The following is a 115343-nucleotide window of genomic DNA, read 5'->3' as shown; positions in this document are numbered from 1 at the left end:
GACCACCAAATAGCCGCACTAGATACAGCTGTCAGAACCAAGACGACCTGCTCTGGACCATAGGCGATAGATGAAAGTGCATCACTCGACAACATGGCCAAGGCCTGAATCTTGGACAATAAGTGTCCATCACCACTATCATCATGAGTTAAAGGTTCACCGATTAAAATGTTTTTCAGACGTTGAAACATTGTGATCTCCTTACTTTTAAAACATACGAGGGCTATTATACGCCCCTAAATGTCATCTTTCAAGTCTTAACCATCACTTGCCTGCTCTAAAACCCATTTTCTGACCTGAGAAATGAAGTATAGAGATCCCGTTACCACATAAAGTTTCTTATTGTCAGTCGTCACATGTTCTTTAATCCATGTTTTGAAGTCTGGTACCTGCTTATAAGCCTCTGGGTATTTATCTAATTTAACACTGTTTGGATAGTCAAAACTCGTTACAGTCAAGTCACCAACCGATTTTAGTTGGGCAAGCATACCGTCAATAGGCTTGGTATCAATCGCTGCAAAGAGAAGTTCAATCTCCTTATTGGCATACTCTGATTGCAACAAGTCAATCAAAACTTTAACACTCTCATTATTATGAGCACCATCAATCATGAGATTAGGTCTTAAAAATTCTGTTCGACCTCGCCAATGGGCATGAGCCAGGGCATTCTTTATGAGTTCAAGAGTTACTTTAGGATAATCTTTTTGAAGCAATAAAGAAGCCATGATAGCCAAGCTAGCATTTGCCACTTGGTGTTGACCGGCCATAGCCAAGGCTATATCATCTAACCTTTGCTCTCCATAGGTAAAATCAAAGGAATGGCTTGACCCTTCAGCTGTGAAATCTCTCCCCAGCTCATAGGTCTTAGAACCTTCTTCACGCGCCTTCTTCTCGAAAACATCTCGAACATCAGTACGGTCAGTCGCATAAATAAAGGGAGCCCCATTCTTCAAAACACCAGCTTTTTCTGCTGCAATTTCAGCATGGGTATTTCCCAAAATAGCCTGATGATCTAAACCAATCGATGGACACAGGACTGCCAAGGGCTTAAAGAGATTAGTCGAATCATGAAGACCACCCATTCCCGCTTCAATGAATGCGATATCCACAGGATGGATCTGACCAAAATAGAGGAACATCAAGACTGTGATAATTTCAAACTCTGTCGCATTTTCATGCTCTGTCTCTTTTGGTAGACGTTCAACCACAGGCTTCACACGATTAACCAGGTCAAGTAAGTCCTCTTCTGAAATCATCTGACCATTAAGAGAGATTCGTTCCTTGAAGTCAATAATATAGGGTGAAGTAAAGGTTCCAACTTCATAACCTGCTTGGGTGAAAATGGTTTGGAGGGCATTGACTGTAGACCCTTTGCCGTTTGTTCCCACGATATGCACAGCCTTGAGATTATCTTGTGGATCTCCCAACTCTTTAAGCATCCAAGCCATACGCTCCAACCCAGGCTTGATGCCAAATTTTAATTGTCCATGAATCCAATCCAACGCTTCCTGATAAGTCATAATTACTCCTTTTTTAGGCTAATGCTTCAACTTAGTCATTAAACCGACCTCTAAACTAGATTTCTAGTTTTTCCTGAGCTTAATGCTTTGACGCTCTTATTATACCAAAGACTCCTAGGTATAACCAAAATATGCAAAAAAGGCAACCCTAGGGTCACCTCTTAAGCTTTCTCTTTTTCGTCAATAACAAGACGAACTTTTTTACCTTGAGTAGGTACCGAATAGACAATCGCTCTTATCGCCGTAATAGTACGTCCTTTTTTCCCGATAACACGCCCAATATCGGCTGGGGCAAGATCAAGATGGTACTCCAAAAACTCAGGACCGTCAATAATTTTGATGGTCAACTGATCTGGTGAAGCAATTAAAGGTTTAACGATAGCGATAATAAGATTTTCAATGGTATCCATAGGCTAAAAAATTATTTTGAGAATTTTGATTCGTGGAATTTCTTCATAACGCCTTCTTTTGAAAGGATGTTACGAACTGTATCTGAAGGTTGTGCACCTTTAGACAACCACTCAAGAACACGTTCTTCTTTAAGTGTTACTTGGTTTTCTTCAACGAGTGGGTTGTAAGTACCAACTGTTTCGATGAAACGTCCATCACGTGGAGCACGTGAATCTGCAACGTTAATACGGTAGAAAGGTTTTTTCTTAGAACCCATACGAGTCAAACGGATTTTTACTGCCATTTTTAATATCTCTTTTCTTTAGTTTTTTATTATGGTGGGGGCACTTATCGCCCCTCGACCTTAACTAGTATACCATATCATTTTTATGTGTCAAGAAAAAAACTTGACAGACTTAAAATTTCTACAAAAAAAGTTAGAGTCAAACTCTAACTTCCTTTTCGACTATTTCTTAGTTGTAGTCTTGTGATTTTTTTCATAAGCTACCTTTGCTTCAGCATATTCAGCTTCTAAACCCTTAGCAGCTGCCTTCGACACTTTCTCGTAAGTATCACGACTGGTCAACTTGCCATCCTCGTTGTAGGTAGAAACAACCAAGGTATCTTTATTTACAGTATAAGACTTGGTGCGTTTCCCTTTACGGTAGAGTCGATAGTTATCTACATTATCCGAAATATAGTAATCTACTAGATTCTTATCTGCATTTGGATAAAGTTGCGAGACAACTTTAGTCAACTCACGCTTAAATTCTGAAACTTCTTTAGTATAGGTAATCGATTTATTCCACTGATCAACAACTTGATATTCCTTCAAATAATCTGAAGCTGTAAAAGTAGGCTGATCCTCCTCACCTTTTTTATAAAAGTAAGAATGTGTTTGTAAATTATTAGACTGATCAACTTTAAGGAAAGAGACGTAAATTTCATCTTTATCTTCATGTTCTTTCAGAGCATTGGTTAACTTTCCAGAATTTTCGTCCAATACCTTAGACGATTTTAATTCCCAAGTCCCCTCAATGTTCCCCGAAGCATTACGCCAAAAACCGTATACACCACCAACAAGCAACATCAAAACAACAGCAACAAGACTAGAAATCAAGGCTCCTTTGCCCCAATTTTTGGCCTTTTGCGATTTTTGATTAGCGTTTTGAATCGTTTCTAGAAGACGAACCTGACTTTCCAATCTCTTTTCTAGTCTGGCAACTGTCTGTTCTTCCTTAGATTTAGCTTTAGCAGCTAATTTTTCAGCCTTTTTCTTATCACGAGTAGCTTGACGAGCAAGCTTCTTAGCTGCTTTTTCTTCCTTATGATCAAGTTTTGTCAAATCCTCAGACAATCCAAGATGCTGTGCTTGGTTACTGAAAACTGGAATAGATTGATTAGGCTCACTCGAGGTATTAACAGAATGATTTTCTGCATCTGGACGGGTTGGCGCATAACTTGCCAAACGCTCCTTAGCCTCTGCGACGCGTTTGCGTTGTTCCTCTTCTTTTTGAATATCCTCAGCCTGGCGGCCCGACTGAATGGTTCTTACTTGACCAACAGTCTCTTGAGATAGGGCCTTTCTCTTTTCTTGAGCCACATTTGCCATAGCCTCTTGCGCGTTGTCACGCTCTTTCTGAGACTGGGCTAGTGCTCTGGCAGTTGCGGTTCCTTCTTCAAACTGTTGGTCAGCTGAAGACTCTCCTTGATCAGCTACTTGGTGAGCCTCTGCACCTTCAGAGAGAACAAACTCTCCTCGTTCCAAGGCTTCTTTAAAGTCGATTGGTCTTGGTTTTCGGCCATTCACGGCCTCAAAGTACTCTAACCATTCGTCTTTCAACATAATAAATCCCCCTGAATTAAAAAACACATGATTAACTTCCCTATTTTACCATACTTTTTAACATAAAAATAGGGATTAACAAGAATTCTAAAAATTCTTATTAAATCCCCATTAATCTTCTTTTGGTGTAATAGACAATAATTGGACAAAACGGTGTTGTGCTGATTCCGTTTCAAGCGTGACATTATCGTATCTAAAGAGAATCTCTTCGATATTTGCCAAGCCCAATCCTCGACCTGTTCCTTTTGTTGAAAATCCTCTTTGTTTCAAAGGAGCTACATCAATAGAAGCTTCCTTAGTTGAATTCTCAACAACAATAACGGATTGATTTTCCATCTTAAAGATAGCGATAGATAATTTTGGTTCATCTGCTAATACAGTAGCTTCTATAGCATTATCACAAAGAATGGATATGATTGTAATCAAGTCGAGTGGACGCATATCTGTGAAGAAGACGCCCTCTTCAACCTCAACATGACATTGAATACCTTTATCAAAAGCTTCGGCTACTTTAGATGACAACAGACTCTTAAGCGGCATGTTGGTCACACGAGTTAATTTTGCCAAATCAAACTTTTGCTGCTTCAAATCTGATGCCGAATCTTTCAAGACACTATCATAAATCATCTTGATTTGGTCGATGTCTTTCATCTGAATGGCTTCATTAAGCGAAATCATAACATTAGTATAGTCGTGACGGAAACTGCGTAACGTTTCGTAAAGACTTTCGACTTGTTCAGAATACTTCTCTAGGTCATCCAAGTGACGACGATTTTCTTTTCTTCGCTCATTTTCAAAGTACTCATCTGCGTATCTATTGACACTGTAAACAGCATAAAGAATCGCTATATAGCCAATCAAGGTTATAATATGGCCAGCATAGTACAAATCAAAGAAACGCGAAGCCACAACTACGGAATAGTTCATAATCACATAACTAATCAAAACAAAGTTAGTGAAAAACATTATCCGACCAAATTTGCTATCTCGCTCCAAAACCCTCAAATATTTAAAATCAATATTAAGAAGTTTGGAAAGAGCGACAAATGTTGGAATAATTAAAAGGTCAAAGAAAATGAAATAAAGATAACTTTTGTTAAGGAAATCCGATGTGATACCAAATCCCGGCATCAAAAAGTAGGCATAACCATTAAAAATCAAAAGATAAAGAACAAGAGGATAGAAAGCATAAAATGCCAACATATTGGTGGTTCTTTCCTTGCCATAGAAATAAGCATAGAAAAGAAGGTAGAACGGTGTCATAAAGGACAAACCGACATTATATGACATCCCCAGTATCCCCCCTATACATTCAACTAAGAACGCAATAGGAAGAATCATACGTGGTATCTTGACCAAGCTGGTCTTTTCGTAAATCCACTGTATGACGATGAAATGCAAAAGATATTCTAATGCAATTTGCAAATTGAGCATCATTTAATGGTTAGCCACCTCCTTCTAGTAATCTTAAATAAGCAGTAAAAAGCCACATTACTATTTTATCACACTTCCTGCTATTATATGAGATAAAATTAAATAATTATCTCGAATTTCAGAAAACTTTCAATAATGATTAGAGAAGAAGGGGAAAATCTGAGCCTTAACGATTTTTCAATCGTTCCAAAAGTTCCTTTTTACGTGTCCGCGAGAGGAGGCATGACTCGTCTCCCTCAAAGAAGACCATATTAGCCGTACGATCCACACTTGTCACATTACTCACATTGACAACAAAAGAGCGATGCGTTTGGAAGAAAATATCATCCAATTTCGCTACTTCTGCAATTTTTCCATAGAATTCTACTAGATTTGACTTGGTGTGAGCAATCAACTTATGTGGCACAGGGGCTGTTTCAATGTATAAAATGTCATCATAAGGAATATTAACATCATTTTTATCCGTTTTTACCGTCAGACTCTGTGCCTTGGTTTCTTGCTCAACCTGCGAATACGCAAAATCTAAAAGTTCTACCAAGGCTCTCTTAAGATCTGCATCTTCCATGGATTTATCAACAAAGTCCAGAGCTTGAATCTTATAACGGAAGGTCAAGGGCATAAACTCAGAGTAGGCTGTAACAAAAGCGATTTGTGCTTTCAAGTCTTCCTTACGGATTTCAAGCCCAATATCTAGTCCCTGCTTCGTTTGATTTTTAAGGTCAATATCCAAAAGATAAACCATGGATTTACCCGAACCTCTATCAGCATCTAACAATTCCTGACCTTGCTCATAAAAGGTAATCCCATCAACAACGGCCTTCGACTCCTCAACTGCTTCGTCCAATAAACGACTAACACGATGACGCTGCAAGGCATCATCTTCAAGGACGATAATAGAAAGCATCTTATTTCCCTCTTTCTTTCTAATATACTTTAATATACCTATTTAACATTTTATCATAATTAATCGGATAATATTCCTTTTTGTACAGCATAAAGTCTTTTTAACTTACCTCATTTCATTTATAAAACAATTGTTATCTCCCTGTCACTTTATCTTCATTTTTAGATGTTATCATGAGAACTGTTTTTGTTTTATATTAAAAAGGAGAAAGTTATGTTACGTTCTTTTAAAACGCAAGGGACTAAGACAAAGACCATCTTAACCCTTGCAACTGTTGGTATCATTAGTGCTTTTCTTGTGGGAAGTCCTCAGCATGCCTCTGCGGATCAAACCTATGTTTCAGATCCTAACCAGGCTATGACATTTTCTGAACTTGAAACAACTACAAATACCAATACCATCACTCAAACAGGTGTATCTAGTGAAACACCTACTACTGTGACTACTGTGTCACATACCTCTGTAGATGATCTTCATACACATGAAAATGACTATGAACAAACGCCCACAAATACTCCGACTTTTGAGGAATTGAAACAAGATAGTCAAACAGCTAGCAGTACTGTCGACAGCCAGACTGGTAGCAAAACCTATGGGACTAGAATTCCGACAAATACAGATAGCAATCATAAGGCTGTAGAAAATCACTCTGAACCAAAGACCGAAACTGTCGCTCAAGCACAAACCTGGTCAAAAGATGGTGCTACATGGGTATCAACAGAAATTAATAATGGTAACGTTCATAAGATTCTATCTACTTATATTCCAAAACCATTAACACCTTCTACAAAGCCCACGACAACAGCTACAACAAAACCTAAACAATCAACTCCTGCTGTTAGTCAACCTAAAAAACCAACAACTGTTGTAAACAAGCCAGCGCCTTCTACAACGACACAACCTAAGAAGCCAACAACGACTGTCACTAAACCTACAGCTCCTAAAGCTACTCCTATCCAACCTGCTAAACCAGTGGACCGAATTGCTCAAGTATGGCAAAAGAATAACGAACTGGTAAAAGAGAATTACGACACTCCTCACTGGTCAACTAAGGAAGCAACAGTCTTCATCAATGCTAAAAATCCTGAAATCGTGAATGCCTACAAACAAGCTATCACTTCTTGGAATAACACTGGTGCCTTTAATTTCTTGCTCACTAACGATAAACAAAAAGCCAACATCATTGCTGATGAACGTTATGAAGGTAATGTGGCAGCTCCTCTTGGAGTTACCTACTCTACTTACTACCTCCCAACTAAGCAATATAGTAATGCTACTGTTTACTTGAACACCTTCCATGTTCAAAACAATTATTACCAAAAGAACGGTGGGAAACTCCTTAACACTGCGCAACACGAATTAGGACACTCAATTGGACTTGAACACAACAGTGCCGTTGCCTCTGTAATGGAACCTAAAGGTGGTAAGACAAGTATCCAACCTGTTGATATTAACAATGTTAAGAAACTCTATAGCAAGATTTAACTTCTTACACCATCACTACAAATATAAGCAGACCTATCAGGTTCTGCTTTTTTTATACAAGTGAGATGACCATTCAAGACCAGAAAATGACTGTTCATGATTTTTTCTTACACATTTTTTGATTATGTAAAGTTTTCTTCATTTTTTTTGGTAAAATAGAAAATGTAAAGAGAGACCGGATGAGTTGGAAGACTAAACTTTGTTAGTTTTTGCTCATTATTCTCATAAACAGAATAAAAATAGTCTAGGAACCCTTCTTAACATTTATACCTATCTTCCCCAAACACTTTTCCCCCATTCCTAGATTTCCAGATCTCTCCTAATAAAGAACGTCTAGCAACAGCAGCTAGGCGTTTTTTAGTGTATCTAAAGCACATAGGCGTTGGTATTAGCCTAGTAGATTAGTAATCGTTCAAAATAATTCTCACAAAATACCATTCAAGACCAGAAAATGACTGTTCATGATTTTTTCTTATATATTTTAAAAATATGTAAGTTTTCTCTGGTTTTTTTTGGTACAATAGATAATGTAAAGAGAGACCTAATGAGTTATAGATAAGTGCTTTATCATTTAAAACTTATTGTTCTCACAAATGTTTTTTAAATAGTCTAGGAACCCTTCTTAACATTTATACCTATCTTCCCCAAACACTTTTCCCCCATTCCTAGATTATCAGATCTCTCATAAGAAAAGCGTCTAGCTCACCCGGCTAGGCCTTTTTTCTTTTTCCATACTTTTGCTATAATAGAGTCATACCGTTTGAAAGGAACTCATAAAATGACTATAAATCAGCAACTTCTTTGCTACAAACGTTTACCAAACTGGACAGCTACAACACTTCCAGAAATGGTGACGCAAAAACACAATACTAAGGTAGGAACTTGGGCTAAATTAACCATTCTATCAGGATCTCTCCGCTTCTACGAATTAGATGAACAAGGACAGGTTACTGCAGAGCACCTTTTTACCCCCGAGACAGAGATTCCTTTTGTTGAACCACAAGCTTGGCATCGCATCGCTGCTGCATCAGATGATTTGGAATGCTATCTTTCTTTTTACTGTAAACCTGAGGACTACATGGCTAAAAAGTATGACACTAAAGCCCACTCCGAGGTTCTTGAAGCAGTCCAATCTGGTCATATCAAACCTGGTCGTACCCTTGACCTAGGCTGTGGTCACGGCCGTAACGCTCTTTATTTGGCATCTCTTGGGCATGATGTTACAGCCGTTGATGTTAATAACGAAGCTACACAACGCATCCAAATGATTGCAGATGAGGAAAATTACAATGTTAGAGCTGGCTACTACGATATCAATGCTGCTGCTCTTCCTGAGTCTGAAACCTTTGATTTCATCCTCTCAACAGTCGTCTTTATGTTCCTTGATCCCGATCAAATTCCGGCTATTATCAAGAATATGCAAGAGCGTACAGTCATTGGTGGTTACAACCTAATTGTTTGTGCCATGGACACTGAGGAGCACCCTTGTACCATGCCTTTTCCATTTACGTTTGAAGAAGGCGAGTTGAAAAACTACTATAGAGACTGGGAATTAATCAAGTACAATGAAAATCTTGGTCACCTTCACCGTTTAGATGAGCATGGCAATCCAATCGCCCTTCAATTTGCGACCATGTTAGCCAAGAAGGTTAAATAAGAGCGAATGGCTGTAGAAGAGCTGACCACAGTTTGACTTGTCTTCAAATTAAAAACTAGGATTCCAGTTGGAATCCTAGTTTTTAATTGTTTACAATATCTGCATATCCTGATTTAAGGTCAGCATTTTCCGTTTCTTTGACATAATACACGCCACCATTAGTAGTTGGTGAATAAAGAACAAAGGGAGTCCCATCTTTTTTAATGGTAAAGAAATAACGGTGAACAGATACATTTTCCCATCTCTCGTATACCGAAACAATGGTATACTCCGAATTGCTATTACCATTTGCAGCATAAGTAGCATCCACAGTCTGGTTATGATCCGACATCCAACGGATAGGCAAGGAAGAGGCTTCATTGGTAATTTCTTTGTATCCTGGCTGATTCATCTGATTGCCCCAAGAAACCATCAAACTAGCAAGGCGACTAGCTTTGTCATTGGTCCAACGTGGATTTTCAGTATAGGCTTCCTTAGCATGGTTAGCATCAGGTGTATCAATACTTGCACTGCTAGATTCACTCGTCTTCGCATTTTCGATTGATGACGTACTTGGCTTGGCATTAGCCTTATCTGTCGATGAGAATATCGAGCTAGCCACTGTGGCAGACGACTTAGTCTGTTTGACGTTCTTCATTGAACTAGAGACTAGAGTCAAGCCAATGCCAACGACGATCGCTACTAGAGCCCCCAGAAGAATATAGATATAATTATAATTTTTCGAGATTCCAATAAGGCCAGACTGATAAGCTAATTGTAGTTCATCGGGTTTCGGTTTACGCCCTTGAACTTGCTCAAAACGACTTATCCATTCTGCTTCTGACAGCTTTCGCATAATTTTCCTCTTCTCTTTATCAATTATCTTCCATCCTATCATAGAACAGTGATGATGACAATAGTAGAGAGAACTTGAGGTTTACCTTCAACCAATTATCCTTTATTTTCAAAATAACGACGAACAATTGGCGCCACTTCTTCACCATAAAGCTTAATAGCCTTTAGAACAGCCTCATGTGGCATAGAACCAATTGGGAGATGAAGCATGAAGCAATCTAGCTATAAATCCTCAATAATACGAATGATTTTTTGAGCGACGTGAGCGGGGTCCCCTACGAACATGGCTCCGTTTGGTCCAACACTAGCATAGTACTGCTTTTTAGTCATTTCAGACCAATGTGGGCGATCCTTAGCAATGTTATCCACCGTTTGTTTCGTTGGATAAAAATAATTTTCTATCGCTTGGAAATTATTTTCTTCAATCCATCCCCAAGAATGAGCAGCCACCTTAAGTTGTTCATCCGAATAACCATTTCGAGCACCGATTTCCTTATAAACTTCTACTAATTTAGTAAAGGCCTACGGATTTCCCCCAATTGTAGCATAGACAATTGGCAAACCTTTTTCCGCAATTTGAATGGTCGACTCAATGTGACCACCTGTCGCTACCCATATCGGCAAATCATCTTGGACTGCTCGTGGATACACAGGGCGATTGTCAACAGACTGAGTATGATTACCTTGCCAAGTTACATTCGTGTGCTTTTTGACTCCCAGAAGCATGTCTAGTTTTTCATTGAAAAGTTCATCATAGTCTGATAGGTCATAGCCAAAAAGTGGGAAACTCTCAACAAAAGAGCCTCTACCTGCCATGATTTCTGCACGACCATTTGACAGAGCATCAATAGTTGCATACTGCTGATAGACACGAACAGGGTCAATAGATGACAAAATGGTTACTGCACTAGATAAACGAATCTTCTTGGTATTTACAGCACCTGCTGCAAGAACAATTTCCGGTGCCGACACCGCAAAATCTTCACGGTGATGCTCTCCAATCGCATAAATATCTAGTCCAACCTGATCCGCCAATTCAATTTCTTCAACGAGCTCTCGAATACGTTGGTCATGAGAGATAGATTTTCCAGTCGATTCTAAGAGGGTTGTTTCTCCAAAAGTTGAAATGCCAAATTCAATCGTCATAAATCTTTCCTCCAGTAATTCTTTTATTTGTTATGAGAATACATTATAACTAGTTAGTGATAATTGCAAATAAAAAAAACTAAGACTCTATTTTCCAAGAAAGGCTAATAGGGTTAGGCAGAAAAGGAGAACTAAAACACCCATGACCACTAGGAGACTAATCTTATATCCTAGGGGATTTTTGGGATTTAAACTAGTTCCAAGGCCATACCTACGGAGGACAAATAAGGGTTCTGAGGGAGATTGCTTAAGGTTGTAGCCTAAGAGAGACCTTAAGTAAAATAAAAAGAAGACACTCATCCCTGGAAAAATGACAAATGGAAGAATAATTCGCTGTGACAGACTAGTCATGATTGTAAGAAAGACTTGTATCAACAAGAGAGCCCAAAACAAGTAATAAATGTACGATTGCTTTTTCATTAATATGTACCTCTCAATCTAAGATAAGTAGACTCCTCCTAGCTTCTCATATCAAACCCATAACTCGCCTGACACCTTATTTTCTGCTACAATAGAAAGGAAAGATTCAAAAAAGGAAACTGTACACATGAAATTAATTTCTTGGAATATTGATTCCCTAAACGCCGCCCTTACTAGTGATTCTGCACGCGCTCAATTATCACGTGCTGTTATCGACACTTTAGTCGCCGAAAATGCAGATATCATTGCTATTCAAGAGACAAAACTGTCTGCTAAAGGACCGACAAAAAAACATCTGCAAATCTTGGAAGACTACTTCCCTGACTATGACAATACTTGGCGTTCATCTGTTGAACCTGCCCGTAAAGGTTATGCTGGAACCATGTTCTTGTATAAAAAAGAATTGACACCAGTCATTACTTATCCTGAAATTGGGGCACCTTCAACCATGGACTGTGAAGGGCGTATCATAACTCTCGAATTTGGCAATTTCTTTGTGACACAGGTCTACACACCAAATGCTGGTGATGGCCTCAAACGTCTGCTTGAACGTCAAATATGGGATGAAAAATATGCGGATTACCTAGCTGAATTGGACGCTCAGAAACCCGTTCTTGCGACTGGTGACTATAATGTTGCCCACAAGGAAATCGACTTGGCTAACCCTTCAAGTAATCGTCGTTCACCTGGTTTTACAGATGAAGAACGTGCTGGCTTCACTAACCTCCTTGCCAAAGGATTCACAGATACCTACCGTCACCTCAATGGCGACGTTACAGGAGCCTACACTTGGTGGGCTCAACGTAGCAAAACATCTAAAATCAACAATACAGGCTGGAGAATCGACTACTGGTTGACTTCAAATCGTATTGCCGATAAGGTCACAAAGTCAGACATGATTGACTCTGGGGATCGCCAAGACCACACACCTATTGTCTTAGAGATTGATTTATAAAGTATCTCTAGACATAAATCACAAAAAGAGTAGACCTGCTACTCTTTTACTATGCTCAATAATTAAGGAGAAATATGAAAACAAAACTTAACACCACTCAAAAGCTCGCTCTGTCAGCTATAATGATGGCCCTTTATATCGCTATCCTCTTTGCTTCACAAGCCGTTTCCTTTGGTGCGGTTCAGATGCGTCTGGCCACTGCTTTATATGGATTAACTTATATCTTTCCATTTTTGGTATTCCCTATCAGCATAGCCAATGCTATTGGTAACTCTTTTGGCGGATTGGGATTGATTGACGTGGTTGGTGGTCTCTGTGCTAGCTTTTTAACAACTGGTAGCATCTACCTCATCCGTAAAGCTAAGTTGTCTAGCTGGTTTATCATTCTTCCAATCCTACTCATTCCTGCCTTAGTGGTTCCAATCTGGCTTAGCGCCTTACTCAAACTTCCTTATTTTGCTCTCGTTATTAATCTCCTCTTAGGACAATTAGTGCCTGCGATTTTGGGAGCAGTCCTGGTACGAGAGCTAGCTAAACGTGGATATAAAGACTAACAAAAACAAAAATATCTCTGCAATGTGCAGAGATATTTTTTTAGTAATGATATGCTTTCTTGTAAGCTTCTCTTGGTGTCAGTTTATCACCAGAGATAAGCAAACGGTAGTCAACATTAGTAGGATCTTTTTGATAGTCATCAACCCAATCTTGATTCATTTCGAGGTAAAGATTATAAGTTCCCAACTCAGTCGAAACAGTACCTACCTTGTAAAAATCTTTATAACGCTTTTGGTTATCCGTTTTTTTCAATTTTTCATATCGATAATAGGTTCTGGCAAAGTCAGTGAACTGGTATTCTTTCTTATCTTTTCCAGAGCCAGTTGTGACTTCAATGGTGCCCTTGTTATTAGTTAAATGTAAATCATAATCAAAATCATTGTGACTATTCACTTGGAAGACACCTGAAGTGATATCACTGTCATCAGAGAATGTCTGAATATCAGCGAACTTAGCAGCCTGCCAAGAAGCAGGGATTCCTTCATACTCACCATCACTTTGCAAGCCTAAAAGTGACCAATAATGACCAAGATAGAAGGTATTAGACTTATCACGATCTGTCACCAGTTCACCTACCATCTTAAGGTTTTCAGCACCTAGACGGTAAGGGTTAGAAAGGTAACCAAAGACTGGGAAGAAATAAATGATGACTGTAAAGGTCAAGAGAGTCTTCATATTAATCTTATTGATAGCCCAGAAGAAATAGGCAGCTGAGAACATGAGAGCGTAAGCAGCACCATAGCTAAACTTATGCGCATGGGCAATCAAAAGTAAAATGAAGAAAATAGGTTGGATAGGACGAACCTTATGATAGATGATAGAGAAAACATCCTCTTTGTCTTCCTCAGATTTGAAAATCAAGGACAAGACAATGGTCAAGAGCACAAAGAAGGCGCCAAAACCGAAACCAACATCATTTGGACGGAAGAAATAAGCCAAGATGGACATATCCATAACCAAAAGCCAGACAGATGCAAATTTGATCATGTTGTTACCAAATTTTGCAGCTGTTTGACTTGGTGCCTTCAAAGGTACTTCGAAGGCTTGTGCAAGTGCTCTTTCTTTGGCTTGGCGTTCGGCCTCTATTGCCGCTTTCATTTCCTTAGTACGGCGTTCCTTTTGGAACAAATGGGCAACCTTGGTCGGTTCATCTTGTCTCGACTTGGTAATGCTCAAAAAGAGCAAATATTGCATAGCAAAGATAAGAGCTGTGTTCCCACCGTATTCTAGGAAGGAACCATCCCAAATACTAGAAACAACTGCAAAAACGATATAACCTCCAATTGAGATTAAGACCGTCAAAAGCAAATGAATCCAACGATAGCGATAAGTGTATTTATCAGTTGTATCTCGTCTCAAAAACGTGTCACGTGGGTAAAGATACCAGATAACGAAGATAAGTTCAATGGCCTGAACTGCTGTCAGAAAACCAACATAGTTGAAACCAAAAACGGCTGCTACCACATTGATGAGATAGGAAATAATAGCCAAAACTCGCAGACTGGTGCGCTTAGACAAGAGTCCAATACTCATCAGGGTGATAGTTGAGAAGGCAGAAAAACCAGCGCCCATCTTATTATCAAAGATAAACACATTGACAAAGGCAAAAATCAAGATTCCTAAAAGAGTTAGGACCTGTTTTTGCATTTCTTTTTTCTTTTCTTTCATATTTTCCCTCCTTATAAAAATGATAACGCTTCCGTATTCCTATTTTAACACAATTATACTATTTTTGTCAGATTTGAAAAGACATTCGGATAATCGAATGCCTTTTTCATTAATTATCCATTGCTTCAATCTTAAGGAAAACAAAATCTCCATCAAAGCGTTGAATATACTTTTGAAAGCCTAATAAACTAAAGGTTTCAATCTCATAACAAACCTGATCAACACCCTCACTAGTGCTTTCCTCTAGCAGTTTAAGTTTTGGAATATCGGATTCCAAGACATCACGGTAAAGTCCTTTATACTCAAAGGTAATTCGAGCCCACTCATTCCCAGAAAGCATTGAGAAAGCCTGGTAACGCACCTGCTCATCTGTAATAAGACGGGCTTCTTGTTCTGGACTTAACGTGAAAGCCAAATCATTTTCAGATTTGTGAATGGTTTGAAAACGATCAACACGGAAATAACGGATTTCAGAGAACTTGTAATCACAAGTAAAGTTATCATCCAGTTTGTAAGAAATACAGTAGAAATAATGGTTATCAAAAATGACTGAAATTGGAAAAACCTTATATTCCTCCACTTTTTCTCCTGGCTTACGGTAACTAAAAGACAAAGGACGTTGGTCCACAATGGCATCGAAAATGGCAGAAATAGCCGGTAAGAGTGACTTATCTTGATCCTGATAAATCTTAAGTTCTTGATAACTATCTAGTTCTAGCTCAGTCAATCGCTTGATACGTCTGCGCTCCTTGTCGTCTACAGCCCTCTCAACAAAGATGTTGATAATTTCTGCTACTTCATCCTTTCGAAGGGCACGACTCTCTAAAAGAATCTTAGATAGGATAACTGCCTGATTGTATTTTAGGTTACCATAGCCCTGTTCATACTGTGCATGATAGGAACCGTATTTTCTGGAATACTTAACCTTCATATTTGGACGTAACTCAGTCAAATTTTCCTTGAGTTCACTCACGTCCTCTTTAAGTGTACGCTCACTTATGCCAAAGCGAGCTAGGTAGTCCGTTTTTGAAATGTCATTTCCCTTTTCCAATTCAGACATAAAATACAAGAGACGTTTGGTTTTTGATGCTGTCATTATAAAATCCCCCTTTATAATCAAACCTCTTATTACTAAAAAATTGCTGTCTAGTTATTCATTATCATAGATAGTCATCCCTAGTAGCGACGAGCCACAGAATTATAGCTCAAATAATAGTCCTTTTTCTTTTCGTTATACTCAAAAGATAGTCTTAACAATTGTGCTTTCTCAATAGGTCTATTCTGATCAGTGTAATCAAGATCAACTGACTTATGTATGATTCCTGATGAATGGACGTTGATACTTCTCTAGGACCTTTTTGCCTGAGAATTTTCCCTCACTACCTCAGACAAGGATGTTACTGGACCCAGATAATCTTGGTCTTTAGTACGTAAGCTATTTATCTGCTCTTCCGTCCAATTACTGCTATAATTATCAACCTCAGTGACGCCATCAAGGGGATAAGTCGCTATTCCACCATCACAGACAAAGCGTCCCTTTTCGTCCTTCACAAAAGAGAGATCACTATACTCATTGCCATCTCCACGGTCATATCTCACCTTGAGACCACTAGACTCCATCTCGACATAATTGCCCTTACCATGACTTTTAATAATCGAACGTAAGGTATCCGCCTTGGGTTTCAGATTTTCAAAATCTTCTTCCGTCCAGTTATAAATCGCAGACTCATCTTCGTAATCTTTGGGATCATCGCTATCAGGTTTATCCTCATCAAGATCTGACTGAGACACCTGCTGAATCAACCTGTATTTTTTTATAGCCCCTCGATAGACAGAACCACCTAAAGTGGCAAAGAAGGATAGCACAATCAAGCCAACCACGATTGCGGTGAAGAGAAATCTACCTAGCTTCTGTCCCATTCTAAAGAGAATGGTAGCAAGGACAAAACATGCCACAATTACAGCCAGATACACAATTATCGGCTTATACTTCCAAGATAAGAAGACCGAGCCCCAGCTCACACTTAAGAGTATCAGTGGTAGAGCAAGAGTCAAAAAGAAATATCGCTTCGCAGCTTTTTCCTCCTGAAAAGCAGATTCAAACTCTGGCCCTTTATTACTAAAAGCCAACTCAAAAGCCTGATCACCATTCTTTAGATGATCATCACTTAAATAATGTTCATTCTCTTTATTAAACCTCTACTCCTCTAAATATTCTATATAACAATTTCCCAGTTTTTTCTATTGTAACAAATGAAAGCGTCATTTTCTACAAATATACTTAAAAAGCAACCTATCTTAGGTTGCTTAAAGGTTTAACATTAGTCATTCTCAATTTTTTCAGCTTCTGTACTGAATTTTTGTGCGATGGCTTCAAGAGCTAATTCATCTGTATCTGGAAGAGTGATGGCATCATCAGAAATCTCATCAATATTTGCATAAAATTCAATATGATTCTTCAGATTTTGGAGATGAATTGGTGCATCACCACCGTATTCGCCATCGAGGTTAATCATCATACGATCATCACTTAAAGGCTCAATATACAGCGAGCTCGTTTTGATATAGGAAATTCTCTTGTCATAGATGTGTTTACCACCTTGGAGAATTTGACGAATGAGGTCAACCAATTCAAAGAGGTTAGCTGTCTTAACCATGATTAGAGTAAATTTACCATCATCCAGTTTAGCATCTGGGGCAATCGTTTCAAAGCCACCAACTGAATTGGTCAAGGCAACGAAAATCATGGAAAGACCACCTTCAAAAACATCCTCATCATGCGTAATACGAACAGGAACCTTCTTAACTTGTGGCAACAACTCTGCCCCCTTAACAAGGTAAGCCAAATAACCAAGTACTGTCTTTAAGCGACTAGGTACACTATAGGTTAGTTCCGTAAAGGAACCAGCAGCCGCAATATTGATGAAGTATTTGTCGTCATAGGCACGGCCAATATCCATCTGAAGGGTCTGATTTTTAGCGATAACCTTGGCTGCTTCAACAGGATTTCCTCTTGGAATCTTCAAGGCGCGTGCAAAGTCATTTGTCGTTCCCGTTGGAATAACCGCCATTTGTGGGCGTTTTTTAAGCGGGGCAACCCCAGAAACAACCTCATTGATTGTACCATCGCCACCAGCAGCAATAACTAAGTCAAAGCCTGCTTTGGCCGCACGAGTGGCCTCATTTTTTGCTGAGTTCTCATCTGGTGTTGTTTGAAAGGCTGACGCTTCAAAGCCAGCACCTTCCAGAATATCCAAGACCTCGGCAACATTTTTTTTCATAATTTCTTGTCCAGATGTTGGATTATAAATTAAGCGGGCACGTTTTTGTTTCATATTGAACTCCTATAAATCCAGCAACCAAGCCTCATCTTTTACTTCAATTCCTAGGCTTTGTGCTTTTTCCAACTTACTTCCGGCATCACTACCAGCAACTACTAAATCTGTTTTCTTAGAGACAGAACCTGTCACCTTAGCACCCAGAGCTTCTAGTTTTGCCTTTGCTTCACTACGTTTAAGATGCTCCAATTTTCCTGTCAAAACAACTGTCTTACCAGATAAGATAGCATCATCTGCCACCTTTTGTCCAAGATAGGACAAATTAACGCCATAGGATTCCAGTTCTTTCATAAGAACTTGAGCCTCCTCCTTAGCAAAATAGCGCTGGATGGACTTGGCAATAACCTCTCCTAAACCATCTACAGCAGCAATAGCCTCGACATCTGCACTGGCTAACTCTTGTATACTGCCAAAAGCTTCTAGCAACTGCTTACTAACTTTGGCGCCAACATGACGAATACCCAAGCCATAGAGCAATTTCTCTGCAGAATTTTCTTTTGATGATTGAATGGCTACGTAAAGTTTTTCAGCCGACTTTTCCTTGAAACCTTCCAATTGAAGGAAATCCTGACTGTTCAAGCCATAGATATCAGCCACATCTTTAACCAATTCAGCTTTAAAGAGCTTTTCAACCACTGAAGGTCCCATACCTGCGATGTTCATGGCATCTCGAGAGGCAAAATGAATCAGGCCTTCCTTAATCTGAGCAGGGCAAGAAGGATTGATACAACGTAGGGCAACTTCATCTTCAAAATGTAAAAGACCACTGCCACAAGATGGACATTGAGTCGGTACTTCCATCGGCTCCTGTGTCGTACGCTTACTCTCTACTACACGAAGTACAGCAGGGATAATATCACCAGCTTTGTAGACAATTACGGTATCACCGATACGAATGTCTTTTTCGGCAATGTAATCTACATTATGAAGGGTGGCCCGACTAACCGTTGTCCCCGCTAATTGCACTGGAGTCAAATTAGCAGTCGGGGTTACTACACCTGTACGACCTACCTGCCAGTCAACTGATAGAAGCTCTGCTTCCTTTTCCTCAGCCGGGAATTTATAAGCAATGGCCCAACGTGGCGCCTTAACTGTAAAACCGAGTTCTTCTTGCATAGCCAAACTATTGACTTTGATGACAACACCATCAATGTCATAAGCCAAGTGATCACGATCTTCTCCAACAGCTTGAATAAAGTCCCAAATCTCATCCATCGATGATGTGACAATACGTCGTGGATTAACAGAGAAACCGAGTTCTGCCACTTCATTTAAGACATCATTTTGTGTTAGACGCTCCGTTGGACTAGCTTCCTGATAAAGGAAAGTCGCCAAACGACGCTCTGCAACCACTTTGGTATCTAATTGACGAAGAGTTCCTGCTGCAGCATTACGTGGATTGGCAAATTCGGCCTCACCATTTTCCTGGCGTTGGATGTTGATGCGTTCAAACTCAGCCCGAGGCAGGTAACACTCCCCACGCACCGTAATATTAAGAGGTTGGTCCAACTTCAGAGGAATATCTGAGATACGCTTGACATTTTCAGTGATATTCTCACCTACAGAACCATCACCACGTGTCGCACCTACCTGAAGAATACCATCCACATAGGTCAACGAGATAGAAAGCCCATCGATTTTGAGTTCAGCCATATAATCAGCATTAGGAAATTCGTCCTTAACCCTCTTATCAAAGGCATCTAGCTCTTCTCGTGAAAAAGCATCCTGCAAACTATAAAGCGGATACTCATGTTGATATTTTTCAAAACCATCAAGTACCAGCCCTCCCACACGATGTGTTGGACTATCTGCTTGAACAAGTTCTGGATGTTCAGCTTCCAAAGCTACAAGCTCACGATAAAGCTTATCATACTCGGCATCTGACACTGATGGATTATCTTCCGTATAATACTCTTTTGCATACTGGTTAAGTTTAACAACCAGCTCTTTCATTCGTTTTTCCATAGAAACATTTTAACATAAAAGCAGAAAAAAACGCCTTTACAGACGTTAATTTAGGAAACAAAATCAATAACTTTGGCCAATTTCTTAATAAGAATTGCACCAACTAAGAGAGAAGCCAATTCTCCCATAGCAACAGTGAACCAAGTTGCCCAAAATGGTGCCTGAGTAACCAAGGTCAACTCAGCCGCAATTGTCACCATGAAGAATGAGAAGTAAAAGGCAAAGTAAACATGAGCCTTGTCAAAAAGTCCACCTAAAATATCTTGGTTCTTAAATCGGTCGAAGAAATAAACACCTGAACCGACAAAGACCAGTGTCGAGAGACTTCCGACAACCACATCAATCATGTTAAAGCTAAAGAAATTAGCAATTACACAGCCCAAAGTCACGGCAATGATATACTTGCGATTATAAAATCCTAAAAGATTGAACATTTCTGCAATTCGGAACTGGTAGGGACCATACGAAATTAAGTTAAAAGGTGGCACAACAGTCAAGACTACATAAAGAGCTGCCACAATAGCAATATGTGTTAAATCACGAACAGTTTGTTTTTTCATTTTTCCTCCATAATCATTATCTTTTTATTATCTACAAAGGATAATATTCTCGTCAAAAGAGCCTGGATCTCACCAAGCTCTCTTTATCATCTAGGAATTATCCTCATCTTTTTTATGTTTTTTGCTGTCACTACCATCTCCAGAAAAGCTCTGAATAATAGTAATCACATCTCCTCTCCTACTTTTCAGTTCACCTTGTCTAAGCTCTTGATAGGTCGCATTAAAGACGGCCCCCAAAATCAAAATCCTGGCCAAGAAGATGAACCAAAGCATGAAGACGAAAATCATAATGGATCCAAATAACTTGATATCAACTAATCGACTCAAGGTACGAATCACATAAGTTCCAAACAAGTTGCTTAAATAGCCAATCACCAAAGTCGTAAAGATAGTCCCTGGCATGATGTAGCGGATTTTTCGAATCTTCACATTCGGGAGTACAAAATAAAGCACCATCATTCCCAGGAAGACAACTGCAATACTCAGAGGCTGGATACTATTTAAAATAAACTGAGTCATCTTGGAACCAATAGGATAGGTCTGTGTAATAACTCTAAGGACCGACTGAATAATCGTAGACAGCATTAGTGCAAAGGTGAGCAGGAACAAGATGACCAGACTCATGAAACCACCAACAATGTGACTAATAAAGACATCACGGTGTTCTGAAGCACCATATACCTTGTTAATCGCCTTTTGAAGCGAAGACAAGGACTTAATCATTGTCCAGAATCCCGTCAAAGAGGCAACTCCCAACAACTGTCCAGAAGGTGTCGAGAAGATATCCTGAACAACGTTGGCTGCAGGTGCATAAAACTGCTTAGGAAGGTGCTCATTCATAAACTTCAAGAGATCAGTCGTATCAATATTCAGATAGGGAAAGACATTTGCCGCAATGACAATGAGCGGAAAAACCGTCAAAATGAGGTAGTAAGCCACTGCGATAGTTGAAATATCTATCTCTGCACTACGATAATGCATAAGATAAACCTGCAAAGGGCGCCATTGGAGTTTATCCAATAGACGGGCCATTAAGCCTTGTCGTTTCATATTAGTAAGTTCTTTCTTCGCCTTGAGAAGTCAAAATTACTGGACCATCCTTAGTAATAACAAATTGGTGCTCATATTGACAAGAAAGTCCACCGTCAAGAGTTTTGTGAGCCCAACCCGTTTCAAGGTCAGTATCGATTTCCCAAGTACCAGTGTTAATCATTGGCTCGATAGTCAAAACCATTCCTTCTTTGAGACGGAGACCTCGTCCAGCCACCCCATAGTTTGGCACCATTGGTTCTTCGTGCATTGTTGGCCCAACTCCGTGTCCAACCAAATCACGAACAACACCGTAACCACGACTTTCAGCGTATTCTTGGATAGCTGCACCGATATCACCGATACGGTTACCGACTACCGCTTGTTCAATACCAAGGTACATAGCCTCACGTGTTACTTCCATAAGTTTTTTAACTTCATCAGATGGCGTTCCAATCGCATAAGCCCAACATGAGTCAGCCAAACCGCCAGAATATGATTCCGTGTATTTTTTAACCTGAGCAACATTGTCAAAATCCAATTTTGACACATCAAGGACTGACTTATCGATAGGTTCTGACAAGACCATATCAACCTTCAAGAGGTCACCATCTTTCAAAATATAGTGACGTGGAAAGGCATGTGCCACTTCGTCATTAAGGCCACAGCATGTCGCATAGGGGTAATCCATAATGCTTCCCTCAACCCCAATCTGAAGGGGAAGGACATTCTCTTCTTTACAACGACGACGCACATACTCTTCCACTTCCCACATATCTACTCCTGGTTTCAAGAGGTCACGTAGACCAATGTGAATGCTAGCAAGAAAATCCCCTGCCCTATCCATTGCTTCAATTTCACGTGCTGATTTTAATGTAATCATTGTTTTCTCCGTTTTCTTTATATCTTTTATTTTTAGTTACTAAGTTTTCTTAACCACAACGACTGATTTGCAGACGGTATGATTTCCGTGAGTAACCATAAGGTCCAGATGGGCTCTACGTCTGGTTTCAGCAATAATACTTGGTGTAATCGTCACCTTGTCATCGATCTGAGCTGCCTGAAGAAAGTAAAACATCATCTCTTCAATCACAAGACCATTTTGTTCCTGCTTTTCCATGATACGATAGACAACCTCTTTAACCATCTCTGCAAGAACACCCTGAGTGAGGTTTCCAGAATTGTCAATCATAGTGGGCTCGACCTCAAAGCTGAAAGCATGCTTGTCCTGGTTTAGGTTAGCTATCATTTGATCGCTAAAGGTGTGCAAGTTGCCACGATTATTGTCCTGAAGTTCTTCCAAAACCTGACGACGGGTAATAACACCTAGATAGTGTTTTTCTTCATCCACAACAGGAATGATATCAAAGTCCTCAAAAATCATCTTTTGGGCCACAGTTGCCAGACTAGTCTCAAGTCGTGTCACCGTCGGCTTGGTCATTATTGCCTTGAGCATGGTCGTCGGTTGCTGATTAGACACATCTCGCATGGTTACAATCCCAATCACCTTGTCAGCCTCAGACAGAATAGGAAAACGCACCAAGTTGGTCCGTTTCACCAAATTCTGAAAATCCCTGACTGTCATTTCTGGAGTCATGTAGTTGTAGTCTTCTCGTCTGGTATAGACTTGAGCTACAGTCTTGATGTCTGTTTTGATACGGACATTCGAAAGTGCCTGGTTAATCATGGTTGCCACGGTAAAAGTATCGTAAGTTGTTACCATGACTGGAAATTGCTTCAAACGTGAAAGCTCTTTAACCCTATCGGAAACCTGAAAGCCCCCCGTCACTAGAATAGCATTATTGTGTTCTAGGGCAAGCAATTGAATATCCTCACGGTCCCCAACAATAAGAAGATCTCCTTTGGTTAGATAACGGGTGATATTCTCAATAGTCATGGCTCCGATATAGAACTTACTGAAGACACGTTCCAGACCTTCGTGACCAGAGATAACTTCAGACTCTGTAATCTCCGCAATCTCCGCAAAGGTCAGCTTATCAAGGCGAACCTGGACTTTCTTTTCAATTCGAACTGTCCCACTCCGAGGACGTGTCTCAACCAACCCTCGATTTTCAGCTTCTTTAATTGCTCGATAGGCAGTTCCATCAGAAACCTGTAAGTGATTCGAAATACTACGCACACTAACACGCTTACCGATAGGTAAGGCCTCTAGATAATCTAGAATTTCTTGATGTTTACTCACAGTTCTCCTCCTTCTCAAAGCGGAGATAATCACGCATGGTACGGGTGTATCGGTCTGCTCCCTTAAAGCGAGACACAAGTTTAAAGCCAGACTTCTCCGCTACACGAATCGATGCCTTATTTTCCAAGTGGGCAATAAGAATAATACGATCCATTCCCATAGCTGTTAAAGCCAAATTTGACAGACAAGTAACTGCCTCTGTCATTAAGCCTCTACCCCAGTATGAGGCATTCAAAAAATAGCCAAGCTCTGCAGTCCGTTTCTGGACATCTATCTTTTCAAAACGAACGACGCCAATCATCTTTTCTAACTCTTTATCTACAATAGCCCATACACCTAGAGGCTCCTTCATGAAGTAATGAACCAAAAGGCAATCCGTTTCATGCTGTGTTTGAGTGGCAGGAAAGAAAAATTGTAGATTCTTAGGATTTGATACAATTTCGTGTAAATCAAAACGATCCAAAAAGATGAGTGGTCTAAAAGAAAGGCGCTCCGACTCAAAGAAGGCAAAAGCACCCAGACTAGTCCAAATATCCATGATAGTATTATAACACAGTTTTAGAAATGGAAAAAGGCTCAACCACTAGGGGTTGAACCTTAGACTTAATCTTCAATCAAACGAATATCTGCACCAAGGTCAGAAAGTTTCTCAATGATATTTGAATACCCACGAAGGATAAACTCAATATTGGTAATTTCAGTTTGACCTTCTGCCATAAGACCTGCCGTAACAAGCGCAGCACCTGCACGCAAATCACTGGCTTTTACTGGCGCACCTGAGAGTTGCGTTGGACCATTGTAAACAATTTGTCCACCAAGTACCTGAATATCAGCACCCATACGAGCCAATTCAGGAACGTGGTTCACACGCTTCTCATAAATCGTATCAATAATTTTTCCTCGACCACTTGCTTTCAGTAACAAAGGTGTCATCGGTTGTTGTAAATCCGTCGCAAAACCTGGATAAGGCGATGTCTTAATGTCAACAGGTTTTAAATCACCTTGCTCTTCAACAAATATGGCATCTTCTTCAACAGTCATACGAACACCCATTGCTTCAAGTTTAGCGATAAAACTTTCAAGGTGTTCATAAAGAACATTTTTAACCTTAATTCCCTTACCGATAGCCGCGGCCATAGCAATGTAGGAACCCGCTTCAATACGGTCTGGAATAACCTGATGACGAGTGCCATGTAAGCTCTCTACACCTTCAATCGTGATGACTTCTGTACCAGCGCCACGAACACGTGCGCCCATATTGTTAAGAAGAGTTGCTACATCAATAATCTCAGGTTCACGCGCCGCATTCTCAATGACCGTACGACCGTCAGCCTTAGCCGCTGCCAACATGGTATTAATCGTCGCTCCAACACTGACCGTATCCATGTAGATATGAGCACCCTTAATGCGTTGACCAGCATCAGTCGCAATACGCATAGATTCGTCTTCATAGGAAATGCTAGCACCCATTGCTTCAAAAGCCTTAAGGTGAAGGTCAATAGGACGTGGTCCCAAATCACAACCACCTGGCAAACCTACTGTTGCTTGACCGTAACGTCCAAGCAAGCTACCGTAAAAATAGTAAGAAGCACGAAGACTGTTAATCTTACCAAATGGCATTGGCATATCCTTAACGCCTCGTGGATCAATTTCGAGTGTTTCGCCATCACGCTTAACAGAACCACCCATCACTTCTATAATTTCAATTAGGTTATCGACGTCGCTGATTGCTGGTACCCCGTCAAGAGTAACCACTCCATCAGATAAAATGATGGCCGGAATCAATGCAACAACTGAATTTTTAGCCCCTGATACTGTAACTTCTCCCTGAAGTTCCTTACCACCATTGATGATAATTTTACGCATACTGTTCAATCTTTCTTATACTGGAATATTAGCTTTTACATTCTACCATAGATTGAGGTGCATGACAAATTAAGAACTCTAACAATTATCGGACTGTTTCACTTGACCATTTAAACCAGCCCTTAAAACGGATGGCTCCGTCTTTATCTGTTCGTAAAATTTTAATGTGACGTTGCTTAAAACGTTCTATTGTTTCATCATTTGGATGTTTATAACGATTGTTCTCACCAGCTGAAACAAGTGCAAGGGAGGGGTGCAGCTGGTCCAAAAAAGCTTCAGACGAAGAACCTTTTGAACCGTGGTGTCCAGCTTTGAGGACGCTTGCCCTTAAAGTTGGATAGCTGGCCATCAGTTCCTCCTCTCCTTCTTTTTCCAAATCACCGGTAAACAGAAAACTGCTTCCTAATAGCTTTCCGTAAAGAACTATCGAATCATTGTTACCACCATCACCAACTTTATTGGGATAAAGAACCTGTAGATTGCTTCCCATCATGGGTAATTTGTCGCCAGCCTTTAGAGTGTGAACTGGGCATTTTATAGTCCGAAGTCTTTTAACAAAGCTAGGCTTAGTCAAAGCCCCCTGACTGACACAGATTTCCTTAATCTTAAAACACTTGGCCACTTCTTCCAAATCACCAATATGGTCTGTGTCCGTATGCGTCAGGACCAGATAATCAATTTGAGACACTCCTCTAGCCTGTAGATAGGGAATCAAGGTTTTCTCCGCATTGCTCGTCTGGCTAGACTCTTGCCATTTTTCCTTAGTTCCAAACGTCACCTTGCCACCCACATCAATTAGGATGGTGTCGCCTTTCATACTCCTCAGAAAAATACTATCTCCCTGACCAACGTCAACCACAGTCACCTCATTGGTTAAAGGATGTTTGACCCAGACCATCAAAAGTCCAAAAATCATCAAAAGGCAAATCCTAAACTGAGGCTTTTTCCAAAAATCAAAGAGCAAAATCAATACAGCTATCATCAAGCCAAACTGAAACAAACTAGGTTTCCCTAAAATCAAAGGTTGACCTATCCAGGATTGTATCCAAGTCAAAAAGGACTCCATCCATTCAAAAAGTGGGTTGATTTGAGAAAAGATTACCAGTCCTGAGAGGGCAAAGAAGACCGTCAAGACAGGCAAGAGAAAGCTATCAAATACTATGGAAAAAATCGCTGTTAGAATTAAACTAACTGGTTGAAAAGTCCCATAATAGTAGGTTAAAAAGGGCAAAATTCCAAGACTCAATACCAAGCTCGTATAGATTGATTTCTTTAAAGATGACAAGTCCTCAAAATCAAACAAACACAACAAGAAGGCATAGGAACAACTTAATACACCTCCCACTGTTAAAAGAAAATGGGGTAACAAGAGAAACAATAGAAGCAAGGTTAGTCCCATATTGTCCAGTTTTTTAATACCAAACTCAGCCAGCAAACTTTGAACCAAGGAACGTAGGACTGAAGCTGTCCATCCTGTCATTAAGCCATAACATAAGGAAAAAGGCAGCAAGACGATAAATAGATAATCTTTAGGAAGGCCCAAGCGTAGAAGTCCGTAGCGAAACCATCCCAAAAAAAAGCCCACTTGCATCCCCGAAAGTGCAAATAGATGAATAATACCTAAACTTGTGTAAAGCTGACTCTGCTCATCGAACTCCTTATCCAAATACCCAAAGAGCAGGCCTGTCATATAGTGTCTCATAGGACTAGGAAAGTGCGTCTGGATATGAACCAAAGCCCTCCTCCTCAATTGATGGAAAAAAGCTAGGGGAGATAGAGATTTTTGAGGTACCACTTGGTCCAAGCGCTCAATCTGAGCGATTCGATAAATGCCTTGACTGGCTAGATAAGACTGATAATTAAACCCTTGAAAATTACGTTGACCAGTTGCTGGGGTTAACGTAATTTTCCCTTTTAATACTAGCGTTTGACTAGTAGTCTTGAAAAAATGCTGCTCCTTCTCAGATTTGAGTCGGTAAAAGACCTGATAGGTTTGTCCCTTGGCCTTACCGATAGCGGATAATTGCTCACCATTAACCGATAGCGTATCAGCAACCAGAGTCACCTGATTGATTTCAGCAAGGGCTTGTTTATCTTGTATGCTAGCTCTATGATGCAAGAATAAAAAGTAGACCAAAAAGAAACTACCTACAAGTCCCACCAACTTTAGGGCTGCCTTATTCTTCCAATGATGCTTCAAAAAACAGACCATAAGAAAGACAAAAGTACCAATAGCATAAACATTAGTGACAAAAATCGTAAAATAAAGGGCCGCTATTAAAAGAGCCAAGGAAAAAAGACTGATTGGCGCTTTTTTAAGCCACATAGATGGACTCTCTGATTTTATCTAACGTTTTATCACCAATTCCTGAAACATTTTTCAGGTCATCTACGGACTGAAAGCCACCATGACTTTCGCGATAGGCGATGATATCCTCTGCTCGCTTAGCTCCAATTCCAGAAATGGTTTGCAATTCCTCTGCAGTCGCTGTATTTAAGTTAATTTTCCCATCCTTAGCATTAGTTTGCCCTCCTTTGTCAGACACCTGACTAGTTCCTGATTGACCAAGGACAGAAAGGTTTTCATCCTTAGTTGCCACATAGATAACCTCTTCGTCTGACAAGCTTGCGGCTAAATTAACACTCTTAGCATCCGCATCCTCGGTCATTCCCCCAGCGGCTTTGATGGCATCAGTCACCCTAGCGCTTGCTTTTAAGGTATAAACACCTGGATTGGCCACAGCCCCCTTAACATCTACCGTTACTTTTGACTTGTCCTTTTCACTTCCTTCGGTCTTTGACTGGGAAGACGCCTCAGAAAGAGACTGTGAACTTTGTTTGGATGAGGAGGTTGACAATGTTGTCACATCTGTATAAGACGTCTCTGCCTCCATGCTGTTGCCGGCACCACAAGTCATCCATAGAAAGAAGCAAAAAATCACCATCAGTACAGCGATGACACTCACAAACAGACGATTATCTTTGACATAGGCTAGAATCTTTTCCTTCACGCTATTCTCCTTAATTGATATATTTTCTTTCTTATTCGTAAAAGATTTTAAAAATACATCAAAAAGTTAAAAACTCCATCAGATCTATGTCTGATAGAGTTTTTAGCTTATTTCTGAGTTTCTTTGGCACGGTGTTTTTCAGGATTCCAAACAAAGCTAGCTACATATGAGAAAGCCATGGTCAAAAGTACCGCAATGATAGCCGCAATACCGAGGGGGACTCGGTAAATATAAGTCAAAGGATTGGGTTTCTTGCCTGTTTGATAGCTCAAAGCTTCCTCATCAAGGCGATCAAATTCAGACTGGATACGACGAGCAACCTCTTGGATATTTTCGTCATTCAAACGCTTCAAATCTGAAATATCAATGGGATTACCATAGTTCATATCCACACGTTCACCTGTCAAGAGCCCCTTGAGTTCACGAGGTCCTTGATAGACAACCGGCATAATCTTAACCTTAGCCATCTTAGCGATAACTGCAACCCCACCCTTAACATCAGATGAATGGCGGCTACCACTTGGGAACATAATCAAACTACGCTTACTCTTCTTAAGCATGTTAACAGGGTACTTGATAGCTTCTTGACCAGGATTTTCACGGTCAATTGGGAAGGCTCCGCACATACGGATCCACCAACCAAAGATACGACTCTTGAAGAGTTCTTTCTTAGCCATGAAAATAAACTGCTTAGGACGAGCTGAAAAAGCCATATAAACAGGGTCCCACCAAGTTCGGTGCGGAGCAACCAAGATATAGTTTTCGTCCTTGTTCAATAATTTATCGCGATTGTGGTAATGGGCATTCCCATTGATAATCCATAGAAGGAAGACAACAAGCCCACGTAAATAAGCGTAAAACACGTTTTTACCTCTTTTTCTACAAGTTTTTTTCTATTATACCAAAAAAAGGAGCGCTTTTTTCATCGAATTTCTTTGTAAACTATTGAAAATGGTGTGGCACTTTCTAATAGTTTGAGCTATAATGTAACTATGAAAAAAAGTTTTGAAATTATAGGGAAAAATAGAAAGGCACTTAATCTTTGCCTTATTATTGCAAACTTGGCTGTTTTGGCTATCCTAGGCTTTGTCCTATTCCAACGCCATAACACGAAATCTGAACAAGTAGCCAAGGCTGAAAAGACTGAACAAGTCGCTAATAGCACAAGCTCATCTTCAGAAAAAGCTAAAAAAGAGGATAAAACACAACTCAAAAAAGGAAGCAACCACAGCATTGAGGCGTCTGACTACGCCTATGATGTCACTGCCGTTAATAACACTATCCGAGGAAAATCAGATGATGTTAAGGGTAAGGTAGTCTTTTTAACCTTTGATGATGGGATTGATCCCACTTTGACACCACAAGTCATGGATATCCTGAAAGAGTATGGCGTTCACGCAACCTTCTTCCACATCGGCTATACCATCACACCTGAAAATGGGGACATCCTCAAACGCCAAATTACTGAAGGACATGCCATTGCCAACCACAGTCTTAGCCATAATTTCAATCTGCTTTATCCAGGACGTGTTCCTAACCAAAGTCAGATTGTTTCTGAGGTTAACCAAACCAATGCCAATTTCCAAGCTATCTTAGGCAAGGACTTCAAGACAAGAATTTTTCGTTATCCTGGTGGTCATATGTCATGGCAAGGTCTAGAAAGTACTGACCATGCTCTTGCCAAGGAAGGTATCGAGTGGATTGACTGGAACATGCTTTGCGGAGATGCAGAACCACTCTCTGTTCGTCCAACCACATCTGAAAGCATGATGGCTTATATGGACGGTTCACAGAAATATTTCCCTGAAACTACTGTTAAAGTTGTACTAATGCACGATACAGCTGGTAAGGAGCTCACTGTTCAGACCCTTCCACAAATTATCGAATATTTCAAAAATCAAGGATATACCTTCGGTGTCCTAGAGTAATCACTCGCAACAGTTCCTTTGGGAGCTGTTTTTTGTTACAATAAAAACTATGACAAATCCAATTTTAAAAGATGGAGAACGCATTGACCAGCTCTTCTCCACAGATGTGAAAATCATTCAAAATAAGGAGGTCTTCAGCTATTCTATCGACAGTGTCCTCCTCTCTCGGTTTCCAAAAATTCCAAAGAAGGGATTAATCGTCGACCTCTGTTCGGGAAATGGCGCCGTCGGCCTCTTTGCCAGCACACGCACTGAGGCACCGATTACCTTAGTTGAGTTGCAAGAACGCCTGGCTGATATGGCCAAGCGTTCCGTAACTCTTAATCAACTAGAGAATCAAGTGACTGTTGTCAATGACGACCTAAAAAATTTGCTTGACCATGCCCCACGATCTCAGGTGGACCTTATCCTCTGTAACCCCCCCTACTTTAAGGCGACAGAAACGTCCAAGAAGAATCTGTCAGAGCACTACCTCTTGGCCCGTCACGAAATTACGACCAATTTAGAAGAAATTTGCCAGGTCGCTCGTCATGCCCTCAAATCTAATGGACGCATTGCTATGGTACATCGCCCAGATCGTTTTTTGGATATCATTGACACCATGCGCCAGTACAATCTAGCGCCTAAACGCATCCAATTTATCTACCCTAAGATGGGACGTGAGGCTAACATGCTCCTAATTGAAGCCATTAAAGACGGCTCGACAGATGGCTTGAAAATCCTTCCACCTCTCTTTGTGCACAAGGAAAATGGTGACTATACCGACGAAATCTTTGAGATTTACTTTGGAAAAAAGGCTGAAGGTGAGTCCTAAACGATGACAGAAAAGGATAGCAAGGCCTACATGTATGTGGTTGAGTGTGCTGATGGCACCCTCTATACAGGCTACACCACAGATGTCGAACGTCGCCTCAAAACCCATAACTCAGGCAAAGGTGCTAAGTATACCAGAGCTCGCCTACCAGTTAAACTCCTCTACTCAGAAGCCTTCGCTAGCAAGCCTGAAGCCATGAGCGCCGAAGCACTCTTTAAGAAAAAAAGCCGAGAGAAAAAACTAGCCTATATCAAAGAACACACGGAAAAATAACCGTGTGTTTTTGACTTTACTTGAGACTACTTCTACTTTCTCATAATAACTATTTTACACTCATAATGTTTGCGCTTTTATAAAAAAATACTATAATTAGGAACTTTGAAAAAGTTCGCTGATGTCCGCACTCACCTAAGGGAAGTCTCAAAAAATAGTTTTATGAAAAAACGCTCTATTTTCATAGAGCGTTTTCATTGTTTATTTATCACCCTTGTTACGGATAACAAAGCCATTTTTCTTTTCGCTTGAGGTACGGTGTGGGCGTTTGTTGCCATGGTTTTCGAAGTCACGACTATTCTTCTTAGACTTGCGTTTGAAGTCACGACGTCCGCCGCCGTCTCGGTCATCGCGGTTACGGTCACCACGGTATCCACCACGACGGTTGTTATCGCGACCTCGGTTGCCACGGCCACCTTTGCCGCCTTTACCGCCAAAGCCACCACCTGATGGTTTGAATGGCAATGGTTTTTCACGGGCAATTTCCACTTCTGGCATTGTCTCTGGATCTTGAACGGTCAAGCTCAAGATGTAAAGCGCCAATTCTTCAGGTGTGAATTCTTGAGCCAATTTAACCGCATCGCCCTTGAACTTGTCAAAGTTAGAACGGATAGCTTCATCCGCAAAGTCACGTTCGATTTTCTTAAGGGCAACTTTCTTCTTAGCCTGGAAGGCTTCTTGAGCTGTTGGTGGCTTAAGACCTTTCATGCGTTTCTTAGTCAAGTTTTCGATGATTCCCAAGTAACCCATTTCGTTTGGAGCTACGAAAGTAATAGATTGACCTGATTGGCCTGCACGTCCTGTACGTCCAATACGGTGAACGTAGCTTTCTGGATCTTGTGGAATATCATAGTTGTAGACGTGAGTGACACCTGAAATGTCAAGACCACGCGCTGCAACGTCTGTCGCAACCAAGATATCGATTTGGTCGTTCTTGAAGTCACGGATAACACGAAGACGTTTGTTTTGATCAAGGTCACCATGGATACCTTCTGCACGGAAACCACGAAGTTTCAAGCCACGTGTCAACTCATCCACACGACGTTTGGTACGACCAAAGACAATTGACAATTCTGGTTGGTCAACGTCCATAAGGCGAGTCATGGTATCAAACTTCTCTTGTTCCTTCACTCGGATAAAGTATTGGTCAACGTTAACATTGGTCAATTCTTTAGCCTTGATTTTCACATGCTCAGGATCTTTCATGAACTGCACACCAATACGTTTGATAGCATCAGGCATAGTTGCTGAGAAAAGGAGAGTTTGACGTTCTTCTGGTACTCGGCTAATGATAGCTTCAATATCTTCAAGGAAGCCCATGTTAAGCATTTCATCCGCTTCATCCAAAATCAAAGTCTCAATGTTATTGAGTTTAAGAGCCTTACGTTTGATAAGGTCAAGGAGACGACCTGGTGTCCCTACAACAATGTGGGCACCTGAACGGAGGGCCTTGATTTGTTTTTCAATGCTAGAACCACCGTAGACTGAGCGAACTTTAACGCCTTTGTCACGACCAAAACGGAAAAGCTCTTCTTGAGATTGCACTGCCAACTCACGTGTTGGAGCAATAACAAGAGCTTGGATTGTATTTTCTTCTGTACGAATTTTATCTAGGGTAGGCAAACCAAAGGCAGCTGTTTTACCAGTACCAGTTTGGGCCTGACCGATAACATCCTTACCTTCAAGAGCGAGTGGAATCGTCAACTCTTGGATAGGTGATGGTTTTTCAAAACCGGCAGCTACAACAGCTGATTGGATGTCTTCTGATAGGTTTAAATCTGTAAATTTCAAAGTATTCTTCTTTCTATTTGAAGGCGGTGCGAAGCCACCTTATGAGACTTGGTTGTGTAGTAGATTAACTACCTGTATTTAATAGTCGTTTATTTTAACAACTCATCTAGTCTATCATATTTAGAAATAAAAAGACAGAAAATAACGTTTTAAAACCGCCTTCAATTTGAGAAGACGGTTTCACTCACTAATTATTATTTATGGACCAACCAACGCAGGTAGCGGGCCAAGACCAAACAAAGAATCACACTACCGATAATGATGAAAATCCAGGCCGGACTGACAGTCATAAACGGTAAAGGAACATTCATCCCAAAGAAACCGGTAATGACGGCAAGTACTCCCAAGAGTACCTCAATAATGGTCAAATTACTCAAGTTGTTGTTCAGGTTGTTGTTTAGGATATTATTATAAGAACCTGATAAATGCTGTAAGACCTTAGAAATGAGGTCCGTCATGGCTACTAACTGTCTAGCTTCAATCATGGCATCATCAAACTGTTCTTTTTCAACCTCGTTGAGACGACGATAAATGGCGTGCCCCTTGATGTGCTCCAAAAGGAGGCGGTTTTGTGTAGCGGCAGCCACCAAATAGACCATGCCTGTTTCCAAATCTGAAAGGTCGTAAAGATTCTTACTTGTCGTAGTCTGCCTTAGACGTCGACTAACCTCATCTTTTTGCTGATCCAAACGTTCAATGACGGGATAGTAGGCATTTGAAATCATCTCAAGGCCTGCAAAGAGCAATTTATAAATGGACAAATCCTCATGGTTATCCACATAGTCTTGCATTTTGCTGATCACATAAGCATTATCCTCGTTACTAATGGTCACCAAACGCGTATCTTGTACAATAAAGGTCAGAGGAATGGTTTCATAGTATTCCTTGTCCTTCTCAAGAGCCAGAACATTATAAATAAAGGTAATTGTTCCATTCTCACGGTTGTAGTCCATGTGAGCTCGTTCATTTTTATCCAAGGCATACTCTATGGTTTCCTGGTCAATATCATACTTGGTATAAAGGTAGGATTGCTCAGAAATAATATCTGAGTCAATATTAATCCAGTGACGCTTATAACCCAGTTCTTTTTCAATAAACATTTTTCTTCCTCATTACTTTAGCACTGCTGCTGCCAAAGCTTGTTGAATTTCAAAGACGTTATTATCACTCTTAAATTGAAGGACCTCTGCGGGCTCCAATGCTGATGAAATCCAAATCTTAAGTTCAGCATCTAGGTCAAAGTGCCCTGAACTTTCTACAGTAAAACGAGAAATCGAGTGATAAGGGATAGACTTGTAGGAAGTCTTCTTCCCTGTAACACCTTGCTTATCGACTAAAATCAAGCGCTTCTCTGTAAAGACAATCAAGTCACGAACAAGGACATAGGCTAACTCCACCTGTTCACCTGGAATTAAGATGCCCTCCAATTGGCGCTCAACCTTATCATTATCTTTTTTAGATGCGTTGCCAAGCAGTCCTGAAAAAAGTCCCATAGTTGTTTCTCCTTTTTTATTGTAAAGATAATCCTTGCTTTAACTATACCACAATTTTAGGATTTCAGACACTTGCAGAAATGGGTTTCTAGTAGTACAATTAAAGAGTCACAAGAGGAGCAATTGCTGAGAATGGCTAGCTTGATTTTTTCTTCAAGACCTGCCTAAACTCTTACCACCTGATCAGGTTAGGACCTGCGTAGGGATGTGTCTCAAAATAGATTGAAATAGAGGAACTTCTATGACGTCGTTTTGATGTGGCAAAAAACAGCCAATCAAGACGATTGGTATAGGAGGTTTTTTTATGTCGAAAACAAATATTCGACCAATGATTGAGGTTGCCCTTTTTGCAACCATTGCTTATATTCTGGACTTAGTTACTCAGCCCATGTCACTAGGCCCTTGGATTTCCCTTTCCTTTAAGATGGTACCTATCTTTCTCCTCAGTTTTCGCTGGGGCTTAAAAGCTGGTGCTATGGGCGGTCTTATCTGGGGGCTACTTCAAGTGGTGACAGGACAGGCAGCCGGTGGTTGGCTGACCTTGACACAAGGGTTTCTGGAGTACTTTGTCGCCTTTAGTCTGATTGGTATCAGTGGTGTGGTCAAACCAGCCCTTGATAAAGCCATTAAACAAGGCAATAAAGTCAAGTCTCTGATGGTGATTACTGAGGGGATTCTTCTTGGTAGCTTCGCTCGTTACCTCATTCACTTTATAGCCGGTGTCATCTTTTGGGGAAGCTATGCCCCTAAAGGACAAAGCCCTTATCTCTATTCATTTATTGTCAATAGCTCATCCTTCCTTGGAGAAACATTGGCCAGCCTCATCGTTTTCTTCGCCCTACAACGATTCCTAGGCAGGTTACTAAATACGGAAAAATAAAAGAAACCATAGGACAGTCTTAATTGACAGTCCTATGGTTTTTCTTGTTTTCATAACATATTACGACACGAAATCAGACGAATCGATATTATTCGGCTGACGTAGTTAGTGAGACGGCTAGCTAGCCACAAGATAGTGGCTAGCGTCAAAAGATGAACGATTTAAAATCGTCATCTTTTGTGCCGTATTACATCTTCTCTTCCAATGTTACATCTGGATATTTATCCGCAAACCAACGGAGGGCAAAGTCATTTTCAAAGAGGAAGACTGGTTGGTCAAAGCGGTCTTTAGCCAAGATATTTCGACTTGATGACATGCGTTCATCAAGGTCCTCAGGTTGGATCCAACGCACAGTCTTTTTACCCATTGGTGTCATAACGACTTCAGCATTGTATTCATTTTCCATACGGTGTTTGAAAACTTCAAACTGAAGTTGACCAACGGCACCAAGCATGTATTCACCTGTTTGGTAGTTGGTGTAAAGCTGGATGGCTCCTTCTTGCACCAATTGTTCAATTCCTTTGTGGAAGGACTTCTGTTTCATAACGTTTTTAGCAGAAACTTTCATGAACAACTCTGGCGTAAAGGTTGGTAGTGGCTCAAATTCAAATTTGTTTTTACCTACAGTAAGGGTATCACCAACCTGATAAGTTCCTGTGTCGTAAACCCCGATAATGTCTCCTGCCACGGCATTTTCAACATTTTCACGAGACTCGGCCATAAACTGAGTAACGTTAGAGAGCTTCGCTCCCTTACCTGTACGGGTTAGGTTAACACTCATACCACGCTCGAATTCACCAGACACGATACGAACAAAGGCAATACGGTCACGGTGACGTGGGTCCATGTTGGCTTGGATTTTGAAAACAAAACCAGAGAAATCCTTGTTAAGAGGATCAATCTCGTCGCCATCAACTGTCTTGTGGCCATGTGGTTCTGGCGCAAATTTGAGGAAGGTATCAAGGAAGGTTTGAACCCCAAAGTTAGTGAGGGCAGAACCGAAGAAGACCGGCGTCAATTCACCAGCTAAAATAGCTTCTTCAGAAAATTCATTACCCGCTTCTGTCAAGAGTTCGATATCTTCTTTAGCTTGCTCATAGAATGGGTTGTTGGCAAAAAGGGTATCACCATCTTCAATCTTGGCAAAGCGCTCGTCACCCTTGCAAAGCTCCAAGCGTTCGTTATAGAGGTCGTAAAGTCCTTCGAAGGCTTTACCCATACCGATAGGCCAGTTCATTGGGTAGCTGGCAATACCAAGCACTTCTTCCAACTCTTCCAAGAGGTCGAGTGGCTCACGTCCATCACGGTCCAATTTGTTCATGAAGGTGAAGACAGGAATACCACGGTGTTTAACAACTTCGAAAAGTTTTTTGGTTTGGGCCTCGATACCTTTGGCTGAGTCAACGACCATGACGGCAGCGTCGACCGCCATAAGGGTACGGTAGGTATCTTCTGAGAAGTCCTCGTGCCCTGGGGTATCAAGGATATTGACACGTTTGCCGGCATAGTCAAACTGCATCACAGATGAGGTTACTGAGATACCACGTTGTTTCTCGATATCCATCCAGTCTGATTTAGCAAAGTTTCCGGTTTTCTTACCTTTTACGGTACCAGCTTCACGGATTTCACCCCCAAAGTAAAGCAATTGTTCAGTGATTGTTGTTTTACCAGCATCGGGGTGAGAGATGATGGCAAAAGTACGGCGTTTTTTGATTTCGTCTTGAATGCTCATAGTTTTCTTTCTTCTTTAAAAATTATCTTTTTGTTACTTTTCCTTAGTGGTATGGATGTCAGCAGCTTCTTTGTAAATCTCAAAAATCCCATGTCCCAGAGCTACCAATAGCAATAGGGTTTTTACCAGAACGAAAAGCAAGATCGTTGTAGCTCTTCTTTCAGAAAATTTCTGTCTTTTGAAAGCTACATTTGTTGTCAAGGCTTGCGATAATTCTCGCAGGCACAGCACTTTTATTATATCCAAATTACAGTGTGAAAGCAATTCTGAAAGCGTTTTGTGTTAGAATAAAACAAATAAATTGACAAAGCACGCTATCAACTTTCGGATAGCGTGTTTCTTCATTTATTTAATATTTGTCTTCAAAATGCTCCAGACCTTTTTTCAGGATTATCATGAGAATAATCAGAGCTCCTGAAACAGCAAGGTATTTGACAAATAAGGGAGTTCCCATAATAAATGGCGTGTGTTTAAGCATGCCATAGTTTCCACCGATGGTCTGATTAACTATTACCAAAGCTAGATTTAGTAATAAGGTAGCCACCACAATCAACCGCTTGCTGATGGGATGAGTTTTATAACTATTAAAAATGACATTGAGGCTATTGACAAGTAGGGCATAGTGACCAATTAGGAAAGAAAAGCCTGTGATATGTGGAAACTCATAGGGATCAAATACTGGATAAATCAATGCACAGTAAGTTCCGACAACTCCCATAATAGCGAAATAGCTCTTTATTCTACTATTTTTCAGGAGGAGAACAGCAAACATGGCCATGCGGCAATGGTAAAGGGGCAGACTAATGTAAAGTGGAAAGCCCTGCCAGAGGTACCAGGTATAAAGGGCAAAGAGTTGAATGGCTTGGAAAGTGAGAAAGGTCCAACGCCATATCTTATTCTTATACCAACGCCAACTCAAGTAACTCAAAAGTACCATCGCCAAAAGCATAAGCAAATAATAGGGCAAAGGTATCTGGGGTGGATGAGTTTGGGTGGTTGTCAAAAAATCCTTCATTCTCTTCTCCTGCTGAAATTACTATGCCTGCTATTATATCAAATTTCAGGGTAAAGCAAAAACCTGCTTGGAGAGCAGGTTAGAGAACTTAATTCTTAGCTTGGAGTTCTTCTACAACCTTGGCTAGGTTCATAGAGTTAGAGCCTTTGAGCAAGATTTGATCGTGCTCGCCCAGGCTTTCTTTGATTTGCTTGACCATAGCGTCAAATTGGTCTTCGTTAGCTGTTTTCTTGAAATAATAAACATGACCAAGTGGGAACATTTGACTAGCAAGTTGTGACAATTCTGCAATGTCTTCACCGTAGAAAATCACCGTATCAATAGCATCTGGTGTCAGGCTGAGAATCATCTGTGTGTGAAGTTGAACAGACTGTTCACCGAGTTCTTTCATATCAGCTAGGACAGCGATCTTCTTGCCTCCTTCATTCTTAGGAATGGCTGAGAAGGTCTCCAAAATGAGCTTCATGGCTGTTGGATTGGCATTGTAAACGTCTGAAAGGATATCGGCACCGTTGGCTGCTTTTTTCCATTCGGTACGGTTTTTTGTAAGCTGCAAGTTGGCAAGAGCTGAGAGGATATTTTCCTCAGTTACACCCAAGTGTTTAGCCACATAGGCAGCAACCATGGCATTTGTGGCATTGTATTTTCCAGTGACTGGCAAGGTAACTTGTCCGTCTAGGAAGTTTGTTGAAAAGGTGAGATGGTCCTTGAATTCTGTCAACTCAGAGACTGTAAGCTCCGCACCATCCCCAAAGCGTACCACTTCAAGATTGCTTGGCAAGAAAGGATCTACGATAGGATCACTTGGCACAAGCAAGAGGCTACCATCAGGCATACCGTCTTGCATTTGCATTTTACCTTGGGCAATCTTGTCACGGCTACCGAAGAATTCCAAATGAGCCTCTCCGATTAAGGTAACAACGGCTGTTTTTGGCTTAGCCAGGGTTGACAAGAGGTGAATGTCTCCCATGTGGTCTTGCCCCATCTCAAGGACGATTTTCTCAGTATCATCAGGCATGTGGAGGGCTGTATAAGGAAGACCAATCTCATTGTTGTAATTGCCTTGGGTTTTGTAAGTACGATAGGTTGTTGCCAAGATATCATGAATCATGTCCTTGGTTGTTGTCTTACCATTAGAACCAGTCACAGCAATAACATCAACCTCAGTCTTTTCAAGATAGTAGGCAGCTAGTTTTTGAAAGGCTTCAAGAGCGTCATCAACTAGGATGTGGACTTGATCAGCTGGTAATTCTTTTTCTGTGAATGTCGCTAGGGCACCATTGTCAAAGGCTGTTTGGATAAAATCATGCCCATCACGCGCACCTTTGAGCGGCAAAAAGAGGTCACCCGCTGTAATCTTACGGCTATCAAACTCAATTTGCTTAACGGCAACATCTTCATAGGCTGTGACATCATTTTTAGCGCCAACAACCTTGGCAATTTCATGGAGTGTCAATTTCATCTTAAAATCCTCTGTTTTGTTTTTTACAAGTCTGGCAAGAAGTAAGATTTTCTTGCTTGCAATCACTCCCAATTATATCACAAATCAGGCTAGCTTTTGCTTGGGAGATGAATTTGTTACAATGGTTGATGAAAGGATTAGGCATGACAAAGAAAAAATTAATCAACCTCTCTAAAGGAGAGGAAAATATAAATAGCGACTGCCAAAGTATTGAAGAACCCAAAGGATGGCGCTTTGATTGGAGAAAGATAATCCCACTAGAGCCAACATCTGAATTGATTATCTTAGTGCTGCTTGCACTGCTGTATGGTGGTTTTTATTATTATGATCATTATACAGTCAACAAAGATAACATATATGGTCTCTGGCAGTCTGATCATCATAAGTTAGCGATTTCCTATAAGCATATTCGGAAACGAGGAAATATCGACTGGCAAGTCGTCCAGGATGGCAAAACGATAATCAATGTTGCAGATACTCGTACTATCAAAAAAATGAATGACGAAACACTCCATATTGAGGTCTATGCTCCAGAAAATATCCTCTCAAAACTTCCTCAAAAAGGCGGTTACAATTACTTGGAAATGTATGTACGAAAAGGGAATCTCCTAACTTATGATGGCGAGTCCTACAAGCGTATCAATTCTGGAAACAAGACTATCACTTGGAAAGATGGTTCTACCAGCCCTTATGGTGAACGGAAAACCAACCTATCTACAATTGTTCAAACTATCTATCGTGGAATTCTGGGACTGGGCTTCTTTCTTGTTATTTTAGAGGCTCGGCAAAAGAGGAGAGAAAAACTCAATGAGACACCAAACAAACAGAAAATACGCTGACCGAAAGAAATTCAATCGAAAGTATCATTCACAAAAAGCATATCGAAAAGAACAAAAACGCAAAACTGAATGGCGAGCACGTTGGGATAAATTTACAGACCGTTTAGCCAACATTGTTGGGATAGGTTTCCTAATCCTCTTACCTATACTCATTATTTATGGTATTTTCTTTGATGATGGGGTTTCTAAAGATGGTATCTACGGTCTGTGGCAATCTGAAAATCATCAGCTTGCCATATCATATAAAGATGGTTCAAAGGGAAGTAAGCGTGATTGGGATATTGTTCAAGATGGAAATATCCTCATTAAAGATGCACGCATTGATGATATTAAACGCTTAGAGGATGGGACCCTCTACATTGAAGTTTATGCCAAGGAAAGTCTGTTTTCAGACCTTCCCACAAAGAACGGCTACAACTATTTAAATATGTATGTCCGTAAAGACAATTACTTGACCTATGATGGCGAATCCTACAAACGGATTGATGATGAAAACAAGAGCATTACCTGGAAAGATGGTTCAAAATCCCTTTATGGTCAACGAATAACCTTGTTTGATCGTCTGAAACCTTATATCGTATTTGGATTTATTGGTTCTATGATTTTGTATGCCATTTTTGTCGATTGGAGAATAAAAAGAAATCTAAAAAGGAAAAATAGGCTAAATGAGGCATCAACTAAAGAGAAAATACGCTGACCGACAGAAAATTAATATAAGTGACCATTCACAAAATGAATATCGAAGAACACAAAAGTACAAAACTGGATGGCGAGCACGTTGGGGTAAATTCAAAGACCGTTTAGTCAACATTTTGAGGATTTGTTTTCTAATCATGGTACCTATAGTCAACATCTATATTAGATTCTTTTATGATGGTATCAGTGAAAATAGTATCTACGGGCTATGGCAGTCTGAAAACCACAAGCTTGCTATTTCCTATAACGAAGGAGGAAGAAGTCGTAAGTACGATTGGGAGATTGTACAAGATGGAAAACTCCTTATCAAAAATGCTCGAATTCAGAAAATTAAAGGTCTTAAAGATGGAACCATCTACATTGAAGTTTACGCCAAGGAAAGTCTGTTTTCAGACCTTCCCACAAAGCACGGCTATAACTATTTGAATATGTATGTACGGAAGGATCATTATTTGACTTATAATGGTGAGTCCTACAAAAGGATTGATGATAGGGACAAAACCATTACTTGGAAAGATGGCTCTACCTCGGTCTATGGTGAACGCAAAACTTTTTTTGATTATATTGAACCATTTCTTTTTTGGGGAATGATGGGAGCCCTTTTCTTGTCATGTATTGTCATTTGTTGGAGAAACATAAAAAGCAAAAAGTGAGAAAAAAATCACCCTAAAACAAGAAAAACCATCCCTGCTTCTAGCTAAGCTAAATAGCCACGGGGTGGGTTTTTATTCTTATTAAGCAAGACTCGCCTCTTACGAAGGCTGTCAGTCTTATTTCACTTCGCCACCTTCAACCACGAGGTCATCAGCTTTAGCTGCATCACCGTAAGTTGGACGAAGTGTTTTTTCATAATCTTTGTGGAAGAAATTCTCTTTACCAAGTTTCTTAATGTCTTTATTGATAAAGTCAAGGAGTTCTTTGTTACCTTTTTGAACGGCTGGGGCAATGGTATCTGGGTTACCAAGTGATGTGATTCCTACTTCATAACCTTTATTTTCTAGAGCCCAAGCAAGAACTTCTGTATTATCAGTTGAGAAGGCATCGCCACGACCATCAAGGAGGGCTTGGTAAGCATCGCTATATTGGTCATACTTTTGCAATTTGATATTTGGGTAGTTCTTTTCAAAGTAAGTTTCAGCAGTTGTTCCCTTAGTAACAATCAAAGTCTTACCTTCAAGCTCTTTAACGTCCTTAATGACCTTGTCTTTAGGTGACACCACACCGATTGAGACTTTCATGTAAGGAAGGGCGAAGTCCACTTGTTTCTTACGTTCATCAGTTACTGTAAAGTTGGCAAGGGTAATATCTACCTTATTTGAAATCAAGAATTCTGCACGGTTGGCCGCATCTACTGAGACGTATTTAGGTTTAACACCCAAATCTTTGGCCAAACGGTTCCCAAGTTCAATATCGTAACCTTGGTAAGCACCCTTGTTATCTACATAACCGAAAGGTTTCTTGTCCGCAAAGACGGCGATACGGAGTTCACCACTCTTCTTAATTTCTTCGATGGTACGTGCTTTGGCTGTTGATTTACCAGAGCTACTGTTACTTGAGCAAGCAGTCACTGCCACCAAGGCAAAGACGAGGGCTAATAGGGCAAAAATTTTCTTTGTTAATTTCATAAATATCTCCTAAAATATTATATTTTCACTAAAAACAATGGGTTACAAATAGGCACCAAACTTACTGAAGTCAAAGACATTGAGGAACTCTTGAGCTCGCTGTGTCTTTGGATGATTGAAGAATTCTTCAGCAGTTCCTTCCTCAGCGATGACTCCCTTATCCATAAAGATAATACGGTCAGCGATAGCACGCGCAAACTGAAGCTCATGGGTCACGATCAACATGGTCCGTCCTTCTTGAGCGAGGTCGTTAATCAATTCCAGAACCTCACGAACCATCTCAGGGTCAAGCGAAGCCGTCACCTCGTCAAAGAGGATAACTTCAGGATGCATGAGCAGGGAACGAACAATGGCCACACGCTGCTTTTGACCACCTGACAGTTGTCGTGCGAAGCTATGCTTCTTGTCCAGAAGTCCCACACGATTCAAAAGTTTCTCAGCCTCCGCAATGACTTCTTCCTTATTACGCCCTTGAGCTTTGACCGGCCCCAAAATCAGATTTTGCAGGATGTCCAAGTGTGGAAAGAGGTCATAACTTTGAAAGACCATTCCGATTTTCTGGCGAATCAAGTGGAAATCCTTCTTACTGCCAGTGATAGACTTGCCATCAAGGAGAATGTCGCCTCCTTGAATCGTCTCCAAGCCATTGATGCAACGTAGCAAGGTCGATTTCCCACAACCTGAGGAACCCAGGATAACAACGACTTCACCTTGTTTAACATCCAAGGAGATGCCTTTGAGAATCTCATTGTCCCCAAAGGACTTTTTCAAATCCTTGATTTGTAAAATGCTTTCTGTCATCTTAATTCCTCCAACGATTTTCAAGATAAGTAGACAGCTTAGATACTGGGTAACAAATGGCAAAATAAAGAATCAAAATCGTGCCATAAATCCAGAAAGAAGCTGTTGGAATAGTCAGGCGGTTACTGTCGATAATCTGCTGACCAACCTTGGTCACCTCAACCACGCCAATCAAAACCACCAAGGACGTCGTCTTAATCATCCGTGTCACCAGGTTAATAGCCTGAGGCAACAAGCGACGCAAGACTTGTGGAATAATCACATAGGTATAGAGTTGCCCATTGGTCAAGCCAAGGGCCCTTCCGCTCTCAAACTGGTGTCTAGGTAGCGACGTGATTGACCCACGCACCAAATCACCCATCTCAGCCGTTCCCCAAAGGGTAAAGACGATAATAGCCGATAGCTCGCCTGAGATATTGATGTTAAAGTTCCTAGCCAGACCAAAATAAACAATAAAGAGCAAGACCAACTGGGGCATGATACGAATAAATTCCAGATAAATACGTGACAAGAAACGAATAATCTTAGACTTCGAAGTCATGACAATCCCAAAAAGTGTTCCTAGTAAAAGGGACAGAAGAACCGAGACGATGGAAATTCCAATAGTTACGCCTAAACCTTGTAAGATACGTAGGAAATTATTCCCCTGAAGAAGAACCTGAAAGCCCGAATCCTGCATAGCGTAACCTCCTTTCAATCCAACTAAAGACTAGAGAAATCGGCAGCAACATCAAGAGATAAGCCACCACCAACATACCTAGAGCCACATCGGTTTCGTAGTAAAGACCAATCAAATCCTTGGCCACATACATCAAATCCGCCAAGGCTACCGCTGAGAATACTGACGTTTCCTTGATAAGGAAAATAACGTTAGCACTAAATGACGGCAACGCCACAGCCACTGCCTGAGGAAGGACCACATAGCGAAAGACTTGGAATGGCGTCAAACCAATAGACAAGCCCACTTCATGTTGGGTCTGACTAACGGCCTCTAGACCACTTCGGAAGGACTCCGCCATATAGGAACCACCCAAGAAAATCAAACCTACCACAGCACAAGCCTCTGAGGATAGAACCAAACCTATACGAGGCAAGCCAAAGTAGAGAAAGAAGAGCTGAATCAAGAGCGGCGTATTACGAGATAGCTCAATATAAGCCGTCGAAAGCTGACTCAAAATCGGCACTCGGTAATGACGAATAACACTCACCACCAAGCCCAAAAGGAAGGAACCAAGAATCCCCAGAACGGCAATATGTAAAGTTAAAAAGAATGCCTTCTGATAAAAGGGCAAATACTGTTGAACAATGGACCAGTCCAAAACTTACCTCCTCATTTAAGATACAAAAGGCGTGTAAAATTCCGTAAAACAAATAGGAAACTGACGAGGTGTGCTGGCACACTAGGAAGTCTATCTTTTGTTCTAGGAATTTAGCCTATGTTCAATTCTACAAGATACAAAGGGCGTGTAAAATTTCGTCAACACTTGCTGACTGCCATCTACTTCTAGCCCTTTGACCTTCACTCGCCTCTGATAATCATCGCGATACGCAAATCTTCATCAAACACGAACGAATTGCTTTATTTCATTTGAAACGTTAGATTTATTCTACCACCTGTTAGATTATTTGGATAATATGTATTTTTTATCGAGGTGATAAAGAAAAGATATAAATAAAATCTAGATTTCTGTAAAGAAAAAAACACCTCAGTCTCAGAGATTTCTCCAAGACTAAGATGTCTGTGTTCTAGATACTATTTCTTAAATCAAATGGCTTTCACGTTTGTCAAACATTTCTTGTCCCAAGTCTACCAATTCCTTGATAAGGTCTGAGTAAGAAAGTCCCATATTTTCCCAAAGAAGTGGGTACATTGACCATTGAGTGAAACCTGGCATGGTGTTGAGCTCGTTAAGGTAGATGGCTCCATCCTCTGTCAGGAAGAAATCACAGCGGGCAAGACCACAACCACCGAGAGCACGGAAGGCCTTAGCCGCATAGGCACGCATTTGTGTCATGACTTCTGCAGGCACGTGAGCTGGGATGTCCATGGTAATCTTATTGTCAATGTACTTGGCTTGATAGTCATAGAAAGCCACGTCTTTGACCACTTCACCTGGATCAGTCGTTTTGACATTTGTATTGCCAAGGATACCAACCTCGATTTCACGGGCAACCACACCTTGCTCAATCAAGATACGACTATCATATTTGAGAGCCAAATCAATCGCTGCACGAAGCTCTGCTTCATTTTCAGCTTTCGAAATCCCAACAGATGACCCCATGTTAGCAGGTTTTACGAAAACTGGGAAGGTCAATTTTTCAAGCGTCTCTGCTACTGCTGCTTCCAAATCTTCACCCTCGATGAAGACTGTGTAGGCAACCTGAGGCACACCAGCAACTTCAAGAATATGCTTGGTCATAATCTTGTCCATAGCCACACTTGAAGAAAGAACATTAGTACCCACGTATGGCAATCTGAGGGTTTCGAGGAAACCTTGGATAGAACCATCCTCACCCATAGGACCATGAAGAACTGGGAATACCACAGCGCCTTCTTCATAAATATCGCTTGGTTTGATAGCCTGACTAGCCACAACTGTGTCATTAGTCATGAGCTTCTCGTCATCACCTGGTGTTTCTGTAAATTCTTGTGTTTTGATAAAATCACCAGACTGAGTGATAAAGTAGGTTTTAACCTCAAATGCGCTGTAATCCACCGCACGCATAACACTCTCAGCTGAGAGCACAGACACTTCACGTTCTGCTGAACGTCCACCGTAGAGAAGGATAAGGGTTTGTTTAGACATAGGTATACCGTTTTCTTTTCTTGATTTTCTAGTCTCAATTTTGAGAACATAATTACTTTAATCATATCACAAAAGGAAGGGATTTTCAAAAAGATTATGGGTAGAAAAAAACAGCCTGATAGCTGTTTTTTTCCTGTCTTAAATTTCATCACCAAGTTCGAACTTAGTGCCTTTGAGGGCACGTTTGAGAGACCACTTCCATGGTTTACCTTCGATAGTGACTTGTTTGTTTTCGAGGTCAACTTGAACCTTGTCTACGCCTTTGACAGCAGAGAGTTTTTCGGTAACGGTGTTGACACAACCTTGGCATTTCATTCCTGTAATCTTATATGTTTTTGTCATTTTTCTTTTTTCCTTTTCTTTAATTGTTTTTTTTGATACACAGCTTAGCTTAAGTGGCGGGAGTTATAAGTAACTGACACTTAGACTTTGCGGCGTTTGAGTCGCAGAGCATTGAGAACGACGGAGACAGAGCTAAAGCTCATGGCCAGTCCTGCTATCATTGGGTCAAGAAGCGGACCACCAAAGAGGTGGAGGACACCCATGGCCACTGGGACAGACAGGATATTGTAGATAAAGGCCCAGAAGAGGTTCTCTTTAATCGTTGTGATAGTTGCTTGACTGATTTTCAGAGCCTTAACGACATCCATGAGATTTGGTTTCATAAGGACCATATCGGCACTTTCCATGGCAATATCTGTCCCTGAACCCATGGCAATACCGATATCAGCAGTCGCAAGGGCTGGGGCATCATTGATACCATCACCAACCATAATGACTGATTTTCCTTCTGCTTGCAGGTCACTAATCACTCTAGATTTTTCTTGCGGAAGCACTTGACTGATGACACGTTTGATACCAACCTTTTGGGCAATAGCTTGAGCTGTTTGGTCATTATCCCCAGTCAACATGATGACTTCCTTGCCCATTTGATGAAGAACTGCCACCATATCTGCACTGTCTGCTTTAACCTGATCGGCTACACCGAAGAGTCCGATTAACTTGCCATCTTCAGCCAAGAAAATCGGTGTCTGACCATCGGCTGTCAAGCTTTGGAAATCAGCTTGTGCTGAAGTCAAGTCGACTTTTTCATCAGCCATAAGGGTTTGATTCCCAGCTAGATAAGTTTTTCCTGCATAGCTGGCAGTTAGTCCTCGTCCAGTCAAACTTGAGAAATTGTCCATCTCTAACAAGTCCAAGTTAGCATTTTCTGCTGCCACAAGGATGGCTTGACCCAAAGGGTGTTCAGACTTGGCTTCCAAGGATGCCAAAAGCTGCAAGGCTACTCCGCTATCTCCATAAGTATAGCTAGAAACGAGCTGAGGTTTACCCTGAGTAATGGTTCCTGTCTTGTCAAAAACGAGGACATCAGCCTTGTGAGCTAACTCGAGCACATCCCCACGCTTGTAGAGAATACCGTGTTCTGCACCAAGCCCTGTACCAACCATGATGGCTGTCGGTGTCGCAAGTCCCAAAGCACATGGACAAGCAATAACCAAGACGCTAACTGCTACTGTCATAGCGAATGTAAAGGTTTGTCCCATGACAAAGTACCAGAAGAGGCCAGATACAAGAGCAATAGCCATAACAACGGGAACAAAGACCGCTGACACCTGATCAGCAATCTTAGCAATCGGTGCCTTAGTTTGTTGGGCATCCTCAACCAATTTGATGATTTGGGAAAGCAAGGTGTCCTTACCAATCTTTTCCGCCTCATAAATCAGACTACCTTGACCATTAATAGAACCTGCAAATACTGGTTTACCAGCTGATTTTTCAATAGGCAGTGACTCACCTGTAAGCATACTCTCATCAATGGCAGAGCTACCAGAAATCACTCGCCCATCCACGGCTATCTTTTCCCCAGGTTTGACCACAATATGGTCACCAAGAACAACCTTATCCACAGGAAGCTTGACTTCCTTACCATCACGAAGGACAGTTGCTTCCTTGGCTGACAAGTGCATGAGTTTCTTGATAGCTTCTGAAGTTCGACCCTTAGAGAGGGTTTCAAAGTACTTACCTAGAGTAATCAGGGTCAAGATAACAGCCACTGACTCAAAATAAAGTTGGTGGGCGTGATGTGCATGCCCCAATGAAATGTGGTAAGTACCATAGAGACTATAAAGAAAGGCTGCCGACGTTGCCAAGGCTACCAAGGCATCCATGTTTGGGTGACCTTTGAGCAAGGTACGAAAACCATTACTATAGAAAGAACGGCCCAACCACATGACGGGCACTGTCAAAACTAGTAGCACCAAGGCATAAGTCAAAGCTGCATGATGAGGAGACAAGAAGTTTGGCACAGGTAGACCGACCATTGGCCCCATAGCTAGATAAAAGAGAGGAATGGTGAAGACTGATGACCAAATGAGGCGCTCACGTACCTTGTGAATCTTGTCTTCTTCACGCTCTTCCTGGCTTTTGGCTGTGTCTGGATTGTAGACTTCAGCCTCATAACCAGCGTCAACCACAGCTTTTTCAATAGCTTCTAGACTAACCTTATCCCCAGCGTAATCCACAGACATTTTTTCGGTGGTTAGGTTAACCACAGCCTTGTCCACACCATCCAACTTATTAACAGCATTTTCAACATTGGCTACACAGGATGCACAGGTCATCCCATTAACCACAAAGGTTTCTTTTGCCATTTCCTATATCACCTCCATATGATGCCCACAAGCACATTGGCCAGGCACACAGTCACAAACCACCTGATCCACAGGTTCTTTTGCTGCAAGCAAGGCCTGTAACTTATCCACATCGGCTTGGGTCATCGGCGTCTTTGCCATGAGTTGACCTAACAAATCGCTATGTTTGGTCAAACAAATCTTGTCAAAAACAGCTTCTAAAGCCTGAAAATTCGCCTCATCTTCCCCCAAGCTAGCTTGATAGATAAACCCTCGTCCTTGACGCTGACTAGTTAGGTACCCCTTGTCCGCCAAACGTCCAATCAAGGTCTTAACTGTCGAAGCCGACCAGTCTAGCTTCTTAGATAGAATTGCTATAATCTCTGAAGAAGTCGCCTGCCCCTTAGCCCAGAGCACTCGCATGACTTCCCATTCCGCAGATGAAATTGTCAGCATGATAGTTCCTTTCTGAATGTTATTGTTTGTTTACGTTTGTAGATTTATTTTAACGCCTCCGTGGGGATATGTCAAGAGTTTTGTCTACATTTGTAGATTTATTTTAAAAAAACAAACACCTCCTAAGAGGTGCTAAGCTTTACTAAGATAAGATTGAGTTAACAAGGCTACGGCCAAAATCCCTGCCTTCAACATACAAAAATTTAAACATGCCAGGGTAAATAAAAGCCAAACAAATAATCATAAAGATTATTGCTAGAGCTTTTTTATTTGATACAAAGAATGACAAAATATGATCAATCATGTTCAGTGATGCCTTCTCTCCCTTTCTTTTTAGTTATAAAATCATTCTATATTTTCCGAAAAGAAAAAAATAGTGACATAGATGTCACTAAACAGGCTTATTCATTCAATACGAGATTTAACCCTCAGCTTAATCCCTTGTAGAGGTACAAGGCACCAACCACAAGGAAAATCAGTGCATAGTGATTCTCTCCACGATAGAAAAATAGTAACGCTCCTATTAAGAAACAGACTCCTAGTATTACCCTTAATGATACTTTCATTTGTCTACCTTCTTTCTATAAGTGAGATGAAAATAAGAACAAGAGATAAATGTAATTGCCACTCCTCACTCATAGTATAATACTGGAAAATAAGAAAATCAAATCATCCCCAAAAATGATTTTGATGAAAAAACACTCCCCATTTCTGGAGAGCATCGTCTTCTATTTTTCAAAATGTGAACCGAATGTAACAAATTCAGCGACTTCTTTTTCCTTACCGTCGTGGAGGTCACGGACGATTTTTGATCCTACGATAACACCGTCTGATACAGCGTTAAAGCGTTTGATATCGTCTTCAGTTGACACACCAAAACCTGTGAGAACTGGAATGTCTGCATGGGCAGTCAAGTTAGCCAAGTGTTTGTCAAGGTCATCACGGTAATTACCAGTCTTACCTGTAACACCATTGATGGCAACGGCATAGATAAAGCCTTCTGCACCATCAATCAACTGCTTCTGACGGTCAAGTCCTGTAGTCAAGCTCACCAGAGGCACGAGAGCAATATCACTGTCTTTCAAATAAGGGGTGATAAAGTCAGCGTGTTCATCTGGCAAATCAGGAATAATGAGCCCCTTGACAGATGTATCTGCCAGGTCCTTAACAAAGGCTTCAATACCATATTGATAAACTGGGTTGATGTAGGTCATGATAACCAAAGGCACCTGTGTTTTTTGTTCTTGAAGCTTCTTGATAATAGCTGTCAAAGTCACATCTTTAGCCAAACTACGTTGTCCTGCTAGTTCAATGACGGGACCGTCAGCCACAGGGTCTGACCATGGAATACCCACCTCGATAGCTGAGACACCACTATTTTCCAAGAGAGCGATAGTCTCAAAGAGTCCGTCTAGGCCTTTAGCGTGGTCACCCGCCATGATATAAGGTACGAAAATACCGCGTTTACTGTCTTTGATAGCTTGTAGGTGTTTTGTTAGTGTTTTTGTCATGGTTTATTTCCCTTCTGCTTCAGCTTCAAAACGTTCTTTAACCTGCATAACGTCCTTGTCCCCACGACCTGAGAGGCAGACGATAAGGCTTTGGTCTGGCGACATCTTAGCTGCCACTTTTTGCGCAAGGGCAATGGCATGGCTAGACTCAAGAGCTGGGATAATACCTTCTAAACGTGACAGAAGTTTGAAACCTTCGAGAGCTTCTTCATCTGTAATAGAGTCGTAAGTCGCACGGCCGATTTCGTTGAAATAACAGTGCTCAGGACCAACCCCTGGGTAGTCCAGACCAGCCGAGATAGAGAAGGCTTCCATGATTTGACCATGAGCATCTTGGAGGACATCCATAAGCGCTCCATGAAGAATACCTGGACGACCTTTGGCAAAGGTTGCGGCATGTTTTTCAGTATCAAGACCCAAACCAGAAGCCTCAGCACCATACATGGCTACCGATTTATCATTAACAAATGGGTAGAACATACCGATAGCATTTGAACCACCACCGATACAAGCCATCACAGCATCAGGCAGTTTTCCGCCAGAAATCTCTGCGTATTGACGTTTAGCTTCACGACCGATGACAGATTGGAAGTCACGGACAATTTCTGGGAATGGTGCAGGACCAAGGGCAGATCCCATGATGTAGTGAGTATCCTCGATACCTGCAACCCAGGCACGAAGGGCTGCATTTACAGCGTCCTTAAGCACGCGCGAACCATCTGTAACACTGAAAACCTTGGCACCAAGCAACTCCATACGGAAAACGTTAAGCGCCTGACGTTTAACATCTTCCTCACCCATATAGATTGTACAGTCCATGTCGAAAAGGGCTGCGGCTGTCGCTGTTGCAACACCGTGTTGACCTGCACCAGTTTCGGCGATGATTTTCTTCTTGCCCATACGTTTGGCAAGCAAAACTTGACCAAGGGCATTGTTAATCTTGTGGGCACCTGTGTGGTTAAGGTCCTCACGTTTAAGATAAATTTGTGCCCCACCAATATGATCAGTCAAACGTTTGGCGTGGTAAAGAGGCGTCTCACGGCCCACATAGTTTTTGAGGAGATCATCCAATTCCGCTTGGAAACTTGGGTCTTCCTTGGCTTCACGATAAGCCTTGTCCAATTCAATAACGGCTGTCATCAGCGTTTCAGGAACGAACTGACCACCGAATTTTCCGTAAAATCCTTTTGCATCAGGTTGTTGATATGTCATGCTTTCACTCTTTCTATAAATGCTTTAATCTTATCTAAATCTTTGTGACCATCTGTCTCGACACCTGAGGACACATCTAAGGCATAGGGCTGGAAAGTTTCCTTGGCCTCTGCCACATTATCCACAGTCAAGCCACCAGCGATAAAATAGTCCTGCTCAATCTGCTTGTCAGCCAAGAGTTGCCAGTCAAAGGTCTGACCACTACCAGCAATAGGAGCATCAAAGAGAAGATAATCCGCCTGGCTCTTAACTTGAGACTCACTATCTGAAATCTGAATAGCTCGAATAACTGGTACTGATATCTCTGGAATCAGAGTCTCATCAAATGTTCCATGAATCTGAACGATATCTAAGGGAACCTGACTAATCGCTTCTTCCAGTTCTTCAAGACTAGGTGAAACAAAGACACCGACGATTTTTGTCTGGCCTGTCACCCCTTTAGCCAGCCCGTGAGCTTGTTCAAGACTCACTTGACGCTTGCTTTTGGCGAACACAAAGCCAATGTAGTCAGCACCTGCTTCAACTGCAGCTGCTACTGCTTCTGGTGTCGACAGTCCACAAATTTTAACCTTTGTCAATTTGCAACTCCTTGACCTTTTCAGCCACATTGTCAGCCGTCATAAGGGCAGTTCCTACCAAAATCCCATTAAAATATGGGGCAACTAAGGCAGCATCCTGACCTGTGAAAATAGCTGACTCAGAAATGTAAACAGGCTTGTCCTTGAAATGCGTTGATAACTCAAGACTGGTATTGATATCTGTCTCAAAAGTCACCAAATTACGGTTGTTAACACCGATAATCTCAGCACCAATACGATGAGCCACTTCCAATTCTGGCAGATTATGCGTTTCAACCAAGACTTCCAAGCCAAGGCTAGTCGCAAAATCATAGAGCTCCTTGAGACGAGCTTCTGGCAAGGCCGCTACAATCAAGAGAATGACTGTCGCTCCCGCATTACGGCTACGCACAATCTGTTTCTCATCAATAATGAAGTCCTTAGCCAAGGTTGGAATAGCCACCTCTGACGAAATTTCTTTCAAATAGGAAATATCACCCTTGAAGAAAACCTCGTCCGTCAAAACAGAAATCATGGCTGCCCCATTTTCCTCATAGGTTTTGGCCTGAGCCACAATATCCACATCTAGGTTAATATCACCCATACTTGGACTAGCTTTTTTCACTTCAGAAATAATTTGCAGCTTGTTTTGATTTGACTTGAGAAACTCATAAAGACGATAGGTCTGACGCAAGGGCTGCAAGTCTTCCATGACCAACTGGGCCACTTCTTTTTCTTTTTGTTCTAAGATTGTTGGGAGAAAGGCTTTACTCATACTTGTACCTCTTGGAGTTGGTGAAGTTTCTCTAGGGCTGATCCGTCCGCAATCAATTGGCGAGCAAGCTCAACGCCTTCTTTAATGGTCGCAACCTTACCATTGGCAAAGAAGCCAAGACCAGCATTAAGCACTGTTGTTTCAAGATAAGGACTAGCTTCATTTTTCAAGACACTAAGGAGAATCTCTGCATTTTCCTTGGCATCGCCACCTGTGATATCAGACAACTCAACCTTTTCCATACCCAAATCTTCATAAGTGAAAGTGTGTTGGCTGATGTGGCCATCTTCCAAAAGAGTGTAGGTGTTAGTGCCATAAAGAGCAGCTTCGTCCATATTGTCAGGACCTGTGATAATAACCGCACGTTTACGTCCCAACTGTTGGATCGCATTAGCAACAATCTGTTGCAATTCCACACGGTAGAGGCCCATAAGTTGTGTCTCAAGGTCAAGCGGATTAGCCAGTGGTCCGACCAAGTTCATAATCGTTGGAATCCCAAGAGCTTGGCGAGCTGGACCGATAAAACGCATGGCTGGGTGCATGGTTTGGGCAAAGATAAAGGCCAAACCAACCTCATCAAGTGCTTTAGATAGGGTTTCTGGTGATGCCGCAACGTTGATTCCAAGGGCTTCAAGGACATCTGCCGAACCAGATTTAGAGGAAATCGAACGGTTACCAGCCTTGGCCATACGAATACCACCTGCTGCTAAGACAAAGCAAACCGTTGTTGAAATGTTAAAGCTATAAGACTGGTCCCCACCAGTTCCACAGTTACACATAGCATCTGTGAAGGTCTCAGGCAAGACCGTCGCATGTGATTTGAGGGCACGCACAATACCTGTGATTTCATCTGCTGTTTCTCCTTTAGTTTTGAGCCCCATAAGGAAGGCAGCGATTTGGCTTTCTGAGACTTCATTTTTGAGAATGCGGTCAAAGACTGCTTGGACTTGGTCTTGAGACAAGTCTTGTCGGTTTGAGATTTGTAGGAATATTTCTTTCATATCTGTTTTCCTTTTAAAAACGGTTCAATGTTTTCTGATGCACGAGGAGATGTTTTGAGCGTAGACCAATCTAGTCAAAAGACTGTCCGACTAGCCTGCAACGATTTTTACAAAATTTTCAACCATCTTGAGCCCATCTGGACTACCGATGCTCTCAGGGTGATATTGCAAACCATAAATTGGTAGTTCCTTATGTTGAATGGCCATGATTTCTTGATCATCAGTTGTGATAGCTGTCACATCAAAGCCCTCTGGCATTTGGTCAACAACGATGGAATGGTAACGCATGATTGGGACATCATTGTCAATATCCTTGAAAATTTGCGATGGCGTTTCAAAAGTAATATTGCTTTGTTTGCCATGCATGACATTCTTAGCCAAGCCAAGTTTACCACCAAAAGTTTCCGCAATAGCCTGGTGCCCCAAGCAAATTCCCATCATCGGTTTTTTACCAGCGAAATCCTTAATCAAGGCTTCCATTTTACCCGCATCAGCTGGCCAACCTGGACCCGGTGAAAAGACTAGCCCGTCAGCTTTTTCGGCCTCTTCATAGAGAGTCTCATCATCGTTACGCAAGACCTTTACCTCTGTAAATGTCCCTAGGTATTGTGCCAAATTATAGGTAAAAGAATCATAGTTATCAACTAATAAAATCATTGGGCATCTCCTATTCTTGTCATAGCTTTCGCCTTGTTAATCGTTTCGTAAAATTCATTTTCAGGAACACTGTCATAGACAACACCTGCACCTGCCTGAACATAGGCTTTTTGATTTTTGAGAATCATAGTACGGATAGCAATGGCAAAATCCATATCTCCTGTCGCAGACAGATAACCAATAGCTCCCGCATAAATACCACGTTTTTCCTGCTCAAGCTCATAGATACGACGCATGGCACGAATCTTAGGTGCTCCTGACACGGTTCCAGCTGGTAGAGTTGATTTTAGAGCATCTAGGGCTGTCAACTCAGGCAAGAGTTGCCCTTTAACCACACTGGTAAGATGCATCACATAGCGGAAATACTCAACCTCCATATACTTAGTCACCTTGACCGTACCATTTTTAGCAATCTTACCAATATCATTACGTCCCAAGTCAACCAACATACGGTGTTCCGCAGTTTCTTTAACATCATGTGAGAGTTCATCCGCCAAGGCAACATCTTCAGCCTCATTGGCACCACGAGGGCGAGTTCCAGCAATCGGATTGGTGACCACCTCTCCATTTTTCACTGAAACCAAGCTCTCTGGGCTAGCACCAATCACCTGATAATCTCCAAAATCATAGAAATAAAGGTAGTTTGATGGGTTGGTCACGCGCAAGTTACGGTAGTAATCCAAAGGATCTCCCTCAAAGTCCGCTGAAAAGCGTTGACTAAGCACACATTGGAACATATCTCCCTCACGAATGAGTTTCTTAGCCTTAGCCACCATGTCCATGAAGACTTCTTTTTCGATATGATTTGAAAATTGCAAGGCTTGTAAGGCCTGAGGTGTAAACTCGTTTGGCGCCTGAGTCTGGAGGTCCGTTACCACCTGCCCAAGAGCTTGACGCACCGCATCGTTGTCACGGCCAGAGTAGATATTATCCTCAACCACATAAACCTTTTCCTTCTTGTGGTCAAAAATCAAATAAGATTCGTAGATGAAGAAATGCATATCAGGTGTTCCAATCGTATCTTCAGGAATCTCTCCGATATTTTCATAGAGACCAATCATGTCATAACCTGCAATCCCGATAGCACCACCTGCGAAAGGTAGGTCAGACTTTATGCCCTTGACTGTTACTTGGTCCAAGTATTCGAAAGGATCCTGATCAATCGCCTTACCATTTTCATAAAGCACACCATCCTTGAAGGTTACTTCAAAGACTGGATTGTAGGCAACAATGGAAAAACGCGCATTTTCTTTCTCACGAGGAATGGATTCAAGGATAACCTTGTGTTCCCCCTGAACACGCATATAAGCCAAGATTGGTGTTAAGGTATCGGCTGGTAAAATTTTTCTCATAGTATTTCCTTTCAAACTGGTTTATCGAGAGTAATAAGACTGATACAAGACTCCTTTATAGGATGTATCGGCAGCATTATTGTTCTTTATTCACTTTCTCTTCCAAAGCAATAAAGGCTTGAATCATGCTTCGCCAAACACTTTCAGCCACATCTGGTGACAGGCCAAGCTCTAGTGCCTCCTTACGACGGTTAGCTATCACTTGGGCAACACGATCACTGGCCTGGACAGCAACCTTGTCTCCCTTGGGCTTAAGCCGTCCTGCCTTTTCCACAAGTATTTGACGTTGGGCCAGGAGTCGAATTAACTGTCTGTCAATATTATCAATATCAATTCGAATATTGCTTAATGCATCCATAATACCCAACCTTTCATTGAATAATGAAATAATACTTCCTTAAGGTAAATAGACCTTTAAAGATAAAAGTAAACAAAAAACCTCACAGAGAAAAACTCTGTGAGGGCATTAAATCTAGTTTAACACGGTACCACCTCAGTTAATGGTCTCCAAAAAAACGACCATCATCTCTATCTCCTCTAACAAGGAGTTGCACGGTAAGGGGTGCCAACCGAGAAGAATATGTATTACCTTCTCATTATCATCCAATCAGCCCAATGTTCGCTCATCTCGATTACCTACTCACAATCACCGCAGGCTCCCTGAAAATCTAAGACCAGTTACTTTCTGATTTACTAACTATTGTACTCCTTTTTAAAAAGATGTCAAGAATTTTCTGTTAATTTTGACAATTTCAACGACCCAACTGACTTTATTTCTTACATTATATGGTATTTGCATCTCCTCAGGATATCTTATGAGAATATGTCAAAATACCTCTTCAACTAGGTTCTCGATATTAAAACTAACTAATATCGTCGTTAGAGTTGTTATATCGAATCTTATTTAATCGAATTACTTGATCTGCTTGTTCCCAAATACCTGGATTATGGGTAGCAATAATAATGATACGATTTGGATTTTTTAGTGATCGAATTAAGTCCATAATTTCTTGAGCATTATCAGGATCCAAAGAAGCTGTTGGCTCATCAGCTAGTATGATAGGAGGATTTTTCAAAAAAAGTTTAGCCAGAGCAACACGCTGTGCTTCTCCGCCAGATAATTCGTATATTTTTTGATTAAGATTTAAATGTTCCAGATGAACATCTTTCATCACTTTTTCTTTGCATTCCTGAATATCATTCTTTCTAAGTTTTTTTCCTACCAACCCCAAATCCAAGTTGTAACTTATACTATCATTTTCAATAAGCCCAAAGTTTTGGAACAAATAACCCAAATAATCACGATAATAGACTTGAGATTTAATCTCTTTCAAGTCTGTACCATCATAAGTGACAGAACCACTATCATAAGTCTCTAGTTTTGCTAGAATATTTAAAAGAGTTGTTTTCCCAGAGCCACTTTCTCCGATAAGCGCATATATCTTTCCTTTATCAAAAGATAAATTTAAATCATCAAAAATAACTCGCTTACCAAAATATTTGCTTAGTTTCTTAATTGCAATCATATTACTTTCCTTTCAAAACACTGACTGAAGTTCTACTCTCAGTAAGCGTCTGTTTGTATAAAATGGTAAACATGTTGATAATAAACAAGGAAACTATAAGTAAACTCATAATCAAATGATGAGTCAAGAAAATCAAAAACACAAGTGCAACACCTAAAACACAGATTTGTGAAAAAAGATAGTTAAAATGCACTTCTTCAAACCTCATACCAGATAACCTCTTGATAAAGATTTCTTTTCTAAATTGCTCAAAGTAAAGAAGGTTCATACTGTCAAATAAAAGTATAGAGGTCAATAAACCTAATAAAACACCAATTAATAGAAAAGCAAGGCGACTACGACTCTCTGAAAGAATCTTATAGTAGCTATTACGATTATTAGTCAAATAAGAAACCCACTGATAAACACCACCTTGTTTAAGTAAATCAATGCTATCCTTATAGCCCGTCATGTGTAGTCCCGAACCTACTTCTGTTCCCCAAAATAACTGACTACTTGGTGTATCTCCCATTGCTTCAGGGGTAGTCACAACAATAATAGGATCATTAAGGAATTGCATAGGTATGTCACTATCTGTATTGTACAAAAAACGCTTTTTCTTATCTTTTACGAATTCGGTAGAGACCGATACCTTAAATAAGTGATGACTATGAGGATTTAGACTACGACTTGAGAAACCTGACATATATTCTGAATATATACTCTCTAACTCTTTCCTACTACTCTTCAACTTCTCTGGAATTATTAATCCAAATTCGCCACGCTTAAGTTTTTTCATTTGTGCTAAAAATTCATGGGAGACACCAACATTTTGCTTTTCCAAGTAATTAGGTGAAACATAAATGGTATTCCCATTAGGCACATAGTCTGTTATTTTAACCCCATTAGCTATATTTGATACTAAGAACTGACGTAAATTTGTTTTTACAAATAGCCCTTTATCATCCTTTAGAGTACGATTTGCGAAGTCATACCAAGACTTATTCTGCTTTTCTTCTTCCTTACCTTGTGTAAAGGCAGAGCTATAACTATAAGATAGCTGGTAGTAATTTCTATTTATAGACCACTCTTCTTTAGCACTATTTAATTGCACAAAATCTTGATAACTATTCAACAACGTACCTACAGTAATACCAACAACTACAATTGCAACGAATTGTCCTAAGAACATCACTCCTAGAAGTCTTCTTAAGGGGAGGCGCCCTCTCATAACTTCAACCAAAGAAGTTGCTTTTAACCCTAGTAGATATATTAAACTTAACCCAAGAGAAATAAAACATAGCGCAAAAAAATATAAAGTTACTCCTGTAAAATAAAGTAATATAGGCAAAGATTGCAAAATCCGAAAATGCCACAAACCCACTCCCCCAATAAGAATAGATAAACAATATGCAATCAATAACTGCCTAGCATCAACGATAAATGATGATAACATTACTTTCATCATGCTTTGCCCTGAAACAAGCTTGATTCCAGCATCCCTTAAATCCTTTATTCGGTAAATCAATACTAGTGAAGCAAAGGTCAACAGAAATAATGCGAAACTAATAAGTGAAACCTCATTCAATAATATTGTTAAAAGTAAAGACAGTATTGAATAAGAAGAAAAATCAACCGCATTATAGCCAAGCTGACTGAATGTCGAGATAAGTTCTGCTCCCTTTAAATCACCTGAGACAATTAGATAGTTACTAACTATATCACTGCCGTCAGCACTCTCCTGAGAAGCCCTTTTTAAATTAGAAGGTGGAGAAACGTGTCCGTAAAACTGATAACGAAAATCTATTTCACCCTTTTCATTTGGTTGAACAATCCGTCTAGCAATTAAGCTATTATGCTCATTAGCTAAATTAGTTAAAGCATCTGTTACTTCCTTACGATTAGATACCTTATGATCAGTCAAAGCCTGACCAGTCACATCTACAGCATTATAACTCGAAAAAGATATTTGCTGGTTTTGTTGAACAATCATTGTGACTAAGTAGCAAGAAAACAGGATAGTCGAGATGAATATAAAAACACGTTTCATACAAACCTCCTTAACGGAACAATCATATGTCTTTGTATTGAAATAAAGTTTACGGTCGAAAATGGAACCTTTACAAGGAAACAAAAACTAGGTTGACATATTACATTCAACCTAGTCACCGTTACTTAATTAATCATAGTTATAGTAAAAGGCAGCCTGCTCGCCAAAAGACGTTTTTATAAAAGCATACGAAGTCTGACCGGCATAAACATAGGCCTTACTAGATTTAGAGGTCCAACGACTAACTACAGTTGAGCTATGATATTTCGAACCATGATAGTAATTCGAAAAAGCACCACCGTTAGAAGCCCCGTAAGTCCAAACACCACCACCTGGATACTGCGTAGCTGCAGCAACTCCTGACAAAGTCCCAAAAGGAGTCACAGCAAGAGCCAAAACCATTAACGATTTCATATTTTTTCTCATAAGTATTCTCCTTAAAGTAATTGCGATGAAGAAAATAAAATGGCATAAACTATGCATAACATTTCTAAACCTTCAGAAGTCAACTGTTACATTAAGTAAACGCTTACTTTTAAGGCTATTATATACAGTTTTTTTGTTTTTATCAATACACTTTTGGTATTTTTGTAAGAATCAATATCTTTACTATACAAAAAAGCCCCCGAAAGGGACTTCTTGGTTTGATAAACAACGGCAGGGTGACAGTCCTGCATCTCTTTCAGACCCGAAGGTGCGGCGGCTGCCTCTTCCGCCCTCGTTGTTACTTCTTAATTATATTATATCACATTTTCTTAGCTCTACCAGCATTTAGATAGTTTTTCAGCTTAGAATCTTTAATCACAAACATGGTACGGACATTAAGTTTATCACATAATCTGACCGCTACCAAAACATTACCATCAATACGTTTGATGTATTCCAAGGACTGGCCATTAGGATGGTGCCCAATATAGTCCGGATGAGCAATAATCTCTGGAATCCGTTCATAGGTAGCATCAAAATCACTGAATTCCTGGCGATGTTTTTCCATATGCTTCTTACGTTGTGCAGACAGCGTGATTTCTTCACCAGGCTTGTAGTCCAAATCAAAAGTTTTAATGACTTTTGGCGTCAAGTGACCTACTATTTTCATGCTTCTATTGTACCACACCTCATACACATCAAGGCTTTTCCTACTGTTCAGCTATCAAAAAACTCAAGCCTGTTACCAAGCTCGAGTTTTGCTTTATGCTTTTTGGAAAGCACCTTGTTTATAGCTAATCCAGAAGAAAAGTGGTGTACAGATAGCCATTGCGACCAGATAGATTGGTAAGGTATAGCTATTAAGTGTCGAAATCTCAATCACATCTCGAAGATAGTAAGAGCTAATCAAGAAGCCAAAGACTGAGTAGATAATCAAGGCCACACGCCCCTTATTCAACGGAATACAAGCACGAATAACGGCAAGGACACCCGTTGATCCCATCATATAGTAAGACAGCGTCAGCATATCCGTATTGCTCATGCCAAGATAGACCTGAGACAGATGAAAAATAAGAACACTGATAACCAACATCAAGGCATTAGGAATAGACAACTGGAGCGAACGTCTGAGGAAATGTTTCTCAACAGGACGAATATTACGTTCGAAGGTTAAAATAAACGGTGGAAAACCTTCGATAAATTGACCCGCCAAAGTCATCTGAACTTGAATAAAAGGAAAGACCAAGAGGTACTCTGCCTTACCAAAAACAATACTGGCAATACAGATAAGCCCCAAAAGGAAGGAATAAACAGTTTTAATGAGGAAAATCGGTGCAATGTGGGCAATATTATTAACCACACGGCGTCCCTCAAATAGAATTTCAGGAATGTCCTTAAACTCAGAATCCATAAGCACCAAGTTGGCAATCTGACGTGTTGCAGGATCTCCCTCTGCCATAACAATCGAACAATCCGCTTCACGCAGTGCCAAGATATCATTGACACCATCACCAGTCATAGCTGTCGTATGCCCATTGGCATTAAGGGTTTGGATTAACAACTTTTTCTGGTGCGGAGATACACGACCAAAAATCGCAGTATCCTCAACCAAAGCCTCTAACTCCTCATCGCTGACCTTAGAACAGTCAATATAGCTTTGATAGTCGGCAAAACCAGCTTGATGAGCAATATGAGACACCGTCACTGGATTGTCACCAGAAATAATCTTAAGCGTCACATCTTCTGAACGCAGGTATTCCAGAGTTTCTGCAGCATCCTCACGAATAGGATCGGCAATTTCAAGTAAAGTCAAAGCCTCGACGTCATTCGGCAAAATCATGGTCTCTGTATCAACACCAGACTGACTCCAAGCCAAAATCAAAACACGAGACCCTCGTGCCTGAGCCTGATCGACTGCCTTGGGATTTTCCTTAAGAAGCATCTCAGGTGCTCCCAAAAAGAGAGTTCCAAGCCCATTAACGCTCACAGCACCCCATTTACGATCGCTTGAAAATGGAATAACGTCACCTACCTGATAATGATGTTCCAGACCCTCATAAGCATTTCGAATAGCCTGAGCTGTTGCATTTTTATCCTTGCTATGTTGCATATAAGCTGCAAGCAAACGCTCCAACTCCTCTTTCGTAAAACGCTCTGACAGTAGTTCCAGACCTTTAACTGTCATCTTTCCTTGTGTAATCGTCCCTGTCTTATCTAAACAAAGCACGTCTACACGGGCCAAGGTTTCAACAGAGTACATCTCTTGCACCAAGATATGTTTCATCCCAAGTTTAATGACAGCCGTCAAAAGTGATGTAATAGTCAAAAGGGCAATTCCCTTAGGCAACATTCCCAGAAGGGCTGTCGAACTGGTAACTACCGACTCTTGAAGGGAGAGCTGTTTAATCAAGTAAGCCTCAAAAAAGAGCGCAAGCCCAAACGGTATGACAATCTTTCCCGTAAACTTAGCAATCTTGTCCATATTATAAAGAATACGGGACACGATTGGCTTATGATTCTTGGCCTCTAGCATAAGCTTGTTAGCGTAATTGTCCTCGGCTACATGAATGACTCTGGCATAGACCTGACCACTCACAAGATAAGAACCGGAGAGCAACTCCTTCCCATCTTTCTTTAGAATGTGATCACTCTCACCAGTCAGCATGGCCTCGTTAAGCTCGGCTATCCCATCAACAACCACGGCATCACTAGGAACCTGCTCACCCGCAGACAAGAGCATGACATCATCCAAGACAATATCCTTAGGATCAATAGAAACAAGCTGTCCATCACGCACCACACGAATCTGATCCTTATTCATGAGATTGAGCTTATCAATCATGCGACGGGCACGCAACTCCGTCATCATCCCCGTAAAGGCATTAAGCACAATAATCCCAAAGAAAAAAAGATTAGACCAAGCCTGAACAGCAATCAAGGCCACAAAGATTGCAAAATTGAGCACATTAAAGGAGTTAAAGACATTACGCCTAAAAATCTCCCAATTGCTGGAGCCAGTTTTTGCTTTAAAATGATTTGTTTTACCGGCATCTATCCGCCGCTTGACCTCCACCTGCGTCAAGCCTTGTAACTGTTTTTTCATAACTTTCATAGTAGCATAAAAATGAGGTGTTTTCAAAGGTTAGCCGTCATGAATAGCAAGGAAATAGACCTACTATATCGAATCACTATCCCCACCTTTTTCTATCAAATTAAGCTACTTTCAAATAGCAAAGGCAGAAGTCTCTACAAAACACTTCTATGCTATCCTTTTCTCTAATTAAATCTACTTTGGTAAACTAAATTAAACAACCATTGAAGATTGATAAAGGGTTTTGGTTGAGCATCAATCACAGGTTGAACGGTCTCTCTAATTTCTTTTAGGACTTTTCGTTGATTATACTTAATATTGTGATAATGTTCATCAAAAGCATGTTGGAGAGTAAAATTACGATTAAAAATATAACTTTCACCTGAGTCCGGGTAAAAGACTAGAGTACCATCTGAAAAACCTAATACAGACGATTCTGTTCCTTTTTCTCTAGTTATAGCGTACGTCCCGTCCTCATCATAGCTAATACCATCTATTTCCGGTGTATAAATCCAGCCATTATTCTCCATCAGCATAACAATATCCGGCTCTGTCCCCTCCTTATGAGGAATATGCTGAGCATAATAAACAGAGTGGTATTTTAAATTAAAAAAACTAAATAGGCTCATTCCTAAAATTGTAACCAGCCCTATAAATAGTCCTACAAAAATCCCTAAAATATTGCTTTTTTTCATTGTCATCTTCTCTTTCTTTTTCTCTAATTAAACCTACTTTGATAAATTAAATTAAACAACCATTGAAGATTGATAAAGGGTTTTGTTTGAACCTTCATAATTGGGGAAAAATCTTCCCTAATCTCTTGTTTAATTTTCGATTCATTAACTTGAATTCTTTTTGCTTCTTCTGAAAAATAACTGACGTGATCAAATCTAAACGTACTGTCAAAACCGATAGTCATATTATCCTTATCATATAAAAAGTATCCTAAGGATTTTGTTAGAGAAGATTTACTTTTAGTATTTATAATAGCGTTTGCTCCGTCATCATCATATCTAATATTGTCAATTTTAGGAGTATAAATCCAGTCCATATTCTCTATCAACATAACGAGATCCGGCTCTGTCCCCTTCTTATGAGGGATATGCTGAGCATAATAAACAGAGTTAGATTTTAAATTAATAAAGATAAATAGGCTCATTCCTAAGACTGTAACCAACCCTATAAATAATCCTACAAAAATCCCTAAAATATTGCTTATTTTCATTGTCATCTTCTCCTTCCTCTTCTACGACCAAACTTTAATTAAACCTACTTTGATAAATTAAATTAAACAACCATTGAAGATTGATGAAGGGTTTTGGTTGAACATCAATCACAGGTTGAACGCTCTCTCTAATTTCTTTTTGAACTTTTCGTTGATTATATTTAATAGTATGATAACGTTTGTCAAGAGCAGTTTGGATAGAAAAATCATGATTTAAAAGATAGCCATCACCCGATGCCGAACTAAAATATAGAGTATCACCTGAAAGACCTAATATAGACGTTTTCGTTCCTTTTTCTCTAGTTATAGCGTACATTCCATCATCATCATAGCTAATACCTTCTATTTCCGGTGTATAGGCCCAACCCATATTCTCCATCAGCATAATGACATCCGGATCTGTCCCTTCCTTATGAGGAATATGCTGAGCATAATAAACAGAGTTAAATTTTAAATTAATAAAGGTAAATAGGCTCATTCCCATGACTGTAACCAACCCTAAAAATAGTCCTATAAAAATCGCTAAAATATTTCTTTTTTGCATTGTCATCTTCTCTTTCTTTTTCTACGACCAAACAATTTCTTGATCGGATTAACAACAAACCATTGTACACTATTTTTAACAAGTCTCATAATTTAAGGATTCGTGGCTTTGTAACTGATCTAACATTTTTATGAACAAGAAAAAATCAAGTCTTAACAAATTCCTCCAATACTTCTCCTCACTTTGTTAATCAAGCTAAACATGGTATAATAGTTAAGATTTTTATACTACTTATTTCTGGGCAGAAGTGGGCAGTAAAATTTAAGAAACAGGGGCTAAACCCTTGATATGAAAGGAATCTAGAAAATATTATGATGAACATGCAAAACATGATGAAGCAAGCTCAAAAGCTTCAGAAACAAATGGAAAAAAGTCAAGCTGAATTGGCTGCTACAACTTTCACTGGAAAATCAGCCCAAGACTTGGTCGTTGCTGAATTAACTGGTGACAAAAAAGTAGTTAACATCACTTTCGCTGATGCTGTCGTAGATCCTGATGATGTGGAAACACTCCAAGATATGACTGTTCAAGCACTTAACAATGCTCTTGAACAAATTGACGAAGCGACTAAAAAATCAATGGGTGCCTTTGCAGGTAAATTGCCATTCTAAAAAATGAAAAGGAATCTCGCGGTTCCTTTTTCTATATACTCATCTAGCAACTCAGTCATAACATACAAAAGACTTGGACAAGAAGTCCAAGTCTTTTTGTGTTAGTCATATAAAAATTTTATTCTTCAACCAAGGCAAGACCTGACTGTGCGTCTTCTTCGTTTGCCAATTTATAACGATTCTTTTGACCTAAGTAAATACTTGCTGAATCCAATGAACTTTCTAAAGTAGGGTAATTCACATCCTCATTCGCTGTTTGGGAAGGTACAGGCCCTGAGATCAATAGTTCATCATCATTCTTGACATAAATCTGGTATTCTCCAACCTCGCTAGTTTGAGCTAAAATCTCATTCAACAAGTCTGGGTCAAGCGTTTGAGCTACTCCATCAACCACTTGATTAGAGTCCTGCTTATGCTCCGACGAATCCACTACCTCGGTGATAACGATGTAGTCAGGAGTTTCCTCATCTGTAGTCTTAGATTCTTCAGTTTCTGGCTGTTTTTGTCCAGGTGTTTCTTGCTTCTTCGTATCCTGAGCTTGTCCATCATGATTCTTCAAGTCCTCATCACTAACGGTTTGAACCTTAGTCATATTGGCATCTAAATCAAGTTTAGGAGTTTCTTTGACGTCAGCCGAGGCCCCACTGGTACCCATAAACAGAGCCAGAGTCCCCAAAGTAGCAATCAAGCTGATTATTGCTTTGCCGATAAAACCATTATCTTTGTTCTTAATCATAAATCCCTCACTATTTATTTGGTTAGCTCTAACTGGCTAACAAGGCGTCCTATTTACTGCTGTAGGAGGTAAAAGATTGGTTGAGCTGTTTGACCAACCCTTCACCCAGATAACAATCTTAGCATGCAGCCCCCTTGATTTCAAGCGTTTCTTTAATTTTTAAGCATTTTAAATAAATGACAACTTCATGTCTTAAAATTGATGCTAATCTATTATCAGATTAGCTTTTTAACGCTATGCAAATGGTAATTTCTTTAAGTAGTACTTAGGGAAATAATAGTTGTTTTTTAGACAGATTCTTCAGAAAGCACTTTTGCTGACTTATCTCCAAAAAAATTTTATCGGATAAGAAAATTTTGTCAAAACACTTTAAATGTAACTATAAAAAAGAATTCTTGAGACAGGAAGTCGAATTCTAAATATCCTAAAATAAGATTAGGAACTAGAATTTCTCTATTAGTCAAAAAATACCACAACAAAAGGATTTAAGGGTAACTTTATGGAACACCCCATAATAAACAACTAATCTTAAAGATGCACATCTCTCATTTAGATATATATTTTTAAGGTGTTTACAACTTCTTTAAAAATAACTAACACACAAAAAATCATTACGAAAAGCCCTCTATTTCCCCATAAATAACTTTCCCCATATAGAAAATCTATCCTCCAAATTCAAAAAAAATGTCCGTATTCTGGATACGTCATTGCTAGAAACTATGAAAAAACTCTTTATCTATCATCAACTTTGACGGAAAACTAGATCTCCTTTGGCACCCCCTATGATGAAGTATTTACCGACCTAAACTCTCCGATAATTATGGAAATTGAAAAAAATAGTATATCCACTCCGTAAAAGACTAAAAATAACCTAACTTTATAACTATTTCACCAAATCTTCACCTTACTCAAAGCTCATTTGAAATAGTATTTTCTCATATGTAAGCGCTTCGTCCACATTTCTGTCACATGTAAGAAGAGCTACTCCACTTTTAAACCTTTTTTTGCCTCAAAACCTAGATATTCCAAGGAAAATCCGTTACAATAGAGTACGGAAAGATAGGTAATTATCAGCATCATTATTTTCGTATGAAAGGGAAATTCATGGCTTATATTCAAATGAAGCATAGCTATAAACGCTATAAAACCGGTGATCTGGAAATTATCGCAAACAACGACGTAAGCTTTGATATCGAAAAAGGGGAGCTTGTCGTTATTCTTGGTGCCTCTGGCGCTGGGAAATCAACCGTTCTTAACATCTTGGGTGGTATGGACACCAATGACGAAGGCCGCGTCATTATTGATGGTAAGGATATCTCTGAATACACAGCCAAAGAACTTACAACCTATCGTCGTGAGGACGTTGGCTTTGTGTTCCAATTTTACAACTTAGTTTCTAACCTTACGGCCAGAGAAAACGTCGAACTAGCATCTGAAATCGTTCCAAACGCTAAAGATGCTACTCAAACACTAGTCGAAGTCGGTTTGGGAGACCGCTTAGACAACTTCCCATCACAACTATCTGGTGGGGAGCAACAACGTGTCGCTATTGCACGCGCCGTTGCCAAAAATCCAAAGATTCTTCTTTGTGATGAACCAACAGGGGCTCTGGATTATCAAACAGGGAAACAAATCCTGACCCTCCTTCAAGAAATGGCTCGCAAACAGGGAACAACTGTTATTATCGTTACCCATAATGCTTCTCTAGCTCCAATTGCCGATCGTGTCATTCGAATGCACGATGCCAAGATTAAGAGTGTGGAACTTAATCCTAATCCACAAAAAATCGAGGACTTGGAATACTAGAAAGGAGCAACGTCATGAAAAAAACAACTTATTGGAAAGATGTTTGGCGAACCTTTGTAGCTTCTAAAGGGCGTATGCTCTCTATTGCCTTACTTATGGCACTGGGATCCTTTGCCTTGATTGGTCTTAAAGTAACTTCTCCTAATATGAAGAAAACTGGGGAACACTTCTTCAAGACGCATCAAACAGCTGACTTGAGCTTAATCAGTACTTACAGTATCAACCAAACCGATCAGGACCTTCTCAATACAATAAAAAAGAAGAATGTAGACATCGAGTATGGTTATTTCAAAGATGCTGTCGTCAAGGGGACGAATACGGCATTTCGTATCTTCTCTAAACCTAAGAAAATCTCCACTTACGACCTTATTGAGGGGAAACTTCCTACCAAGGACGGGGAAATCGCTCTTTCCTCAACTTATAAAGAAGAATATAGCGTTGGAGATAAGATTAACTTTTCTGAGCCAGTAGATAGCTCAGGGCAAAAACAGTTAAAGGAACAAACATATACCATTACTGGTTTTGTTAATTCCTCTGAACTTCTCTCTAGGAACCGTCTTGGTAATGCCAGCGCTGGTACGGGGAAACTAGATGGCTACGCCATTGTTCCAGAGACGGACTTCACCTCTAACGATTACATGATTGCCCGCATCCGCTACAAGGATTTGGAAAATGTTAGTCCTTTTAGTGAAGAATACGCAAATAAGATTTCTGAACGAAAGGCTGAACTCAAGAAACTCTTTAAAGATGAACCTGAGAAACGCCTAACTGAGATCAAGTCTCAGTCTCAAGCTCAAATTACTCAAGCTAAACAAGAACTTGAAACAGCCCTCGCACAGACCCAGCAAATGGCTACAAGCAACGCTGCTGAAGCTGCTAATGTCAAAGAAGCTACTAACAAGATTGAAGCCAAGCAAAAAGAACTCGAAGAAAGTCAAGCAATGGTCGATAATTTACCAGCGCCTAGCTATCAATTCTACTCTCGTCGAGAGATTCCGGGTTCTGAGGGATATGTTGCTTATGAAAGTAATATTAACATCATTCACGATGTGAGTAACATCTTCCCTGTCGCCCTCTACTTTATGGCAGCTTTGGTTACCTTTGTAACCATGGGACGCTTTGTTGAAGAAGAGCGTGGTAAGGCTGGTATTTTCAACGCCCTAGGCTACAGTAATTCGCGAATTATCCATAAATTCGTCATTTATGGTTTGATAACGAGTATTACTGGTACAACCGCAGGTGTTATTACCGGTCATACACTACTTCCGATTCTAATTCACAACACTTATAAGAGCGATTTGCAGCTTCCTGCTTTTGAATTGCACTTCTACTTAGGACTTACCCTTGTGGCCTTCCTTTTAGGTCTCTTATCTGCTGTGCTACCTGCCTTTGTGGTTGCCAAAAAAGAGCTCTGGGAAAAGCCTTCCCAACTCCTCCTTCCAAAACCACCTCGAGCAGGAGCTAAGATTGTCCTAGAGCGCATCACACCGCTTTGGAAACGTCTCAGCTTTACGGAAAAAGTTACCATGCGTAATATTTTCCGCTATAAGCAACGGATGTTTATGACCCTCTTTGGTGTCGCAGGTTCTATTGCACTGCTCTTCGCAGGTTTAGGAATTCGATCTTCTGTATCTAACCTTAACCAGCAACAGTTTGAAGACATCATTCACTATGATATGATTGTTGCCAAGCAACCAAATGCGTCAAGTGCTCTGGATGAGGAACTCACTAAACTCCTCGATAGCAAAGACGTCAAAGAATACTTGAATGTCCATTTTGAAACCTTGCAAAAAATTGCCGGTACCAATAAGGACACCCAAGAAATCTCAACTCTTGTCTTTAACGACCGTGACGAAAAACTCATTGACAGTTACGTTAGCTTACATGACCGAGACCGCAATAAGACTCTCAAGCTATCTAATGACGGAGCAATTATCTCTGAAAAAATGGCAAAACTTCTAAACCTCAAGGTCGGAGATACCATTACTGTGCAAAACAGTCAGGATGAATCTGTCAAGATTAAGATAGCTGGTATCACTGAAATGTACATGGGGCATTTCCTCTTTATGAATGCTAGCTACTACCAAAAAGCTTTTGGGACACCTTCAGTGAATAATGCCAACCTTGTTACTCTCGCTGAACCAACTAAGCAAAATGTTGAAAATATGGCAGCCAAATTCATCAACTTGCCAAATGTTTACGGTGTTGTTCAAAACAACAACCTTAAACTGCAAATTAGCACTATGGTCAATTCATTGACACAGGTTATTGGTATTTTGATAACGGTTTCCATTCTCCTTGCTGTGGTTGTTCTCTATAACCTAACTAACATCAACGTTTCAGAACGTATCCACGAACTTTCAACCGTTAAGGTTCTTGGTTTCTACAATAATGAAGTATCCCTCTACATCTATCGTGAAACTATTTACCTGTCTATCATCGGTATCTTCGTAGGGTTCGGTCTTGGACAGGCACTTCACCATTATATGGTAAGCATCATTCCGCCAGATCGTATCATGTTTGATCCATCTCTCGGATTGGCTACCTACCTTTTACCAGCTGTCCTTATCGGCATAATCCTTATTATCCTTGGCTTCGTCGTCAACAAACGTCTTGCCAAACTAAATATGCTTGAAGCTCTAAGCTCAGTTGAATAAGCTAAAAACGCCTGAGAAGTAATTCTCAAGCGTTTTTTATGTTCGATAACCTATTTTGTTTTAGTCTTAGCCAACTCTAGACAGTAGGTCTTCACATGACAATGAGGACAAGTCAGTTTACGAGTCCTAGGTGTATGTCCAGAAATGGCAAACTCTTTAAAACTAGGATCAAAGGTCCTATGACAATTAGGACAGAGGTATTCGACCTGCTTTCTATAATGATATACCAATAGATTTATGGCTATTAAAAATGTCGGACAGACAATAAACAAACCTCTGGGATCCTTAAAATAATAAAAGACAACCAGTAGGCCTAGCAGATAAAGAAGGGAGGTTAGAATGACACTCCCATACATTCTCAACTGCAAATGACGCCATGATTTTTGATTTTCCATAAGACGTGAAATGTCTGACAAATCTTCCAACGAAAGTTGACGCCGCTTAGCAGTGGCTTTTTGCAAGTGACGGGCACGTTTTAGTCTGACCTCTATTTCCTCTGAAGACTTTTCCAAGCTTTCGATTTGGTCTGTCAACAACAGCTCTAAAACCTGTTCCCTATTCTCCTCTTGCAAGAGTTTTTGGATTTGTTTGATTGAGAAATCCAAATCTCTTAAGAAACAAATGACTTGCAGTCGTTCCAAGTCTGATTCGTGATAGATTCTCCGACCACCCTCTGTGACTTCAGATGGCGTCAAGATCCCTCGTTGATCATAGTACTGGACAGTCCTAACAGACACTTCTGCTGCTTTAGCCAACTCTCCTGTTGAAAACTGCGACATCTCAGTCACCTCCTTTTAAGATTTTCTATCAAAGGAGGTCTTTCACCACCTTTGATACCTAGATTCCACCTTATAACGTAAGGTAATATGCAAGCCCTAACCCTAGAGGATTTTCTTTTCTTACAGAAAAAGTTAGCTATCACTCTTTACAGCCTTTACAGCTTCTGTAAAGCCCTAGTCGAAAAGGCCACCCAAACCTAAGGCAGCAAAAGGATTGTTACTGACTTCTTCCTGTTGCTTCAAAAGTTTGGCATTCTCATCTAATTCGAGAAACTTCTCGTAAATCTGTGCGGTCATACGAGCATCCTCCAAGCTGTTATGACCGTGTCCCTTGATTCCAAAGAAATCTGCCACGCTAGTCAACTTGAGGTTAACAATACCGTTCAAATCAGAAGCACGACGGTCAAAGGCCTCATCGAAAACATCTAAAGCATATTGCTCTTCCAAGTCTAAACCATTTTCAGCTAGAATAGGCAAATCTGATTTAAGAGCATTGTAGCCAATAAGTGGAGTGTCACCAACAAATGATTTAAAATCCGCTAAAACAGACTCTAGCTTTGGTGCCTTGGCAATCTTATCCGCTGTAATTCCAGTCAAACCATTGATAAAGGATTGCAAAGGAACATCCGAATAGACGAAAGAATCAAACTGGCCCACTTCCTCATGCTGATTCAGCTTAACAGCCGATACTTGGATAATATGGCTAATACCATCCACCGTGTTAAACTCCAAATCAAAGGCAATATAAGTTTCTAAATTTTCCATTTTAATCTCCTACAATAGTTAAAGCTGAGACTGAGTCCCAGCTTCTTTTTTATTTTCCAAATAGACGTCCAAAGAAACCTTTTTTAGAAGCTTCTTCTTGTTTGGTCTGGATTTCTTCCACTTGGGCCTTGGCTTCGTCAACCTCAACCTTAGCCTCATCAAGTTCCAGTTTAAGCTCTTCCTTGTCCTTCATAGCAGTCAAGGTCAATTGCTGCTGTTGATCAATTTGCTTGTCCTTTTCGGCAATTTGAACGTCTTTAACACGCAATTGGTCATCCATGTTAGACAACTGCTCGTCCTTAGCTTTCAACTGAGCATAGAGACGGGCAATCTCAGAGTTTTTCTCGTCTACAAGAATCTCCAACAACTCACGTTGTTTTGTTTCTTCATCGATTGGCTCATCGTCAAAGATGGTTTTCTTGTAAATTTCCTCCAACTTAATTAAGCCACTGCGTTTAACGACAGTAACCCCTTTAGCATTTTTTTCTAGATCTTCTTCTGGAAGTTGTTTGACACGATTATTGACTGCTTGACGACTAACACCAAGGATTTCAGCAATCTCGCTGACTGTCTTTTCAATACTCATAATAGCCTCATTTTCTCTTGAAATGTCTTACTATGAGAATATCACAATCACTCCTTTCTGTCAATTTGACTAGTTATTCTGGATACCTGAAGGACTTTTTTCCTTTCACTCTTCAAACAATTTACTTGATAGGAAGCTAAGCTTTTGGTAAACTATGTGTGGGTATAAATGTATATAGAAGGAAAGTCTTTGACTTAAACAATCGGTACTTCCAAATTGGGTTTGGTCGGTATCAGATCTGTTGTATCTAGGAATGGTGGGAACAATTCCACAAGGTTTGGGATTTTCATTCTTGCTCCAATTTTTGATGGTATTCGAGCAACCTTGGTTGCAAAACGACTTGATATTGAAGCATAAATCACATTATCTTCAACGGTTTGACTGTTGGAGTTTTTTTATCGTTACTTTACTCGCTTACTAAAGCCTCATATTACCATCCGAGATTGAAAAAAGCCCTAAATTATGCCATAATAAACAAAAGCAAAATAGAAAGAATGAGTCCTATGAAAAACTTCCGTGATGATATTAAGGTCAATGATTTGGCCCAGCCCTTCTTAGAGCCAATCGTCGAACAAATGACCACTGTATTCGATCCTGAGATTGAGCTAGACATTTATAACCTTGGTTTGATTTATGAAATCACTGTCGATGAAAATGGCCACTGCTACTTCCTTATGACCTTTACTGATACTGGTTGTGGCTGTGAAGAGACTATGCCTTATGAAATCGCTGAAAAGCTAAAATCCATTGACGGTATTAACTCTGTCAAGGTGGAAACCACTTATTCACCAGTCTGGAAGATGACACGCATCAGCCGTTATGGACGTATCGCTCTTGGCATCTCACCTCGAGGCGGAAAATAAAAGGAAAACCGATTGGACATTTCCAACCGGTTTTTTACTAGAGTAACAACAGACAAACCATTACTTGTCATCATACTGCCAACAACTGTCTCAGGATTTAATATCAAAAAATCACATCGAACAAATGTCCGGTGTGATTTTGTTTTATATCATATCATTAAGCTTTACCTGATTTATCCATGTTCCAGAAGTCGGTAACGGCACCACGTGACGCTGAAGAAACGATGTGAGCATATTTACCGAGGACACCACGGCTATAAAGTGGTGGCAACTCAGTTTCCGCTTTACGTTTCGCCAACTCTTCGTCTGAAACGTGCATCGTAATTTCTTTGGTATCTTGGTCAACTGTAACCATATCACCTGTACGGAGGTAGGCAATAGGTCCACCAACCTGAGCTTCAGGAGCAATGTGACCAACAACGAGTCCGTAAGTACCACCTGAGAAACGTCCATCTGTCAAGAGGGCAACCTTGTCCCCTTGACCTTTACCAACAATCATTGAAGACAATGACAACATTTCTGGCATACCAGGACCACCCTTAGGACCTACAAAACGTACAACAACTACGTCGCCATCAACGATTTCATCAGAAAGAACTGCTTCGATGGCATCTTCTTCTGAGTCAAATACTTTAGCGGGACCAGTGATGTTACGAACTTTAACCCCTGATACTTTGGCAACCGCACCTTCTGGAGCCAAGTTACCTTTCAAGATAATCAATGGACCATCAGCACGTTTAGGATTTTCAAGCGGCATGATGACTTTTTGACCTGGTGTCAAATCATCGAAGGCCTCCAGGTTTTCTGCAACAGTCTTACCAGTACATGTGATACGATCACCGTGAAGGAAACCATTCTTAAGAAGGTATTTCATAACGGCTGGTACACCACCAACATTGTAAAGATCTTGGAAGACATATTGACCAGAAGGTTTCAAGTCAGCCAAGTGAGGCACACGCTCTTGGAAATCGTTGAAATCTTCAAGTGTCAAATCAACGTTAGCTGCATGAGCAATAGCGAGCAAGTGAAGTGTCGCATTTGTTGAACCACCAAGTGCCATTGTGACAGTGATGGCATCTTCAAAGGCTTCACGTGTCAAGATATCTGATGGCTTAAGACCTAGTTCAAGCATCTTAACAACTGCACGACCTGCTTCTTCGATATCTGCTTTCTTCTCAGCTGATTCTGCAGGGTGAGATGATGATCCTGGAAGGCTCATCCCCATTACTTCGATTGCTGTCGCCATTGTGTTGGCAGTATACATACCACCACAACCACCAGGGCCAGGGCAGGCATTACATTCAAGATCTTTAACCTCTTCTGCGGTCATATCACCGTGGTTCCATTTACCGATACCTTCGAAAACAGAAACCAAGTCGATATCCTTGCCGTTAAGGTTACCTGGTGCAATGGTACCTCCATAGGCAAAAATCGCTGGAATATCCATGTTAGCAATGGCAATCATAGAACCAGGCATGTTCTTATCACAACCACCAATAGCAACAAAGGCATCGACATTGTGACCACCCATAGCTGCTTCGATTGAGTCGGCAATGATATCACGAGATGTCAATGAGAAACGCATCCCTGGTGTCCCCATGGCAATACCATCTGCAACAGTAATCGTACCAAATTGAACTGGCCAAGCACCCGCTTCTTTAACACCTTCTTTGGCAATTTGACCAAAACCGTGCAAGTGGATATTACATGGTGTGTTCTCAGCCCAAGTTGAGATAACCCCAACAATAGGCTTTTCAAAACTATCATCCGTCATCCCAGTCGCACGAAGCATGGCACGGTTAGGTGATTTAACCATGCTATCGTAGACAGATGAACGGTGTTTCATGTTATTTTCAGACACGATATTTTCCTCCATAGTTAATAACTATTCTAATTTAAACTTCTACTCCTATTCTAACATAAATTATCTAAAAAAACTGACCATTTACAAACTATTCTCCCTTTTTAAATTATGCTAAAATAAAGGCATGAAACATTTTGATACTATCGTTATTGGTGGGGGTCCTGCTGGCATGATGGCGACTATTGCCTCAGCCTTCTATGGCCAACAAACCCTTCTGATTGAAAAAAATAAACGTCTCGGTAAGAAACTAGCTGGTACTGGTGGTGGACGTTGTAATGTTACTAACAACGGGACTTTAGACGATCTTCTAGCAGGTATTCCAGGTAATGGCCGTTTCCTCTATAGCGTCTTTTCACAGTTTGATAACCACGATATCATTGCTTTTTTCGAGGACAATGGTGTCAAACTCAAGGTTGAGGATCACGGGCGTGTCTTCCCTAGGACAGATAAATCACGGACCATCATCCAAGCTCTGGAAAATAAGATTTGGGAACTTGGAGCTAGCATCCTCACCAATACAGAGGTTGTCTCCGTCAAAAAGGTTAATGAGCAATTCCAAGTTAAGTCTTCAGACCAGACTTTTACCAGTGATAAACTCATCGTCACAACTGGAGGAAAATCTTACCCATCGACTGGTTCAACTGGCTTTGGACACGATATTGCCCGCCATTTTAAGCTCCATGTCACTGAGCTTGAAGCTGCGGAAAGTCCACTCCTAACGGACTTTCCCCACAAGGCTTTACAGGGAATTTCTCTTGACGATGTCACTCTGTCCTATGGCAAACACAAGATTACCCACGACCTTCTTTTCACCCATTTTGGCCTATCTGGACCAGCTGCCCTACGTCTTTCCAGCTTTGTCAAGGGTGGTGAGATTGCTCATCTTGACTTTCTTCCCAACCAAAGCCAAGAGAATCTCAAGGCTTACTTTGAGGAAAACCGTGAGAAATCTGTCAAAAACACCCTCAAAGCTCTTGTGCCTGAGCGAGTCGCTGAATTCCTAGCAGAAGACAAGGCTGATAACAAGGTTAAACAACTGCACCCCAAAGACTTGGAAAACATTATCAGTCAGCTTAAGGATATGGAAATCCCAATCACAGGTAAAATGTCACTTGCCAAATCCTTTGTGACTAAAGGTGGCGTTGACCTTAAGGAAATTAATCCCAAGACCCTAGAAAGTAAAAAAGTCCCTCACCTACACTTTGCAGGAGAGGTCCTAGACATCAATGCCCATACCGGCGGTTTTAATATCACTAGCGCCCTCTGTACTGGTTGGGTTGCAGGTATTCAGAGCCCTTGGGACTAAGAAGCTTTTTCAATTAACGACAACAAAAAGGTCCCTTCTGTCATAGAAGGGATTTTTTGTCTATTTCTCAAAGGAGAGGAGGGGATTCGAACCCCCGAGCCCCGTTAAGGACTACACGCTTTCCAAGCGTGCGCACTCGGCCTCTATGCGACCTCTCCACATCAAACGATTAGCCTATTAATGGCTAATCATTATTTCAATCAAGTTTTCAAGAGTTAATCTTTAAACTGGGCCTCTACTCGATAGATGACCTGACCTTTTTCTGAGAACTTACGCTCGTATTCAGTCATGACGTTGCCTTCATAATCACTGGCATGAAGGTCCAACCAAACTTTGTTGAGAACCATTCCATACTGTGAAAAGCTCGCCAAACTGTATTCAAAAAGTCCACGGTTGTCTGTCTTAAAGTGAATCTCTCCATTTTCAGGCAAAATTTGCTTATAAGTATCTAGGAAAGTCTTGTAAGTCAAACGACGCTTCTCGTGGCGACTCTTAGGCCATGGATCTGAGAAATTCAAATACATCATATCCACTTCGCCATCTTCAAAATAATTGGTCAAGGCTGAGCCATCCACGCGCAAGAGTTTGACATTTTCAGCACCCGAAGCCAAAACCTTATCCAAGGCATAGCTCAATACAGACAGCTGAATATCAATACCAATGTAGTTGATGTCAGGGTTTTGTTGGGCCATACCAGTAATGAAGGCCCCCTTACCAGATCCTACCTCGATATGGATAGGATTGTCATTACCAAAAAGCTCATGCCACTTACCTTTAGCAGCCTCCGGCTCAAGGATAACGTACTGAGGATGGTTAGCTAGGTGTTCCTCTGCACCTTTACGTTTTCTAACTCGCATGTCTACTTTCTAATATCTGTGCAAGGTCTCTCTGAATTTACGAAGTTCATAAATTTCTCGGTTGGCATGTTCCATATCACGACTATCAAAGAATTTCGAAATCTGTGTCAAATATGAAAACTGCCCATACCAGTAAATTTTGTCCATCACAAGGTCATTGTTCTTATAGCCATAGTATGACAACCACTGTGGCCAATGTGCCAATGGAATGTAATGGCTAAGGATCTGTGCCACATCATACATACGATCTGTTAGACGTACAGAATCCCAATCAACCAAATAAATCAATCCTGAGGTTGTGATGACAAAGTTACTATGACGAGCATCTCCGTGAACAATTGTTGCAATTTCCGCACGAAACTCTGGAAGATGACGTTTCAAATCTCTAACAACGTCTTGAAGGAAGCCATTCTCACGCAATTGGTAAGCGGCATTTTCCTCCCACTCGTGCAGAAGATCAAAAGGATTTTCAATATGATAATCCAACTGCAAGAGTTGATTAACCAAGTGTTTAGAGCGGTGCAAATTACCAAGAATTTGAATAATCTGTTTACTGTTCATGTCATGTTTGGTCAAAATACGACCATCAAGCCACTCCTGTGCACTCATCATATCACCATTTCCCAGACGCTTAGCCCACAAGAGCTGGGGTGCAATCTGTTCCTTGGCAAGAGCTGCCAAGATTGGTGTTGTATTCATCTTCACAAAGACGCGATCTCCGTTTGGGTAAGTTCCCATATAGGCCTTACCACTATTTCCTTTGAGAGGAGTCAGGCTCAAATCTTTATCTGTTGATGTCACCTAGGCATCTCCTTTTTCTTTAGTCATTCGTTTCTATTTTAACTTATTTAATAGGTGTTAGTCAATCATCTTCTTAAGCTTGGCTGGTAGGTAAACAAGGCTCAGAACTAGCATCATTCCAACCAAAATCAGACTAAACTTAAGGTCGAAGAGACAAACAGCCTGTACCAAAGTCATCCCAAGTACAATCTGGCTAATCAAGCGCTTAAGATTGCTCACCTGCATGTCTTTTCCAACCGGCATAAGGTTAGCCATTCTCTGATAAGCAAAGTGCGATTTAAGTGCTGTGAGCTGGAAGAGCAAAAGGTAGTCAAAAACAACCACAAGCACCATAGCCAGCCATTTTTCAGGAACCAAAAAGATAACTAAAAGCGTTAGGGCAAACAGGCGTAGGCTAAGGGCAAAGTAATCTCCAGAACGCAAGAAGGCTCTTAGGTAAAGATTGTACCAGGTATGTTCCTTGTCTTTCTTTGTACGTTTGAGAATAGCATCCAAATAAGAACGGCGTTTAACACTCGATGTAATCCCTTTAACATTGGTAAAGAGTGAAAAGAACTTCAGAATCGATTGTTGACGCTTATTTTCCACTGCAATAGCCTCAGTCCAATTCAGTCCAGACTGCTTATAAAAAGGTTGAGCCTTTTTCTGGAAAATAACATACTTAAGAATAGCCATAGCCACAGCTACAAGGATAACTCCCCAAACTGGAAGTCTCAAGGCTAAAAAGAGAGGAATAACCAAAATAAAAATCAGGGTTTGTACTATTACCCAAAATCTAAAAGCACGTCCTGTTGCCTTCTTAACATGGTCTAGCACCTCTTCTTCCTTAACCAAAAGGTAGTGCTTGTCCGCAGGTTCTAGATAAGTCGCAATATTCCCCCAGAAAGGTAATAACAGACAAAGCATAAGCAAGCCAAGAATAATTGCCCACGGATTCTTTGGAAAATGTCGAAGCAACTGGCTATACTGAACCAAGACAAAACCTAGCAGAAAGAGAAGAACCAAGATAAAATGATCATTAAACACGTAGCGACTATACTTAGCACAGCGGGCATTGAATCGCTTGCTACGCTCCTTAAATAGCTTAGCTATCATGACAATTCTCCCTTAGTTAACTGCATGTAAATATCGTTAAGACTGGCACTATCGTCGCCAAAAGTCTGACGGAGCTCCTCGAGAGTCCCCTGTGCTAAGACCTGTCCATGGTGCAAAATCACAAAGCGATCACACATCTTCTCGGCTGAATCCAAAACGTGGGTAGACATGAGAATCGCCTTGCCCTTAGCTTTTTCCTCAGCTAAAAGCTCAATCAAGTCCGAAATCGCCAAGGGATCCAAACCTAGGAAGGGCTCATCAACAATGAGAAGACTTGGACCAACAATAAAGGCACAGATAATCATAACCTTCTGCTTCATTCCCTTTGAAAACTGAGTCGGGAACCAATCTAACTTTTCATCTAAGCGAAAGAGTTTGAGGTACTTGTCCGCACGTGCCATCCCCTCAGTCACATCAAGACCATAGGCCATCAACACCGTTTCCAAATGTTCACGAAGCGTCAACTCTTCATAGAGACTTGGCGTTTCAGGAATATAGCCAATCTTCTGACGATAGCTAGCTGGATCTTGTTGAATAGTTAACCCATCAATGGCAATCTGTCCCCCATAAGGTGTTAAGAGACCAATAATCTCGTTAATTGTTGTTGATTTTCCAGCACCATTAAGACCAATGAGACCAACCAATTCACCATCAGCCACCTCAAAAGTCACATCTTTTAGGACGGGAATATTAGCGTAACCACCCGTCACCTTTTCTAATTTAAGCATTATCTTTTCTCTCTTTGGTATGATATAATCTATTATAACAAAAACTCATGGAAAGGTCGTTATTATGGATAATTGTATTTTCTGTAAAATTATATCTGGAGAAATCCCTTCATCAAAAGTCTACGAGGACGACAAGGTTCTAGCCTTCCTCGATATTTCACAAGCTACAAAAGGACATACCTTGGTTATTCCTAAAGAGCACGTTCGTAACATCTTAGAAATGTCTGCTGGGACTGCTGAGACTATCTTTAGCCGTGTTCCAAAAATTGCTCGTGCCGTGCAAAAAGCAACTGGAGCAATCGGCATGAATATCCTTAATAACAACGAAGAAGTTGCTGGACAAACTGTCTTCCATGCTCATATTCATCTCGTTCCTCGTTACGGTGCAGACGATGGTATCCACATGGGATTTGACGAACACGAACCAGACTTCGCTACCCTGGCCGACCTTGCTGACAGCATCGCTAAAGAGGTAACAGAATGAAAATCGGACGCTTTCTAGCTCTTGGAACTCTTGCCTACGGTGCCTACTACGCCTATAAACGACGTGAAGACATCAAAGAGGAAATCCTAGACCTCAACCAATCACGAGAAAATATCTCTCACGATTTGGACAATATCAAACGCAACCTTGACATCATCAAGGAACAAAACCTAGTTCTCGCTGACATCAAACAAGACCTCAACTATAAAAAACGCGTCTTCCAAAAAGACCTCGAGCCCCGACTCAATATCATCCAAGAACGCTTGAAAAAATATCAAAGTGACGATAAAGAATAAAGGTAAGTAGCCTATGCTACTTACCTTTTTGTTATTCAGTTTTTTCAGCATTAAAAGAACTTATAGAGACTTGAGTTGTTGTAAACTCATTATCACCCTTAAACTGAGAGAACTCAAACAGAGTCTTACCAGATGGAGCCCAGTTATTAGCAGATACGTACTGCGTACCAACTGTAACACCGTCAGCATTTACCAAATTAATTGTTAAGTAGATATCTTTTATTAAATATTCTGTTGTATTCTCAACTGTTGCAGAATAATATTTTGTATATTCATTAGATTTAGTATTATCTACTGTAAAATTGATATTCTTAACAAGATTTTCAATAGCTTCTTTCTTTGCATTGTTATCTTTAACTTCATTTCCTTGAGCAAGTAACTCTGATAAACTATCTTTATCTTGTACTGGAATAGAATTTATTTTATCTATTGCAGAAAGTAAGGATGTTCTTTTACCAATATGCTCATCCCACTTGGTTTCAAAACTATCCGAACCATATGTTTTCGCAATTTCTAATCCATTATTTAATTCATTAATATAAGAAATTGCTAACTCTTGAAGTTTACTATCCTTAAACTTCTTATCTTTATATTCACTAATTTCATCTAATTCTTTATTAATTGCTTTTTTAAACGAACTAGCCGAGTCACTTTTTTCATTATCAATATACTTCCAACGAGCATCTAGACCCTTGGCTAAAGACTTTATAAAAGCTCCATCATACGTTTTACTTTCATTAGAGTTTGTACAAGCTGATAATGTAACAATCCCAATCAAAAGCAATAATAGAATAGTAATCTTTTTCATAAAATTTCCTCACTATTTAATTTTCGTTATATATTATATTTTTAATTTTACTAACTGTCAACTATTTATGAAAAGAAAATAAATTTTTTTATGTTTTTTCAGATTATTACAAATGAGTTAACCTAATACTTTTATTTTCTTCTCTCGCTTGACTCTATACAGACAATTTTGAATACGCTTGCTATTATCAAATTCTTACTCACCCCACTCTGTATAGATCAGATACTTTCCCCTGTGCTAAAAGTGATAGAAGCAATATTGCTTCTATCACTCGGAAGATTTGAGACTCAGGCTCAAATCTTAGGAATGGAATTCCGCTAGGAAGTCGCTTCCGTCCCTAGCACCCAAGGAAAGTCTAAAAAATTTATAAAAAAGAAAAGCAGAGATATCTAACATCTCTGCTTCATAATAGGATTAGGAGGTTTTATGCTTCTTATTCAGCATCTTTTTCTTTGATAACCAAGACACCGTCTTCCATATCAGCTTCTAGGTGTTTAGCATCAAGGTTATCCAAGTGGAAGTCTGTGACTTTGTCACGGATTTGTTGTTCAACCACACGACGGAGTGGACGAACACCCATGACTTCATCGTAGCCTTCTTCAGTCATGTATTCTTTAGCAGCTTCGCTAACTGCCAAGTCAATGTCTTTCTTAGAAAGAGTCTTGTTAACTTCAACCAACATAAGGTCTACAATCTTAGAAAGATCTTCTTTGCTCAAGTGTGAGAATTCGATAACAGCATTGAAACGGTTAAGGAATTCTGGACGGAAGTAAGGTTTCAAACGATCCATAAGTTCTGGTTTATCAGCATCTTCTGTCAAGTTAGCTTCGTAACCAAAGCCTGCGTTTGAAGTTGCAATAATCACAGTATTCTTGAAGTTTACAGTGTTACCTTGACCATCTGTCAAACGACCATCGTCCAAAACTTGGAGGAGAAGGGTGATGACTTGAGGGTCAGCCTTTTCAATTTCGTCGAGAAGAACGATTGAGTATGGGTTACGGCGAACACGTTCTGTCAAAGTATTGCTATTGTCATCATAACCAACATAACCAGCTGTCGTACCAATCAATTTAGAAACGGCTGTGCGGTCGCTGTATTCTGACATGTCCAAACGGATAATGGCATCTTTGGTTCCGAACATATCAAGAGCCAATTGTTTAGCCAACTCAGTTTTACCAACACCAGTAGGTCCTACAAAGAGGAAGCTACCGATTGGACGGTTACCTTCGTCAAATCCTGCACGGTTACGACGGATGGCACGTGCCACTGCTTCAACGGCCTTATCTTGACCGATAACTTTAGTTTGCAAACGGTGGCCCATATCTTTCAAACGTTCGATATCAGTTGCTCCCATTTGCGATACTGGGATACCAGTCATACGTTCTACAGATTCAGCCACATCGTTAACAGTTGCAGTGACTTTAAGGTCTGCTGTGTGGTTAGCAATTTTCTTTTCAAGTTCTTCAATACGAACCTTAGCGTTTAGAGCTGCTTCGTAGTCTTCTTTGGCAGCTGCAGCTTCTTGTTTAGCTTTTTCTTCTTCAATTTCATGTTCAACAGCATTCACATCAGTCACTGGGTGTTGAGCAGCCAAGTGAGCAGCTGTTACATCGACAAGGTCGATAGCCTTATCTGGCAAGCTACGTTGTGGAATGTATTGTACAGAGAAATCTACCGCTGCCTTCAAAACATCATCTGGCAAGATAACATTGTGGTGTTTTTCATAAAGATCACGGATACCTTGGAGAATCTTGAAAGTATCTTCAGCAGAAGGAGCATTGACCTTAACTTCGTTGAAACGACGGGCTAGGGCAGCGTTCTTCAAGATAGTGTTACGGTATTCATCTTGAGTTGTTGCACCAATCACTGTCAATTCACCACGTGAAAGAGCTGGTTTCAAGATATCAGCAAGACCTTTAGACCCTTGACCATCGCCAGTGCTTCCGGCACCAAGAATTTGGTGGATTTCATCGAAGAAGAGGATAATGTTTCCAGCTTCTTTGACTTCGTTTACCAAGTTTTGAATGTTTTCTTCAAAGCTACCACGGTATTGAGTACCAGCTTCAAGTCCAGAAATATCAATTGAAATGATTTCTTTATTCTTGATAGCAGCTGGGACATCACCATTGACGATGGCTTGAGCCAAACCTTCAACTACGGCTGTTTTACCAACCCCAGCATCCCCTACAAGGACTGGGTTATTCTTTGTACGACGAGCCAAGATTTCGCAAGCTTCTTGGATTTCTTTGTTACGTCCGATAACAGGATCCAATTTACCTTCGCGAGCTTCTTCAGTCAAGTTACGACCAAGTTTAGCAAGAATACCATCTTGTTTAGGTCCTTTACCTTGTTGTTGAGTTGGGTTCACTGCTTCACCTTCATTACCAGGCAATTGACCTGTTTGACGGTAAATCGCAAATTCTTCAGGTGTCACTTCACGGCCGTTAATCATGTAGCGACGGTTTTCTGAACGGTAACCACCCATATTACCCATCAATTGATTGAAAAGATCGTCCATATTGTTAAAGTTGTTGTTCATATAATTACCTCGTTTTGTGTTTTCTTGTGAAATTTTTTAAGTGTTATTTTTATGTTAATGTGTTTTTTGACTTTTACTGACCAAAACCCTAAAAATTTTTAGTAGCTTCAACTACTCTCCTAATAATTTCAGGTTTTGCTCTTGGTAGGAGACTGAGAACTTTCACAGTCTTAAATAAATTGTCATTTAGCATAAGAGCCACCTTCTTTCTGTGAATCTCTCAATATAGCTAACTTCCAAGCCTCTTTCAGAAAGAAACTTGTAGATTAAGGAAACCTTTTTCCTTATAGCTTTATCATATACCTTTCATCTGCTTGGGTCAAGAATTTAGTTTTGACTTTTACTGACCTTTTTAATGAAAATTTAAGCAGACAAGCTGCAATCTTTTCATATCGATATATGGACTGTTTTGACAGCCTTCATAAGGATTTCATTTCCTTATGTTTATATTGTACAACATTGGTCAGTATTAGTCAATATCTTTTTTGACTTTTTTTGACCTTTGTCATAAACTTTTTTGCAGTCAAACCAAAATAACTTTATGACAAGTATTTAGGCAAGCACTGCAAGATTTATATTTATAAGGAAGCTAAATCCTTATGCGACTATCATACACCATTAGTCAGTAAAGGTCAATGGCTTTGTTTGATCTTTTTTGACCTTTTTGAAAATAATTTACGGAAAGTAAAAAAGCCTACCAAAGGTAGACCTAATAATGATCTTTGAAAGAGAGAAAGGCGACACTTTTACCATCAATCATATAAATCAAACGATTTTCAGCATCAATTCGCCGAGACCAAGCTCCTTGAAAGTCATACTTCAAGGGTTCTGGTTTCCCAATACCTGAAAAAGGATCCCGTTGAATGTCTTTAATCAGCTTATTGATTCGCTTAAGTGTCTTCCTATCCTGATTTTGCCAATAACAATAATCCATCCATGCATCTTCAGTGAAAGTGAGTAACATTTTCTACTCCTTTAGTGCATGCTCTTGAGTCTCTCCGGAACGCACCTGAGCCATTCCCCTTAAAACCTTGTCTGAAAGTTCTTTATTTTGAACAATACGCAATGTTTCTTGAATACTATCCCACTCACTCTTTGAGACCACTACAATATCTTCATCGGGATTTTTATTGACTACAGCTAGAGGTTCAAATTCATCATTAACCTTTTTCATATAATCCTTCAAATGATTTCGAAACGTTGAATAGACGACTGCTTCCATTAGCATACCTCATTTTCCTCTTTTCTTTTATTATATACCAAGAGTATAAACTTGTACAAGTTCCTGACAAGTTTATACTTTCTATAACATTTATTCGAAAAATTGTAAAATATAGTGCAACAAAAAAACTCATAGCTTTTCATTGGTGTAAACTGTAAGTAACCACACAAACAGAACCCGAGGAAACACTATGAGCTACTCCCATCTTACCATAACCGAGCGAATAAAGATAGAAGCCTATTTGGAATTAGGTTTGAAACCTTGCCAAATTGCCAACAAACTTGGCGTACATAGATCCACCATCTCAAGAGAGTTAAGACGATGCCAAAATGGCTATTCCGCAGCCTTAGCACAGGAACAGTACGACCACAGGGCTAAACAAAAAGGTCGGAAGTCTTGTTTGACACCAGAGTTGAAAAAGGAAATTGAGGACGGTTTAAAATCCTCTTGGTCGCCTGAACAGATTTGTGGCCGCTATCAGCTTGAACAAAAGCCAATGGTAGCTTTTAAAACCATCTATAACTGGCTCTACGCCGGTTTGATTGATCTGGATTTAAGCGTCCTGCGTCGTAAAGGAAAGACTCGACAACCCAAAGAAACACGTGGGACATTTAGGATTGGCACATCAATTGCCAAACGTCCTAAAGAGGTCAGGAATCGTGAGACTTTTGGCCACTGGGAGCTTGATACTGTGGTGTCTTCCAGAGGCAAAAGCAAGGGCTGTTTAGCGACCTTTCTGGAGCGAAAAACGCGCTTTTACTTAGCTTTCAAGATACCAGACAGAACAGCCAAATCCATGTTTTTAGCCATCAAACAACTTTGTAAGCTATTTCCAAAAGAGGCTCTTAAAACCTTCACTTCAGACAGGGGAAAAGAGTTTGCCTGCTATCCTCTGGTAGAGAACTTAGGAATTTCCTTTTTCTTTGCGGGCGCCTATTCATCCTGGCAGAGAGGAAGCAATGAAAACGCAAATGGCTTACTAAGAGAATATTTCCCAAAGAAAACAGATTTAGCCGCTATCTCTGAGGAGGCTTTGAACAAAGCCTTATATGATATCAATCACAGACCGCGAAAATGTTTAGCTTACAGAACTGCTTGTGAAGCTCTAGAGGATGAGTTCGAGTAAATGTTGCACTTATTCTTGCAATTTATCATTCGAAAAAGATTTAAAAAGCATACCAGAGGTAGACCTTCTATAAAACTATTTTACTCTAATCGGTACACGTCCAAAGTTTTGTTCGCAAAGCTCGGGGTTACCTAATTGATAAACATTATCCGCTTGTTGTGTAAGCATATCCCAAGGTTCCCTTCCAATCCGAGCCACTATATCTACAGACTTTTTCACAGATTTGAGATGAAACTGCCCTTTTTGAGAAAATCCAAGGACATGAACAGCCTGGGGTAAAGGATTATCCACAGCTCCGACTAGGATATAGGTCAAAATACGACGTACCCGTGCTTTTGTATAGCGTTTGGTTGCTACCTTATCCACCAATTCCTCCACAGAAGAGGCCTCACGGATAGCAGCTTTTAAACGACTGGCAATCTCTTCATTCACCTGAAAAACACTGGTCAAATCAGGGTGTGTAAGAATCTGATAAACCAGCAATTGGAAATAATTATCCCAAGAGACCTGTGGAGAAGTCTGAAAAAGCTTGCTATTGGGCATGAACTTATCCACAAAATCACTATCTTGCTTGTGGAGACGTAGGCTGGTCGCTGAGGCGAAAGATACTTCCTTGTCTGAGGAATGATAGCCGGCCCCTTGTCTCTGAATAGGATTCAACTTAATGCCCTTACCAGCACAAGCTTTGGCATAGGCTAAGCCCAGGATATGATTGGGTGTATTGCCAGTAAAGGCTACACCAGCAAACTTTTCCCACATTTTTTGTGTCTTCTGTGGATATGATAGGTCACTCGGTAAATTTTCCACAAAAGCTTCCATTTCCTCAGACTTTTCAGTATAGACATTTGCTATAGCCTGGTAGTCTAAGACTTCTTCCGTGCCAAAAGTAAGGCTATCAACTCCCAGTCGGGACAAGATATCAACGGCCCCAGCAGCAAAATAATCGGCAGACTGGACTGACGTCAAGAAAGGCAACTCAACCACGAGGTCTGCCCCATTTTCCAAAGCCATCTGAGTCCTAATCCACTTATCCACAATAGCTGGCTCACCTCGCTGGACAAAATTCCCGGACATGGCAACGATTTTTACGCCTTCAGCCTGATCCAAGAGATACTTGTGGCCGTTATGAAAAGGATTGAACTCAGCAATAATACCTGTAACTGTCATAGGCTCTTACTTTTGGGCCACAAAGAACCAACGTGCACTAGTTTCTGTCGGTTCCTTATCCTCAAAATCGGCGTAAAGCTTGAAGGATTTGAGGCCAGCCTGCTCCAGCAAGATATCATAAGTCAAGACCTCATAGGTGCGTTCCTCATGCACCTCATCATGACGGCTAAAGCTTCCATCTTCCTCTTGGACAAAGAAAGTTAATTCATGGACAATAGAATGCGGAGCCGCATCCTCATAGGTATCCCAGAGCATAGCAAAGTCTTCTGCATTTTCATGGTAGGAATAGCCAGGGAAAACCTCATCCGTCTGATAGGTTGAGTGCACATCAAAGATAAAGACGCCATCTTCATTCAGTGCATTATAAACCTCTTTGAAGACATCCCCAACCTCTACTTCGTCCTGCATATAGCAGATAGAATCTGAGTAACAAGTCACAAAGTCGTACTTACCAGCTTGCGATAAATTCAACATGTTGCCTTCAATAAAGTCAATTTTCTGTTTGGCGGAAGCCGCACGCTTCTCCGCAATCTTCAACATATCAGCACTCAAATCGAGTCCAGTTACATCAAAACCAGCTTGAGAAAAACGTACAGATTGAATCCCAGTTCCACAAGCCAATTCAAGCAATTTCTTTTTATCCTTAGTCTTTGGCAAATGACGAAGCGAAAAATCCGTCCACAAATCGTAAAGACTATCATCCATAACAGCGTCGTAGACCGCCGCAAAAGTTTCATAAGTAGCCATAATGATGATACCAAGTCCGTCCGTAATCGGAATGAAAATTAGGGGGAGTGAGACAGAACGAGTTTTTTTTTAAAATCGTTCGTTGTCTCACCCCCGCAAGGCTGATTAGGTACTCTTCCGAGCTTAAAAAGCGAATGAAGAGTCCAATCAGCTACTGCGCCAAATAATAAATTTTAATATTGATTATTTGACATAGAACTATCTATTTTCCGACGATTACAGGACGGGTTCAAATCCTTTCTAAGATACAAAGAGCGTTAAAAGCAAAAAAATAGGAAACATTCTGTCATATCGCTAGATACAAAGGAAGTTTTTCTTTTTCTCACAGCTTTTAGCTCGTGTTCAGTTAACAAACCAACCAAACACAAGACTCTATCCTTCCTATTAAATCTTTAGTTTAAGCAACAAAACCCAGTTGTCGCCAACTGAGTCCAATTTCTTATGCCAAATAAGCTGACACATCCACCATTGGTGCTTCATGCCAGAGTTTTTCGAGGTTATAGTGTGCACGTTCATCTTCTGTAAAGATGTGAACAACAACATCGTTAAGATCCAAAAGAATCCAACCACCCTTGTTGTCACCTTCCATGTGACTAGCATCAAGGCCAGCTTCTTTCACTTTCTCACGGATGTTGTCGGCAATAGCTTCCAACTGACGGCTGTTCATTGCACTCAAAATAACAAAGTAATCTGTTAGACTTGTAAGGCCGTACAAATCAAGGGCAACAATGTCTTCAGCTCGCTTTTCATCAGCAGCTTTGACAACCAATTCAAGTAATTCTTCTTTCATTTAATCCTCTTTCATTAAAAAATCGTTTTGTAATCTAAGACATCTGCAAAACGTTCATCCCAAATGTTCTCGTAAAATTCATTAATCGTTTCTGCTGGAATGTCGTCTCCATCAAAGGTTGTAACAGTACCTTCGGGAACGACTAACTTGTAGCCATGTTCGAAAGCAACTTTAACGGATGTATCAACACAATACTCCGTCTGCATACCGCATAAGACTAGTTTCTCAATTCCTTGTTGATCCAAGTATTCCTTTAATCCAGTCTCTTTAAACATGCTATTGTATCGCTTCTGAAAAACCTTTTCATCAGACTGTCTCTTTAATAGTGGCGATAATTTCCAATCTTCCGAGGTTAGAGCCTCTTCCGTTTCAATATGCTGAATATAGATAATTTCAATCTGCTGTTTTCTAGCCTGATCTTGTAAATAAGAGATTTTCTCTAACAGCTTTTGTGTTTCAAAACCTGTTTCCACTAAGATATTTTGTACATCAATAATAATAAAAGCTGTTTTCACTTACTAATCCTCTTTTAAGTAATGCACAAAAGCATTATAGGTTTCCAAGGTTTGTGGGAAAATCGGCAAGGCCTGGTGGGCCAAGTGTTCTACCGTATGGACGGTTTCAAAAGCAACTGCCTTATCCAAGGATTGCTCAGCTACTTGTCTAGCTTCCTCTACCAAAGGGAAATTACGGTTATGCTCAATATAATCAGCCACATAGACAATCTTGTCTAGGGTCGACATGTCATGGCTTCCGACGGTATGGATTTCAATACTGCGTAGAATCTCAGAATCAGTTAAACCCAAATCTTCTTGAATTTTGTAAATCCCGACCATACCATGCCAGACATTATTTCCCCATTTTTTCAATTCAGGGTCGAGCTCATACTTATCGATTAGCTCTAAGAATTCCTGATCCGGAAGCTCCTTGGCATAATCATGAAGGAGGCCAGCCAAACCAGCTTTTTCAGTATCGTAACCATACTTTTCAGCAAGAGCAACAGCAGCTCGCTCAACACCCAAAACATGATTGAAGCGTTTAGGACTCATGACCGCTCGAACTTTTTCAAGGAGTTCTTCACGAGAATAGTCTAGATATTTTTCATAGGTCATTTATAGAGCCCCGCTTTCTTGATGTAGGCAAGTACAGACTGGGGCACCATAAAGTTAGGTGTACGATCCTTCTTAATGTAGGCTCTGACTATACTCGAACTAATATCCATAAGGGGCACATCCACCCAGATAACGGGATATGAGGTTCCAGCCTTATACTTAGGACGCTGAACACCAACAAATTGGACCATCTCAATTAGTTCATCAATACGATGCCATTTTGGTAGGTATTCGACCATATCCGCTCCAATAATAAAGTAATAATCCGTATCAGGATTGGCCTCTGTCAAAAGCTTCATGGTGTCATAAGTATAGCTGATTCCCTTACGTTCCAACTCGATGGTTTCGATGTCCAATCCTTCAATGCCGTTAATAGCCAACATAAGCATATTAAGGCGGTGTTTTTCATCAATAGTCTCTTTTTTATCGACATGAGGTGGCTCATATTCAGGCATGAGAAGAACTTCATCGAGACCTAACTGCTGACGCACCTGGTCCGCAACAACCAAGTGAGCATTGTGAACAGGGTTGAAATTTCCACCTAAAATTCCCACCTGCTTACGGCCAGTATCTTTGATTTCTTCTTCTAGTTGAACCTTTGTAAATGGGGTTACGAGATCCAGTGCCATGTACGCCTCCTCTTTTTCAAGCATTATACAACTGACTTAAGGCTAGCTGATGCTTCAAAAGTGTTCCTATACCTTAGTTTATCCTTCACCAAGCAAAGTCAGCAACTATTTTTGGATAGCTTTGACCTTTGGTGACAACTTACGATTTTCTTTTTTAGCTGACTCTTTATAGAGAATCAAGATACGTCCAATCTTAAGAACTGTATCACAGCCAATTTCTTCTTCCAAGATTTCAGCAACCTCATGAATATCTTCCATAGTGTTTTGGAGTAGGGTTACTTTGATCAATTCACGGGCATCAAGGGCGTTGCGAACGCTAGTTTTGATATGGTCGTTAAGACCGTTTTTCCCGATTTGTACAATAGGTTTAAGTGTGTGTGCTTCCGATTTGAGGAAGGCACGTTGTTTTGATGTTAATGACATGTTTATTCCTTTTAACTACTTAATTAAGTTTAAATAATCGCTTTTCGTACGGCAACGCCAACACCTTCTGGTGCCCAAGCAGCAACGATGGTTGGTTGGTCAGCTTTTCCTTGGACACGGATCCATCCTAATCCTGAGAAGACAATGTCTGTCTTATCTTTAACAGTAAATTCATGACGAACAAGTTTTGGAAAATCAGCCAATTCCTTTGGTCCAGGAGGCATGAGAAGACTTCCAACATGCTTATCATAGAAGGCATCTGCGCCTTCAAGTTTGGTACGATGTAGCTTCAAGTTATTATCAAAGAAGGCTGTAAAACCTTGCTTATTCCCATCAATAAAGTCAAAACGTCCAAGACCGCCTAGGAGTAAGCTTTGTCCTGCATTTAACTGGTAAGTTTTTGGCTTAATTTCCTTCTTAGGACTAACGTACTTGAGATCCTTCGCTGACAGATAGTGTGCCATCTGGTGTCGGTGAATAATTCCTGGTGTATCAAAAATATAGCTACCGTCATCCAATGGGATTTCAATCTTATCAAGGGTCGTTCCTGGAAAACGAGAGGTTGTAATAACATCTTTATCACCAGTAATTTCTTTGATGATGGCATTGATTAAGGTTGATTTACCAACATTCGTAACACCAACAACATAGACATCACGACCCTTACGGAGTTTTTCAATACGTTGAATCAACTCTTTAATGGCGTGGTGATTTTGGGCAGACGTCAACATGACATCCACGGGACGCATCCCTTCTTCGTGGGCACGTTCTGTCAACCATTGGGTTACCTTACCATCTTTTACTGATTTAGGTAGGATATCCTTTTTATTTCCAACCAAGAGCACATCATTACCCGAAACAAAGCGTGATAAGCCTGGTATGATTGATCCATTAAAATCAAAAATATCAACGACATTGACAACGAGGGCATCACTATCACCAACTTCATGAAGCAATTTTAAAAATTCATCATCTGTGATGTGGACATCCACAATCTCATTGTAATGACGAAGACGGAAACAGCGTTGGCAGTATAACTCACCTGTTTCTTCGGCCTTTTTAATAGAGCTAGCAGGTGTGAAACCTGCTTTTTCTTTATCTTCTGTTTGAATTTGGGCTCCACACCCAATACAAAATAATTCTTCCATTAAATTCCTTTGTTGAAGGTCATTGGACCATATGCTTTTTCAATCTTTTTCCACATGCGACGTTCACGCCAACGGTTAAACTTGGTTACCCAAGCATCTGATTTCACCAAAGGCTTGACCAAAATCGAGCGAATTCCAGCTCTGTGGCTAGCTCTGATGTCAGTCATTAGCTGGTCTCCCACCATAACGACCTCATCTCGATTAAAGTGGTAACGCTCAATCGCTTCATTAATGCCTTTAGTGAAAGGCTTCATGGCACGACTCACGAAATCCACATGGAAATTGGCAACCGCACGTTCAACACGTTCATATTTATTGTTAGAGACCACAACTACCGGAATATCAGCCTCTGTCATCTCATCCAACCAAGCACGTAGCTCAGGAGTCCCATCAGGGTTGTTCCAAGCAATCAAGGTATTGTCCAAATCGACCAAGACGGCACGAATACCGTGTTCACGTAGTTGGTCAGGTTTCAAATCATAAACAGCCTCCACCATAAAATGGGGCCTATAATCGTCTATAGTCATTTTCTCTCCAAAATGTTAGTTTACCTCTTATTCTACCATATTTTTAAGGTTTATGTGTGGGACTTAAGTCCTATTTTTTAAGAACATCCTTTACAGAACAATAAAGAAAAGAGCCACAATCACTCAGGCTCCATTCTTATCTTTGAATTTTTTCTTGTTTTTTAAGGGCAACTAAATTCTTAAGCGATATGATGATAACAGCAAGAACAATTAAAATCATCCCAACCACATCAATGGCAAAGAAGCGGTCCCCCATAATTAATACGGTCAAAATGACCGATGCTACGGGTTCTACCGAAGCCAAGAGACTCCCTTTGACAGCTCCAACCATGATCGTCCCCTTAAGGAAAACAGTGTAGGCAAAGACTGTCCCAATGAAGACCAAACCAAAAAGCGCTAAGAGATTTCCGCCAGTCAAAGGAAGCTTATACTTCCAGGCTTGGATAACAATCGGAAAGATTAAACCACCGAGCAACAGGCCTAAACCAATGACAATCAAACTACCCCATTTTTCAATAGCCTTAGCAGGCAGTAAGATATAAAGTGCATAGGTCACCGCCGAAAAGAGACCCCAGAACAAGCCCAGAGGTGTAATCGCCAGCTCCCTTATCTGACCATGCGTTGCGATGGTAAAGGTTCCCACAATAGCCATGATAATCGCCACTAGCTCTGCTGCTGTTGGGAACCTACGATATTTTGCACATACAAAAGCCAGGATGATAACTGGGGTGACATACTGCAAGACCGTCGCTGTCCCAGCATTAGTGTATTGAATAGCACTAAGATAGGCGTACTGATTTAGTACCAGACCAAAGAGAGCAAATAAGGCGATACTTACTAAGGTTTTTCTATCTTTAATAGCTTGTACTAATTTGTCTCGCTGCCTAAAAAAGACCGAAGCCGTTAGTAAAATACCAGACAGAAGCAAACGTAAACTCGTCAAAAGATTGACATTAACACCATGAGCCATTAGGTATTGACCAGAAACTCCTGAAAATCCCCAGGCAATTCCTGCAGTTATGACCATCAGACTACCTTTTAGCGTCTTTGACATAGTCGCCTCCCAAATCTATTTGTTTCTGTTATTGTAACACAAAAAGGTCGAAACAAAACGGTTTCGACCTTTATCTATTCATTCGACATTTATAAACTTATTCTGGTTGAACCAAGATTTTAATTTGAGATTTATCTTGGGTTAATTCAACAAAACCTTCTTCAACGATATTCTCCAATTTAATTTTCTTAGTAACCAATTTATCAGCAGGGAAGTAGCCTTGTTCCATCAATTCCAAAACTTTAGGGAAGATGTGACGGTAGGCAATAATTCCTTTGAGAGATTTTTCTTGGATGGCGAATTCATTTGGATTGATGCTGGCTTCACGTTCCCAGATAGATACGACCATACATTCCCCAGCTTTATGAACAGCTGCAAGGGCTTGGCCTAAAACAACCGGAACCCCAGTAACTTCGTAAGAAACATCTGCTCCACCTCCTGTCAAACGATGGATAGCCTCTACGACTGTTTCCCCTTCTTCTGGGCGAACAACAATTGCTCCCAATTCTTCTGCTTTCGCTTGACGTTCAGGAGACAATTCAACCGCATAGATTTTTGATGCGCCTGCTGCACGAAGGGCTTCAACGATCAAAAGACCAATTGGACCCAAGCCAAAGATAACAGCTGTATCCCCAGCTTTCAAAGCAGATTGACGGACTGCATACACAGCTACAGCAGCAGGTTCTGTAAGAGCAGCTTGTTCATAGCTCAAGCTATCTGGAATCACATGGACAAGATCACCATCAAGGACACAGTATTTCGCAAAACCACCATCTGCAGCGAGGCCGACGAAGTTCAAGTTTGGATCAAGGTTATAATCACCAATCAAGTTGTGCTCTGCAAGAATTGGTTCGATGGTTACACGATCGCCAACTTTGACACGAGTCACATCACTTCCGACTTCTACAATCTCACCAGAGAATTCATGTCCCAAAGTAACCGGTGCTTTTTGACCAGAATACACATGTTCTTCTGTTGGAATGAAGATTGGTCCATCCAAATATTCATGCAAATCTGTACCACAGATTCCTGTGAACTTGACTGCCACTTTTACTTGATGAGGCTGTACTTCAGGTACTTCCACTTCTTCGATACGAACGTCTTTCGCTGCATGCCAGCGAGCTGCTTTCATAGTAGCCATATGATGATCTCCTTGTTTTCACAATTTTTGGTTTTCTTTTCAGGAAACATTATACATCAAATTGTAAACGTTTTCTTTTTACTTGTCAAGGAAAAACTGGACAAAAGAGATTAGGGAAGCACCCCATAAGATACTTCCCTAATCTCAACTTGATTTGTGTTATTTCTTTTTGATTCGAGACACCTCTAGCCACCAACCGACAATCCAGCCAAGGACTAAAAGATAATTTTCAAGAGCTCCTATGGCGTTGACTGAGTGATGATATTGAAGATAGCTAAGGAAATGATTGGTCCCAATCCCGAGGCCTCCAATAATCAAAGCTATCAGTACAGCTCTCAAATAAAACCAATCGTATTTGAGATTAACGGAAATCAGGATGACAAGGACTGCCACATTCCAGATACCAATCTCCCTCTGCCAGCCAACTGAAATACCGTACCCCGAATGACTTCCCATATAAGTTGGGAAGAACAGCTGAAAAATAATAGCACCAGTCATGGCGAGAATGACGAGGATAAATAGGACTCTTAAGAATTTGTTCATGGGGTTGCTCCTAAACTCTTTTTTTAATGTTCCCAACTAGTCTAACACAAATATTGCAGATAAAAAACCAACCTTTCGGCTGGTTCTTTATCTATTATTCTTCTTTCAACTTCGCCAATTCTTGGGCAAGTAACTTGAGGGCTACTTGTGGGTTGGCTTGACCTTTGGTTGCTTTCATGAGGAAGCCTGTGAAGGCCTTGTCAGCGTTACGTTTACCTGACTTGAAGTCGGCTACGGCTACTTCATTGTCTGCAAAGACTTGGTGGATGATTGGGATCAAGACTTCAGGGTCTGAAATCTGTACCAATCCAGCTTTTTCGACGTATTCACGCGCACCTCCACCGTTTTTCGCCAAATGAACGAAGACTTTCTTAGCAATCTTAGAAGAGATGGTTCCATCTTCGATGATGGCAATCATTTCTACCAAGTTTTCTGGTGTCAACTTGATTTCTTCAAGCGTTTTACCTTCTGCGTTCAAGAATTGAGCGACTTCACCTTGGAGCCAGTTAGACACTTGTTTAGCGTCTCCGCCAAGGGCTACGGCTGCTTCAAAGAAGTCAGATGTGACCTTAGTAGCTGTCAATTGGTTGGCATCATAGTCAGACAAGCCAAGCTCTGCCACATAGCGAGCACGGCGGTCTTTTGGAAACTCAGGCAATGATGTACGCATTTCCTCAATCCAGTCATCTGAGATTTCAAATAATGGTAGGTCTGGTTCTGGGAAGTAACGGTAATCCGCTGCCCCTTCTTTGACACGCATAAGGATAGTGCTCTTGTTGGCCTCATCATAACGGCGTGTTTCTTGACGAATGACACCACCTGAACGCAAAATTTTTGCTTGACGCTCCACTTCGTATTCAAGACCTTTACGCACGTTTGAGAAAGAGTTCAAGTTCTTCAACTCCGTCTTGGTACCAAATTCCTCTTGACCGTAGGGGCGAAGGGAAATGTTGGCATCGACCCGCATCGATCCTTCTTCCATCTTGACGTCAGAAATACCTGTGTATTGGATGACTTCTTTCAAAGCTGTCAAATAAGCATAGGCTTCTTCCGGAGAACGCATATCTGCTTCAGATACAATCTCGATCAATGGAACCCCTTGACGGTTGAGGTCTACATAAGAGAAACCGTCTGTTCCGTGGGTGTTCTTACCGGCATCTTCTTCCAAGTGGGCACGTTCAATCCCGATTTTCTTAGTTGAGCCATCTTCCAATTGCACTTCAATCCAACCGTTGTAACCGATTGGTTCGTCAAATTGCGAAATCTGGTAGGCCTTTGGATTATCAGGGTAGAAATAGTTCTTACGGTCAAAGTGCATGTGCTGATGAATATCCATATTCAGGGCCAAAGCAGCCTTGATACCAGCGTCCACAACACCCTTGTTCAAGACAGGAAGCACCCCTGGGAAAGACCAGTCAATCACATTGGTATTGGCATTTTGCTCGTTCCCAAAATGAGCAGAGGTTGGTGAGAAAATTTTTGAGTTTGTATTCAATTCAACGTGGACTTCAAGTCCGATGACTGTTTCAAAGTTCATTAATTGTCACCTCCGAAAATAAGGGGTTGTTGCTTGTGATAGTCCGTTGTTGCTTCAAAAGCAGCTGCAGCTTGGTAGATGGTTTCTTCCGAATACTTAGGACCAATCAACTGCAAACCAACTGGAAGTCCTTGCGCAAAACCAGCAGGAATCGAAATCCCTGGAAGACCTGCCAAGTTAACTGGAATGGTCAACAAGTCCGCCAAGTACATGGCAACCGGATCATGGTTAAGCGAATCCAAATCAAAGGCCACGCTTGGAGCTGTTGGACCAAGGATGAGGTCGTAATCCGCAAAGACTTTTTCAAAATCTTGGATAATAAGACTACGGACTTGACCAGCTTTCTTGTAGTAAGCATCGTAGTAACCAGATGACAAACTAAAGGTTCCAAGCATGATACGGCGTTTGACTTCATCACCAAAGCCTTGGCTACGAGTGTTCACATAGATGTCATCCAAATTCTTGGCATCTTCCGCACGGAAACCATAACGAATACCATCGAAACGTTGCAAGTTTGATGAAGCTTCAGATGAAGCAATGATGTAATAAACGGCAACCCCGTATTTAGAATGAGGCAGGCTGACTTCTTCGACAGTTGCTCCCAATTTCTCAAAGTGCTTCGCCGCATTAAGGATAGTTTCTTTGACTTCTGGGTCAATTCCTTCACCGAGGTATTCCTTAGGAAGGGCAATCTTCATGCCCTTGATGTCTTGACCAATCTTAGAAGTAAAATCGGCTACGCGTACTGGCGCTGAAGTTGAATCTTTGGCATCTTCACTGGCAATGACATTGAGCAATTGGGCATTTTCCTTAACGGTTTGTGAGAAGGTACCAATTTGGTCAAGTGAGCTACCAAAGGCAATAAGACCGAAACGTGAAACAGTTCCATAAGTTGGTTTGAGACCAACAATCCCGTTGAAGGCAGCTGGTTGGCGGATAGAACCACCGGTATCAGAACCAAGAGACAAACGAACTTGCCCTGAAGCGACAGAAGCTGCTGAACCACTAGAAGATCCACCAGGCACCTTGCTGTGGTCCCAAGCATTTTTAGTCGCCCCATAGTAAGATGTTTCACCAGATCCACCCATAGCAAATTCATCCATGTTGGTCTTACCGATGACAATCATATCTTTGGCTTTTGCATTGGCAACAGCTGTCGCATCAAAGATAGGCTCGTAGTTGTAGAGCATTTTTGATGCCGCAGTCGTCAAGATACCATCTGTTGAGATATTGTCTTTGACAGCGAGTGGAATCCCTGACAGGAGGTTATCTTTATCGATTCCTTTTTCGTCAATAGCCTTAGCTTGGGCAAGTGCTGCTTCTTCAGCCACCGTCACAAAGGCATTGACTGCTTCTTCACGCGCCTTGATATCCTCAAGTGTCGCTTGGGTCAATTCGGTTGCTGAAATTTCCTTAGAGACAAGGAGGTCGTGTAACTCTTCAATGGTTTTATGGTTGAATGACATTAGGCATCTCCTCCATCTTCTAGGATAGCTGGTACCTTAATGTAATAGCTATCTTTTTCAGGTACATTTTTAAACAAGCGGTCACGGTCTGTCCCTTTTTCAGCAACATCCGGACGCAATACGGTCTTACGATCAGCCATAGTCGTTGTTGGGGCCACACCGGTTGTGTCCACTTCTTCCAACAATTCCACCATGTCGACAATTTTAGACAAGGTTGTCGCAAACTCAGCTGTCTCTTCTGGAGAGAATTTCAATTTTGAAAGATTGGCAACGTGGGTTACCTCTTCTTGCGTAATTTTCATCTTGCTTCCTTTCGTGAAATGATGATTTTTCAATACGTTCTATTTTACCATAATTAGGCCTATTTTGCTTGGAGGATAAAAAAACTGTAGTAACTTTTTTGTCACTACAGTTTACAGAGATAGAGCTTTTTCAAAACACTTATCGTATGGCTATCAAGAGCTTTCTCCAAGCCTCTAGGATTTCTGGTTTCAAATACTGTTTTGCCAGGTCATATGAGACTTGGTGCATAGACTCAAGATCACTTTCTAAGGCAAATACAATTTTGTCTGCCATCTGAGAAACAAGTAGGTTCTCATCCATAGTTTCGCTATAAGGAACCAGAAAGCCGTTTTTACCATCTTTGATGAAGGTTGGATTGCCATAACGGGCGTCAAAACCAACCAAGGCTAGACCTGCTCCCACAGCTTCCATCAGAGTCAAGCCAAAGGTCTCCCACTGAGAGGTGGTGACATAAAGTTCATACTGTGGGTAAACTTCACGTAAATCCGCATGACCCCGAAGTTGGATGAAGTCACCTGCCCCAAGAGCATCAATCAGATCTTGTAGATTCTCTTGCTCGCCACCTTTGCCATAGATGTCATTAGTCGAGAACTCACACCCTATTCTACAGAGGCACCGTTACTTGCGATAACTTCTTTGTACCAGTTAAATGATTTCTTCTTAGAGCGTTTAAGACTACCATTACCATCGTTATCTCGGTCCACATAGATGAAGCCATAACGTTTCTTCATTTCACCAGTTCCAGCAGAAACAAGGTCGATACAGCCCCAGGTTGTGTAGCCCCAAAGCTCTACACCATCTTCATTAATAGCATCACGCATAGCCTTGATGTGGGCTGCCAAGTAGTCGATACGATAATCGTCTTCAACATAGCCATTTTCATCTGGCGTATCCACAGCACCAAGCCCATTTTCAACGATAAACATCGGTTTTTGGTAACGATCCCAAATAGCATTGAGGGTAATACGAAGGCCTAGTGGGTCAATTTGCCAGCCCCACTCTGAAGCTTCCAAATAGGGATTTTTAATAGAGGCAAAGATATTTCCAGCAGTCTCTTCATTAACTTCTGGATCACCTGAAGCCACACGACTTGCATAGTAAGAGAAGGAAATAAAATCAACAGTATGCTCTTTAAGAAGGGCCAAATCTTCTTCCGTCATCTCAAGCTCAATGCCATCACGTTCCCACTGTTTCTTAGCATAATTTGGATACTCTCCACGAGCTTGAACATCAGTAAAGAAATAGCTACTACGGTCTTCTTGAATAGCTGCCCAGTAGTCACGTGGATGGGCTGTATTTGGATAATATTGACCTGCTGCCAACATACAACCGACCTTATTTTCAGGGTCAATCTCATGAGCCAATTTCGTCACCATAGCTGAGGCTACCAACTCATGGTGAGCAGCCTGATATTTAACCTGCTCCTCATTCTCACCCTCTTCAAAGCAGAGTCCTGCTCCCATAAATGGGGCATGAAGAATCATGTTGATTTCATTGAAAGTGAGCCAGTACTTAACCAAACCTTTAAAGCGTGTGAAAAGGGTACGGCAAAGATTTTCATAGAAGCCAAGCATCTTACGATTACGCCATCCTCCATACTCGGTAATCAAGTGCATTGGACAATCAAAGTGTGTGATCGTCACCAAAGGTTCAATGCCATGCTTGTGACATTCCTTGAAGAGGTCCTCGTAAAAGGCAAGCCCAGCTTCATTTGGCTCAGCCTCATCACCCTTAGGAAAAATACGTGACCAAGCAATAGAAAGACGATAAGTCTTAAAGCCCATTTCACCAAAGAGAGCAATATCTTCCTTGTAACGGTGGTACATATCGATACTTTCCTTGGCCGGATAAAAATAACCATCCTCAAAATCAAACATCTTGCGACGTCCAGTGATAATCGAAAGGCGATCCTCACCAATTGGCACCACATCAACATTGGCTAAACCACGCCCATCAGCATCATAGGCACCTTCACATTGGTTAGCTGCTGTCGCACCACCCCACAAAAATCCGTCAGGAAAAGTTAATTTTTTAGTCATTATTCTACCTCCTATATCTTTCGACTTAATATGGTAATAGTATACAATAGCCTGTAATCGTTTTCTTATAGTAAACTACGGAAAACTGATACTATCCTATGATTTTAGACAAAAAAATTGAGAGTAGGGCAGATTCCCACATTCGATAAGAGCTGACTCCCAAACCACTCCTCATTATTACAATTATCAAAAAAAGAGTAAGAACTAACTCTTACTCCACAATTGTTGCTCCAAGAACATTTTTAAAATGTCCAATAGCAAAGTCATGAGCTTCAGGCGTCAAGGAGGCTGTTGCACTCTCTACCACCTCGATATCATAGCCCAAATTATAAGCATCAATAGCCGTATGTAACACACAAATATCTGTTAAAACTCCCGTCAAAACAACTGTCGTCACACGACGCTCACGTAAACGAATATCTAAATCCGTTCCCGAAAAGGCTGAATAGTGTCGCTTGTCCATCCAAAAGACACGATGGTCGTCCTTGATGGTATCATATACACTAGCTAACTTACCATAAAGTTCTCGCCCAGATGTCCCTGCAATGTTGTGAGGTGGAAAGAGTTTAGTCTCAGGATGGAAGGTATCTCCTTCATCATGTCGATCCATGGCAACAAAAATATAATCCCCATTGTCATAGGCTTCTTGAGTTACCTGAGCAATACGATCTTCAATGGCTTGGGCAGGCTTACCAGCCGTCAACTTCCCATCATCTGCCACAAAATCATAAGAGTAATCAATTGATATCAATGCCTTTGTCATGCTACTTTCTCCTTTTAAAAAAGTGGGGCAGGTCCTCCTACCTCACTCTCTTTCAGTATTCTTCTTATTCGTATTCTTTCAATTTGTCGTAGATACCTTCGTTAAGGACTTTAAGATAAGTCCCTTTCATACCGAGTGAACGGCTCTCAATAATACCAGCTGATTCCAACTTACGAAGGGCATTAACGATAACTGAACGCGTAATTCCGATACGGTCAGCAATAACAGATGCTGTCAAGCGACCTTCCAAACCGTCCAACTCGTTCAAGATAGCTGAAACTGCCTTGATTTCTGAGTAAGACAAGGTATTAATAGCCATGTTAATAGCTGTTTGTTTACGAATCGTTTCTTCCAAGTTCTCTGTTTGAAGGTTTAACAACTGCAACCCAACTACCGTAGAGGCAATCTCAACCAAGATAAGATCTTCATCCACAAAATCATGGTCGTTACGCCAAATGATGAAAGAACCAAGACGCATACCACCACCATAGATAGGGGCAATTGTAGTCAAACCATCTGGGAAGTCATCTTTTGATTCCACAGGGAAAATGGTCAAGTCACTGTCAATACCAATGTTTTCTTGAGTGTCATAAACACGGCTGATTCCACGTGTGTATTCTTCTGGAAGTTGTTTAGCTTCAAAAAACTCTTCTACACGATCATTGTTGGTTTTGTACTTCATGGCAAAACCAAGGAGAGCACCACCACCATTAACGATAGCAGCGTTACAATCAATGATATCCGCCAATTGAGCAGCCATGTTGTTGTATGGAAGGTCTCCTTCCAAGCTGTCTACTGAGCGTTGCAAGATAGATGTAATTTTACGTGTTTTAGCCAGCAAATTTGCCATATTTATTGTCTTCACTTTCTATTGTAATCATAATAATATCAAGCCTTGTACTAATCTTCTGCGTCAAGACCTACTAGCCCTACTATTATAGCACACTTAACCCAGAAATTGCAAACAATTGTCTGAAAATTATTTATTATTTTACTATTCATTATATTATGTATATTATGGCATTTTTAGGAAAAACGTTCGGATTTTACTCAAATACATCCCCTTTTTAGAGACAATAAAAACTGGACAAGCCTTTTTGTCCAGTTTTTTAAGAAATTAACGCTTGTAATATGACAAGACTCGTTCGATTTTGTTACCGAGATCAGCCAACTCTTCAACACGAGGAAGGTAGACAATACGGAAGTGATCTGGTTCATTCCAGTTAAAGCCTTTACCTGGAACTAGGAGAACCTTCTCCTTCTTCAAGAGACGAAGACAGAATTCTTCATCATCTTCAATATCATACATGTTACGGTCAATCTTAGGGAAGATGTAAAGCCCTGCATCTGGCTTAACAGCTGATAGTCCTGGAATAGCGTTTACGGTATTCGTGATAAACTCACGTTGTTCATAGATACGACCACCAGGAATCAAGAGTTCATCCACGGATTGGTAGCCACCAAGTGAAGTCTGAATAACGTGCTGAGAGAGCACGTTGGCACAGAGACGCATGTTGGCCAACATATTAAGCCCTTCAATATAGCCTTTGACATTCTTTTTAGGTCCAGAGAGAACCATCCAACCTACACGGAAACCACAGATACGGTGAGACTTAGAAAGACCATTCATAGACACACAGAAAACATCTGGTGCAAGGCTCGCAATCGCAGTATGCTTTTTACCATCCATAACCAAGCGGTCATAAATCTCATCCGCAAAGATAATCAAATCATTTTGTCGAGCAATATCCACAATCTGTTCAAGGACATCCTTAGGATAGAGTGAACCTGTAGGATTATTAGGATTGATGACTACAATTGCCTTAGTATTTGACGTAATTTTTGATTTGATATCATCAATATCTGGATACCAGTTAGATTTTTCATCACAAACATAGTGTACGGCATTACCGCCTGCTAGACTGACACAAGCTGTCCAAAGAGGATAGTCTGGCATTGGGACCAAGACCTCATCTCCATCATCAAGCAAGGCCTGCATAGACATGGAAATCATTTCTGAGACACCATTACCAATATAAATATCATCAATATCTACATTTGGGAATCCCTTTAGCTGGCAATACTGCATAATCGCCTTACGAGCTGAGAAAATCCCCTTACTATCCGAATACCCTTCACTGTTACGAACATTCATAATTAAATCACGAATGACTTCATCCGGTGCTGTAAAGCCAAATTCCGCAGGATTTCCTGTATTAAGACGAAGAATCTTTTCACCATTGGCAATCATACGGTTGGCTTCATCCAAAACTGGTCCACGAATATCATAGGCAACGTGATCCAACTTTGATGATTTATCAAATGTTTTCATAAGTTAATCCTTTCAAAAGATACTAAAAGTAGATACATCTAGCAGAAAATAAGAAAATTCAACACCTGATGGGGATTTCCACTTTTATTGACACCAACTTTAGGCTTGGCCATTTGGTATCATTTCTGAAGACTTGTCTTCCTCTTTTTTAATTATCATGTTTCTTACGAAGCTAATAACAGATTGTATTATACCTCTTTTTCAAGCAATCTTCAATTTTTAGATAATACTGAAATCTTCACATTACTAAGAGCGTCCTAAAGTAAGCAGTCAAAAAAAGATTTCAGAAAATCTATAACAACGCTTTCATTTTTTAGATTAAAGGAGTATAATAAAGCTAAAGATAGGAGGTAGAGCTTATGTCTCAACAATATGAACGTATTATGGTAGCTGTCGACGGTTCTTACGAATCAGAACTGGCCTTTATTAAAGGTGTGCACGTTGCAAAACGTAATAATGCTCAGTTACTATTGGTACACGTTATCGATACACGCGCCCTTCAAAGCGTTGCGACTTTCGACTCTTACATCTATGAAAAACTAGAAGACGAAGCTAAAGCTGTTTTGGCTGACTTTGAACGCCAAGCCAGAGAAGCTGGTTTAACCAAGATTCGCAAAGTTATTGAGTTCGGTAATCCTAAGAGCCTCTTGGCTGTTGATATCCCTGATAAGGAAAATGTTGACCTTATTATGGTTGGTGCCACAGGTCTCAATACTTTTGAACGCTTGCTTATTGGTTCATCTTCTGAATACATTCTCCGTCACGCAAAAGTTGACTTGCTCATTGTTCGTGACTCTGAAAAAACACTTTAGTCACCTCTCACAAGCACCTCTGGTGCTTTTCTCATATGAAAAAGAACCGAGATCTTAATCTCAGTTCTTTTTTCTGTTCTATTTTTCTGACTTTGCTGATTCAGACATTACTTCTGACTCTGAAGTTGACTGGCTTTCTTCGGCCAAGTCTTCACTAGCAGATTGACTTGAGGCACCTGCTTGCTCCAAAGCAAGGCTAGTTGAAAGGCTCTCACGTTCTGCTTCCTGACTAAGGCTAGCTTCAACAATCATGAGTTCCTTTTGACGTTCTGTTTCACGAAGATATTCACGTTCTTCAAGTTCTTCCTGACGACGTCTTTCCTGCTCACGTCTTTGGGCTTTTTGACGCTCACGCTTAGCATGACGTTTTTGCGTTTCATCAATCAAGACCTTAGTGTTGTCTTTAATATGCATCCACTTAATAAGACGAACCAAGAGTCTCCATAGGAAGACAATAATTGACTCTGCAAAGAGAAGAATCTCAACCAGAATAACTCCCAACAAGCTCCAAGCCATGAAGAGTGTAATCAATAACTGTGTGAAAATCTTCTTCAAGTCACCCAAATGATTATTGTGAATATTAAGGGTCTCAAGGAAAAGATCTAAAATCCCCTGCAAGAGGTGTGATTTAACAGATTTGTCTCCCTCTAGGCTCAAGTCCGTTTGGACTTCTGCCGGAGTAACAACTGTCAAGTCCCCATCCTGATAGACATCTATACGGTCTCCTAATTTTATATCAAAATCAAAAAGCGTGCGATCTATTTTCTTAAGTCGCCCGTCAGGATGACTGAGATAAACAAAGTCATCATCAAATTTTAAAATACGAAACATAATTTACCTACTCTTTATTGCTCCCTAAATAATAGCAAAGTTAAAAAGCTCTTGTCAAGAGCTTCTTTTTCAATCCAAGGTTTTAACACCGATACGATTTTTATACTCTTGATACGTTTCAGTGTGCATGAGAGCTTTGGCATTTTTAACCCGATCTGCCGTTGGTGGTTTGACCCCTTCCAAAGGATATGGAATACCGAGCTCACGCCATTTGAACTCACCCATTGTATGATAGGGAAGAATTTCAAATTTATCGACATTTTTCAAGGTTTTTACAAACTCACCAAGCTTAACCAAGTGTTCGTCAAAGTCTGTCAAACCAGGTACCAAAACATGGCGAATCCAGACTGGAACTTGTTTATCAGACAGATATTGAGCAAATTCCAAAATATTTTTATTAGGTTGACGGGTCACAAACTTGTGTTGTTCAGGATCAATCTCTTTGATGTCAAGTAGGACCAAGTCAGTAACAGCCAAAAGTTTGTCAACAACTTCATGATACTCAGGAGTATTGCGGTAAGCAAACCCACAAGTATCAAGCGTACAATGAATCCCTAGCTTCTTAGCCTCTGTAAAGAGGGCAGTGACAAAATCAATCTGAAGCATGGCCTCACCACCTGATACAGTGATACCACCATGCTCACCCCAGAAATGACGGAAACGAAGAGCCTCATCTAAGACATCTTCAACTGTACGTTCAACAGCCTTATTTGACTCCATAGCCCAAGTATCTGGGTTATGACAATATTGGCAACGCATCTTACAGCCTTGCATGAAAACAATAAAACGGATACCAGGACCATCTACGGATCCAAAACTTTCGGTTGAATGAACAAGTCCAGTCACCTGACTGTAATCAATTTCTGCCATGGCAGCCTCCTTGAAAACGCTTTTTACATGTTTTTATTATACCTCTTTTATCAGAAACATGCTCCATATCTGCCTGAATTCAGGCAAAGGTTATACTATAATACATCTGAAATTAAGGAATATCTATACTATACCAGAAGAAAAACAAAAAAACTGGAAAAATCCAGTCTTTTATCATCTATATTACTAGGCACGTTTCTTAAGCCCCAAAAAGGCTGCAGCAGCAAGGAAGAATGTTCCTACCATTGTCAAGATTACTGTTGATGCTTCACCAGTCTTAGGAAGTGTAACTTCCTTACCTTTAGCATCTTTACCAGTCAATGTACCGTCAGCGTTCACTTTGAATCCTACTGTTTCAGGAGCAACAACACTTGTTGTACCATCAGTGTTAGCGATAACAATTTGGCTATTTTGTGTAGACACAATTGTTTGGCCAGCTGCAGTGATAACTGGAGCTGTCGGTGTTACAGTAACAACAGGTTGTCCATTAACATTCACTGCTGGAGTTTCAGGGTTTTGAGGTGCTTCGCTTGTCCCTTTATCAGTTGCTGAAGCTGGGTCTTCCGGCTTATCGGCTGGTTTCTCAGTTGGTTTATCAGCTGGTTTTGTAGATGAATCAGCTGTTGGAGCCGGTGTCGCAGGTGTTTCTGGAGTTGCTGGTGTTGTTGGTTCAGCTGGTACTTCAGGAACTGTAGGTGTTGGTGTTGTTGGCGTTGCCGCACCTGTGTTTGAATCATTGCTACGAGCCAAGTCTCCATCACTTGGGGCTGTTGAAGGACCAGTTACTGCACGATCTGTCGTTGGTTGTGTAAGAACAGCATCATTTGTCGCAATACCATCGTCCGCAAAAGAAGTTACTGGTACAAAAGCTCCTAGGGTAAGGGTGAGTAAAAGCAAGCCACTATATATAGATTTTTTAGAAGCCATTAAGATTCTCCTTTTTTCATTTATCAGTTAATTTATATTCTACCATAAAAAAGTAATAAAAGACTGTTTTAATTAAAATCTTATTTATTTTTATTCTAAATCTATCAATACACTAAAATATGTTAGAACATCTCCAAAATTATAGTTCTTTTTCTGACAAAGTCTGGCAGTTTTGATAGGTGAAAGAGGCTTTATGACGTACTTTATAGGCATTTTCTAATCTTATTATTTTGATAAGCTGATATTCCAAGATAGATAAGAAAAAGCACTTTCACTCATAATGAGAGAAAGTGCCTAATTAGTAAATAGTCGCTTTTAAGTTCCAATATTTTCTAATAAAAACATGTAGAAAACTATTCTTCTGCCTCTTCTGGAGCTGCCGTGATGATTACCTTAAGTTTGGTTACACGACCATCCTTAACCTTATCATTGATAAATTCGAGGTGTTTGTCCTTGTTGATAACTGAATAGTGTTCCTTGACTTCTTGAGTTGGAATGGCTCCCACACCTGTCAAATAATAACCTGCAATAGTATCAACATCATCACTCTCAAGTTCTGTATCAAAATGTTCATTGAAGTCGTTAAGAGTCATAGCTCCCTCGACAATATAGGTATTCTCACCAATTTCACGAACTTCCACACTAGATTTATCTGTTTCGTCGTCAATCTCACCAACGATTTCTTCCAAAAGGTCCTCGAAGGTAACAAGACCAGCAACGCCACCGTATTCATCAAGCAAGATAGCCATCTGATTATTGGTGTTACGAAAGGCTGCCAAGAGATCATCTACGAAGATAGTCTCAGGAACAAAGAGTGGTTCATTCATGATTCGACGAAGTTTGATATTTTCGAAACCAAGTTCGAAACCTGCTTTAAGAAGGTTTTTGGTATGAATGACACCGATGATCTTATCCTTGTCATCTTCGTAAACAGGAATACGAGAGAAACTTTCCTTGAGAATAGCTTGGATATTTTCTTGAGTATTGTCTTCAATATCAATCATGAAGGCATCTGTACGAGGGACCATAACCTCACGCGCCATCAATTCATCAAGAGAGAATACCCCTTGGAGCATTTCAATTTCTTCAGCCTCAAGTGTATCCTCACTCTTGGTCAACATGTACTCAATCTCATCACGTGTCATCTGCTCATCTGCATCATCAAAGGTCATAGGTGTCAAACGAGACAAAAGATTGGTTGAGGCCGAAAGAATCCAAACAAAGGGACTGACAATCTTACCTGTAACAATAATGACAGGTGCCGAGTAGATGGCTAGATTTTCCTTGAGATTCATAGCGATACGTTTTGGATAAAGTTCCCCAAAAACGATAGAGATATAGGTCAAGACAACCAAAGAAATCATGCTACCCGCTGTCTTAGCCCAAGCCGCATGACCAAACCAAGTCGCTATCACTGCACCTAGTGACGCAGAGAGACTGGCCCCCTGTAAGAGGCTAATAAAGGTAATACCAACCTGGATAGTTGATAGGAAGTTGTTTGGATTTTCAAGAACCTTGAGTAGGCGAATAAATTTCTTATCGCCTTCTTCTGCCTTTTGCTCTACACGTGAGCGGTTAAGTGATACGAGAGCCATCTCAGATGCTGAGAAAAAGGCTGTAAGCAAGGTTAAAATTAGTAGTAAAATAGATTGAAATAATAAGGACTGACCACTAGAGTCTTCCATTTTTTCTTCTCCTCTAAAAAAAAATTCTGACTTTTATTATACCATAATTTCCCAATAAAGATGTCTATTTTATGCTATAATTAGAGTAATTTATCATCAAAGGAGAGACTTATGTCACTTATACGATTAGAAAATGTCAGTTTAGCCCGTCAAGGAAAAACACTCTTGTCTGACCTTAACTGGACAGTTGAAAAAGGACAAACCTGGGCTATCCTGGGACTTAACGGTGCTGGAAAATCAACCCTCTTACGTTTGTTGACAGCTGAATTTTTCCCTTCTGAAGGGAAGGCTGAGATACTAGGCTACACCTTTGGTAATGGAGACATCACGGGTCTTCGTCAACACATCGGTATCGTCAGTTCCTTTATCACTGAGCGTCTGCCTCAACATATGACTGCTGAAAAAATCGTCCTTACGGGTAAGTACAAAAGTTCAATCCTCTACAAAGCCTATGGAGACAAAGAGCTACAAGAAGCCAAGGATATGCTGACTTCACTTGGTGCTGGAGATTTGATTGGTCGTAAATACCGTGGGCTCTCTCAGGGAGAAAAGCAAATCTGTTTGATTGCTCGTAGTCTGATGGAAGATCCCGATATCATTATCCTTGACGAAGCAACTGTTGGCTTGGACCTCTTTGCCCGCGAAAAGCTCTTACGTCAGATTGACCGTATCACCTCACTTCCACATGCTCCACTGGTTCTTTACGTCACCCACCACGCTGAAGAAATCACTGAAAAGATGGACCACATTCTCCTACTCCGTCAAGGAAAAATTGTGGCACAAGGACCAAAAAATGATATCATCACACCGGAAGTTTTAGCTGACTTCTACCAAAATCCTGTTCAAATTATTCCAATTGATGACCATCGTTTTTACATTAACCCCCTTCTATAAAAATCGCTCAAAGAAACAAGTCTCCTAGACATTATCTGGGGGACTTGTTTTTTTATCACTACTCCTCTTTTATTTTCGATACACCATACAAAATTAAGGCTGGAACGATAAGTTGTTCTATAGAACCATATGAAACAATGAATAGCCCAGCAACTACATATAGACGGTTTTTGTTAGCGATGCTTATAGCTCTTGGAAGCATCATAGTAGGAATTATGATTAATGGAGTCATAAGAATGAGTTGTATAAACTAATCAAGACCTGCTAAGGGATTAGGGTCGTTTATAGGATAGTAAAAGACAGAAGTTAAATTAACAACTAAATCCCTAAGCGCTAAAATAAAAGCGGTCCAAAGCCAAATTGAATCAGGGGCTAGATTTGATTGCTTTTGATTATTTGTATAATCATGATTTTTATGTTCTGGGCTCTCCGCATAATTATAAATCTTACGCTTTTCAACGACTGGTTTAGTCTTTTTCTCAACCAGCAGGTCTTTCTCCTTCAACTCAAGTCCATACTTCTTCTGCCATTTTTCAACTAGTGTTAAAGTGTTGCCGTTTACACGATAGGCAAGATAGAACGATACTGCTAGCAGAAACAGAGTGACATCAGTAATGATATGGTCAACCAAGAAGCCATAAATCAGCTCAAGTAAACTAATGGCTATGAGAAGGATTGAAGAGATTCTTAATTTCTTTTGGTTTATTTCAGTCATTAATGTAAGAAACAAAAATATACTTGTACACTCTAGTACAGGATACAGTATGTAAAAAATACCACTAATATCTTTTATAGTAATCTTTAGGTAATGTGTAGCCCATACCACCGCAATCATTCCTAGACCAATGAGGGGAACAGAGGACTGCCAAGCTGACGGGCTTTTAAAGGAGGCTAAAAGCGTTGGGAGTTCTGTCTTCTTAATCATAATAACAAGCCAAATTAGGCAAATAACAGTTAAAACTGGTGAAACCAACCAGGGCTTAAAAATGGAAGCTGGTATTATGAAATAGGTAACTAGCTGACAAACATGGAAGGCAAGCACAGCTAAGATGCCCTCAACTTTCCGCTTGTCCTTCATAAGCCTAAAAACAAACCAGACTAAAAAGAGTTGCTGTGGAAATTGAGAACTTAGTAAGGATACAGAATTGAGCGTTTCATACTCAAAATGCAAACCATAAGACCTAAGCATAGAAAGAGCCAATAATACTTCAAAAAAGATAAGTATATAAAAATGAATTTTTCTAGACATACAACCACCCCGCCTTTCATTTAATCTTAGAGAAAACATCTTTCAACACCATTATACTCTTTTTTGTATAAGCGTTTTATTTATATGGTAAAATATTTTCCCTTTTCTTTACTTGATCATAAGACGCTCTTTTTTGGCCGAATAGAGCCTAGAATTAACCACATAGACATATGATATTGTCTGCGAGGTAGCCTTTTGATAACTTAGTAGGTGTTAAAGTAAAAAAACTTTCAAACAAAGAAAACGAGGTAGAAACATGACTAAAGTAATAGGTTTTGGATTAATCGCTACAGCAATAACAGTTATCACTTACAGTATTCTCGGCTTCCCCAAAATGGAGGTGTCGCTTTGGCCACTATTTCCTGTTGTTCTATTTGCCTTCTTTGCAATAGAAAATCTTATCAAAAAAGACTATAAATCTAGCCTCATGAGTACTTTGATTGGTTTAATGATTGCTAATGCAATCTATGACATACTCCCTATCTCAAATGGTATTCTGATTGTAGCAGGAATCCTAACATGCCTAGGACTAGGCTTTCTTTTTCCAAACCATGAGACGGAAAAAAAGAGACATTAAAAAAAGCCAAGGAAATTTGGCTTTTTTGTGTTATAAATTCTTTGCTTAAGCTCGACCTCGAGCAAGATTAATCATATCATAGGTTAAAGTATTGCTAGTTTCTTTAAGAGAGTAATCCTCCAAAGTATTGACTTCCTTACGAAGCTGCTTGGCATAACGGCTAGAGATCAGTTCGGCCTGCTCATACTCGTTAATAACCTTGCGTTCCAAATAATAACCACGCAACATTTCATCGATATTGTCTGGATTGAGGTGGGTGATAACCCGCTCTACAAAGGCACCTGATTGGATGATTTCAGCTTCCTGAAGACGACTACGTTTCATATAAGACAAGAGGTCTGAGTGGTAGACACCTTCCAAGTTACTTAAGGCTTCCAAAATTTGCTCCGTATTTGTCAAATATACCTCAGCTATATGGTCACGATTCTCCTCTGTCAAACGAGTAACACGCAGAATTTCATCATGATCAAGGCTAAACCTAAAGGTTAAAACCAAGTGTAAGAGTCGACGAAGGCCACGCACAAAGACAACGAAGGCATAAGAAAGACTAGAAACAAAGCCACGGTTGATACGACGCTCCAACCCCTTGATATAACGTTGATAAAGGTTATATTCGAGTTCAGAAATCTTGCCCTTCTTGTAGGCATATTCCAGACCTTCACTCTCGATTTCCATAATCATGACACGGATATTAGCCAACTCTTCTTTGACATTATTGGATTCCTGCTCCAAGATTAGATTTTTCAAGCGTTGGTTATAATTGTCAATAGTCGCATAGATAGCCCCTTGATGTTTAGACTGCTTGAGGTCCTTCTCTAGCTCTCCAACCACATCATTGAGAATGGCAATCTGCATATAATGGTTGGTCGTGTGAGCTGGTCCAGTGGCTAACTTAGGTAGGACTAAGATACCAGTTAAGAAACTCAATAAGGTTACACCCGCTACTGTAAAGAGCAAAAGACTATGTTCCAGAGCAGTCATATTGGCAACCGGAAGCAAAAGAATGGTTGCAATCGAAACTGTTCCTTTGACACCAGAAAAGGTTAAAAGAGTAGCACTCTTCCAGATTTTCTTCAATGGTCGTTTAGTCCGCCAAGATCTTTGGGCAAAAACTGCACTAATCATAACAAAGCGAATGCCAAACATAGTCGCTGTTAAGAGGACGATAGCAAGAAGCATCCAGAGATTATCGTAGGTACTACTACGTAGCACTGGAGCTGCCAAGCTCGGCAGTTCCGTACCCAAGAGGAAAAAGACCATGCCATTAAGCATAAAGGTAATGGTTCCCCAAATCGTATGGGAAACATTATCCAGCTTGGCATCAAAAACGGTGATTTTTTTGAAACGACTGGCAAGCGAGATCCCTGCTACTACCACAGCAATAATTCCAGAAGCATGAATTTCCTCAGCGACAAAGTAAGAAGAAATCGGTAATACTAACTCTAGTAAGAGGGCACCTGTAACATCTGCAGCATCCATATTGTCCAAAATGGTCAAAAAGAGGCGATTAAATAAGGCTGTAATCAAGCCAACTAAAAAACCACCAAGCACAGAAACAAGCAAATTCCAGCTCGCACCAAGTAGGGAGAAGGCACCTGTTGTCAATGCAGTCACCGCCACCTGAAAGGCGACCAAGCCAGATGCGTCGTTCAGAAGACCTTCACCCTGCAAAATATAGCTAATCCACTTTGGAAAACTGAAACGTTTAGAAATAGCTGAATAGGCTACTAAATCCGTTGGCCCAAGGGCGGCACCAATGGCTAGACAGGCAGATAAGGGTACCGAAGCAGGCAAGACGGCCTTAGCAAGATAACCTATTCCCAAGGTAGACACAAAGATAACTGGAAAAATCAAAAATAGAATAAGTTTCCAGTTACGCAGAATACTAGTGATGTCACTTTCTTCACCCTCCCG

The 115343-nt window shown here is 40.6% G+C and carries 113 protein-coding genes, 1 tRNA gene, 1 pseudogene and 1 riboswitch (1 of these 116 running past the window's edge); of the genes and pseudogenes, 22 read left to right on the top strand and 93 right to left on the bottom strand.

Features of this window, described 5'->3' with window-relative positions:
• The 7 genes from kimA to O3670_RS00545 form a co-directional block, all read right to left on the bottom strand.
• Nucleotides 1-191, bottom strand: the start of a protein-coding gene (gene kimA / locus O3670_RS00575; RefSeq protein WP_038676596.1) for a potassium transporter KimA. It extends 1654 nt beyond the left edge of the window; 191 of the gene's 1845 nt are visible here — the first part of the coding sequence; the start codon lies at nucleotides 189-191; its stop codon lies beyond the left edge, outside the window.
• A 66-nt stretch (nucleotides 192-257) separates the two neighbouring features.
• Complete coding sequence (locus tag O3670_RS00570; protein WP_022496806.1) at nucleotides 258-1520, bottom strand: bifunctional folylpolyglutamate synthase/dihydrofolate synthase; 1263 nt, start codon at nucleotides 1518-1520, stop codon at nucleotides 258-260.
• 161 nt (nucleotides 1521-1681) lie between these two features.
• Nucleotides 1682-1930, bottom strand: a complete 249-nt coding sequence (locus tag O3670_RS00565) for a KH domain-containing protein (RefSeq protein WP_002884680.1) — start codon at nucleotides 1928-1930, stop codon at nucleotides 1682-1684.
• Nucleotides 1931-1941: 11 nt separating this feature from the next.
• A complete protein-coding gene (rpsP, locus tag O3670_RS00560) occupies nucleotides 1942-2214 on the bottom strand; it encodes a 30S ribosomal protein S16 (protein WP_002884675.1) in 273 nt (90 codons plus the stop codon).
• A 162-nt stretch (nucleotides 2215-2376) separates the two neighbouring features.
• Nucleotides 2377-3756: a hypothetical protein gene (locus O3670_RS00555; RefSeq protein ID WP_022496805.1), complete on the bottom strand. Its 1380-nt coding sequence runs from the start codon at nucleotides 3754-3756 to the stop codon at nucleotides 2377-2379.
• A gap of 111 nt (nucleotides 3757-3867) precedes the next feature.
• Nucleotides 3868-5046: a sensor histidine kinase gene (locus tag O3670_RS00550; protein ID WP_175063033.1), complete on the bottom strand. Its 1179-nt coding sequence runs from the start codon at nucleotides 5044-5046 to the stop codon at nucleotides 3868-3870.
• Nucleotides 5047-5356: 310 nt separating this feature from the next.
• A complete protein-coding gene (locus tag O3670_RS00545) occupies nucleotides 5357-6094 on the bottom strand; it encodes a LytR/AlgR family response regulator transcription factor (protein WP_022496803.1) in 738 nt (245 codons plus the stop codon).
• 213 nt (nucleotides 6095-6307) lie between these two features.
• Between O3670_RS00545 and O3670_RS00540 the strand changes: the two genes are divergently transcribed.
• The gene (locus O3670_RS00540; protein WP_038676599.1) at nucleotides 6308-7579 is read left to right on the top strand and encodes a matrixin family metalloprotease; all 1272 of its coding nucleotides are present in this window, start codon (nucleotides 6308-6310) and stop codon (nucleotides 7577-7579) included.
• A gap of 778 nt (nucleotides 7580-8357) precedes the next feature.
• Nucleotides 8358-9236, top strand: coding sequence for an SAM-dependent methyltransferase TehB (tehB, locus tag O3670_RS00535; RefSeq protein WP_155213348.1), 879 nt, complete (start codon nucleotides 8358-8360; stop codon nucleotides 9234-9236).
• An 82-nt stretch (nucleotides 9237-9318) separates the two neighbouring features.
• Here tehB and O3670_RS00530 read toward each other — a convergent pair whose 3' ends face one another.
• Together O3670_RS00530 and O3670_RS00525 are read right to left on the bottom strand one after the other, a co-directional pair.
• Complete coding sequence (locus tag O3670_RS00530; RefSeq protein ID WP_155213347.1) at nucleotides 9319-10071, bottom strand: DUF4767 domain-containing protein; 753 nt, start codon at nucleotides 10069-10071, stop codon at nucleotides 9319-9321.
• Nucleotides 10072-10166: 95 nt separating this feature from the next.
• Nucleotides 10167-11216, bottom strand: a pseudogene (locus O3670_RS00525) (LLM class flavin-dependent oxidoreductase).
• Between the two features lie 547 nt (nucleotides 11217-11763).
• Between O3670_RS00525 and O3670_RS00520 the strand changes: the two are divergent.
• Nucleotides 11764-12591, top strand: coding sequence for an exodeoxyribonuclease III (locus O3670_RS00520; RefSeq protein ID WP_073685863.1), 828 nt, complete (start codon nucleotides 11764-11766; stop codon nucleotides 12589-12591).
• A 74-nt stretch (nucleotides 12592-12665) separates the two neighbouring features.
• Entirely contained in the window at nucleotides 12666-13145 is a 480-nt protein-coding gene (locus O3670_RS00515; protein WP_371595667.1) for a QueT transporter family protein, read from the top strand.
• 40 nt (nucleotides 13146-13185) lie between these two features.
• On the opposite strand, the gene O3670_RS00510 is transcribed toward O3670_RS00515, so the two are convergent.
• From O3670_RS00510 to O3670_RS00445, 14 genes are all read right to left on the bottom strand, one after another.
• Complete coding sequence (locus O3670_RS00510; protein ID WP_371595666.1) at nucleotides 13186-14814, bottom strand: hypothetical protein; 1629 nt, start codon at nucleotides 14812-14814, stop codon at nucleotides 13186-13188.
• Nucleotides 14815-14923: 109 nt separating this feature from the next.
• Nucleotides 14924-15910 carry a helix-turn-helix transcriptional regulator gene (locus tag O3670_RS00505; RefSeq protein ID WP_049545579.1) on the bottom strand — a complete coding sequence of 329 codons (987 nt, stop codon included), beginning with the start codon at nucleotides 15908-15910 and terminating at the stop codon, nucleotides 14924-14926.
• Between the two features lie 251 nt (nucleotides 15911-16161).
• Entirely contained in the window at nucleotides 16162-16734 is a 573-nt protein-coding gene (locus O3670_RS00500; RefSeq protein WP_241672652.1) for a hypothetical protein, read from the bottom strand.
• Nucleotides 16735-17135: 401 nt separating this feature from the next.
• Nucleotides 17136-18149, bottom strand: a complete 1014-nt coding sequence (locus O3670_RS00495; RefSeq protein WP_073689611.1) for a diacylglycerol kinase — start codon at nucleotides 18147-18149, stop codon at nucleotides 17136-17138.
• Between the two features lie 9 nt (nucleotides 18150-18158).
• Nucleotides 18159-20117: an NAD-dependent DNA ligase LigA gene (gene ligA / locus O3670_RS00490; RefSeq protein WP_155123779.1), complete on the bottom strand. Its 1959-nt coding sequence runs from the start codon at nucleotides 20115-20117 to the stop codon at nucleotides 18159-18161.
• A 50-nt stretch (nucleotides 20118-20167) separates the two neighbouring features.
• Nucleotides 20168-20677 (bottom strand): QueT transporter family protein, encoded by a 510-nt coding sequence (locus O3670_RS00485; RefSeq protein WP_004183169.1) that lies wholly within the window; start codon nucleotides 20675-20677, stop codon nucleotides 20168-20170.
• A gap of 90 nt (nucleotides 20678-20767) precedes the next feature.
• On the bottom strand, nucleotides 20768-21727 hold the full coding sequence (locus O3670_RS00480) for a YihY/virulence factor BrkB family protein (protein ID WP_155123778.1): 960 nt from the start codon (nucleotides 21725-21727) through the stop codon (nucleotides 20768-20770).
• Between the two features lies 1 nt (nucleotide 21728).
• Nucleotides 21729-22589, bottom strand: a complete 861-nt coding sequence (locus O3670_RS00475; protein WP_004183173.1) for a methionyl aminopeptidase — start codon at nucleotides 22587-22589, stop codon at nucleotides 21729-21731.
• A gap of 39 nt (nucleotides 22590-22628) precedes the next feature.
• Nucleotides 22629-23909 (bottom strand): CBS-HotDog domain-containing transcription factor SpxR, encoded by a 1281-nt coding sequence (gene spxR / locus O3670_RS00470; RefSeq protein WP_070577035.1) that lies wholly within the window; start codon nucleotides 23907-23909, stop codon nucleotides 22629-22631.
• A complete protein-coding gene (locus O3670_RS00465; protein WP_048673823.1) occupies nucleotides 23902-24447 on the bottom strand; it encodes a GNAT family N-acetyltransferase in 546 nt (181 codons plus the stop codon). Before O3670_RS00465 ends, spxR begins: the two co-directional genes overlap by 8 nt.
• Before the next feature lie 65 nt (nucleotides 24448-24512).
• Complete coding sequence (murA, locus tag O3670_RS00460; RefSeq protein ID WP_156685246.1) at nucleotides 24513-25775, bottom strand: UDP-N-acetylglucosamine 1-carboxyvinyltransferase; 1263 nt, start codon at nucleotides 25773-25775, stop codon at nucleotides 24513-24515.
• Between the two features lie 85 nt (nucleotides 25776-25860).
• On the bottom strand, nucleotides 25861-28101 hold the full coding sequence (locus O3670_RS00455; RefSeq protein ID WP_156685245.1) for a DNA internalization-related competence protein ComEC/Rec2: 2241 nt from the start codon (nucleotides 28099-28101) through the stop codon (nucleotides 25861-25863).
• Nucleotides 28091-28786, bottom strand: coding sequence for a helix-hairpin-helix domain-containing protein (locus O3670_RS00450; RefSeq protein ID WP_070437773.1), 696 nt, complete (start codon nucleotides 28784-28786; stop codon nucleotides 28091-28093). The genes O3670_RS00455 and O3670_RS00450 overlap by 11 nt, the downstream gene beginning before the upstream one ends.
• Before the next feature lie 107 nt (nucleotides 28787-28893).
• Nucleotides 28894-29649: a lysophospholipid acyltransferase family protein gene (locus O3670_RS00445; RefSeq protein ID WP_156685244.1), complete on the bottom strand. Its 756-nt coding sequence runs from the start codon at nucleotides 29647-29649 to the stop codon at nucleotides 28894-28896.
• 129 nt (nucleotides 29650-29778) lie between these two features.
• On the opposite strand from O3670_RS00445, the gene O3670_RS00440 reads away from it, so the two are divergent.
• The 3 genes from O3670_RS00440 to O3670_RS00430 are packed head-to-tail and all read left to right on the top strand — an operon-like array spanning nucleotide 29779 to nucleotide 31801.
• The gene (locus tag O3670_RS00440) at nucleotides 29779-30714 is read left to right on the top strand and encodes a polysaccharide deacetylase family protein (protein WP_176744110.1); all 936 of its coding nucleotides are present in this window, start codon (nucleotides 29779-29781) and stop codon (nucleotides 30712-30714) included.
• 49 nt (nucleotides 30715-30763) lie between these two features.
• On the top strand, nucleotides 30764-31528 hold the full coding sequence (locus O3670_RS00435) for a tRNA1(Val) (adenine(37)-N6)-methyltransferase (RefSeq protein WP_014634900.1): 765 nt from the start codon (nucleotides 30764-30766) through the stop codon (nucleotides 31526-31528).
• 3 nt (nucleotides 31529-31531) lie between these two features.
• A complete protein-coding gene (locus O3670_RS00430) occupies nucleotides 31532-31801 on the top strand; it encodes a GIY-YIG nuclease family protein (protein WP_008535312.1) in 270 nt (89 codons plus the stop codon).
• Between the two features lie 201 nt (nucleotides 31802-32002).
• On the opposite strand, the gene cshA is transcribed toward O3670_RS00430, so the two are convergent.
• The 3 genes from cshA to O3670_RS00415 form a co-directional block, all read right to left on the bottom strand.
• Nucleotides 32003-33592 carry a degradosome RNA helicase CshA gene (gene cshA / locus O3670_RS00425; RefSeq protein ID WP_037602793.1) on the bottom strand — a complete coding sequence of 530 codons (1590 nt, stop codon included), beginning with the start codon at nucleotides 33590-33592 and terminating at the stop codon, nucleotides 32003-32005.
• Nucleotides 33593-33786: 194 nt separating this feature from the next.
• Entirely contained in the window at nucleotides 33787-34692 is a 906-nt protein-coding gene (locus O3670_RS00420) for a magnesium transporter CorA family protein (protein ID WP_022496128.1), read from the bottom strand.
• A gap of 12 nt (nucleotides 34693-34704) precedes the next feature.
• The gene (locus O3670_RS00415; RefSeq protein WP_013991039.1) at nucleotides 34705-35085 is read right to left on the bottom strand and encodes a PH domain-containing protein; all 381 of its coding nucleotides are present in this window, start codon (nucleotides 35083-35085) and stop codon (nucleotides 34705-34707) included.
• A gap of 103 nt (nucleotides 35086-35188) precedes the next feature.
• Nucleotides 35189-35308, top strand: a riboswitch (TPP riboswitch).
• 81 nt (nucleotides 35309-35389) lie between these two features.
• On the opposite strand from O3670_RS00415, the gene thiT reads away from it, so the two are divergent.
• Complete coding sequence (gene thiT / locus O3670_RS00410) at nucleotides 35390-35965, top strand: energy-coupled thiamine transporter ThiT (RefSeq protein WP_002884661.1); 576 nt, start codon at nucleotides 35390-35392, stop codon at nucleotides 35963-35965.
• A 187-nt stretch (nucleotides 35966-36152) separates the two neighbouring features.
• On the opposite strand, the gene O3670_RS00405 is transcribed toward thiT, so the two are convergent.
• The 3 genes from O3670_RS00405 to O3670_RS00395 all read right to left on the bottom strand — a co-directional run bounded on the left by O3670_RS00405 (nucleotide 36153) and on the right by O3670_RS00395 (nucleotide 40174).
• Nucleotides 36153-37697 (bottom strand): peptide chain release factor 3, encoded by a 1545-nt coding sequence (locus tag O3670_RS00405; protein ID WP_371595665.1) that lies wholly within the window; start codon nucleotides 37695-37697, stop codon nucleotides 36153-36155.
• A gap of 349 nt (nucleotides 37698-38046) precedes the next feature.
• On the bottom strand, nucleotides 38047-38712 hold the full coding sequence (locus O3670_RS00400; protein WP_175057269.1) for a YwaF family protein: 666 nt from the start codon (nucleotides 38710-38712) through the stop codon (nucleotides 38047-38049).
• Between the two features lie 88 nt (nucleotides 38713-38800).
• Nucleotides 38801-40174: a UDP-N-acetylmuramoyl-tripeptide--D-alanyl-D-alanine ligase gene (locus O3670_RS00395; protein ID WP_371595664.1), complete on the bottom strand. Its 1374-nt coding sequence runs from the start codon at nucleotides 40172-40174 to the stop codon at nucleotides 38801-38803.
• Nucleotides 40175-40317: 143 nt separating this feature from the next.
• Between O3670_RS00395 and O3670_RS00390 the strand changes: the two genes are divergently transcribed.
• From O3670_RS00390 to O3670_RS00380, 3 genes are read left to right on the top strand one after another with little or no spacing between them, the layout of a single operon-like run.
• On the top strand, nucleotides 40318-41013 hold the full coding sequence (locus O3670_RS00390) for a hypothetical protein (protein WP_195519939.1): 696 nt from the start codon (nucleotides 40318-40320) through the stop codon (nucleotides 41011-41013).
• A complete protein-coding gene (locus O3670_RS00385) occupies nucleotides 40982-41710 on the top strand; it encodes a hypothetical protein (protein ID WP_195519940.1) in 729 nt (242 codons plus the stop codon). The genes O3670_RS00390 and O3670_RS00385 overlap by 32 nt, the downstream gene beginning before the upstream one ends.
• Nucleotides 41679-42362 (top strand): hypothetical protein, encoded by a 684-nt coding sequence (locus O3670_RS00380; RefSeq protein ID WP_195519941.1) that lies wholly within the window; start codon nucleotides 41679-41681, stop codon nucleotides 42360-42362. Before O3670_RS00385 ends, O3670_RS00380 begins: the two co-directional genes overlap by 32 nt.
• Before the next feature lie 117 nt (nucleotides 42363-42479).
• On the opposite strand, the gene O3670_RS00375 is transcribed toward O3670_RS00380, so the two are convergent.
• From O3670_RS00375 to O3670_RS00260, 24 genes are all read right to left on the bottom strand, one after another.
• Nucleotides 42480-43334 (bottom strand): cysteine ABC transporter substrate-binding protein, encoded by an 855-nt coding sequence (locus O3670_RS00375; RefSeq protein ID WP_002884332.1) that lies wholly within the window; start codon nucleotides 43332-43334, stop codon nucleotides 42480-42482.
• Between the two features lie 42 nt (nucleotides 43335-43376).
• The gene (locus O3670_RS00370; RefSeq protein WP_022496122.1) at nucleotides 43377-44135 is read right to left on the bottom strand and encodes an amino acid ABC transporter ATP-binding protein; all 759 of its coding nucleotides are present in this window, start codon (nucleotides 44133-44135) and stop codon (nucleotides 43377-43379) included.
• Nucleotide 44136: 1 nt separating this feature from the next.
• Nucleotides 44137-44814 (bottom strand): amino acid ABC transporter permease, encoded by a 678-nt coding sequence (locus O3670_RS00365; RefSeq protein ID WP_022496121.1) that lies wholly within the window; start codon nucleotides 44812-44814, stop codon nucleotides 44137-44139.
• The gene (locus tag O3670_RS00360; RefSeq protein ID WP_002884251.1) at nucleotides 44774-45454 is read right to left on the bottom strand and encodes an amino acid ABC transporter permease; all 681 of its coding nucleotides are present in this window, start codon (nucleotides 45452-45454) and stop codon (nucleotides 44774-44776) included. The genes O3670_RS00365 and O3670_RS00360 overlap by 41 nt, the downstream gene beginning before the upstream one ends.
• Nucleotides 45455-45895: 441 nt before the next feature.
• Entirely contained in the window at nucleotides 45896-46942 is a 1047-nt protein-coding gene (locus O3670_RS00355) for a D-alanine--D-alanine ligase (protein WP_014634913.1), read from the bottom strand.
• A 138-nt stretch (nucleotides 46943-47080) separates the two neighbouring features.
• Entirely contained in the window at nucleotides 47081-47284 is a 204-nt protein-coding gene (gene copZ, locus O3670_RS00350; protein WP_002884431.1) for a copper chaperone CopZ, read from the bottom strand.
• 80 nt (nucleotides 47285-47364) lie between these two features.
• The gene (locus O3670_RS00345; protein ID WP_371595662.1) at nucleotides 47365-49593 is read right to left on the bottom strand and encodes a heavy metal translocating P-type ATPase; all 2229 of its coding nucleotides are present in this window, start codon (nucleotides 49591-49593) and stop codon (nucleotides 47365-47367) included.
• Nucleotides 49594-49596: 3 nt separating this feature from the next.
• On the bottom strand, nucleotides 49597-50028 hold the full coding sequence (locus O3670_RS00340; RefSeq protein ID WP_002891594.1) for a CopY/TcrY family copper transport repressor: 432 nt from the start codon (nucleotides 50026-50028) through the stop codon (nucleotides 49597-49599).
• Nucleotides 50029-50756: 728 nt separating this feature from the next.
• Nucleotides 50757-51539 carry a tryptophan synthase subunit alpha gene (gene trpA / locus O3670_RS00335; RefSeq protein ID WP_073685972.1) on the bottom strand — a complete coding sequence of 261 codons (783 nt, stop codon included), beginning with the start codon at nucleotides 51537-51539 and terminating at the stop codon, nucleotides 50757-50759.
• Nucleotides 51540-51542: 3 nt separating this feature from the next.
• On the bottom strand, nucleotides 51543-52751 hold the full coding sequence (trpB, locus tag O3670_RS00330; RefSeq protein WP_002891598.1) for a tryptophan synthase subunit beta: 1209 nt from the start codon (nucleotides 52749-52751) through the stop codon (nucleotides 51543-51545).
• Nucleotides 52748-53329 (bottom strand): phosphoribosylanthranilate isomerase, encoded by a 582-nt coding sequence (locus tag O3670_RS00325; protein WP_073685971.1) that lies wholly within the window; start codon nucleotides 53327-53329, stop codon nucleotides 52748-52750. Before O3670_RS00325 ends, trpB begins: the two co-directional genes overlap by 4 nt.
• Nucleotides 53316-54083 (bottom strand): indole-3-glycerol phosphate synthase TrpC, encoded by a 768-nt coding sequence (gene trpC, locus O3670_RS00320; protein ID WP_002891600.1) that lies wholly within the window; start codon nucleotides 54081-54083, stop codon nucleotides 53316-53318. Before trpC ends, O3670_RS00325 begins: the two co-directional genes overlap by 14 nt.
• Complete coding sequence (trpD, locus tag O3670_RS00315; protein ID WP_070437799.1) at nucleotides 54080-55084, bottom strand: anthranilate phosphoribosyltransferase; 1005 nt, start codon at nucleotides 55082-55084, stop codon at nucleotides 54080-54082. The genes trpC and trpD overlap by 4 nt, the downstream gene beginning before the upstream one ends.
• 90 nt (nucleotides 55085-55174) lie before the next feature.
• Nucleotides 55175-55741 carry an aminodeoxychorismate/anthranilate synthase component II gene (locus tag O3670_RS00310; protein WP_073685970.1) on the bottom strand — a complete coding sequence of 189 codons (567 nt, stop codon included), beginning with the start codon at nucleotides 55739-55741 and terminating at the stop codon, nucleotides 55175-55177.
• A complete protein-coding gene (gene trpE / locus O3670_RS00305; RefSeq protein ID WP_073685969.1) occupies nucleotides 55738-57093 on the bottom strand; it encodes an anthranilate synthase component I in 1356 nt (451 codons plus the stop codon). Before trpE ends, O3670_RS00310 begins: the two co-directional genes overlap by 4 nt.
• A 76-nt stretch (nucleotides 57094-57169) precedes the next feature.
• Complete coding sequence (locus O3670_RS00300; protein WP_073685976.1) at nucleotides 57170-57451, bottom strand: chorismate mutase; 282 nt, start codon at nucleotides 57449-57451, stop codon at nucleotides 57170-57172.
• Nucleotides 57452-57956: 505 nt separating this feature from the next.
• Nucleotides 57957-58619, bottom strand: coding sequence for an ABC transporter ATP-binding protein (locus O3670_RS00295; RefSeq protein WP_004183229.1), 663 nt, complete (start codon nucleotides 58617-58619; stop codon nucleotides 57957-57959).
• 1 nt (nucleotide 58620) lies between these two features.
• Nucleotides 58621-60648 carry a DUF1430 domain-containing protein gene (locus tag O3670_RS00290; protein WP_371482214.1) on the bottom strand — a complete coding sequence of 676 codons (2028 nt, stop codon included), beginning with the start codon at nucleotides 60646-60648 and terminating at the stop codon, nucleotides 58621-58623.
• Between the two features lie 129 nt (nucleotides 60649-60777).
• Nucleotides 60778-61074, bottom strand: coding sequence for a lactococcin 972 family bacteriocin (locus O3670_RS00285; protein WP_073685967.1), 297 nt, complete (start codon nucleotides 61072-61074; stop codon nucleotides 60778-60780).
• Between the two features lie 319 nt (nucleotides 61075-61393).
• A complete protein-coding gene (locus O3670_RS00280) occupies nucleotides 61394-61744 on the bottom strand; it encodes a PBECR3 domain-containing polyvalent protein (protein ID WP_073685966.1) in 351 nt (116 codons plus the stop codon).
• A gap of 93 nt (nucleotides 61745-61837) precedes the next feature.
• On the bottom strand, nucleotides 61838-64186 hold the full coding sequence (locus O3670_RS00275; protein WP_073685975.1) for a cation-translocating P-type ATPase: 2349 nt from the start codon (nucleotides 64184-64186) through the stop codon (nucleotides 61838-61840).
• Nucleotides 64187-64350: 164 nt separating this feature from the next.
• Entirely contained in the window at nucleotides 64351-64860 is a 510-nt protein-coding gene (locus tag O3670_RS00270; RefSeq protein WP_175057745.1) for a hypothetical protein, read from the bottom strand.
• 23 nt (nucleotides 64861-64883) lie between these two features.
• Nucleotides 64884-65390 carry a hypothetical protein gene (locus O3670_RS00265; RefSeq protein WP_081371112.1) on the bottom strand — a complete coding sequence of 169 codons (507 nt, stop codon included), beginning with the start codon at nucleotides 65388-65390 and terminating at the stop codon, nucleotides 64884-64886.
• Nucleotides 65391-65424: 34 nt separating this feature from the next.
• Nucleotides 65425-65934, bottom strand: a complete 510-nt coding sequence (locus O3670_RS00260; protein WP_175057746.1) for a hypothetical protein — start codon at nucleotides 65932-65934, stop codon at nucleotides 65425-65427.
• Between the two features lie 311 nt (nucleotides 65935-66245).
• Here O3670_RS00260 and O3670_RS00255 point away from each other — a divergent pair, with 311 nt between their 5' ends.
• A complete protein-coding gene (locus O3670_RS00255) occupies nucleotides 66246-66545 on the top strand; it encodes a YbaB/EbfC family nucleoid-associated protein (RefSeq protein ID WP_021143723.1) in 300 nt (99 codons plus the stop codon).
• A 118-nt stretch (nucleotides 66546-66663) separates the two neighbouring features.
• On the opposite strand, the gene O3670_RS00250 is transcribed toward O3670_RS00255, so the two are convergent.
• The gene (locus O3670_RS00250) at nucleotides 66664-67281 is read right to left on the bottom strand and encodes a hypothetical protein (RefSeq protein WP_037599168.1); all 618 of its coding nucleotides are present in this window, start codon (nucleotides 67279-67281) and stop codon (nucleotides 66664-66666) included.
• A 1104-nt stretch (nucleotides 67282-68385) separates the two neighbouring features.
• On the opposite strand from O3670_RS00250, the gene O3670_RS00245 reads away from it, so the two are divergent.
• Together O3670_RS00245 and O3670_RS00240 are read left to right on the top strand one after the other, a co-directional pair.
• Nucleotides 68386-69087 (top strand): ABC transporter ATP-binding protein, encoded by a 702-nt coding sequence (locus O3670_RS00245; RefSeq protein ID WP_002884692.1) that lies wholly within the window; start codon nucleotides 68386-68388, stop codon nucleotides 69085-69087.
• 14 nt (nucleotides 69088-69101) lie between these two features.
• The gene (locus O3670_RS00240; RefSeq protein WP_371595661.1) at nucleotides 69102-71744 is read left to right on the top strand and encodes an FtsX-like permease family protein; all 2643 of its coding nucleotides are present in this window, start codon (nucleotides 69102-69104) and stop codon (nucleotides 71742-71744) included.
• A gap of 50 nt (nucleotides 71745-71794) precedes the next feature.
• Here O3670_RS00240 and O3670_RS00235 read toward each other — a convergent pair whose 3' ends face one another.
• The 3 genes from O3670_RS00235 to O3670_RS00225 all read right to left on the bottom strand — a co-directional run bounded on the left by O3670_RS00235 (nucleotide 71795) and on the right by O3670_RS00225 (nucleotide 73874).
• Complete coding sequence (locus tag O3670_RS00235) at nucleotides 71795-72523, bottom strand: MerR family transcriptional regulator (protein WP_004183250.1); 729 nt, start codon at nucleotides 72521-72523, stop codon at nucleotides 71795-71797.
• A gap of 174 nt (nucleotides 72524-72697) precedes the next feature.
• Nucleotides 72698-73288: a 3'-5' exonuclease gene (locus O3670_RS00230; protein ID WP_049546042.1), complete on the bottom strand. Its 591-nt coding sequence runs from the start codon at nucleotides 73286-73288 to the stop codon at nucleotides 72698-72700.
• 49 nt (nucleotides 73289-73337) lie between these two features.
• Nucleotides 73338-73874 (bottom strand): DUF536 domain-containing protein, encoded by a 537-nt coding sequence (locus O3670_RS00225; protein WP_002884601.1) that lies wholly within the window; start codon nucleotides 73872-73874, stop codon nucleotides 73338-73340.
• A gap of 503 nt (nucleotides 73875-74377) precedes the next feature.
• Between O3670_RS00225 and O3670_RS00220 the strand changes: the two genes are divergently transcribed.
• Nucleotides 74378-74737 carry a metal-sulfur cluster assembly factor gene (locus tag O3670_RS00220; protein ID WP_037598415.1) on the top strand — a complete coding sequence of 120 codons (360 nt, stop codon included), beginning with the start codon at nucleotides 74378-74380 and terminating at the stop codon, nucleotides 74735-74737.
• Nucleotides 74738-74894: 157 nt separating this feature from the next.
• Here O3670_RS00220 and ilvD read toward each other — a convergent pair whose 3' ends face one another.
• Nucleotides 74895-76613 (bottom strand): dihydroxy-acid dehydratase, encoded by a 1719-nt coding sequence (ilvD, locus tag O3670_RS00215; RefSeq protein WP_142236628.1) that lies wholly within the window; start codon nucleotides 76611-76613, stop codon nucleotides 74895-74897.
• Nucleotides 76614-76725: 112 nt separating this feature from the next.
• On the opposite strand from ilvD, the gene aao reads away from it, so the two are divergent.
• Entirely contained in the window at nucleotides 76726-77907 is a 1182-nt protein-coding gene (gene aao / locus O3670_RS00210) for an aminoacetone oxidase (protein ID WP_371595660.1), read from the top strand.
• Nucleotides 77908-77978: 71 nt separating this feature from the next.
• On the opposite strand, the gene O3670_RS00205 is transcribed toward aao, so the two are convergent.
• The 5 genes from O3670_RS00205 to O3670_RS00185 form a co-directional block, all read right to left on the bottom strand.
• Nucleotides 77979-78065: transfer RNA gene (locus O3670_RS00205), tRNA-Ser, on the bottom strand.
• Nucleotides 78066-78122: 57 nt separating this feature from the next.
• A complete protein-coding gene (gene trmB, locus O3670_RS00200; protein WP_003096317.1) occupies nucleotides 78123-78764 on the bottom strand; it encodes a tRNA (guanosine(46)-N7)-methyltransferase TrmB in 642 nt (213 codons plus the stop codon).
• A gap of 9 nt (nucleotides 78765-78773) precedes the next feature.
• Nucleotides 78774-79565: a cell cycle regulator CcrZ gene (gene ccrZ / locus O3670_RS00195; protein WP_002884270.1), complete on the bottom strand. Its 792-nt coding sequence runs from the start codon at nucleotides 79563-79565 to the stop codon at nucleotides 78774-78776.
• A 57-nt stretch (nucleotides 79566-79622) separates the two neighbouring features.
• Nucleotides 79623-80660: an ABC transporter permease gene (locus O3670_RS00190; RefSeq protein WP_524539402.1), complete on the bottom strand. Its 1038-nt coding sequence runs from the start codon at nucleotides 80658-80660 to the stop codon at nucleotides 79623-79625.
• Complete coding sequence (locus O3670_RS00185; RefSeq protein ID WP_037602681.1) at nucleotides 80657-81388, bottom strand: ABC transporter ATP-binding protein; 732 nt, start codon at nucleotides 81386-81388, stop codon at nucleotides 80657-80659. The genes O3670_RS00190 and O3670_RS00185 overlap by 4 nt, the downstream gene beginning before the upstream one ends.
• A gap of 64 nt (nucleotides 81389-81452) precedes the next feature.
• Between O3670_RS00185 and O3670_RS00180 the strand changes: the two genes are divergently transcribed.
• Both O3670_RS00180 and O3670_RS00175 read left to right on the top strand, forming a co-directional pair.
• On the top strand, nucleotides 81453-81872 hold the full coding sequence (locus O3670_RS00180; protein WP_049553879.1) for an HIT family protein: 420 nt from the start codon (nucleotides 81453-81455) through the stop codon (nucleotides 81870-81872).
• Nucleotides 81869-82168, top strand: coding sequence for a hypothetical protein (locus O3670_RS00175; RefSeq protein ID WP_049553878.1), 300 nt, complete (start codon nucleotides 81869-81871; stop codon nucleotides 82166-82168). Before O3670_RS00180 ends, O3670_RS00175 begins: the two co-directional genes overlap by 4 nt.
• Nucleotides 82169-82199: 31 nt before the next feature.
• Here the strand turns inward: O3670_RS00175 and O3670_RS00170 are convergent, their stop codons facing one another.
• From O3670_RS00170 to O3670_RS00155, 4 genes are all read right to left on the bottom strand, one after another.
• On the bottom strand, nucleotides 82200-82976 hold the full coding sequence (locus tag O3670_RS00170; protein WP_049546038.1) for an FxLYD domain-containing protein: 777 nt from the start codon (nucleotides 82974-82976) through the stop codon (nucleotides 82200-82202).
• Nucleotides 82977-83409: 433 nt separating this feature from the next.
• Entirely contained in the window at nucleotides 83410-85515 is a 2106-nt protein-coding gene (locus O3670_RS00165; protein ID WP_002891663.1) for an AAA family ATPase, read from the bottom strand.
• A gap of 709 nt (nucleotides 85516-86224) precedes the next feature.
• Entirely contained in the window at nucleotides 86225-86479 is a 255-nt protein-coding gene (locus O3670_RS00160; RefSeq protein ID WP_021143706.1) for a Txe/YoeB family addiction module toxin, read from the bottom strand.
• Nucleotides 86480-86482: 3 nt separating this feature from the next.
• Nucleotides 86483-86737, bottom strand: a complete 255-nt coding sequence (locus O3670_RS00155; RefSeq protein ID WP_129852038.1) for a type II toxin-antitoxin system Phd/YefM family antitoxin — start codon at nucleotides 86735-86737, stop codon at nucleotides 86483-86485.
• Nucleotides 86738-86927: 190 nt separating this feature from the next.
• On the opposite strand from O3670_RS00155, the gene O3670_RS00150 reads away from it, so the two are divergent.
• Entirely contained in the window at nucleotides 86928-87863 is a 936-nt protein-coding gene (locus O3670_RS00150; RefSeq protein WP_139723751.1) for an IS30 family transposase, read from the top strand.
• Nucleotides 87864-87938: 75 nt separating this feature from the next.
• On the opposite strand, the gene O3670_RS00145 is transcribed toward O3670_RS00150, so the two are convergent.
• The 20 genes from O3670_RS00145 to O3670_RS00050 all read right to left on the bottom strand — a co-directional run bounded on the left by O3670_RS00145 (nucleotide 87939) and on the right by O3670_RS00050 (nucleotide 105584).
• Entirely contained in the window at nucleotides 87939-89030 is a 1092-nt protein-coding gene (locus O3670_RS00145) for a nucleotidyltransferase (protein ID WP_037602447.1), read from the bottom strand.
• Nucleotides 89031-89036: 6 nt separating this feature from the next.
• Nucleotides 89037-89777 carry a class I SAM-dependent DNA methyltransferase gene (locus O3670_RS00140; protein WP_371595659.1) on the bottom strand — a complete coding sequence of 247 codons (741 nt, stop codon included), beginning with the start codon at nucleotides 89775-89777 and terminating at the stop codon, nucleotides 89037-89039.
• Nucleotides 89778-90216: 439 nt separating this feature from the next.
• Nucleotides 90217-90567 (bottom strand): ribosome silencing factor, encoded by a 351-nt coding sequence (gene rsfS, locus O3670_RS00135; RefSeq protein WP_002891669.1) that lies wholly within the window; start codon nucleotides 90565-90567, stop codon nucleotides 90217-90219.
• Between the two features lie 14 nt (nucleotides 90568-90581).
• Nucleotides 90582-91082 carry a cysteine hydrolase family protein gene (locus O3670_RS00130; protein WP_004183286.1) on the bottom strand — a complete coding sequence of 167 codons (501 nt, stop codon included), beginning with the start codon at nucleotides 91080-91082 and terminating at the stop codon, nucleotides 90582-90584.
• 3 nt (nucleotides 91083-91085) lie between these two features.
• Nucleotides 91086-91679 (bottom strand): bis(5'-nucleosyl)-tetraphosphatase (symmetrical) YqeK, encoded by a 594-nt coding sequence (gene yqeK, locus O3670_RS00125; protein WP_073689584.1) that lies wholly within the window; start codon nucleotides 91677-91679, stop codon nucleotides 91086-91088.
• Nucleotides 91676-92308 (bottom strand): nicotinate-nucleotide adenylyltransferase, encoded by a 633-nt coding sequence (locus O3670_RS00120; protein WP_073689585.1) that lies wholly within the window; start codon nucleotides 92306-92308, stop codon nucleotides 91676-91678. The genes yqeK and O3670_RS00120 overlap by 4 nt, the downstream gene beginning before the upstream one ends.
• 105 nt (nucleotides 92309-92413) lie before the next feature.
• Nucleotides 92414-92731 (bottom strand): ribosome assembly RNA-binding protein YhbY, encoded by a 318-nt coding sequence (gene yhbY, locus O3670_RS00115; RefSeq protein WP_002884193.1) that lies wholly within the window; start codon nucleotides 92729-92731, stop codon nucleotides 92414-92416.
• Nucleotides 92732-92760: 29 nt separating this feature from the next.
• Nucleotides 92761-93879 (bottom strand): ribosome biogenesis GTPase YqeH, encoded by a 1119-nt coding sequence (yqeH, locus tag O3670_RS00110; protein ID WP_175057754.1) that lies wholly within the window; start codon nucleotides 93877-93879, stop codon nucleotides 92761-92763.
• Entirely contained in the window at nucleotides 93879-94406 is a 528-nt protein-coding gene (locus tag O3670_RS00105; protein ID WP_002891674.1) for a YqeG family HAD IIIA-type phosphatase, read from the bottom strand. The genes yqeH and O3670_RS00105 overlap by 1 nt, the downstream gene beginning before the upstream one ends.
• Before the next feature lie 136 nt (nucleotides 94407-94542).
• Nucleotides 94543-95460, bottom strand: a complete 918-nt coding sequence (locus O3670_RS00100) for a DMT family transporter (protein ID WP_155213405.1) — start codon at nucleotides 95458-95460, stop codon at nucleotides 94543-94545.
• A 97-nt stretch (nucleotides 95461-95557) separates the two neighbouring features.
• Entirely contained in the window at nucleotides 95558-96601 is a 1044-nt protein-coding gene (locus tag O3670_RS00095) for a 2,3-butanediol dehydrogenase (protein WP_002891676.1), read from the bottom strand.
• A 159-nt stretch (nucleotides 96602-96760) separates the two neighbouring features.
• A complete protein-coding gene (locus O3670_RS00090; RefSeq protein WP_371595658.1) occupies nucleotides 96761-97144 on the bottom strand; it encodes a hypothetical protein in 384 nt (127 codons plus the stop codon).
• 94 nt (nucleotides 97145-97238) lie between these two features.
• On the bottom strand, nucleotides 97239-98681 hold the full coding sequence (gene gatB / locus O3670_RS00085) for an Asp-tRNA(Asn)/Glu-tRNA(Gln) amidotransferase subunit GatB (protein WP_201041646.1): 1443 nt from the start codon (nucleotides 98679-98681) through the stop codon (nucleotides 97239-97241).
• Entirely contained in the window at nucleotides 98681-100147 is a 1467-nt protein-coding gene (gene gatA / locus O3670_RS00080; protein ID WP_183137314.1) for an Asp-tRNA(Asn)/Glu-tRNA(Gln) amidotransferase subunit GatA, read from the bottom strand. Before gatA ends, gatB begins: the two co-directional genes overlap by 1 nt.
• Complete coding sequence (gene gatC, locus O3670_RS00075) at nucleotides 100147-100449, bottom strand: Asp-tRNA(Asn)/Glu-tRNA(Gln) amidotransferase subunit GatC (protein ID WP_183137315.1); 303 nt, start codon at nucleotides 100447-100449, stop codon at nucleotides 100147-100149. The genes gatA and gatC overlap by 1 nt, the downstream gene beginning before the upstream one ends.
• A gap of 139 nt (nucleotides 100450-100588) precedes the next feature.
• Entirely contained in the window at nucleotides 100589-101026 is a 438-nt protein-coding gene (locus O3670_RS00070) for a glycosyltransferase (RefSeq protein ID WP_524539403.1), read from the bottom strand.
• 23 nt (nucleotides 101027-101049) lie between these two features.
• On the bottom strand, nucleotides 101050-102489 hold the full coding sequence (locus O3670_RS00065; RefSeq protein ID WP_049546025.1) for a 6-phospho-beta-glucosidase: 1440 nt from the start codon (nucleotides 102487-102489) through the stop codon (nucleotides 101050-101052).
• 211 nt (nucleotides 102490-102700) lie between these two features.
• Nucleotides 102701-103252, bottom strand: coding sequence for a cysteine hydrolase family protein (locus O3670_RS00060; RefSeq protein WP_049546024.1), 552 nt, complete (start codon nucleotides 103250-103252; stop codon nucleotides 102701-102703).
• 64 nt (nucleotides 103253-103316) lie between these two features.
• A complete protein-coding gene (gene codY, locus O3670_RS00055) occupies nucleotides 103317-104102 on the bottom strand; it encodes a GTP-sensing pleiotropic transcriptional regulator CodY (RefSeq protein WP_002884784.1) in 786 nt (261 codons plus the stop codon).
• Between the two features lie 267 nt (nucleotides 104103-104369).
• Complete coding sequence (locus tag O3670_RS00050; protein WP_002884715.1) at nucleotides 104370-105584, bottom strand: pyridoxal phosphate-dependent aminotransferase; 1215 nt, start codon at nucleotides 105582-105584, stop codon at nucleotides 104370-104372.
• Between the two features lie 359 nt (nucleotides 105585-105943).
• Between O3670_RS00050 and O3670_RS00045 the strand changes: the two genes are divergently transcribed.
• Nucleotides 105944-106396 (top strand): universal stress protein, encoded by a 453-nt coding sequence (locus O3670_RS00045; RefSeq protein WP_002884397.1) that lies wholly within the window; start codon nucleotides 105944-105946, stop codon nucleotides 106394-106396.
• A 78-nt stretch (nucleotides 106397-106474) separates the two neighbouring features.
• On the opposite strand, the gene O3670_RS00040 is transcribed toward O3670_RS00045, so the two are convergent.
• From O3670_RS00040 to O3670_RS00025, 4 genes are all read right to left on the bottom strand, one after another.
• Entirely contained in the window at nucleotides 106475-107227 is a 753-nt protein-coding gene (locus O3670_RS00040; RefSeq protein ID WP_014634961.1) for a hypothetical protein, read from the bottom strand.
• Between the two features lie 69 nt (nucleotides 107228-107296).
• Complete coding sequence (gene pflA / locus O3670_RS00035) at nucleotides 107297-108097, bottom strand: pyruvate formate-lyase-activating protein (RefSeq protein WP_021143691.1); 801 nt, start codon at nucleotides 108095-108097, stop codon at nucleotides 107297-107299.
• Nucleotides 108098-108283: 186 nt separating this feature from the next.
• Entirely contained in the window at nucleotides 108284-109024 is a 741-nt protein-coding gene (locus tag O3670_RS00030) for an LPXTG cell wall anchor domain-containing protein (protein WP_201041647.1), read from the bottom strand.
• Between the two features lie 353 nt (nucleotides 109025-109377).
• Entirely contained in the window at nucleotides 109378-110709 is a 1332-nt protein-coding gene (locus tag O3670_RS00025) for a hemolysin family protein (RefSeq protein WP_014632682.1), read from the bottom strand.
• A 111-nt stretch (nucleotides 110710-110820) separates the two neighbouring features.
• Between O3670_RS00025 and O3670_RS00020 the strand changes: the two genes are divergently transcribed.
• Nucleotides 110821-111603 carry an ABC transporter ATP-binding protein gene (locus O3670_RS00020; RefSeq protein ID WP_002884789.1) on the top strand — a complete coding sequence of 261 codons (783 nt, stop codon included), beginning with the start codon at nucleotides 110821-110823 and terminating at the stop codon, nucleotides 111601-111603.
• A gap of 250 nt (nucleotides 111604-111853) precedes the next feature.
• Here O3670_RS00020 and O3670_RS00015 read toward each other — a convergent pair whose 3' ends face one another.
• Nucleotides 111854-112852 carry a hypothetical protein gene (locus tag O3670_RS00015; protein WP_232313535.1) on the bottom strand — a complete coding sequence of 333 codons (999 nt, stop codon included), beginning with the start codon at nucleotides 112850-112852 and terminating at the stop codon, nucleotides 111854-111856.
• Between the two features lie 256 nt (nucleotides 112853-113108).
• Here O3670_RS00015 and O3670_RS00010 point away from each other — a divergent pair, with 256 nt between their 5' ends.
• On the top strand, nucleotides 113109-113429 hold the full coding sequence (locus O3670_RS00010) for a hypothetical protein (RefSeq protein WP_038676678.1): 321 nt from the start codon (nucleotides 113109-113111) through the stop codon (nucleotides 113427-113429).
• A 45-nt stretch (nucleotides 113430-113474) separates the two neighbouring features.
• Here the strand turns inward: O3670_RS00010 and O3670_RS00005 are convergent.
• The coding region (locus O3670_RS00005; protein WP_371595657.1) for a cation:proton antiporter at nucleotides 113475-115343 on the bottom strand (1869 nt) is incomplete at its 5' end.

The sequence above is a fragment of the Streptococcus sp. 27098_8_74 genome (assembly GCF_041431705.1).
GTDB classification, from domain to species: domain Bacteria; phylum Bacillota; class Bacilli; order Lactobacillales; family Streptococcaceae; genus Streptococcus; species Streptococcus salivarius_E.
The sequence above is the reverse complement of the archived record's forward strand: the minus strand, read 5'-3'. Positions and strand labels throughout refer to the sequence as shown.

Bases quoted from the DNA above. Each gene is read 5' to 3' on its own strand.
- O3670_RS00570 (WP_022496806.1), bottom strand. From the start codon at position 1,520: ATGACTTATCAGGAAGCGTTGGATTGGATTCATGGACAATTAAAATTT.
- O3670_RS00565 (WP_002884680.1), bottom strand. From the start codon at position 1,930: ATGGATACCATTGAAAATCTTATTATCGCTATCGTTAAACCTTTAATT.
- rpsP (WP_002884675.1), bottom strand. From the start codon at position 2,214: ATGGCAGTAAAAATCCGTTTGACTCGTATGGGTTCTAAGAAAAAACCT.
- O3670_RS00555 (WP_022496805.1), bottom strand. From the start codon at position 3,756: ATGTTGAAAGACGAATGGTTAGAGTACTTTGAGGCCGTGAATGGCCGA.
- O3670_RS00550 (WP_175063033.1), bottom strand. From the start codon at position 5,046: ATGTCATATAATGTCGGTTTGTCCTTTATGACACCGTTCTACCTTCTT.
- O3670_RS00545 (WP_022496803.1), bottom strand. From the start codon at position 6,094: ATGCTTTCTATTATCGTCCTTGAAGATGATGCCTTGCAGCGTCATCGT.
- O3670_RS00540 (WP_038676599.1), top strand. From the start codon at position 6,308: ATGTTACGTTCTTTTAAAACGCAAGGGACTAAGACAAAGACCATCTTA.
- tehB (WP_155213348.1), top strand. From the start codon at position 8,358: ATGACTATAAATCAGCAACTTCTTTGCTACAAACGTTTACCAAACTGG.
- O3670_RS00530 (WP_155213347.1), bottom strand. From the start codon at position 10,071: ATGCGAAAGCTGTCAGAAGCAGAATGGATAAGTCGTTTTGAGCAAGTT.
- O3670_RS00520 (WP_073685863.1), top strand. From the start codon at position 11,764: ATGAAATTAATTTCTTGGAATATTGATTCCCTAAACGCCGCCCTTACT.
- O3670_RS00515 (WP_371595667.1), top strand. From the start codon at position 12,666: ATGAAAACAAAACTTAACACCACTCAAAAGCTCGCTCTGTCAGCTATA.
- O3670_RS00510 (WP_371595666.1), bottom strand. From the start codon at position 14,814: ATGAAAGAAAAGAAAAAAGAAATGCAAAAACAGGTCCTAACTCTTTTA.
- O3670_RS00505 (WP_049545579.1), bottom strand. From the start codon at position 15,910: ATGACAGCATCAAAAACCAAACGTCTCTTGTATTTTATGTCTGAATTG.
- O3670_RS00500 (WP_241672652.1), bottom strand. From the start codon at position 16,734: ATGGGACAGAAGCTAGGTAGATTTCTCTTCACCGCAATCGTGGTTGGC.
- O3670_RS00495 (WP_073689611.1), bottom strand. From the start codon at position 18,149: ATGAAACAAAAACGTGCCCGCTTAATTTATAATCCAACATCTGGACAA.
- ligA (WP_155123779.1), bottom strand. From the start codon at position 20,117: ATGGAAAAACGAATGAAAGAGCTGGTTGTTAAACTTAACCAGTATGCA.
- O3670_RS00485 (WP_004183169.1), bottom strand. From the start codon at position 20,677: ATGAAAAAACAAACTGTTCGTGATTTAACACATATTGCTATTGTGGCA.
- O3670_RS00480 (WP_155123778.1), bottom strand. From the start codon at position 21,727: ATGAAACGACAAGGCTTAATGGCCCGTCTATTGGATAAACTCCAATGG.
- O3670_RS00475 (WP_004183173.1), bottom strand. From the start codon at position 22,589: ATGATTACATTAAAATCAGCACGTGAAATTGAAGCAATGGATAGGGCA.
- O3670_RS00465 (WP_048673823.1), bottom strand. From the start codon at position 24,447: ATGGATATTTGGACTAGTCTGGGTGCTTTTGCCTTCTTTGAGTCGGAG.
- murA (WP_156685246.1), bottom strand. From the start codon at position 25,775: ATGCGTAAAATTATCATCAATGGTGGTAAGGAACTTCAGGGAGAAGTT.
- O3670_RS00455 (WP_156685245.1), bottom strand. From the start codon at position 28,101: ATGTGGCTTAAAAAAGCGCCAATCAGTCTTTTTTCCTTGGCTCTTTTA.
- O3670_RS00440 (WP_176744110.1), top strand. From the start codon at position 29,779: ATGAAAAAAAGTTTTGAAATTATAGGGAAAAATAGAAAGGCACTTAAT.
- O3670_RS00435 (WP_014634900.1), top strand. From the start codon at position 30,764: ATGACAAATCCAATTTTAAAAGATGGAGAACGCATTGACCAGCTCTTC.
- O3670_RS00430 (WP_008535312.1), top strand. From the start codon at position 31,532: ATGACAGAAAAGGATAGCAAGGCCTACATGTATGTGGTTGAGTGTGCT.
- O3670_RS00420 (WP_022496128.1), bottom strand. From the start codon at position 34,692: ATGTTTATTGAAAAAGAACTGGGTTATAAGCGTCACTGGATTAATATT.
- O3670_RS00415 (WP_013991039.1), bottom strand. From the start codon at position 35,085: ATGGGACTTTTTTCAGGACTGCTTGGCAACGCATCTAAAAAAGATAAT.
- thiT (WP_002884661.1), top strand. From the start codon at position 35,390: ATGTCGAAAACAAATATTCGACCAATGATTGAGGTTGCCCTTTTTGCA.
- O3670_RS00405 (WP_371595665.1), bottom strand. From the start codon at position 37,697: ATGAGCATTCAAGACGAAATCAAAAAACGCCGTACTTTTGCCATCATC.
- O3670_RS00400 (WP_175057269.1), bottom strand. From the start codon at position 38,712: ATGAAGGATTTTTTGACAACCACCCAAACTCATCCACCCCAGATACCT.
- O3670_RS00395 (WP_371595664.1), bottom strand. From the start codon at position 40,174: ATGAAATTGACACTCCATGAAATTGCCAAGGTTGTTGGCGCTAAAAAT.
- O3670_RS00390 (WP_195519939.1), top strand. From the start codon at position 40,318: ATGACAAAGAAAAAATTAATCAACCTCTCTAAAGGAGAGGAAAATATA.
- O3670_RS00385 (WP_195519940.1), top strand. From the start codon at position 40,982: ATGAGACACCAAACAAACAGAAAATACGCTGACCGAAAGAAATTCAAT.
- O3670_RS00380 (WP_195519941.1), top strand. From the start codon at position 41,679: ATGAGGCATCAACTAAAGAGAAAATACGCTGACCGACAGAAAATTAAT.
- O3670_RS00375 (WP_002884332.1), bottom strand. From the start codon at position 43,334: ATGAAATTAACAAAGAAAATTTTTGCCCTATTAGCCCTCGTCTTTGCC.
- O3670_RS00370 (WP_022496122.1), bottom strand. From the start codon at position 44,135: ATGACAGAAAGCATTTTACAAATCAAGGATTTGAAAAAGTCCTTTGGG.
- O3670_RS00365 (WP_022496121.1), bottom strand. From the start codon at position 44,814: ATGCAGGATTCGGGCTTTCAGGTTCTTCTTCAGGGGAATAATTTCCTA.
- O3670_RS00355 (WP_014634913.1), bottom strand. From the start codon at position 46,942: ATGTCTAAACAAACCCTTATCCTTCTCTACGGTGGACGTTCAGCAGAA.
- copZ (WP_002884431.1), bottom strand. From the start codon at position 47,284: ATGACAAAAACATATAAGATTACAGGAATGAAATGCCAAGGTTGTGTC.
- O3670_RS00345 (WP_371595662.1), bottom strand. From the start codon at position 49,593: ATGGCAAAAGAAACCTTTGTGGTTAATGGGATGACCTGTGCATCCTGT.
- O3670_RS00340 (WP_002891594.1), bottom strand. From the start codon at position 50,028: ATGCTGACAATTTCATCTGCGGAATGGGAAGTCATGCGAGTGCTCTGG.
- trpA (WP_073685972.1), bottom strand. From the start codon at position 51,539: ATGACAAAAACACTAACAAAACACCTACAAGCTATCAAAGACAGTAAA.
- trpB (WP_002891598.1), bottom strand. From the start codon at position 52,751: ATGACATATCAACAACCTGATGCAAAAGGATTTTACGGAAAATTCGGT.
- trpC (WP_002891600.1), bottom strand. From the start codon at position 54,083: ATGAGTAAAGCCTTTCTCCCAACAATCTTAGAACAAAAAGAAAAAGAA.
- trpD (WP_070437799.1), bottom strand. From the start codon at position 55,084: ATGAAAGAAATATTCCTACAAATCTCAAACCGACAAGACTTGTCTCAA.
- O3670_RS00310 (WP_073685970.1), bottom strand. From the start codon at position 55,741: ATGATTTTATTAGTTGATAACTATGATTCTTTTACCTATAATTTGGCA.
- trpE (WP_073685969.1), bottom strand. From the start codon at position 57,093: ATGAGAAAAATTTTACCAGCCGATACCTTAACACCAATCTTGGCTTAT.
- O3670_RS00300 (WP_073685976.1), bottom strand. From the start codon at position 57,451: ATGGATGCATTAAGCAATATTCGAATTGATATTGATAATATTGACAGA.
- O3670_RS00295 (WP_004183229.1), bottom strand. From the start codon at position 58,619: ATGATTGCAATTAAGAAACTAAGCAAATATTTTGGTAAGCGAGTTATT.
- O3670_RS00290 (WP_371482214.1), bottom strand. From the start codon at position 60,648: ATGAAACGTGTTTTTATATTCATCTCGACTATCCTGTTTTCTTGCTAC.
- O3670_RS00285 (WP_073685967.1), bottom strand. From the start codon at position 61,074: ATGAGAAAAAATATGAAATCGTTAATGGTTTTGGCTCTTGCTGTGACT.
- O3670_RS00280 (WP_073685966.1), bottom strand. From the start codon at position 61,744: ATGAAAATAGTAGGTCACTTGACGCCAAAAGTCATTAAAACTTTTGAT.
- O3670_RS00275 (WP_073685975.1), bottom strand. From the start codon at position 64,186: ATGAAAGTTATGAAAAAACAGTTACAAGGCTTGACGCAGGTGGAGGTC.
- O3670_RS00270 (WP_175057745.1), bottom strand. From the start codon at position 64,860: ATGAAAAAAAGCAATATTTTAGGGATTTTTGTAGGACTATTTATAGGG.
- O3670_RS00265 (WP_081371112.1), bottom strand. From the start codon at position 65,390: ATGAAAATAAGCAATATTTTAGGGATTTTTGTAGGATTATTTATAGGG.
- O3670_RS00260 (WP_175057746.1), bottom strand. From the start codon at position 65,934: ATGCAAAAAAGAAATATTTTAGCGATTTTTATAGGACTATTTTTAGGG.
- O3670_RS00255 (WP_021143723.1), top strand. From the start codon at position 66,246: ATGATGAACATGCAAAACATGATGAAGCAAGCTCAAAAGCTTCAGAAA.
- O3670_RS00250 (WP_037599168.1), bottom strand. From the start codon at position 67,281: ATGATTAAGAACAAAGATAATGGTTTTATCGGCAAAGCAATAATCAGC.
- O3670_RS00245 (WP_002884692.1), top strand. From the start codon at position 68,386: ATGGCTTATATTCAAATGAAGCATAGCTATAAACGCTATAAAACCGGT.
- O3670_RS00240 (WP_371595661.1), top strand. From the start codon at position 69,102: ATGAAAAAAACAACTTATTGGAAAGATGTTTGGCGAACCTTTGTAGCT.
- O3670_RS00235 (WP_004183250.1), bottom strand. From the start codon at position 72,523: ATGTCGCAGTTTTCAACAGGAGAGTTGGCTAAAGCAGCAGAAGTGTCT.
- O3670_RS00230 (WP_049546042.1), bottom strand. From the start codon at position 73,288: ATGGAAAATTTAGAAACTTATATTGCCTTTGATTTGGAGTTTAACACG.
- O3670_RS00225 (WP_002884601.1), bottom strand. From the start codon at position 73,874: ATGAGTATTGAAAAGACAGTCAGCGAGATTGCTGAAATCCTTGGTGTT.
- O3670_RS00220 (WP_037598415.1), top strand. From the start codon at position 74,378: ATGAAAAACTTCCGTGATGATATTAAGGTCAATGATTTGGCCCAGCCC.
- ilvD (WP_142236628.1), bottom strand. From the start codon at position 76,613: ATGGAGGAAAATATCGTGTCTGAAAATAACATGAAACACCGTTCATCT.
- aao (WP_371595660.1), top strand. From the start codon at position 76,726: ATGAAACATTTTGATACTATCGTTATTGGTGGGGGTCCTGCTGGCATG.
- trmB (WP_003096317.1), bottom strand. From the start codon at position 78,764: ATGCGAGTTAGAAAACGTAAAGGTGCAGAGGAACACCTAGCTAACCAT.
- O3670_RS00190 (WP_524539402.1), bottom strand. From the start codon at position 80,660: ATGATAGCTAAGCTATTTAAGGAGCGTAGCAAGCGATTCAATGCCCGC.
- O3670_RS00185 (WP_037602681.1), bottom strand. From the start codon at position 81,388: ATGCTTAAATTAGAAAAGGTGACGGGTGGTTACGCTAATATTCCCGTC.
- O3670_RS00180 (WP_049553879.1), top strand. From the start codon at position 81,453: ATGGATAATTGTATTTTCTGTAAAATTATATCTGGAGAAATCCCTTCA.
- O3670_RS00175 (WP_049553878.1), top strand. From the start codon at position 81,869: ATGAAAATCGGACGCTTTCTAGCTCTTGGAACTCTTGCCTACGGTGCC.
- O3670_RS00170 (WP_049546038.1), bottom strand. From the start codon at position 82,976: ATGAAAAAGATTACTATTCTATTATTGCTTTTGATTGGGATTGTTACA.
- O3670_RS00165 (WP_002891663.1), bottom strand. From the start codon at position 85,515: ATGAACAACAACTTTAACAATATGGACGATCTTTTCAATCAATTGATG.
- O3670_RS00160 (WP_021143706.1), bottom strand. From the start codon at position 86,479: ATGTTACTCACTTTCACTGAAGATGCATGGATGGATTATTGTTATTGG.
- O3670_RS00155 (WP_129852038.1), bottom strand. From the start codon at position 86,737: ATGGAAGCAGTCGTCTATTCAACGTTTCGAAATCATTTGAAGGATTAT.
- O3670_RS00150 (WP_139723751.1), top strand. From the start codon at position 86,928: ATGAGCTACTCCCATCTTACCATAACCGAGCGAATAAAGATAGAAGCC.
- O3670_RS00145 (WP_037602447.1), bottom strand. From the start codon at position 89,030: ATGACAGTTACAGGTATTATTGCTGAGTTCAATCCTTTTCATAACGGC.
- O3670_RS00140 (WP_371595659.1), bottom strand. From the start codon at position 89,777: ATGGCTACTTATGAAACTTTTGCGGCGGTCTACGACGCTGTTATGGAT.
- rsfS (WP_002891669.1), bottom strand. From the start codon at position 90,567: ATGAAAGAAGAATTACTTGAATTGGTTGTCAAAGCTGCTGATGAAAAG.
- yqeK (WP_073689584.1), bottom strand. From the start codon at position 91,679: ATGACCTATGAAAAATATCTAGACTATTCTCGTGAAGAACTCCTTGAA.
- O3670_RS00120 (WP_073689585.1), bottom strand. From the start codon at position 92,308: ATGGCACTGGATCTCGTAACCCCATTTACAAAGGTTCAACTAGAAGAA.
- yhbY (WP_002884193.1), bottom strand. From the start codon at position 92,731: ATGTCATTAACATCAAAACAACGTGCCTTCCTCAAATCGGAAGCACAC.
- yqeH (WP_175057754.1), bottom strand. From the start codon at position 93,879: ATGGAAGAATTATTTTGTATTGGGTGTGGAGCCCAAATTCAAACAGAA.
- O3670_RS00105 (WP_002891674.1), bottom strand. From the start codon at position 94,406: ATGACTATAGACGATTATAGGCCCCATTTTATGGTGGAGGCTGTTTAT.
- O3670_RS00100 (WP_155213405.1), bottom strand. From the start codon at position 95,460: ATGTCAAAGACGCTAAAAGGTAGTCTGATGGTCATAACTGCAGGAATT.
- O3670_RS00095 (WP_002891676.1), bottom strand. From the start codon at position 96,601: ATGGCTACTATGAAAGCAGCTCGCTGGCATGCAGCGAAAGACGTTCGT.
- O3670_RS00090 (WP_371595658.1), bottom strand. From the start codon at position 97,144: ATGAACAAATTCTTAAGAGTCCTATTTATCCTCGTCATTCTCGCCATG.
- gatB (WP_201041646.1), bottom strand. From the start codon at position 98,681: ATGAACTTTGAAACAGTCATCGGACTTGAAGTCCACGTTGAATTGAAT.
- gatA (WP_183137314.1), bottom strand. From the start codon at position 100,147: ATGTCATTCAACCATAAAACCATTGAAGAGTTACACGACCTCCTTGTC.
- gatC (WP_183137315.1), bottom strand. From the start codon at position 100,449: ATGAAAATTACGCAAGAAGAGGTAACCCACGTTGCCAATCTTTCAAAA.
- O3670_RS00065 (WP_049546025.1), bottom strand. From the start codon at position 102,489: ATGACTAAAAAATTAACTTTTCCTGACGGATTTTTGTGGGGTGGTGCG.
- O3670_RS00060 (WP_049546024.1), bottom strand. From the start codon at position 103,252: ATGACAAAGGCATTGATATCAATTGATTACTCTTATGATTTTGTGGCA.
- codY (WP_002884784.1), bottom strand. From the start codon at position 104,102: ATGGCAAATTTGCTGGCTAAAACACGTAAAATTACATCTATCTTGCAA.
- O3670_RS00050 (WP_002884715.1), bottom strand. From the start codon at position 105,584: ATGAAAACATTTGATAAATCATCAAAGTTGGATCACGTTGCCTATGAT.
- O3670_RS00045 (WP_002884397.1), top strand. From the start codon at position 105,944: ATGTCTCAACAATATGAACGTATTATGGTAGCTGTCGACGGTTCTTAC.
- O3670_RS00040 (WP_014634961.1), bottom strand. From the start codon at position 107,227: ATGTTTCGTATTTTAAAATTTGATGATGACTTTGTTTATCTCAGTCAT.
- pflA (WP_021143691.1), bottom strand. From the start codon at position 108,097: ATGGCAGAAATTGATTACAGTCAGGTGACTGGACTTGTTCATTCAACC.
- O3670_RS00030 (WP_201041647.1), bottom strand. From the start codon at position 109,024: ATGGCTTCTAAAAAATCTATATATAGTGGCTTGCTTTTACTCACCCTT.
- O3670_RS00025 (WP_014632682.1), bottom strand. From the start codon at position 110,709: ATGGAAGACTCTAGTGGTCAGTCCTTATTATTTCAATCTATTTTACTA.
- O3670_RS00020 (WP_002884789.1), top strand. From the start codon at position 110,821: ATGTCACTTATACGATTAGAAAATGTCAGTTTAGCCCGTCAAGGAAAA.
- O3670_RS00015 (WP_232313535.1), bottom strand. From the start codon at position 112,852: ATGTCTAGAAAAATTCATTTTTATATACTTATCTTTTTTGAAGTATTA.
- O3670_RS00010 (WP_038676678.1), top strand. From the start codon at position 113,109: ATGACTAAAGTAATAGGTTTTGGATTAATCGCTACAGCAATAACAGTT.